Origin of the sequence: Haloarcula sp. CBA1131 (genome assembly GCF_008728975.1) — an archaeon.
Taxonomy (GTDB): domain Archaea; phylum Halobacteriota; class Halobacteria; order Halobacteriales; family Haloarculaceae; genus Haloarcula; species Haloarcula hispanica.
In genome coordinates this window covers 2,282,358-2,393,599 of the sequence record NZ_RPCY01000001.1, presented here as the reverse complement: position 1 = coordinate 2,393,599, position 111,242 = coordinate 2,282,358, and the positions used below count along the sequence as shown (strand labels likewise).

The following is a 111,242-nucleotide window of genomic DNA, read 5'->3' as shown; positions in this document are numbered from 1 at the left end:
GTCGAGGAGGCGAGCAGTTCAATCCAGTCGATCAGCCAAGCCACCGATCAACAGGCTGATTCCGGACAGAAGGTCGTCACGATGCTGGACGAGGTGACATCGATCAGCGACCGGACAGCCGAGCAGGCACAGGAAGTGTCCGCGGCTACGGAGGAACAGACCGCGACGATTCAGGAGATCGCGACCAGTGCCGACTCGCTGTCAGACAGTGCAGAGCGACTGCTCTCGCTCGTCGCTCAATTCGACGTACAGGAACAACAGGCCCAGTCAAGGGCTGTGAGTGCGGAAGCTACGACGGACTAGCTGGGACGCAACCCTATAGATCGTACTGCGCGATGTTGCCGGAGCCACAGGCCGGGCAGGTCGAGCTATCCGTTTCGATGGTGGTTCCACAGCGTCGACACTCCAGATGTGACCGCTGTCGAGTCCCCACGACCCGGCGTAATCGCTCGATCATATTGCCAGACAGGGAGCCAGGCCCTATATAATCGGGTAATTCACGGTGAAAGTGAAAACCGCAGGACGTGACGCCGATCCTGATGGCCCGTCTGCCGAGCGTCAGACGCCGCTGTCCCACCGTTCAGCCTGTCCACTCCCCCAGTTACGCGCAGGTTAGCTCACGCCGGTCCCGCTTACCGGCTGCGTACAGAAGCGTCGGGAACAGCACGACTGCGAACAGCCAGAGCAGTGATTGGGCCACACTACCCCGGCACGCACGAAAACCGCGCTACTGTCGGCCGGATGGTCCCGGACACTCGTCCGTCCGGGGCACGCCCAGATGTTTTTGTTCGCGCCGACGTAGCCACGCCTGATGACGGGAATAGCCGCAGCCGAGCCCACTGTGACGACGTTCACGTCGACTGTCGAGCGTACCGACACGACCGCTGTCGTGCTAACGGAGACGTACTTCTACGCCGAAGGCGGCGGCCAGCCGGCCGATCGGGGAACTCTCGGTGGCGTTGAAGTCGTCGACGTCCAGCACCGAAACGGCGATATCGTCCACGAACTGGCCGAGCCGCCGGCGTTCGACCCGGGCGAGACGGTCGAAGGCCAGATCGACACGGCGTTTCGGACGTACTGTATGCGTGCCCACACGGCCAGCCACGTCCTCTACGGCGCTGGTCGCCGGCTGCTGTCGGACCTCGGCTACGGCGGCTTCGACATCAGCGCGACGGTCCCGGAAGACGCCGGTGACGACGACTTTGGGCCGGCTATCACCGGGAAGGTGCGGGTAGATTTCGAGACGACGACCGAAATCGACGACGAGACACTCACCGAACTTGAGCGGCTGACTAACCGCGCCGTCTGGGAGTCCTACGACGTGACCTGGGAAGAAATCCCGCGTGACGAGGCACTGGACCGCGACGATATCGCGTTCAATACGAAGACCGAAGAGGGAATCGAGGGCGAGACAGTCCGGGTCGTCACCATCGAAGACTGGGACGTGGCGGCCTGCGGTGGGACACACGTCGGGAACACGCGAGAGATCGGACCGGTGACGGTGCTCGGTCGATCCAATCCCGGCGAGGGGCTGACTCGTGTCGAGTTCGCCGTCGGGCCGCGAGCAATCCGTCAGCGGGCGACCGAACACGAGCGGGCGATGGCTGCCGCCCAGTCGCTGGATACGAACGTTGCCGAACTCCCGGATGCTGTCGATAGCCTCCAGTCAGAGCGCGACGACCTCCGGGACACGGTGTCGGCCCTTCGAGAGCGTCTCGTCGATTCTCGTCTCGCTGACCTGCGCCAGGACGCTATCGAAGCGGACGGGCAGAAGTGGCTCGTCGGCACAGTCACGGGTCTCGACGCGAACGGACTGGCCGACCGAGCGGAGCAAGCCGTCGGTGATGAGGTCGACGTGGCCGCGCTAGTGGACGCCGACGGCCAGTATCTGGGTGTCGCGACGACAGGCGGCGTCGATGCCGGCGCGGTGGTCGACCGAGTGACGTCGGAGTTCGGTGGCGGTGGCGGCGGGCGGCCGACGGTGGCACAGGGCGGGGGACTCGATGCTGAGGGGGACGATATCGTCGCGTTCCTCCGGGACGTGTCAGCGGCGCCAGACCACGGCGACTGACTCAATCGCCTCGGTTCGGCGTCCCGCTGAACCGGGCGACCTCGTTTCGCAGCGCATCCCGTTTCAACAGCGCGAACCCGACGAGGATACAGGCGAATCCGACACCCGTGTAGACTGTCGGTGTCTCACCGAGGAACAGCAGCCCAGTGGCGGCGGCGACGACTGGTGCGGCGTAGGAGACGAGGTTGATCTCGATGGGCCCGAGTCGCTCCAGCAGGTCGAAGTAGATGAGGAAGCCAAGCGCGCTGGCGACGATGACCAGATACAGCAGGGCCAGCACGGCTTCAGCAGTCCACTGGACGTCAGCTATCGACTCGGAGGCCCCGAGGCTGACGCCGTGCATAAGCACCGCACCGAGGAGCATCGACCACGCCTCCATCGTCTCGATCTCTAAATCGTCGTCGAACCGCCGGGTCAGCACGCTCCCGAGGGCGAACGACGTGGTCGCGAGGAACACCAGGAACAGCGACACGGTTCGCGGGTCGAGGAGGTTCCCCGGGTCGGGGTTGCTGAGAACACCGACACCGACGAACCCGATGAGCAGGCCGACGATACCCAGCGCCGTGAGCCGTTCGTCCGGAAGAAACGCGCGGGCGAACCCAGTCGTGAGAATCGGCGAGAGGCTGACGACGATAGCGGCGGCGGCGCTGGTGGTACCCTGCTCGCCGACGAACAGGAAGATGTGGTACGCGGCGATCAGGAGTGAGCCGCCGATACCCACAACGATCCAGTCGGTCCGACTCTTCGGGAGCCACTGGTCGGTAGCGTACACCGCGTAGCCGAGCATCAACAGGCCGGCGAGGTCGTACCGGAACGCCGCAAACAGGACCGGCGGGAAGTACTCCAGCCCGGCTTTGATAGCAGTGAAGGCGCTGCCCCAGGCGACGGCGAGCGCGACGAAGAGGATGGCGTTGCGGAACCGCATTTCCGGTCAGTCGGCCGCCTCGCCGCCGTCGCCCGGCTCGTACGTCTCTGCGATGGCGTCGAGGGCTTCGTGGTGCTCCGTCGTGTGTGGCGCGGTCAGCGGCGAGACACTGACCTTCCCGTCGACGACGGCACGGCGGTCGGTCCCCTCGGGGTCGGGAATGTCGCCCTCAGCCATGTGCTCCCAGATGCGGTCGTGGAGCGTCACGGCGTCGCCTTCCTGGACGGCGTCCATCTCGTACTCGTGCGAGGGTCGCGTGACCGTCATCTGTGCGTCGCCCCACTCGGCAACGGGGGCGTTGATGTTCAGGTAGTCACACTGCTCGAACACGCCGGCGTCGACGGCGTGGTCGGCGAGGTAGGTCGTCGCCCTGGCAGCCTCGCCGTAGCTGTCGCCGTTGGCCTCGATGTCCGCGAAAGCAGCGTCCTCGCGGACCGGGATATACATCGAGACGGCCATCGCCGGCACGTCGAAGAAGGTGGCTTCGACGGCGGCGCTGACGGTCCCCGAGCGGCCGAGGACGTACGCGCCGAGGTTCGCCCCGCGGTTACAGCCCGCGACCACGAGGTCGGTGTCGGTGACGAGTGCTTCGAGCCCCGCCACGACGCAGTCCGAGGGCGTTCCCTCGACGGCGTAGCCGAGCTCGTGCTCGTGGACGGTCACTTCGTGTGAGATAGCTCGGCCGACCGCGCTCTGGTCCTCCGCCGGGGCGACCGCAGTCACGTCGCCGACTGTCGAGAGACCGTCGTACACCGCCCGGAGGCCGGCGCTCTCGATGCCGTCGTCGTTCGTCAGCAGAATCGTCGGCTCGTCCATACGCTCTGTCGGGCCGTCTGCGAGAAAAGCCCACCGCTAGCGGGCACGGTCGACGACCGTCTCGCCGTCGACGACGACGTTGTAGGCCTCCTCGTCGTCGTTCCAGAGCACCAGCGCGTTCTCGAAGGACAGCAGGTCGCCGTAGTCGGCTTTCCGGAGGTCCTCGTTCAGTATCGACGCCTCCGTGAGCACGGCGAAGTGGTCGACCTGCTGGCTCCCGTCGCCCAGCAGATACAGCGGATTTGCGCCCTCCCGCTCGGCGAGGTCGTGGCTGAGTTTCACACCCAGAAAGTTCACCCGGTCGGTGACGTAGTTCTCGGCGTCGGCCATCGGCGCGTGGATGCCCCGGTCCGGCGTCACGTCGTGCTTTCGCTTGCCGTCGGTCCGGAGGACGCTGTAGGCGAACTGCACGTCCGTGTTGACGAACTCGCCCGTTCCGCCCGCCGGGTCGTCGAGGCGCTGTTGCATCGTCGGCACTTCGATGTCGGGCTTGCGGTCGAACGACCACGATTCGCTGTCGGGGGACTGGTGGGGCCAGAGGCGCACCGTCGGCCCGTACACCGTCGCCGGGCCGCCGTCGGCCACCTCGCGCTCGACCTGGCGGAGCTGTATGGCCGTGTTCCGGTCAGCCGGGGCCAGCGCCAGCAACGTTCCGTCGTCGGCAAGCGCCTCGACGTACCGGTAGAGGGTCGCCGCCGCGTCGTCGAGTTCGCTGAGGACGTTGCCGAAGATGATGAGGTCGTAGCCCTCGGCGTTGTTGTCGCCGCCATCGCTATCGCCGCCGCTGTCATCGCCACCAGCCCCACCGCTGTCGTCGCCGGGAACCGGCGACGACGGATCGAACTCCTCGGCGACCGCCCGGTGAATCTCCCAGCGGACGTTCTGACCGCTGTCTTCCAGTAGGCTCTCCAGCACGTCCGCGGCGGCGCTCGGTTCGACGGCGTGGTAGTCCAGCAGGGCGTCGTCCGGAAGCAGGTCGCGCAGGGCGAGCGCCGGGCCGCCGACACCGGCCCCGACATCCAGAACTCGGAGCTGTGACGGGAGCAGACCGTCTGCGACGAGGTCCGCGAGGACGTACTTGGCCACAGCGTAGTAGTCAGGGAGGTGGTAGACGGCGTAGCCGAGCGCCGTCAGTTCGTCGTACTCGACGGCCTGGCCCTGGAGATACCGCTCCTTGATGTCACGGATGCGCTCACGGAGTTCGTCACCGCTGTCGCCGCTGTGCCACTCCAGTCCGCCCCACTCTGTCAACAGGTCGATGACCTGCTGTTCGTAGCGGTCTGGGAACCGCTCGACACCGTCGAAATCCACCGAGAACCGTCCCTCGGGTGCCGGAACGAAGGTCCCGTCGTCCTGTTCGACGATGCCCAGATCGAACGCCTCCTCTTGAAGTACCTGCTTGACGACGGCGGGATGGGGCTGGCCCTCGACGTACTCGTGTAGCTCCTCGGGGTCCAGCGGTCGGACGTTACGGAGGTACTGGGCGTTTTCGCGTATCTGCTGGCGTGTATCCTGGTTCATGAAAGTTGCTCGTAGAGCCGTTCGAAGGTGTCCGCGTCGGCATCGGCGATCTGTCGGGCGGCGTCGGCGACCGCGTCCGCGCCGTCGAAGGCGTCCTGGATGTCGGCGTACACCCGCGGGTCGCCGCCGGTGACCTGCTCGACGAGGTCGAACAGGCCAGCCGAAATCGGCGTCTGAAACCGGTCGGGCACGTCGGCGGCGGCCATCGCGAACGCGAGCACGGCCGCGTGGGCACTGGCCTGGACTGTTTCCATGGCTTCGTCGTGTTCCGTCGCTGTCGTCTCGAAGCAGTTGTTGCCGGCCTCGGCGAGTGCGTCGACGACGGCAGCAGCATCGGGACCTGACGCGTCGTTGACGACGGCGACGTTGCCGGGCGCGTTCTCGGGGGCGAACAGCGGGTGGAGACTCAGTCGCTGGCCGTCAGGCATCGCGTCCTGCATCGCTGCGACGGGGCCGGCCATGCTCCCAGTCACATCGACGATTGCACCCGTAGCCAGCGGCGCGAACTCGTGAATGGCCGTCTCGGCGACGGGCATCGGCACCGCGATACAGACGACGTCGAAAGTTTCGGCCGCGTCGCTGGCGACAGCGCGCCCGCCGACTGCGTCGGCAGCGGCTTCGGCGGCCGACTGGTCGAGGTCGGTGAAGGCGACGGACGCGTCGGCGTGGGTCCGGACCGTGCGCGCGAACCACTGGCCCATCGCGCCGGCGCCAACGACGAGGACGTTCATCGGCCCAGCGTAGCCCGTCCCGTCTCAAAAGCCGTTCGGTCACACTCCCACTCACCGCGACTCCGCAGGTGACGATGGCCGGGTAGACAGCCGTCGAACAGCCCGCTGTGGTCCGGTTTCCCCTCCTAAACGCTTATCTGTCGGCCCTGAGAGAACGGTGACATGAAGCGCGTTCGATTCCGTGATACCGCGGGGAACGTCCGGGGGGGCCGCTGGACTGTCGAGGACGGCGAGCCCGTCGTCACCGCCGCCGCCGGACCGTACGGCCGTATCGCCTTTGGCGACGAGTCCTACGACCCCGACGAGGTGGACATCCTCCCGCCCTGCGAGCCGACGAAAGTCGTCTGTATTGGGCGCAACTACGCCGACCACGCCGAGGAGATGGACTCGGACCTCCCGGACAGGCCGATGCTGTTCCTCAAAGCCCCGAACGCCGTCGCGTCCCACGGCAAGCACCTCACGATGCCCTCGGGGAAAGAGCGCATCGACTACGAGGCCGAACTCGGCGTCGTCATCGGCGAGCAGTGCCGGAACGTCAGTGAATCGGGCGCGATGGACGTCGTCGCGGGCTACACCTGCGTCAACGATATCTCGAACCGCGACGACCAGCGACAGGAACAGAACTGGGTCCGCGGGAAGGCCTTCGACAACGCCTGTCCCATCGGCCCGCTTGTGGCCACGCCGGAACACGTCCCGGAGGACGCCAGCATTGAACTCCGACTGAACGGCGAGACGAAGCAGTCCTCCTCCCGCGAGCACCTCATCTTCTCAATCCCGGAACTGATCGCGGAGATAACGTCGTACATGACCCTAGAGCCCGGCGACGTCATCGCCACGGGGACGCCCGAAGGCGTCGGACCGATGGAGGACGGCGACGAAGTCGAAGTCGAAATCGAAGGTATCGGCACGCTCAAACACAGCGTCAAGATTCCGTAGGCGGCTGCCACACTAGTTCGGTAGTTATTCCACGACGACTGCGCCTCTCATCCCCAGGCCCTTATGCGGTTTACAGGAGTACAGGTAGGTCCCGGTTTCCGCGAAGGTGTGCTCGTAGGTGTTTCCTTCCTCGGCGACGAGTTCCGAGTTGAGCGGGCCATCGCCTTTTGAGACGATGTTGTGTGGCCCTCCCTCGCCGGTCCACTCCCAGCGGACGGTCGTCTCGGTCGAGATCTTCAGCGCCGGGGGGCCGAACGCGAACTCCCCACCGTTCCCTTCCACACCGGCCGTAACAGTTGCAGTGTCTGTGTCGGTGCGGTCGGCAATGGTGCCGTCGAAGTTACTCGCGGCTGCGAGCCACTCGTCGACAGTTGCATTGCCTGAAGACGGTGGCTCTTTCACAATAATCGCACCTTTCATGCCATCGTCGCGATGGGGTTCGGAGACGTAGCGGTACTCGCCGGGCTCCTCGAAGAAGTAGTGATACATCGTCCCGGACTGGGCGTTCGTCCGGCCGCTGTCGAAGGTGCCGTCGAGCGCGACGACGTTCTGCTGGCCGCCGTGTCCCGTCCAGTCCCACCGAACGTTCGTCATTGGTGGAACTTCGATGGCTGGTGGGCTGAACGCCAGTCCACCGTCTGTCTCCTCGCCAAGCATAATTGTTGGTCGGGACTGCGGTCCGTATCTGCGGATCTCGCCGTCGTAGCTGTTGGCGTCGTCGAGCCAGTCGTCGAGGGACTCGGGTGTCGATTCAGGCGTTGCAGTTTCGGTCGCTGTAGCGGTTTCGGTTGCAGTCGCGGTCTCGGTGCCGGTTTCCGCCGCTGGCTCAGAGCTACTCCCCGAGGACACGCACCCGGCGGTAACGGCGAGGGCTGCCAATCCTGTGCCTGCGAGAAACTGTCTGCGAGTGGAGGGCCGTTGCATAGCAAGCTAGTTGTTGTTATTGGATGATAGAAAATGGGGTGTGCCCTTTCCAGATTCTGGAAACAAACGGTCGCCCTTTATCTGAGGGTGCTTTATATTCCCGACACTGGGTGGGAGCTGCTACCGGAGTATCGCAGGACTCCGGAGTCGCAGTATCCCACAGGTTTCACGTCGCTGCCCCGTCATATCGAAATCGAACCGCCCGCAGAACCACCCCCGACCGTCCACCTGAGAGGGTCCCTCCGTGGCACACAACGACGCGAGCGAGACACAGGCGCTGTTCGACGCCCTCGCCGACCCTGACTGTCGCGACATACTCAGGGTGCTCGACGAGCCGCTGCCAGCCAAGGAGGTCGCCTCGGTCTGTGATCTGCCCCAGACAAGCACCTACCGGAAGCTCGAACAGCTGAGCGAGGCCGAACTGGTCGCCGAGGAGACGGAGGTGCGCCCCGACGGCCATCACGCGACGGCGTACGTCCGGGACTGTGGCGGCGTGTTCGTTGGCGTCGATGCCGACGGCGCGTTCGAGATCGACGTTCTGCCGGCCGAGGAGCGGCCGAGCGAACGGCTCGCACTCCTGTGGTCGCGCGTCAGCGAGGAACTATGAACGGAGATATCCCACTCATCGTCATCGGATTCAAGACTGTGACAGTGTTGCTTGGCGGGCTCATCACCTACTTCGCAACCCGCGCGGCACTGAAAACGAGGGCGACCGGACTCACGTATCTCGCCGTCGGATTCGCGACTATCACCGTTGGGTCGCTCATCGCCGGCGTCGCAGACCAACTGTTCGGCCTGAGTACCAACGCTGCACTGATCTTCGAGAACGCGCTCACCGCGGTCGGCTTCGCGGTCATCGCGTACTCGCTGTACGTCACCAGTCGCTCCGCGCTAGTAAAGCGATAAAAACTGGCCGCTAACTATGGGTTATTCGACGACGACTGCGCCGACCATCCCGAGCGCCTTGTGCGGGACACAGTTGTAGAGGTAGGTGCCGGTTTCCTCGAACGTGTACTCGTAGGTGGTTCCTTCCTCTGAGACAGCCGAGCCCGAGTCGAGCGGGCCGTCGCCTTCGGACTTGACGTTGTGGCCGGCCCCTTCACCGGTCCACTCCCAGACGACCGTCGTTCCGGTCGAGACTTTGATCGCGGGCGGATCGAAGGCGAACGCGCCGCCGTTCCCCTCGGCGCCGACTGCAACGGAGACCTCGTTCTGGTCAGTCATCACGACCGTGTTGCCGTCGAAGTTGGACGACTCACCGACGTAGTCCGCCACTTCGCTCGATGCTTCGACGGTCTCCATCCCACCGCTGCTCTCGGTGTCCATCTCCTCGGCTTCAGTGGTAGCCATCTCCTCTGCTTCGGTGGCTTCCGTTTCGCCGCTGCCACCATCGCCGCCGGACCCGCCACAGCCAGCAAGGAGTCCAGCGCCTGATACGGCTGCCGTCGTGCGGATGAACGTCCGCCTGTCGAGGTCGTCTGTCATGCAACTAGAGTTATGACTCTGCACTTATAAGGAAGTCGTTTCTGTCGTTTGGACGGGAACAATAATTGAGGTTTGTACCGCCCTGCGGTGTGGCGATACCAACACAGTTCGGACGGGGATTGATGCGGACTCGGGCCCACAGTACAGCCAATGGGAGTGTCCGTTCACAAATGACCGTCTGGCTCCGGGGCGACCACCTCCTCCGCCGGTCCGGCCCCGTCGACAACCGACCCGACGAGCCGGTGCTCCTGATAGAGGCGCAGTCGTTCGCCCGCAAACTGCCGTACCACCCACACAAGCTGATTCTGCTGTTCAGCGCAATGCGGCATTTTCGCGACGACCTCCGGGACGCCGGTCGGACGGTCCAGTACCGCCAGACGGAGACCTTCGAGGACGGACTGGCGGCACATTTCGAGGCCAATCCGGACGACGCGCTCGTAACTCACCGACCACAGACCGAGTCCGCGCAGGCGCGACTCGAATCACTGGTTGCCGACGCTGGCGGAGCGGTCGAGTTCGTCCCCGACGAACGCTTCCTCTGCCCCCCTTCGCAGTTCGACGGGTGGGTTGGGGACGGACGCTACCGCCACGAGGACTTCTACCGGTTCATGCGCCGAGAAACGGACTATCTGATGGCCGACGGCGACCCGGTCGGCGGCGAGTGGAACTACGACGACCAGAACCGGGAGACGCCACCCGATGAGTGGACCCCGGCGGAGCCACCGCTGTTCGAGCCGGACGACGTGACCCGGGACGTCATCGAGTGGGTCGAGGAAACGTTCGAGGGGAGCTACGACGAGCAGCCCTACGGCGGTGACTGGGCCGATCCCGACCCGTTCCGTTGGCCCGTCACTCGGCGGCAGGCCGTCCGCGCCCTGGACCACTTCGTTACGAGCCGACTACCGGAGTTCGGGCCGTACCAGGACGCGATGCTGGAGGACGAGTGGGCGATGAGCCACAGTCTGCTCTCCACGTCGCTCAATCTGGGACTCCTCGGCCCTGACGAGGTCATTGAACGCGCTATCGCTGCCTACGAGGACGGCGACGCGCCGCTGCACAGCGTGGAGGGGTTCGTCCGGCAGGTGCTCGGGTGGCGCGAGTTCCTCCGGCACGTCTACCGCCGGGAGATGCCGGACCTCGCCGCGGCGAACCAGCTCGGCGCGAGCGAGGCCCTGCCGGACTTCTACTGGGACGGCGACACCGACATGGCATGTCTCTCCGACGTGGTCGACGGCGTCCGGAAGCGGGGCTACTCACACCACATCGAGCGGCTGATGATTCTCGCGAACTTCGGTCTCATTTACGGCGTCGAGCCGGCGCAACTGAACCGCTGGTTCCACGCCGGCTACGTCGACGCCTTCCACTGGGTGACGACGCCGAACGTCGTCGAGATGGGGCTATACGGCGCGGGCGTGTTCGCCACCAAACCCTACGCCTCGTCGGCGAACTACGTGGACAAGATGAGCGACTACTGCTCGGGCTGTCCGTACTACAAGACGAAGACGACCGGCGAGGGTGCCTGTCCGTTCAACGCGCTGTACTGGGACTTCCTGGACCGAAACGAAGATACACTCCGGTCCAACCATCGAATGGGGCTGATGTACAGCCACGTCGACAACAAGAGCGACGAGGAACTCACAGAGATACGCGAGCGAGCCGCAGAGATTCGGGAAATGGCGGCCGCTGGCGACCTCTGAGCGCGACCGTGCCCCGCGAGCGCCGCTCGGCTACTCTTCTCCCTCCACCGCATCGGCCGCCTGCCGCTGTTGCATCTCGTGACGAGTGAACTGCGGCGACGACAGCGCCGATCCGCGGCGTCGGCGGAACGACCACGCGAGAATCCCAAGCACCGCGGCGCTCCCGCCCAGCGCGAGTCCGGCGGGCTGGAGCCCGTTCACGGTGTAGAGGTAGGCACTCACCGGCACGCCGGCGCTGGCGACGATACCGAGCAGGAGCCGCTTGGCGAGCACCCGGCTCAGTCCGTCGGAGTCTTCGAGGACGGTCTTGACGAGCAGTTCTTCGCGCTCGACCCTATCGAGTGCGTTCTCCATCTTCGGCGCTGTCCGCACCGCCGACCGGGTCGAGTCCGTCACCGTCTCCTGGATTTCCGTCTTGATCCGCTCCCGGAGATCGTCCCCAGCGCCCTGCTCCATGACGTACTCGGAGATGATCTCGATGAAGTCGAACTCGGGGTCGAGCGTCCGACAGACGCCTTCGAGGACCGTCGTTACCCGGACCACCAGCGCCAGGTCCTGTGGCAGGCGCATCGGGAACTCGTACAGTTGCGTCTCGAACTGGCCGACTAACTGTTCGATTCGGTACTCGCTGATGTCCTCGCCGCGGAACTGCTCGATCACGATGTCGAACGCCTCTCGCATCACCTCGCGGTCGGCCATCGGGTCCAGCGCGCCCATCTCGACGAAGGCGTCCATCACGCGGTCCACGTCGTCGGTCGCCAGCCCGACGTAGAAATCCAGCAGTTGGTCCTGTGTCCGGGGACCGAGGTAGCCGGTCATCCCGAAATCGTAGAAGACGAGCGTCCCGTCGGGCTGGACTGCCAGATTGCCGGGATGGGGGTCAGCGTGGAAGAGGCCGTCCTCGACGATCATCTGGATGTACACCTCTTCGAGCCGCCGGACGAGTGCCGGCCTGTCGATGCCGAGTTCGTCCAGACGCTCTACGTCGTCGATTTTCACGCCGTCGAGGTACGTCATCGTCAGCACGCGGTCCGTCGAGTGGCTCCCGACGACGTCCGGGATGGCGATGTCGTCGTCGTTTGCGAAGTTGTCGCCGATTTCACGGAGCATTCGCGCCTCGTGGCCGTAGTCCATCTCCCGGCGGACCGTCGTTGCGAACTCTTCGGTGAGATTTTCCAGCGTAAATGCCTGGCCCGGGTCCGCGCCGTAGGTGAGCACGGGCAGCAGCGTCGACAGCACGCGCAGGTCGGATTCGACGCGCGTTCTGATGTTGGGTCGAAGCACTTTCACGGCGACCCGCTGGCCGCCGATCTGTGCCTCGTACACCTGGCCCAGCGAGGCTCCCGAAATGGCTGTCGTGTCGAACTCTTCGAACAGCGCGTCGATGTCGTCGCCCAGTTCCCGTTCGATGACAGGCTCGATGGTGGCCCACGCGTCCGGTGGAACGTTATCCTGTAGCTCCGAGAGCACGTCCACGTACGCCCGCGGCAGGGCGTCAGGCCGGGTCGACAGCATCTGCCCGAGCTTGATGAACGCCGGTCCGAGGTCGACGAATGTGTTTTTCAGGTAACGAGCGCGCCGCATCCGTGTCTCGGGGGTCACTGACCGGGACCGACCGAACAGGAGGAACCGCTTGCGGTCCCGCCCCCACTGCCAAAGCAGCGGGACGAACTGCCAGACGATGACGAGCGCCCGCCAGAGCGCCCGGAGCCTGACGCCGACACCGCCCGGCTGTGACACTGTCCCTCCCGTCGGTTCGTCGGCGACACGCTCCTCAGCAGTCACTGTTCGTAGATGAGGCCCGGCGACAGATGAGTCTGCTGGAGACGGGTCCCGCTCAGCGACGGAGGAAGCCGAGCAGGCGATACTCCGAATCCGGCGTGTACCGGCGGAACGCGAGACTGTTTGCGAGCACCGACACGGACGAGGCGGCCATCGCGGCAGCGGCCAGCACCGGCTGGAGCAGTCCCAGCGAGGCAAGCGGAATCATCACGGTGTTGTACCCGAGCGCCCAGAAGAGGTTCTGCTTGATCTTCCCGAGCGTGGCCTCAGAGACCCGGATGGCCTTCACCACGTCGGCGGGGTCGTCCCGGAGCAGCGTCACGTCGCCGGCCTCGATTGCCACGTCGGTCCCCGAACCAATGGCACAGCCGACGCTCGCGGCCGCCAGCGCGGGCGCGTCGTTGACGCCGTCGCCGACCATCATCGCCTGATCGCCGTCGCTCTGGAGGTCATCGACGGCGTCGGCCTTGTCCTCGGGCAACACGTCGGCCATCACGTTATCGGGGTCGATACCGACTTCTTCGGCGACGGCGCGCGCGGTCCGCCCGTTGTCGCCGGTGATGAGCCAGACGCCAAGTCCGCGCTCTCGCAAACCGCTTACGGCGGCCTTCGCGGACTCTTTGACTGTGTCGGCGTCGGCGACGATGCCCAGGAGCCGGTAGTCCGGGTCCTTGTCGCCCTCGGTGTCGTCACCGCCTGCATCTTCGGCCAGCGCGACCAGCATCGCCGTCTTACCCTCGCGTTCGAGCGCGTCCATCCGCTCCTCTGCCGGGGCGGTGTCGACGCCGGCCTCGGACAGCAGTTTCCGGTTGCCGACGAGGACGCGACCGTGGCGCGTCGTCGCTTTCACGCCCTGGCCGGGGACGTTCTCGAACGTGTCGGGGTCTTCGACCTCGACACCGCGCTCCCGTGCGCCCTCGACGATGGCCTCGGCCAGCGGGTGCTCGCTGGCGTGTTCGGCGCTTGCGGCGACTTCGAGCACGAACTCCTCGCTCCGTTCGCGCTCGGGCTTGAGCGCCCCGCCGTCCGCAGCGGGACCGACGACCTCGACATCTGTGAGTTCCATCTCACCTTTCGTCAGCGTCCCCGTCTTGTCGAAGACGACGGTGTCGACCTCGTGGACGCGTTCGAGCACGTCCCCGCCCTTGAACAGAACGCCGTTGCGTGCGCCGATTGCCGTCCCGACCATCGTCGCAGCGGGCGTCGCCAGCCCCAGCGCGCAGGGGCAGGCGATGAGCACGGCGGAGGCGAACACGACGACGGCGAACTCGCTCACGCCGACGCCGGCCGGGCCACCCGCGGCCAGTCCCCACAGCGGGAGCGCGTCGACGACGGCGGCCAGCGTCTCCGGCGCGACCGCCCACAGCACCGCCCAGAGGACGGCGTTGGCGATGACTGCCGGGACGAAGTACGCCGAGATGCGGTCGGCGACGTTCTGGATGTCGGGCTGGCGGGACTGGGCCTGCCGGACCCGCTCGGCGATCTGCTGGAGGGCGGTCTCCGAGCCGACCTTCGTCGCCTCGACTTCGAGGACGCCGTTCTGGTTCACTGTCGAGCCGATGACCTCGTCGCCCTCGCCTTTCTCGACCGGAACGGACTCGCCGGTCACCATCGACTCGTCGACCGCTGAGTCGCCGTCTACCACGACGCCGTCTGTCGGAATCTTCTCCCCGGGGCGGACTTTCAGCCGGTCGCCGACCCCCACCTCGTCGATGGGAATCTCTTCCTCGCTGCCGTCCTCGCGGACGACCGTCGCCGTGTCGGCCTCCATCTCGAGCAGTTGTTGGATGGCGGCCCCGGCCTGGCTCTTCGAGCGGGCTTCGAGGTAGTTCCCGAGCGTGATGAACACGAGAATCAGCGCGGCCGTGTCGAAGTACAGCCCCGTGCTCGCGATGAGGTCCGCCAGCGCGGCCACTGAGTAGACGTACGCCGTCGAGGAACCCAGGGCGATGAGCACGTCCATGTTCGCCCGGCCGTTGTTGACCAGCGCCTTGTAGGAGTTCTCGTAGAAGGGCTTGCCCAGCAGAATCTGGACCGGCGTCGCGAGCGCGAACGCAACCCATCCCTGTGGCACCCCCAGAACCGTCTCGTCGACGAGGCCGAGCGAGAACAGGTGGTCCGCCATGAACAGCAGGAGTGGGGCCGACAGCACCGCTCCGAACAGCGTGAGCCGGAGCTGTCTTCGCGTCTCCTCGTTACGTGCGGCGGCGCGGCGGTCAGCGCTGGACTGCTCACCGCCGGAGCCGTCACCGCCGTTTTCACTCCCGCTACCCTCTCTGACAGGCGTGTAGCCGGCGGACTCGATGGCGTCGTAGAGGTCCGAACGCGACACGTCGGCCGGGTTGTAGGTGACCTGACCTTCGTCGGTGGCGTAGTTCACGCTGGCTTCGATGACGCCCGCAGTCGCTTTCAGCGCCTCTTCGTTGGTGTCCGCGCAGTTCGCACACGACATATCGGTGATACCGACGGTCACCGTCTCCGTCGCGACGCCGTAGCCGGCGTCCTGGACGGCGGCGACAATATCAGCTAGCGATACCACATCGGGGTCGTACTCGACGCTCCCCTCGTCGGTGGCGTAGTTCGCGTCGACGGACGCAATCCCGTCCAACTCGCCCACCGACTCCTCAATCGTGCCCGCGCAGTTGGCACAGCTCATTCCCGTCAGTTCGAGCCGGGTGGTTCGGTCACTCATCTTGTCTTCCTATACGCCCCTCATGTTCATGCGGTTTGTGCCTTCGATCCGAAGGTCAGATTCGACTAATAGATTCAGAAGTAAACTCAAACAGCCGCTTAGATACTATTCTGAAGCACCACTCGCAGCTCAGACCCTGTCTTTCAGCGACTCGTACTGGTCGACGAACCGTTCCGCACAGGACCCACAGCAGAAGTAGTACCGCTCCCCGTCGAGCGTGCGCTGTTCGCCTTCCTCGTCGACGGAGTTGCCACACTCCGCGCAGTCGGGCGCGAACTCTGCCGTACCCAGTCCGACGGTCCACTCGCTGTCTGCGATCATCCGCACCTCGTAGCGGTCCACGTCCCCGAGGTCGACGTGTTCAGCGAGGAGTTCGCTCGCGTCGGACTGGGAGACGTTCGCCGCCAGCACCACCCGGCCGCCGGCGGTCCGATAGACCCGCTCGACGGTGTCAGCGTCGCTGACCGCCGCAGCGATGTCGGCGGCCCGACCCGGCTTCGCGTCTACTTCGATCAGGACCGGCACGCCGGCCTGTAACAGTGAGCGGTCGACATCGACGGTAAACCCCTGTATCAGTCCCATTTCGACGAGCCGGTCGACGCGGTCCGAAACTGCAGGGGCCGAGAGGTCAACTCGTTCGGCGATGTCGCTGTATGGTCGCCTCGCGTCTTCGAGCAGCAACCGGAGGATTTCGTGGTCAGTATCGTCGAGTCCGGGCATATCGGACCAACTTGGAGCGTCGGTTTATGCGTTGTGTCCGCTTGTTCCTGTGCCAAAGATCGCGTTTCAGACAGGAGCAGTGCACTCGATTAGACTAGTCTAATTCTATAGTTAGATAGAAACTATTATAACCTTCTCCGACAGCAACCCACACATGGCAACTAACCAACCCTGTGGCGACCAGCCGTATAGCGTCACCCGCAGGCAGGTACTCAGTGCCGGCGCGGGGAGCCTCGCGTCCGGCTTTGCCGGCTGTCTGACCGGTGGCGGGACGGAAGCGGCATCGAACAGCAGCGACAGCACCAGTGGCGCGGACGGACCGGTCGCGGTGGCGTCTTTCTTCAGTTTCTACGACTTTGCCCGTAAGATCGCACGCGGGACGCCGATAACGGTCGAGAACCTCATTCCGACCGGACTGCACGGCCACGGCTGGGAACCGGACGCCGCCATCACGCGAGATATCATCGACGCGGACGCGTTCATCCACGTCGGCCCGGACTTCCAGCCGTGGGCGGACCGCGCGATTCAGACACTCAAAGACGACAACGTCGATACCGAACTCATCAACGTCCGCGAGGGCATCGAACTCGAATCGCTCGCGGCGAGTCTCGACCGCGACGAAGAGGGCGTCGGACAGAATAGAGCCAGAGACCCCCATTTCTGGCTCGACCCGCGGCGCGCGAAACAGTCGGTCGACAACATCACCGAGGGGCTGGTCGCGCTCGCCCCGGACGCCGAAGACACGCTCCGGGACAACGCCGAGACGTACAACTCTGAGGTCCTCGACCGCATCGACGCGGATTACGCCGAGATTTTCGACCGCGCCGAGAGGAACGTGGTCCAGCTCGCGGCACACAACGCCTTCCAGTACATCGGCTCGCGCTACGGCGTCAAGATGCGCCCGCTCGTGGTCAACCTCGCGGCCAGCGGTGACGTGAAGCCCTCGGACATCACCGAGGCGAAATCGGTCATCGAGGACAACGACATCCGGTACATCGGGGCCGGCGTCTTCGAGACGCGCAAGCCCGCAAAACAGCTCATCGCCGAGACACCGGTCAAAGCCTACTACCCGGTGACACCGTATGCTGGCGTCCGCAAGGAGTGGGTCGAAAACGACTGGGGATACGAGGAAATCGCCTATCGGATAAATATGCCGACGTTCGAGGTCGTTCTGGGTAACAAGGAACCTGAAGACGCTGGTCCCGACGGCTGGAGCGAGACCTGGCGGAACTTCGAATGAAACCGACAATGCGTTCACAACACAGAGACGATGCCGACGAAGCGCCGACCGAATCGAGCGAGAGCCAGCCATCTGTCGTCGAACTCGCGGACGTGTCGTTCGGGTACACGTCCACGCCCGTCGTCGAAGACATCAGTGTCAGTATCGACGCCGGGGAGTACGTCGCCGTGGTCGGCCCGAACGGCTCCGGCAAGTCGACGCTCATGCAGTTGCTGCTCGGCCTGCTGGAGCCCGATGCCGGGACTGCAGAGCTGTTCGGCGTCGACGCAACGGCGTTCGACGACGGCGCCAGAGTCGGCTACGTCGCACAGCGTGCTGGGACGAGCCGGGAAATGCCGATAACGGTCCGCGAAGTGGTGAAGATGGGCCGGTTCCCACACGTCGGGTTCGGCCGTCTCTCCGCGGCCGATTGGCGTATCGTCGACAGAGCCATCGACACAGTCGGGATGTCGGCGTTCGCCGACCGGCGAATCACCCAGCTCTCCGGCGGGCAGCGCCAGCGGGCGTTCATCGCCCGGGCACTCGCTGGTGAGGCCGACCTGCTCGTGCTGGACGAACCGACCGTCGGCGTGGACACCGAATCGGTCGACGCCTTCTACGGACTGCTCGAATCGCTCCACGACGACGGCATCACCGTCCTGCTCATCGAACACGACCTGCAGGCCGTCACCGAACACGCGGAGCGCGTCATCTGCCTGAACGGTGAAATCTACTTCGACGGTCCGTCGGCGGAATTCACCGACAGCGCGGCGCTGGCCAGAGCCTTCGGGACGGGTGCACAGTCGCTGACTGGAGGCAACGGATGACGCTCGCGCTGGCCGCCGGCGGCGTCTACGAGGCGTTCGTCCCGATCCTCGAACTGTGGTACTGGCTCCTGACACAGCTCTACCATCTGACCGGGCTAGAACTCATCAACCCTGAGTACACATTCATGTACCGGGCGATACTCGTCGGGCTGTGCGTCGGCGTTATCGCGCCGCTCATCGGGACCTTCCTTGTCCACCGCCAACTCGCGCTCATCGGGGACGCACTCGCCCACACGGCCTTCGCCGGCGTCGCCGTCGGGCTGTTTCTCAACGGCGTCTTCGAGCTGGGCGTCTCGCCGTATCTGACCGCCGTCGTCGTGGCCGTCATCGCAGCGCTGCTCATCGAACTCATCTCCGAGGCGACCGACGCCTACAACGACGTGTCGATGGCAATTGTCCTCTCGACAGGATTCGCGCTGGGGACGGTCCTCATCAGCCTCAACGCCGGCGGACTTGCCGTCGGTATCAATCAGTACCTCTTTGGGAACCTTTCGACCGTCTCTGCCGAGAACGCGGTCATCATGCTCGGGCTGTTCAGCGTCATCGTTGGGACAGTCGCGCTCACCCGCAATCAGTTGCTGTACGTCACGTTCGACGAGACCGCCGCCGCCGTCGCCGGGCTCCCGGTCGCCTGGTACAACCGGATTATGGTGATGCTGACGGCGCTCGTCGTCGTCGGCGCGATGCAGATAATGGGCGTCATCCTCGTCGCGGCCATGCTGGTCGTCCCGGTCGCCGGCGCGACACAGGTGTCCCGGAGCTTCTCGGAATCACTGCTGGTCTCGATTGTGCTGGCCGAACTCGCCGTCCTGCTCGGCATCGGTATCTCGTACTACGCCGGTGCGACAGCCGGCGGCGTCATCGTTCTCGTTGCAGTGGGGATCTACGTCCTCTCGGTGCTTGCCGGGAAAGTCCGGCAGACGGGCGCTCCCGATGAAACGCGGGAACTCGACAGCATCAGTCACGACTGAACGACGCCTTTTACTGGGGTCGACCGTTGTAACTGAGAGCTATGGCTGGCGACTAAACGCTGACCTATGGGCGAGTCACTGGAATGCATCACAGTCGCTGCTCCCGCTCTGCCAGTGGACTACGTTGTCACCGGTGTAGTCGACAATGACGTCGTAACAGTTGTCGTCGTCGAACGTCGTCTCCTCCGAGATATCGGTCCCGACGATGGTCGTCGCTATCGTTATCGTGCCCTGTCTGTCCGGAAGCGCATCGTCCAGTTCCACGGTTGCGCCGTCTTCGTCAGCCGCGACGGTATGTGTCTCGTCGTACACCGTTTCGCGGTTGACCGTGACCGTGAACTCGAACTCACATGTCGCCGACCCGGTATTCGTCAGCCGTACGCCGGCGAGCCGAGCGCTCGCAGGACTGAGTGCTGAACATCCCGAGAGGGCAAAGAGTGTTCCTGCTGTGAGAACGCTACGTCTGGAGGGCATCACACGGTATTGTTCAGCCGTCTTGCAAAAGTCTTCTCTCGGCTCAACTCAGCCGGCCCGGTCGTCTCAGACACCCATCTGCGCCGCGATGGACGAGACCATCGTTTCCCACAGCGAGAACCCCATCGTCACGCTCAGGGCGAAGTCTGCGGCGAAAAACAGGAAGAGCCCTGCGCCGACAAAGTGAGCTTTCCGCAGGTTGAAACGGTGAGCGAAACGGTGGAAGAACAGCGCGTTGGCGAGGCTCACCGGAATGATGGCGAGCATCTCACCGGTCCAGATGGCACTGGCGTGGGCGCTGTACTGGGCGGCGAGCGTGATCGTAATGAGCTGGGTCTTGTCGCCGAACTCGCCGAAGGCCATCATCGCGAAGATGGGCAGGAAGCCGCCGAGCTTGTTCGGCACCTGCCAGTCAACGACAGGGACGCGAACGTCTAACTGGCCGCCGTCAGTGGTGAAGCCGGACGCGGGTTCCTGTTGCTCCGCGCCGGCCGCCGGGGCACTGCGGAGCAGTAGTATCGCGAATAGCAGGAACATCCCCGCGGTGAGGCTTTCGAGGACGATGCCGGGCAATAGCGACGTGATTGCGGAACCGAACCAGATCTCCAGTGCCGTCCAGCCGGCGAAGGCCGTCCCCGCCGCGCTGACGACGAGGAGGGGGTTGAACCGCGTCGACAGGCCGGCGATGATGAACTGGACTTTCTCGCCGGGGAGAACAGCCAGCTGCGCACCGGCCGCTATCGCGACCACTGTCAGCCACGTCGCGTCGCTCACGCCTGGCTCACTCCGTCTTCGCCCTGCGTCTCTGGTGCGCGGACCTGAATCGCATCAGCGATGTGGTCCGGGAGCGACACTGACGACCCGCTCTCTAGCTGGACCGTCACCATCCCGATGGGGGCGACCTCCTCGACGGTCAACACGGTTCCCGGCGTGATGCCGGCGTCGGAGAGATACGTGAGTTCGCTGGGATCACGGTCCCGGACCCGTGCGACTTCGAGTCGTCCCCCTTCACTGTGTTCCGACAGCGCCGTCGCGGACTCGTCGTCGATGGGGTCCAGCGAGTCGCTGGGAATCGGGTCTCCGTGGGGGTCGAACTCCGGCTCGTCGAGGACCGCCGCGACCCGGCGCTCAAACTCCTCACTGATGTGGTGTTCGAGCACCTCCGCTTCCTCGTGGACTTCGGCCCAGTCGTAGCCCAGCTGCTCGGTGAGAAACGTCTCGAGCAGGCGGTGGTGGCGGATAATCTCCAGCGCCACCGTTTCGCCTTCCGGCGTCGTCCGCACGCCCTTGTACTTCTCGCGTTCGACCAGCCCGCGGTCGGCCAGTTTCTCGACCATACTGGTGACCGTCGGTGCCGTAACGTCCAGCATCTCGGCGATAGTAGACGGAGCAATCGGCGGGTCGCCGTCCCGCTCGAGGCGATAGATGGCCTTCAGATAATCCTCCATCTTGGCACTCAACATACACCAAATTAGACAAATCTAACTCAAAAGATTGGCGATTCCAACAACTTTGTGCGCACCGGACACATTCGACCGACCGCCGTCAGTCGTCAGCAGCGTACGTTTCTCGTCGGTTCCGTGTCAGGAGCCACAGGAACAGATAGCCGATGGCACCCAGAACGAACAGCGTTGCGGGGATGAGAAACGGTCCGAACGTCCGAACGAGCGTCTCGATCCCCGGCAAACCGACCATATACCGACTAGGGGCGTTGCCCTGATAAAGCTCAAGGGTCTGGCGGGTACGGCTACCACTCGTTTGTCCGGGAATCTCGCAAGTTATCGCACGAGACCGGTGAAGCGGCCGGAGCCGGTGTGGCCCGCTCAGATGAGGTCCTGATCTTCGAGCGAAGTCATGACGTCGTCGACGAACGCGTCGACGTTGTCGTATGGGAACTCCCCGTTGAGCTTCGTGTTCAGTTCCATCGCTGTCATTGAGAAGTCGCCGGACTCGAACTTCGTCGACGGGCCGCCCGGGAGTGCCGGAACGAGGTCCATCGGACTGGAGATGGGGTAGTCTGCTTCCTGGAACGCGTCAACGAACTGTGAGCGGAGGTCTTCTTTGTCAACCATGGTCGGATGTTGTGGGAGTATTATGATAAAAGGTTCGACATCGGTACACTTTCCCATTGTTTGGAGTTTATTCGGGAGTTACAACGGTACTAGGCACTCACGCCGCTGAATCAGTGTGGGGAAGTACGCGAACGACTCAACCCTGCAATCGACGCGACGGTCCCGTGTTGGTCACCGGACCCGACTGTCGTCGTCCGTATCGCGCCGGGCCAGTCGTTCGGCCGTCTCGCGATCCATCTCGTTGCGCTGATCGTGCTCGCTTCGGACCAGCGCGTATAGGACCAGCGGTGCGACCACCGCGAGCGACGCGACCACGAGGAACAGTCCGGTTACGGCGGGCATCGTCAGCCGAGGAAGATATCCGCCAGATCACTGCCCGCGGATCCGGTGTCACGGTACAACTCCGAGTAGCCGCAGTTCGTACATGTGACGACTTGGAACTGGTTCGTCTGGATGTCGAACATCTTCGAGAGGCCGCCGCCAGTGGTCGAGATGCTACCCACGTCAGTGCCGGTGTGGCCGCACTTCGGACAGCCGCGGTCGTCAGTGGAACGCGTGTTGGAGGGCATTACACGCTACCGTTCTCTCCCCAGGATAACAAATCTGGTGCCACTGTGACACGTACTCGGCTATCTGCTGGTGGTCGCAATAGCTACTCCAATCTGTCACTTCGTATAAGCGTTGAAAACGAGGCGGGCGAACGTAATGGTGCACTATGCCAGTTCCCACCCGCCTCAACGGAGGGAAACGCCCGGGTTATTTGTTTGTTATGAATTCCTCAATCCTGCATGGCTCAGCCAACGAATGCGCTCAATCGTCGGCCGGGATCGGGTCACCGTGGGACACTTCGTCGCCGAGCAGGTCCATGAACTGCGCGAGCCACTCGGGATGGTCAGGCCAGGCCTGTCCGGTGACGAGGTTGCCGTCGGTGACTACCTCGTCGACCCACGAACAGCCGGCGGCCTCGCACTCGGCACGACAGGCCGGGTACGCCGTCATCTCGTAGCCGTCCAGTACGTCGGCAGCGGCGAGAATCTGCGGACCATGACACAACGCCGCGACGGGTTTGTCCTCCTCGAAGAAGTGCCGGACCGCGTCCAGCACCTCGTCGTAGGTCCGGAGATACTCGGGTGCGCGACCGCCGGGGACGACGAGTGCGTCGTAGTCGCTGGGCGTCACGTCGGCCATCGTCGCGTTCAGGACGAAGTCGTGACCGCGGGACTCCATGTAGGTCTGGTCGCCACGGAAGTCGTGTATCGCTGTCTTGACCGTCTCTTCGGCCTCTTTGTCGGGACACACCGCGTCGACCTCGTGGCCGACCATCTGCAGCGCCTGGAACGGCACCATTATTTCGTAGTCTTCGACGAAGTCACCGACGATCATGAGGATGTCTTTGCCCATTGGAAACATCAGTCAAAGCTACGGTCGCAGTCGAAATAAAGTCGCAGGTGAATTACCAGTTTCGTGTCACCTGTCGAGCGATGTAAGCACCTGCTCGATATCCGCCAGTGAATCGATGACGTAGTCGGGCGTCACGGCGCTCCGTTCCAGCGACCGCTCGTTGGATACGCCGGTCCGGACGAGCACAGTCGTCATCCCGTTCCGCTCGCCCATCGCGATGTCCGTCTCCAGCCGGTCACCGACGATGAGACAATCCGCCGGCGCACAGTCCAGCCGTTCTAGCGCCGCCTGAACAGCAATCTCTGACGGCTTCCCGAGTATCCGGTCCGGATCCCGTTCGATGACTCCGGCGACGGCGTTGATTATCGCCCCGGAGCCGGGGACCGGGTCGCCGTCCTCGCCGGGGAACGTCCGGTCCGGGTCGGTCCCGAGGAAGACGGTGTCGTCGTCGACGGCCCGGAGCGCGTCGACCATATCGTGGTAGTGGAAGCCGTCCGTCCAGGAGGCCAGTAACACGTCGGTCTCGGCGGGGTCCTCGACTAAGCGTGCGTTCGTCCCTTCGACCAGACCGCGGAGTTGGTCGCTCCCGATGACGAACACGTTGTCCTCCGCGTGGGACCCGTTGAGGTACTCGCGGGTGACGACGCCGGAGGAACAGGCCTCACCCTCGCGGGCATCGACGCCCATCCCACGCAAGCGCTCGACGTACTCGCTCCCGTCGTGGATCGGATTGTTCGAAAAAAAGCAGATTCCCAGGCCTCGCTCCCTGAGCACGTCGATTGCCGACGCCGCGCCCGGCAACAACGTTTCTCCGTGGTACACCGTTCCGTCCAGGTCGACGATGACCCCCTCGACTGTCATTACCACCACTCGGGACCCGGCGGTGAAAAATCCGTCTCAGTCGTGCAGTTCGACGTCTGTCACTTCGAAGCGCGCCCCGCCGCTGTCGCTATCAGTCAGTGACACTTCCCAGCCGTGGGCCTCGGCGACCTGTTCGACGATAGCCAGGCCGAACCCGGTTCCGTCCTCCGTCGATGAGTAGCCCATCTCGAACACGTCGTCTGCGTCGTCCTCGACACCCTCGCCGTTGTCCGCGATGTAGAACCCGTCGTTGGATTCCAGCAGTCCGACCTCGATTTCGACGTCACCATCGTTGTGTTCGATGGCGTTTCGAAACAGGTTCGCCAGCAGGTCCTGCACGCGCCCGCTGTCGGCGGCGAGTTCCGTGCTCGACTCGACCGACATGGAGGCCTGTTCCGCCTCGATCCAGGTCCACGCAGTCGACGCCAGCGTGGATAGCTCCGTCTCCTTCGGATCACTGACAGTCTGGCCTTGCCGTGCCAGTGTGAGTACGTCCTCGATGATACAGCCCATCCGGTCCAGCGACCGGTCGATCTTGGCGATCAGTTCGGCCTCTTCGCTGTCGGCAGGCTCCCCGAGCAAATCGACCGCGCCCTGCGCGACGTTCAGCGGGTTCCGGAGGTCGTGACTGACGACGCTGGCGAACTCCTCTAACCGCTCGTTCTGGCGCTCCAGTTCGCGCTGGCGTTCGACGCGTTCAGTGATGTCGCGTGAGACCAACTGGAAGGTATCGGCTTTGCGGTGACTGTCGACGGGGATATACTGGTTGTGGTAATGCCGCCCCCCGACGGCGTCCTCGGACCGTGTCGCAGTACCGTTCTCGACCGCGCTTTTCCCGGCTTCGAGACGCTGGCTGGCCGCTTCGCTGTCCATCACTTCGCTCAGTTGCTGTCCGATGAGCGCATCGGGGTCAGCACCCAGTCTGCGTGCCATCGAGGGATTCACTGAGAGGAGGGTCCCGTCAGTCGTCAGGTGGACGATACCATCCGGCGAATCAGATACGAGCGATTCGAACTTCTTGCGGGTTCGCTCCTGTGAAACGACGTTCTCGATCCGGTTTGCAAGCCGACCGTACTGTTTGTCTTCGACGACTTCGAGTTTCAGGAGGTAGTCGGCGACGCCCGCCGCAATCGCCGCACTCGCCGTCTCTTCGTCTCCCCGCCCAGTCAGCAGAATGAACGGGATAGAGGGGTTTGTCTCCCTGATCTCTTCGAGAAGCTCCAGCCCGTCCATTTCCGGCATTTCGTAGTCACTGACGACGCAGTCGAACCCACCCCCGTCGAGTCGCTCCAGCGCTTCCGTAGCGCTGTTTGCAGCAACGGACTCGATGCCGTGTTGTTGCGTGAGCGTATCAGCGGTCATCTCCGCGAAAAAATCGCTGTCGTCAACAACAAGCGTTCGTATATTACTTTCAGATGTCATATGGGCGGCAGGGTCCTTGTTCCCCCAACGGTCTGTCCGTACTTATATTTCAAGGGAGCTAGGTTGCCCGCTGGTCCCGGCTAGGGCGGTACCGGTGGGGCAATCGAAACCCGAAGCCCAGGACTGTGATGGACTAACGGCTCTGCCTCACGATCAGATATGTCAACCAGTGGGAGTACTGACCCGGTCACAGTGGCGTCAACGCGGTCGAGTCGCCACGGGTCGTGGCCGACGCTCCCAACGAGATGCGTCCCGAAGCGCCCGGTTGTGAAGTACCGTTGTCGGTCGACGAGGAACGAGGCCAGTGAGTCCGGTGGAATCGCCACCGGCTCACCGCCAGCCGTGTACCGGCACTCGAACAGTCGCCGCTCCCCGGCGTCGAGGACCCGGCGACGGTCGGCCGTTGAGAGCGTTCGCGGGGTAGCGTCACCGACTGTGATGCGAAACAGCTCCGAAACCGCCGTCGTTGTCCGCCTGTCGTCACCGAACAGCGCCAGCACGCAGACCCCGCGCTGACCGGTCGGTCCGCGGACGTAGGTCCGAACCGTGAGCAACTCCGACGGCCCGGCGACCTCGATACCGAACGTCTCGACGCGGTCGACAGTTGCCCCAACGGCCGACACCCAGGCGTCGCCGTCAGCCGTCTTGACGGTGAGCCAGTCGGGGACTGTCGCCTGCACCGCTGTCTCGGGGACCGGCCAGTGACAGAAGCAAACGTCGTCGAGCGTGACCTGCAGCGGACGGAGGGCGACCACACCCTCACTGGGGCCGACACGCTAATCAGTGTACTGGGAGACCCCGTCGAGCCGGTGGAGTCGCCCCGCAGTCACCGGAATCTCGGCGCAGTAGTGGACGAGCGGCTCGCCGTCGGGCCTGTCGAACCCCGACGCGGCGAACAGGCCGTTCGTCCGAATGTCGGCTCGCCCCGCTTGGAGCGGCCACGGCTCGTGGTCGATGTCGGCGTAGTACACCGTGCCGTCGTCGCTCGCGGCGTAGAAGCGGTACCGTTCCACGAGGAACGACTCCACCGAGCCCGGTTCGGGTGTCGACGGCGGCTCAGTCGGCTCGTAGGTGGCGTGGAAATCCGCCGGCGGTGCGCGCGAACTGGTCCGACGGCTCCGGAACTCGACGCTGTCGCCGTCGGGCCGGACCTGCATCGATGCCCGGTAGTAGGACAACTGGAACAGCCGCCGGGCCAGCGTGACGCTGAGGCGGTCGTCGGCGTCGAGGTTGTAGAAGTACACCCCCGGCGTTCCGTCGGCGACCACGTAGGTCCGGAGATTTAGCTCGCCGAAGGACCGCCCAATCGGACTGCCTCGCGGCCTGATGTCCGCCATCTGGAACGGGACCACACTGAGCCACGCCTGCCCGTCGTACGTGTCGACAGCGAGCCCGTCCGGCAGCGTCGTCTGGACGATATCGGGCTCGACTGGCCAGTGCATGAACCCCACGTCCCGCCACGTCATCGTCAGCAGGTCCATATCTGGTAGTAAAGGCCAAACAGGTTTCTGCCTGTCGTGGGACGCGGTGACAGATAGCAATGAGTGCGTCCGGCCGCATCGGCGCTAGAACTTTGACCGCTCCGCCCCCAGCATCGTGCATGGAGTTCGAGGTGATCCAGGGCGACATCGCTGCACAGTCGGCGGACGCACTGGTCAACGCGGCGAACACGAGCCTGCAGATGGGCTCCGGCGTCGCGGGGGCGCTCAAGCACGCGGCCGGGTCGGGGCTGAATGACGAGGCCGTCGCGAAGGGACCGGTCGACCTCGGCGGTGTCGCCACGACCGACGCTTACGACCTCGACGCCGAGTACGTCATTCACGCCGCCGCGATGCCACCGGGCGGCCAGTCAACCGCCGAGAGCATCCGCACGGCGACCCGGAACGCACTGGTGGAAGCGGACGCACTGAACTGTGAGTCGCTCGTTCTCCCGGCGCTCGGCTGTGGTATCGCCGGATTCGACTTCGAGGAGGGTATCCGAATCATCTGCGAGGAGACCAGCGACTTCCAGCCCGACTCGCTAACGGACGTTCGACTCATCGCCTACTCCGACGACGACTTCAAAGGGATGCAACGAGTCGCGGCTGGCGTTCGCGACTAGCGGTCTGTCACAGCAGGTGTACGCGCCCGGCGCGCCACTCCCAGGCGACTTCCAGTGCGATCCAGCAGACGAGCCAGACCGCGGCGAAACTGAACACCAGCCACGTCGACCCGAGATACGACGGGCCGGCGGTGGCCTGGAGCCAGGGGTAGGACTGCACGCCGATGACGAGCGTCGCGACGAGCCCCAGTATCCCGGTCACGTAGTGTTCGACCGCGTTACCTATCGAGCAGACGCAGGCGTCACTGCCCGCCGTCTCCTCGAGTGTCTCGCTGCTCGGCCCCCGAGCATTGGTCATTGTTACCTGTCCTCAAACTAGTGCTTCATCACACAGCGGGTTAACCGTTTCGGCGGCTCACTCGTGGCCAGACACCCGAACTGGCTCGTATGTCTCTTCCAGCCACTCCACGTCGCTCGCAGAGAGGTCGATTTCGAGCGCCGCGACCGCTTCTTCGAGGTGTTCGAGGCTACTCGTCCCGATAATCGGCGCGTCGACCCACTCCTTGTCGAGCACCCAGGCCAGCGCGATCTGTGCCATCGAGGCGTCGTACTCGTCGGCCAGTTCCTGTACGCGCTCGTTGACCTCGCGGCCGTTACCCTCGAAGTAGGGGTGCTCGCGGGCGTAATCGTCCGTCTCGCCCCGGACCGTCTCCTCGACCTGCTCGTGCGGGCGGGTGAGATAGCCCCGGGCCAGCGGGCTCCACGGCATCACGCCGACGTTCTCTTTCTCACACAGCGGGAGCATCTCGCGTTCCTCCTCGCGGTACAGCAGGTTGTAGTGGTTCTGCATCGTCTCGAACCGCTCCAGCCTCTCGCGCTCGCTCGTCCGCAGCGCATCGGCGAACTGGTGGGCCCACATCGAGGACGCGCCGACGTAGCGCGCCTGTCCCCGCCGGACGGCGTCATCCAGCGCCCGGAGCGTCTGTTCGATTGGCGTGTCGTAGTCCCAGCGGTGTATCTGGTAGAGGTCGACGGTGTCCATCCCGAGCCGGGAAAGCGAGTTCGACAGTTCCTGCTCGATGGCTTTCCGCGAGAGCCCTCCGGAGTTGGGGTCGTCCTCGTCCATCTGGAAGAACCCCTTCGTCGCCACGACCTGGCTGTCGCGGTCGTAGTCGTCGAGGACAGTCCCGAGGACGCGCTCGGACTCGCCCATCGAGTACATGTTTGCCGTATCGAAGAAGTTGATGCCGAGGTCGATGGCCCGCTCGATGACCTCGCGGCTCTCCGCTTCGTCGAGCACCCAGTCGCGCCACTCCGAGGTTCCGAAGCTCATACAGCCCAGACAGAGCCGGCTGACCTCCATACCAGTCGACCCGAGTGTCGTGTACTCCATGTTCCCCACCCCGGGCGCTCCGAGCAAAAAGGATGGGGCGAGCGGCCGGACCGCGGTGAGAAACCGTCCGTCAGAGCATGCCAGCCACGAACCCGAGACCCATCGTGACGAGCACGACGGCGGAGACCAACGGGAGGTACGGCGTGTACCGCTCGACGGCCGCCTCGTGCTGCTGGTAGCCAGCGATGAGCGCCATCGTCAGGCCGACGAGCGCGACGATGACCGTGGCCGCGTAGGCGCTAATCAGCTCCAGACAGTACGGCGAGCCGGCACAGAGGGCGATAATCTCGAACTCCTCCTCGTGAGCGAACCCCAGCAGGAAGGCGAACCAGGCGATGCCGAACAGCCCCCGGTCGGCGGCATCGTCCAGACCATTGTGCGCGTGGGAGTGGCCGCCGACGAGCGGGAGTCTGCCGAACACCCGCGACCATAGGCCGCCGCTGTCGTCTCCGTGCGAGTGGTTACTGCCGTGGGAGTGCCCGTGGTGCTGATGCTGATGGTCCTGCGAATTGGAATCAGTATGGGAGTTGGCATTTACTTCGCCATGCTCGTGGTCGTGGCCCGATGCCGCCTGGTGGTCGTGAGTCTCCGCCGCGTCGCCATGCCCGTGGTCGTGGCCGTACCGATACTCACGGATGCCAAGCACGATGAGCAGACAGCCGGCCACGATGCTCACCGGCCCGCCGATGTGGACGCCAGCGGCCAGTTCCAGCGGCTCGTTGGCCTGCGTGAGGTCGAAGTAGGCCTTGGCGTAGAAGAACGCGAACACCATCGCGATGCTGCTGACGAGGTGGCCGACGCCCAGCAGGAGGCTCGCCGCGAAGCCGGACAGCCACGCGTTGGACTGGTCGAGGGCGTAGGACGCGGCGACCGGCCAGCCGTGGCCCGGTTCGAGCCCGTGAACCGCGCCGAGAGCGATTGCCCCGAGAAACAGGCCGAGTGCCTCGCTGTATGCCATCGATGTACCACACCGACGCTACGGCCCTGCCTAAGGGTTGTTACTACGGAATCGGGGGCTGCGTAATACGGGGACCTTTGTGGCCGGCGACGGCAATCCGGGTATGCGAACGAGCGTCAACATCCCCGAAGGCCTTCTCGCGGAGTTCGACCGCGTCTGGCGCGAACAGGACCTGGAAAACCGCTCGCGGGCGGTGCGAGAGGCTATGGAGGAGTACGTCGAGCGACACTCACGGCTCGCGGCGATGGACGGCGACGTGGTAGCGCTGGTCGGGTTCGACTACCGCCACGCCGACGTGATTCGGGACCTCCACGCCGTCCAGCACACGTTTCAGGACGTGATTCTCAACACCAGTCACACCCATCAGGGCGAGTGGTGTCTCGAATCGCTGTTCTGTCGCGGCCCGGCCGAGCGGGTCCGGGACCTCACCTATCGGCTACGGGACTTCGACGCCGTCCGCCGAGTGAAGGTGATGGTCATCCGCGACGAGGCGGCGGAGCCACACGGCCACGGGTAACGCCTGCACTTCTTCCCTCCGTTCTACAGCGCTTCCGCGGCGATGCGGCCGATGTACACCCTTGCGGCAGCGTAGCCAGCGACCGCCACCAGCACTGCGCCACCGACGTGGCCGTAGGTCAGCAAGGTCGGGCTGTCGACCGCAAGCTTCGCCACCGTGGTCGCCGGGTGTTCCGGGAGGAGCACGGCCCCGCCGAACAGCACGAGAGTGAGCACGGAGAACAGCAACTGCGCCGGGCGACGGTTCTGGAGCGTGATGCCCAGCACGACACCGAGCGTCACGACGACGACGGTGACTGCGGTGATGAACAGCAGAATCGCCGCCGGGTTCGAGACGGCGATGCCGTTCGTCGACAGTAATGCGAGCCACAGTAGCACCTGTGCAGGGGCAAGTAACACCATTCCCAGGGCCTTCCCGTCGATGATGTCAAGTAATGACACTGGGGCCACGCGGAGCAGTTCCATCGTGCCGCGCTCGATCTCTTCGGTGACAGTGTCGACGGCAACCGATCCGCTGATGAACGGCGGGAGGAACAACAGCAGCGGAATCAGGATCGTGTAGGTGAACCCGAAGTACTGGCTCGCGCTGACAGTATCAGGGAGTGGCACGGGCGGCTGGTCGAGATAGGGCGTCCGCTCCAGTCGCTCCTGGCGCTCCAGCCCGCTGAGGACCCGGCGCACTTCGACGACGATGAGCGTCGACCGGATGCTCCCCTCCGGCACGACAGCAGTGACCGCTATCTGCTCCCCTGGTCCGCGCGTCGACGGGACGTAGTCGCCGCGCAGTATCGCGTCTACCCGTCGCTGATTGAACGCCCGCTGTGCGGCGTCCTCGTTCTCGAAGGCGGTGACGCTGGTCCCATCTTGTTCAGCGGCCGCGGCCTCAAGTTCCTCGCGGGCGTCACCGGTGACGGCCATCTCCACCTCACCGGCCGCGACCGAGCTGGGGTCGTACAGCGACGTGAGGCCGACGACGAGGAACGAGGAGAACCCCGCGACGAACAGCTGAATGAGCAGCGCCAGCACGATGGTCTTCTCGCGGGACAGCGACCGGATGTCCCGGCGGGCCACGACGACCCGCGGGTCGCGCCAGATGGGGCGGTCGTCAGACAAGGGTGCTCACCACCGCGAAGTTGTAGGCGAAGTGGATGACGATAGCCAGCCCGAGCCCACCGAGATAGGCCCGGCGACCGCGGCTCGCGCCCACCGAGGAAATGGCCGCCGTCAGCGTGTGCAGTGCCAGTGGGAGCAGGAACAGCAGCCCGGCAACCCACAGCGGCAGGCCGGCTGGCAACGTCGCGCCCTGCAGGGCGGCTTCCCCGATGGGCAGGCTTTCGAGGTCGGACAGCCTGGCGATAAGCAGCCCTTTCTCCCCGATGAAGAAGCCGAGTCCGGAGAGCGCACCGATGCCGAGCGCCGACCGGAGCGTCCGCTCGTAACGGGCGTGCTCGTAGCCGGCGTAGACGTGCAAGCTCTTTGCCAGTTCCTCGACGATGACGATGACGCCGAGCACGAGCACGATGCCGAGCGACTGGTTCGTCCCGAAGACGTTCAGCGACACCGAATCGAGGACGAACAAGAACGCGATGGCTGCCAGTTCGGCGACGATGACCAGCGGCAACAGGACGATACTCATCTTTAGCGCGCTCCGGCGGGAGTTGATACCACCGGCCAGCGCATCGAGCACCTTCAGCGGAATCGGACGCTGGGTGAACATATCCTCTTCCCGGTACAGCCCGGCTCCCAGACCGAACAGCACTAGTCCGGTCAGTAGCGGCGGCGTCACCGAGAACACGAACGACGAGAGCCCGACGGACTGGCCAGTCAGGTCGAGCACGACCAGCGTCAGCGGCGAGATGAGCGCAATCGGCGTCACGTCGGTGAAGATGGCCGGAACGAACGCGTAGGAGGTCAGCGTCACCGTAATGGTCACCGTCACGAAGGTGAGTTCCTTGAACGAGCGGGCGAACATCGCCCCGCAGAACGTCGCCGAGAGGAACAGAACGACGAGCGGGACCACCGCCAGCACCGCGACGTAGCTCCCCGCCGGCGCGATGTTCCCGAACCGCAGCGCCGCGGTGATGAGCGCCGCTACGCCGACAGCACCCACGAAGTACGGGAGCGTCTTCCCGCCGATAATGTCCCCCCGCGAGGCGGGCGTCACCAGCAGGAGTTCGCCGCGGCGGTTCAGCCGTTCGGAGAGCATCGACGAGCCGTAGGCCTGGATAACGAAGTTCATCGGGACGATGTAGAGGAAGGCGAGCACGAGCGACTCGAAGGGGAACGGCGGCGAGATGTCCGAGGGGGTGCCACCCTGCACGTCGCCGGTCAACCGCGCGCCGATAGCGCCGAGGTTCGCACTGCTGCCGCCGGCGGTTCCGCCGTCCCCGCCGCCGGTTGTGGCTGACCCGCCAGTACCGCCCGTGTCCGACCCGTCACCGCTGCCGCCGGTACTCGTCCCACTGCCGTCCGCAGAACCCGACCCGTCACTGCTGTCGCCGCCTCGGGGGTCGAGCTGGCTGCTCCCCGACTGTTGCTCGTAGACGAGCGTCACAGAAACGGGGAACGCGGCGGTCTGGTTGTCGTCCCGAGCGAGTGTCCGGTCGTTGTACTGCGCCGTACTGTCGCGGAGTTCGGCCAGCGCCGCTCGCTCTTTGGCCGTCCGTGGAACGCTCTGGAGCTGGGTCCCCCGATACAGGAGTTCTTGCTGGCGTCGCTCGATGGCAGCGGGGTCCGGCTCACGGATGTCGAACGTCCGGTCATCTGCCGCGACGCCGTAGTAGGGACTGTTCTCCTCGACGCCGATCCGGTAGATGCCGTCGTCCATGCCCGCACCAGTGCCGCCGCTGACGGCTATCGCGGCGACCGCGCCCATCGCAACGAGGGACAGCGCCATTACGACGATGGTCCGCTTGTCGACGCCGCCGGCGTTTTTCGTCACCTCCCACTTCGCGACGCGCAGGAGCTTGTCGGGTTGCATCTACTCCGCGTCCTCCTCGACGTACCGCGTGCCGCGGGTCCCGGCCTCGGCGACGTTGAGGAACACCTCCTCCAGACTGGACTCCTCCGTCCGTATGTCGACCACGTCGCCGCCCCGGTTCTCGGCCTGCCTGCGTGTCGTCTCGACTGCCTCCATGCTCTCGACGACGCGCTCGTAGGTGCCGTTTTCCTTGGCTGCGCCGGGTACGTCGACGGTGGTGTAGACGTGATACCGCGTGTGGCCGTACTCGGCCTGGAGTTCTTCGAGGTCGCCGCGGGCGACGATTTCGCCCTCGTTCATGATGACGACCCGGTCACAGATCGATTCGACGTGAAAGAGATTGTGTGCGGAGAAAACGATGGTCTTGCCTTCCTTCGCCAACTGCTCCGTGAACTCGATGACGTAGTTCGTCGTCAGCGGGTCCAGTCCCGACGCCGGCTCGTCGTAGATGAGCACGTCGGGGTCGTTGATGAGTGAGCGGGCGATGGCGACTTTCCGTTTCATCCCCTTGGACATATCTCCGAGCTTCCGGTCGCGGTGTTCGAGTTCGAGTTCGTCCAGCGTGTCGTGCATCCGCTCCTCGGCCACGTCGGGGTCTACGTCGTAGAGGTCGGCGAAGAATTTCAGGTAGGAGATCGGCGTCATCTCCTCGTACAGCGGCGATTCCTCGGGCAGAAAGCCCAGTTGCTGGCGCATCTCCGCGGTCTCGGTGTCGAGTCCCGCTATCTCGGCGGAGCCGCTTGTCGGCTCTAATAGACCCGCCAGCATCTTCAGCGTCGTCGTCTTGCCGGCCCCGTTCGGCCCGATGATACCGAACACCTCGCCGCGGTCGACCGAAAACGAACTGCCCTGTACAGCGACGAAACCGCCGTACTCCTTCCGAATATCCCGGGCGTCAATCATCTGGCGATTGATTGTGGGTGAACTAACCTATACCTTGGCTCCGGCCTATTGCTTCTGATAATGGTACTCGAACTCGGCACGAACAGTGTTTCGATCGAGAAAACACCGGACGGGCGACGGCTGATCGTCCGGCACGACGTCGATGCGTCGGTCGACACCGTGTGGGATGTCCTGACCGACACCGACTGCTGGTCCGACTGGGGGCCGTCGGTCACAACCGTCGAAACAGACACCCGATACATCGATGACGGGACGACCGGCCGCGTTCGCGCTGCTGGCGTGGTGTGGCTCCCGTTTGAAGTGACGGCATGTGCGCCGTATCGCTGGACGTGGAACGTCGCTCGGCTCCCCGCAACAGGTCACTTCGCCGAGGAACGGGCTTCCGGCTCCGTCGTTGGGTTCGAGATCCCGCCGCTGGCGACCGGCTACGCTCCGGTGTGTGCCCGAGCGTGCCAGCACGTCGCTGCTATCGCACGGCGACGCGAGGCGTAGGCAGCGACCGCATCGACCCGTCAGGGCTGTATCGGCGTCTTCGAGCGCGTGTAGGTGTCTTCGTCCGGGCTGTCTGCTCTCGTAGCGCCCGTAATCTCGAAGCGTGTCCCGCCCCCGTCGCTTTCGGTCACATCGATTTCCCAGCCGTGGGCTTCGACGATGCGCTGGACGATTGCCAGCCCCAGCCCGCCTTCGCCGTCTGTAGTCGTGTACCCGTCGTCGAGCACCGCTTCACGCTTGGCGGGCGGGATTCCGGAGCCGTTATCGGCGACGTAAAACCCTTCAGACATCTCGCCGACACGAATCGTCAGGTTAGCACTGCCACGTTCGAGGGCGTCCTCTGACGGTGACTGCCTGCCCGTGGACCCATGCCCAACACTGTCGTCGGGCCCCGTTCGACTGCCTGTGGAGCCATGCTCCACACTGTTCCGAAACAGGTTCTCGAACAGGTGACGGAGCCGATCCGGGTCGGCGTCGATGACGGCTGTCACTTCGTTTTCCAGCGTCGCATCCGCCGTCGGCACGGCCTCCCAGCAGCTATCGACCAGTTCTGCGAGATCAACGGCCTCCGTCTCGCTGATGACGTGCCCGCTTCGAGCCAGCGTCAGCGTCCGGTCGATGAGCGTTTCCATTCGGTCCATCGCTCTCGCAGCCGTTTCCAGATGTTCCGAGTCCCGGTCCATTCGTTCGAGTTCCAACTGACCGGACGCGACGTTGAGCGGGTTCCGGAGGTCGTGTGCCACGACGGCCGCGAACTCGTCGAGGCGTTCGTTGCGCTGCTCGATGGCCTCCCGGCGGAGTCGCTGTCGCTCGGCCTCGACGGCTCGGGATATCGCGCGCGCTTCGAAGATTCCCATCATGAGGCCACCGAAGCCGCCGACGATAGCCGCAAACAGCGCCCAGCCGATGTCTTCACTTAGCGACCCCGTCGGCCAGGTTAGAATCATCGCCACATTCAACAGCAGAAAAGAAACCAGCCCCCCAGCGAACCAGACCCCGATACGCCGGTAGTGGTCCGGCTCGATCTCCGAGTTGCTGAGCCAGAACCCGCCGACGATGATCGCCGCTGCAAACGGAACGATTGCCAGCATACTGACCACGAAATCAGCAGTAACAAGCGCTGATAGGCCGGAATCAGAGAAATAAAAATAGTTAGCGACGCCTCCGAGGAGGAGCAGCCACCCGACTCCCTGAATAAGGGCTGGCAGGCGATCTGAGCGGCGATCTGGGTCTGTCACTTCCGCATCGATTTGTTAGACGTGCATTTACATCTGCTGGCCAACGGAACAGGTGTGCGGCGTATTTCCCAGCATTATCGTCGGTGTTACTGTCGGCTCGGCCTGTTTTCCTGCCAGCTACTGTTTGGTTACGCGTGCGTCCGATACTTTGTGGATGTCGTCGTCGATCCCGGTGCCGTCACAGTCGTCATTCGGACATCGATAGTGCCAGCCGTCTTCCGTCGCCGCTCGCTCGGTAAACCGGTCGCCACATTCGTCGCAGTAGAGCTGCCCGTCCGAACATGTGTCGCGGTGGAGTTCGAGTTCGAGTTCTGTGCCGAAGGTCCGCTTGCAGTTCCGACAAATATGAGGCATATTCGAAACTACAGATTCATCCCTTATAGCGATACCGGAACGTTCACGGCCGCTTCTTTCCGTTGACGGAAGGTTCAGGTCGGCCGCCGTCCGTCGGTTTTCGGCACCACATACATCTCACATCTTGGACAGTAATGGTCGACAGGGCCGAATAGCTATCGACACATCTCGGCCACAGCCAGTTCGGGACCAGCCCAGCCGCCGTCTTCCAGATACCGACAGCGATTGTGGGTGAGATAACCGCTAGGCTGTCGTCACGTCGATCCGCGTGCCGCCGGATTCGCTGCTCCCGACCGATACTGTCCAGCCGTGGGCGCGCGCCGCAGTTTCGACGAGGAACAGTCCGTATCCCTCCCCCTCCCGCGTCGTCCCGAAGCCCTGGTCGAACACTTCGTCGCGGTCCGCTTCGGGAATCCCCGGGCCGTCGTCGGCCACGTAGAACCCGGACTCGGTTGCACCGATGGTGACGGTTACGGGTCCCTCGCTGTGTGTGACCGCGTTGTCGAACAGTTCGCGGAGGAGCAACTGCAGTCGGTCGTTTTCGGCGTCGACAGACGTGTCAGTCACCACTTCCAGCGTCGCATTTTCGTAGCTCTCTGCGGCCCAGACCTCAGTGGCTACGTCAGAAAGCGAGAGCGAGTCCGTTTCCGAGACGGGACACGCGGTGCTCCCGATGCGCGAGAGATCGGTGAGCAGTGTCTCGACTCGGCGAACGGACCGATTCAATGCGTCTTCGTGGGGCTCACCGATGTCGAGTAGCTCTAATCGGCCCATAACGACGTTCAGCGGGTTCTTCGCGTCGTGAGAGACGCCGCTCGATATGTCGTCCCACTGTACGGCACCGACCCGCCAGTCGGTCGGCCACCGGGTCGCGTACGCTTCGAGTTTCGCGGCCAACAGGGATGCCGGCGTCTCCGCGGTCACGTAATCGGTGACGCCGGCCCGGAGCGCCTCGGTGACCCGGTCCGGTTCGGGGTCGCTCGCGACGAGGACAATCGGAATCTCGGCCCCGGCCGCTCGCAGTTCCTCGAACACCGCTATCCCGTCGTGGTCGCCGTCGTCACTGACGACGACACCTCTGACATCCCCGTCACTCAGCCGGTCCCGTACGACGCTCGTGTCTCGGACTGCCTCGGCTGTTGCCCCGTCCGTTGTCAGCGCCTCGGAGAGTGCCGCAGCTAGGTCTGTCGCTTCGGTACCGACCACGAGATAGACGGTCCCACGAGCAGGCGTCATCACCTGACACTACGAAAACGGACGACAAGAAACCGACGGTGCCCTACAGCAGGTCTTCGACGTGGTCGGCGACTTCCTCCGGCGTGTCACCGACAGGGACGCCGTTGTCCTCGAGCGCGGTAATCTTCGACTGCGCGGTCCCGGTACCGGAGCCGGAGACGATAGCGCCGGCGTGGCCCATGCGCTTTCCGGGCGGTGCGGTCCGACCGGCGATGAAGCCGGCGACCGGCGTGTCCATGTGCTCGCCAATGAAGCGCGCGGCCTCCTCCTCGTCTTCACCGCCGATTTCGCCGCACATCACGACGGCGTGGGTGTCGGGGTCGGCCTCGAACTGTTCGAGCGCGCCGATGAAGTCCGTCCCGATAATGGGGTCGCCGCCGATACCGATGGCCGTCGACTGGCCGATGCCGCGGTTGGTGAGGTTGTCGACGACCTGGTAGGTCAGCGTCCCCGAGCGGGAGACGAGACCGACGTTCCCCTCTGAGAAGATGTTCCCCGGGAGGATGCCGAGCTTGGCGACGCCGGGCGTGATGACACCGGGGCAGTTCGGACCGACGAGATGCGTGTCGGTCTCTTGCAGTTTGCGGTAGACCCGGGCCATGTCCTGGGTCGGGATACCCTCGGTGATGGCGACGACGAGGTCGATACCGTCTGCATCGAGCGCCTCGAAGCAGGCGTCGCCGGCGAAGGCCGGCGGCACGAACACGACGGCGGCGTTCGCGTCGGCTTCGCGAGCCGCGCCCTGTACGGTGTCGAACACCGGCACGCCGGCGACTTCTTGGCCGCCGCGGCCGGGCACTGCGCCGGCGACGACGTTCGTCCCGTACTCAAGCATCTGTTCGGTGTGGAACTTCCCTTCTCCGCCGGTGATTCCCTGTACAACGACGCGCGTGTCTTCGTCGACTAGCACACTCATGCTTCCACCTCCTTTGCGTACTCAACCGCACGCTGGACGGCGTCCTCCAGCGTGTGCTCGACCGTCACCAGATCCTCGTTCAGAATCTCCATGCCCTCTTCGGCGTTGGTCCCTGCGAGTCGGACGGTGACTGGCTTCGGAATCTCGTCGAACTGCTCCAGCGCCTGGTTGATGCCGTTAGCGACCTCGTCGCCGCGGGTGATGCCGCCGAAGATGTTGAACACGACCGAGTCGACGTTCTCGTCGGAGAACACCATGTCGAGCGCGTTGGCGATGCGGTCGGCCTTCGCGCCGCCGCCCACGTCGAGGAAGTTGGCGGGTTCGCCGCCGTAGTAGTCCACGAGGTCCAGCGTCGTCATCACGAGGCCCGCGCCGTTGCCGATGATGCCGACGTTGCCGTCCAGTCGGACGTAGTCGAAGCCGTACTCGTCGGCCTTCTGTTCGAGTTCGTCGCCCTCCGCCGCTTCCTCGCCCATCTCCGCGATTTCGGGCTGGCGGAACAGCGCGTCGCCGTCGATGTTCATGACGGCGTCGGCCGCGATGACCTCGTCGTCGCTCGTAATCATCAGCGGGTTGATTTCCGTGTCAGCGCCGTCGCGGTCGTCCCAGAGCTGGTACAGCGTCGTGAGGACGCTCGCCACGTCGTTTGCGACCTCGCGGTCGACACCGGCCTCGTAGACGACCTTCCGGGCCTGGAACGGGTGCATGCCGAAGGCGGGGTCGATGTGCTCCCGGGCGATGGCGTCGGGGTCCTCTTCGGCGACCTCCTCGATGTTGACGCCACCTTTGGTGGACACCATTGCGACGGGGCGGCCCTCGCCGCGGTCCATCGTCACGCCGACGTACAGCTCGTTGACGAAGTCGACGGCTTCCTCCACGAGCACCTTCGAGACGTGGTAGCCCTTGAGGTCCATCCCGATGATGTCCTCGGCAGCTTCGCGAGCCTCCTCCTTGGACTCGACGAGCTTGATGCCGCCGGCCTTGCCGCGGCCGCCGACGTGTACCTGTGCTTTGATGGCGACCGGATATCCGATTTCCTCGGCCGCGTCGACGGCCTCGTCCACTGTCTCGGCCAGCTGCGAGGCGGGCGTCGGGATGCCCGCGTCAGCGAAGACTTGCTTCGCCTGGTATTCGTGCAAGCGCATGTCATGCAGAAAGCCGAGCGGTGGCGATTTAAATCCGTCCGTTTCTCTTCCGGCGACCACGCGGAATCCGTCCCAGTTTACTGTGGGTGGGGATAGTGGTTCGGGAGCGCGCTGTAGCGCGATACGGCTGGTTCTGAAGCGACTTGGGATGCCAAGGAGCGTTCCGGCCGTCCCAACATCGAATCCAATCCGATAGACCCACAGCGCCACACTGCGAAGCGAGCGTATGGCCGACGACAGGCACGGGACCGACGACGTCGACGACGAGACGCTGGATGCTGTGGCCGAGGCGCTTCGCACCGCCGAAACTGGCGTCGCCCTCACCGGCGCGGGCGTCTCGACAGCGTCGGGCATCCCCTCCTTTCGCGGCGACGACGGTATCTGGGAGCGCCACGACCCGGCGGACTTCCACCGCCGTCGCCTCGACGCCGACCCGGCGGGCTTCTGGGCGGACCGAATATCGCTGCGGGAGGTCATCTACGGCGACATAGACCCCGAGCCCAACGCCGCCCACGAGGCGCTGGCGGCGCTTGAAGCGGACGGCCACCTCGACGCCGTGCTCACGCAGAACATCGACGGGCTGCACGACGCCGCCGGGACGGACCGGGTCGTCGAACTGCACGGAACCCATCGGCGCGTGGTCTGTGACGACTGCGGCCACCGTCGGGAGGCCGAGGCGGTATTCGAACAGGCCGCCGAAAGCAGCGACTTACCGCCGCGCTGTGACTGCGGCGGCGTCTACCGCCCGGACGTCGTGCTGTTCGGCGAACCCATGCCCGACGTGGCGATGCACGAAGGCCAGCGCCTCGCCCGGGACAGCGACGTGTTCCTGGCTGTAGGGTCGTCCCTGTCGGTACAGCCCGCGTCACTGCTTCCGAAAATCGCGGCGGAAGCGGGGAGCACGCTGATCGTGATAAACTACGAGGAAACGCCGCGTGACGCGAGTGCGGCGCACGTACTTCGTGCGGATGTCACGCAGGTCCTTCCGACGCTTGTCGAGCGGGTGTAACAGCGCGGAGGCGGTCTACAGCTCGACGCCGCCGGGAATCAGGCTCTGCCCGCGCAGGAGGCTCCCGTCGGGGTCGTAGACGAGCAGCGTCCGCAGTTCGTAGGTCCGTGACTCGTCTTCGCCGTCGGTGAGATGGACTGTAAACTGTGGGTCTTCTTGAGCGTCCGCCGCGGAAACGAGCGCGTCGATGTCCGCCGTCGGTGCTGTCGCCTCGAAAATGTACTCACCGGTGAGGCGGTTCGTCAGCGAAAGCACCCCGTCGCTTTCGGGCTGGCGGCGGAAGGTCACGTCGATCTCCTCGCCATCGAGTGTGCCGCCGTCTACTTTACTGAGGCGCTCGCGGAGCTCTCCTGTCGGCCCATCGTATACAATCGCGATCGTCGGGTCGTCGTTGTCGGTGGCCGAAGCCTGGATGTCGACGGTGAAGTAATCACGCCTCATTCCGGTGTTTACAGGTACGTGGCCCGGCCAAATGAACGTAACGGCGCACCGACTGTCGGTATCGGTAGCTTTTACCGGACCGGCCCACCCTCTGACAGTAGCATGGCCTGGGTGAAATCAGAGTACGCCGGCGAGTTCGCGGTGCTTGCGACGTGGCTCGTGGGACTGGCCCCGTGGTCGGTGTCGCTGTTCGAGATTGAGGGGGTAACTGTCGTCGGGCTTCGCTTTCTTCCGTTCCGGTTCCAGTTCATCTTCGGAGCGACGCTCCCCGGAGAGCGGCCGTTTCTCTGGGCGTGGCAGGTCGCCGCGTTCCAGGAGTCGGAGCCGCTTGCGCTCGCCGGGACACTCGGGGTCGCGGCCCTGGTCGGCTTCCTGTTCCCGCTCGGCCTCAGCCTCTATTACTACGCCGCTGAGGACCGCGTTGAAGCGGTTCTCCCTATGGACCCAGTGCGACTGTTCGGCGGGCTGCTTGGGCTTGTTGGCGTCCTCACGCTCGCGGCCAGCGGGCTGTTCATCACGTCGTTCCCCGGTATCACCGTCCCCATCGGGGCGCTCGTCGCCCTCGTGTTCGCCTATTTGCTGCTGACTGTCGACCGCGCGTGACAGCCAGTCCGGTCCCGTTCGTCCGACCGCTGGCGATTATACTCCTGATAATTTGGCGAGCGAATTTAAGTAGGTGGATACGATAGCAGAGGTATATTCCGCGGAGCACCGTGTGCTCCCCACTGAACCACCGATGTCGAACCCAGAATCTCCCGAACCCGGTGCCTTCGTTTCGGACCCGCTCGGCCACATCCAGTCGTGGCTCTCGCGGACCGCGACGGTGTTGAGCGGGTCAGCGGTTCCGACGGCAAACTACGACCCCAGCCGCCACGGGACGCTGGTCGAATTCGACGGTCTGAACGGCTATAACGAGGTCGAACGCTACTGGCTGAACGCCCCCTTCGCCTTCGCCTCTATCAACCACGACCCGGACCGCGACGAGCACCTGTATCAGGTCGTCGAGCCGTCGCTGACCGACATCGAGCGAGAACTGCTCGACCGTCTGTTCGAGGACATCCGCATCCCGCTTATCTACCGCGACGATGTCGACGCCGACCCGGAGCGCGTCCTCGCCGAAGAACTCGAAGCCAGGCTTGAGGAGTACGGCGTCGTCATCGAACCCGAGACGTTCTACCGCCTGTTTTACTACCTGCATCGCTCCTTCCAGGGCTACGGTCACATCGACCCTCTGATGCACGACCCGGACATCGAGGACATCTCCTGTGACGGGGCGAACCTCCCCATCTTCGTCTACCACGACGGCTACACGGACATCGAGACGAACATCACCTACGACGCCGACGAACTGAACGACTTCGTCATCCAGCTGGCCCAGCGCTCCGGTCGGCACGTCTCCGTCTCTGACCCCGTCGTCTCGACGACGCTCCCGGACGGCTCCCGTATCGAACTGGCGCTCGGCGAGGAGGTGACTCCCCGCGGTTCGGCATTCACCATCCGGAAATACGCCGACGAACCGTTCACGCCGATTGAACTGCTGGACTATGGCACGTTCTCCGTCGAGATGCTCGCGTACCTCTGGCTGGCCATCGAGTCCAACAAGTCGCTCATCTTCGCGGGCGGGACGGCGGCCGGCAAGACCACGTCGATGAACGCGCTGGCGATGTTCCTCCCGCCCCGGTCGAAGGTACTCTCAATTGAGGACACCCGCGAGCTATCCCTGTATCACGACAACTGGCTCTCCTCAGTCACCCGCGAGCGACTGGACGATTCGGACATCACGATGTACGACCTGCTGCGGTCCGCGCTCCGGCACCGCCCCGAGTACATCATCGTCGGCGAGGTTCGTGGTGAGGAAGCTATCACGCTGTTCCAGGCGATGAACACCGGGCACACGACGTTCTCGACGATGCACGCGGACTCGGTCCAGACCGTCATTAACCGGCTGGAGAACGAGCCAATCAACGTCCCGCGGCCGATGGTTCAGAGCCTCGATATCCTCTGTGTGCAGGTGCTGGCCCGCTCGGGTGACGAGCGCGTCCGCCGTGCCAAAACGCTCGCCGAAATCGAGGGCATCGACCAGCGAACCGGCGAACTGGACTACTCGACGACATACAACTGGCGGGCCACCGAGGACCGTTTCTCCGAGAACAACAGCGAGCTACTGGACGAAATCCGCGAGGAGCGCGGCTGGAGTCAGTCAGAACTGCTGACCGAACTCCGTAACCGCCAGCGGTTCCTCCGCTACCTCCAGTCCGAGGGCATCACCGACTACCGGAAGTTCACGGCGATGGTCAACAAGTACTACGCGGACAAGGAACAGGTCATGGCGAACATCGACGATGCGATAGCCTGACATGGCGCTGAACCCGCTCGGTCTGGCTCCGCTCGCCGTCGTCGTCGGGATTCTCGGGCTTATCGGCTACAGCACTGTCAACGAGCGCTTCGACCGCAACGTCACGCGGCTGTCCCGACGGCTCTTCGGCCGGTACGTGGGCGAATCGCCCAAACGCGAACGACAGCTCGAAGCCGCCTACATCGACGAGACCTATCGCGGGTACGCCGCCAGAACGCTGGTGTACGCCTGTGTGGGGGCTGTCGCCGGCGCTATCACCGGCGCGTACGCCATCGGCGGCTTTCTGCTTGTGCTACCGGCGCTAGTGAACCTTGCACAGGGGCTCCCCTCGACGATGGTGAACGCCTTCGGCCTGCGAACGTTCGAACTCGTGCTGACGCCGACAGGGACTCTCTACATCCTCATCGGCGGCGGCGTGCTCTCGGGCGCGGCGACGGCAGGACTCACGTACCTCTACCGCTGGGAGCGGCTCAAGAATCAGGCGGACGTGCGGAGCCGGAACATCGACGAGGGGATGGCCCGCACCATCGCCTTCATGTACGCGCTCTCCCGCGGTGGGATGTCCTTCTCGGACGTGATGCGTGTACTGGCCCGGAATCAAGAAATCTACGGTGACACAGCCAGAGAGGTCGGCGTCGCTGTCAGGGAGATGGACCTGTTCGGCCGGGACATGATTACGGCGCTCGAACACGTCTCCCGGCGGACCCCCAGCGAACAATTCAAGACGTTTATTGAGAACCTCTCCAGCGTCCTCCAGAGCGGCCAGTCGCTGGCCCCGTTCCTCCGCGAGCAGTACGAGCGCCATCAGGAGGAAGCCGCCGAGCGTCAGGAGGACCTGCTGGAACGGCTGGCCACGGTCGCCGAGGCGTACGTCACCGTGTTCGTCGCCGCCGTGCTCTTCTTGATGACGATTCTCCTCGTGTTCGGCCTGACGACGACGGACACGCTCTGGCTGTTACAGATGATGGCATATCTCGTCATCCCGCTGGCTAACGTCGGGTTCATGGTATATCTCGATAGCAAGCTCCAGTCGCTTGGTATCGGGAACGGCGGGACGACAGACATTCTGGACCGGTACGAAACGGCGACGCTGGGGAAACCCAGTCTGGGGTCTGGCCCTCTCGGCCTGCCTGATGGCGGCGTCGTCCCGGCCGACGAGGCGAACTGGGACCGGCTCAGGTTCCACGACCGCGTGGAATCGCTTCGGGAACTGCTCAGCTCCCCGATTCAGTCGCTGGTCTGGAACCCGGTGTACGTCCTCTATCTCACCGTGCCCGTCGCGGTAGTGCTGTTGCTCGTCCGTGCCCCACCTGCGTTCCAGGCATCGACGGTCAACATCCGTCTCCTCGACGACCTCGTCATCCAGTCAGTCCTGCTGATTCTGGGGCCGTTCGCGCTGGTGCGGTTCATCTACACGCAGCGGCTATCCCGAATCGAGGACGCGACGCCGGACCTGCTCGAACGGCTGGCGAGCCTGAACGAGGCCGGGATGACCGTCGTGGAGAGTCTCCGCCGGGTCCGCGGCAGTGACATCGGCGTGCTCACCCAGGAGATGCACCGCATCTGGGCCGACATCAGGATGGGCGCGAACGTCGACGACGCGCTCGTCCGGTTCGGCCGCCGGGTCCAGACCACGGCCGTCACGCGGATCGTGACGCTGTTGACCCACGCGATGCACGCCTCGGGCCAGCTCGGCCCGGTGTTCCGCATCGCGGCCACCCAGTCACGGGCGGACCTCCGACTGAAACGGCGGCGACGCCAGCAGATGCTCACCTACCTCGTCGTCATCTACGTCGCCTTCCTGGTGTTTCTGGTCATCATCGTCGCCGTGCAGGAGGTGCTCGTCCCGAGCTTGCCGTCCAGCGTGCCGACGCCGGCCGGGGAGTCGAACCGACTGGGCGTCAACGTCGACCAGTTCGCCCGCTTCGGCCGCGTCGACAAGGCCGCGTACACGCTCGTGTTCTTCCACACCGCGCTGATTCAGGCCGTCCTCACCGGCTTCATCGGCGGCCAACTCGGCGAGGGCACGCTCAAGGACGGCGCGAAACACGCCGCAATTCTGCTGGGTGTCGCGTACGTCGCGTTCATCCTGCTGTCCTCGCCTGTCGCCTCGATGACGGTCACCAGCCCCGCCGTTTCCGGCGACCAGATAACGGTCGAATCGGCGTCGCTGTCGGAGGGTGGATTCATCGTCGTCCGCCAGTTCGAGGAGGACGGCAGAGTGCTCGGGACCTCCGAGTACCTCCCTGCCGGAAGCCACAGTGACGTGCAGATCACCCTCGACAGACCGCCGTCGACCGGCCAGTCGCTCGTGCTCGTCGCCCATCAGGACACCAACGGGAACCAGCAACTCGACTACCCATTCGGCGACAATTCGGGGGCACCGGACCGGCCATACGCGTCCTCGACGGCTGGGGAGAACGTCACGGTCGAGTATACGGTCGAGTGACGCTGGATTTACGGTGCCGAATCGGGTAGGGTGCGCTGATGGAGTTCGCCGCCTTCGCCGACCGGGCCGAAGCAATCGAAGCCGAGAGCGCCGATACCGCGATAACCGAGGCGGTAACCGACCTGTTCACTGACGCAGGGTCGGACCTCCCGACGCTCGCTCGCTTCGTTCAGGGCCGGGTGTTTCCGGCCTACGAGTCCCGCACGCTCGACATCGGCCCGCGGCTCTGCTACGAGGCGATTGCCCGGGCGGCCGGCCAGAACGTCGGCGCTGACGACGTAGAGCAGCGCCTCGCTGACATGGGCGAAATAGGGGCTGTTGCGGCCAGCTACGACCTCGGCGGCCAGCAGGGACTCGCCGCATTCGGAGCAGGCGGGAGCGGGAGCGACGCACTGACCGTCACAGAACTCGACGACGAGCTACGGAACCTGGCGGCTGTCGACGGCAGTGGGAGCCAAGGGACGAAAGTCGATATCCTCTTTGGCCTGTTCTCGCGGTGTTCGTCGACGGAAGCCGGCTACCTCGCCCGCCTCGTCCTCTCAGAGATGCGTATCGGCGTCGGCGAGGGGACGGTCCGGGACGCCGCCGCGGCCGCTTTCGACGTGCCGGTCGAGGCCGTCGAACGGGCCGTGCAGGTGTCGAACGACTACGGTATGGTTGCCGAAGTGGCCCGCGACGAAGGGGAGTCCGGACTGGCGACCGTCACCCTCGAAATCGGTCGCCCCGTTCAGGCGATGCTGGCACAGGCGGGCACGGTCGCTGGCGCGCTCGAAGACTGGGACCGCGCCGCGGTCGAGTGGAAGTACGACGGCGCTCGCGTGCAGGTCCACTTCGACGGCGAGGACGCCCGGCTGTTCTCCCGGAACATGGAGGAAGTCACGGACCCGCTTCCCGAGGTCGTCGACACTGTCGAGTCGACACTCGACGCACCGGCAATTCTCGACGGCGAGGTGGTCGCAGTCGACGCCGACGGCGACCCGCTCCCGTTTCAGGAGGTGCTGCGGCGCTTCCGCCGGAAACACGACGTTGCCGCGGCCCGCGAGGACGTGGCCGTCCGCCTGCACGCCTTCGACTGCCTGCACGCCGACGGCGAGGACCTGCTCGATGCCTCGCTGAAGACGCGCCATGACCGCCTCGAATCACTCTTGCCTGCCGGGAGTGACGTTGTCTCGCGGATGTGGCTGTCCGACGACGCCGAGGAAATTGAAAATCTGGAGGCTGAGGCCCTCGCCGCTGGGCAGGAGGGAATCATGCTGAAAGACCCGACCGCAGCCTACTCGCCCGGCAAGCGGGGCAAGCACTGGCGCAAGCGCAAACCTGACGTGGAGACGCTCGACTGTGTCGTCACCGGCGCGGAATGGGGCGAAGGCCGCCGGGCGAACGTGCTTGGCTCGTTCGAGCTTTCTGTCCGAACCGACGACGGCTACGCTACCGTCGGCAACGTGGCGACGGGCATTACCGACGAGGAACTGGACGACCTGACGGAGCGCTTCGAACCGCACATCCGGCGAGAGGACGGCCGCGACGTAACCCTTGACCCGGCGATTGTCTTCGAGGTCGGCTACGAGGAGATCCAGGCCTCCCAGTCCTACGCCTCGGGCTACGCGCTCCGGTTCCCCCGGTTTCTCTCGGTTCGTGAGGACAAGACCCCGGACGACGCCGACCCGCTGGAGCGCGTTGAGCGGCTGGCGGCGTCACAGTAGCGCCGTCGGACTGGGACGGACCGACACGCGTAATGGCCGTCTCCGAGAACGACCGTACATGACAGTCAGACACGACGGCATCACCGCGGAGTGGCTCGGCTACGCGACGCTGCGGCTGGAAGGCGATGACACGGTCGTCTACTTCGACCCCGGCCGGTACGGCGTGCTCACCGGCGAGTGGGAGCCTGACACGCCCGGTATCGGCCATCCGCCGACGCAAGACTACGCTCCGAAAGACGGGGACATCGTCTGCGTGACACATATCCACCACTACGACCCCGACGGCATCCGCCGCGTCGCCGCTGAGGACGCCACCGTTGTCGCGTTCGAGGGTATCAACGTCCACGCGACCGACCGCGACCTCGACCGCCTCGCCGACCTCGACTACGAGGTCCGCAAAGTGTCGATGGAAGCCGACGTGCTGGTCGACGACGTACCTATCTGGACGATGCCGGCGTACAACCACGAGGACGGCCGGAACGTGAAAGACGACGGCAGCCCGATTCACCCGAAAGGTATCGGCTGTGGCTTCCTCGTTGCGCTGGACGACACCCGCGTGTTCTGGCCCGGCGACACCGACGTGCTGGACGGCCACGCCGAACTCGACGTCTCGCTGTTCGTCCCCTCTATCGCCAAGAACTACACCATGAACCGCCACGAGGCCGCCGATCTGGCCGAGGCGATGGACCCGGATCTCGTGCTCCCGATGCACTACAACACGTTCGAGTCGCTCGAAGCCGACTCGGGTGCGTTCGCCGAGGATGTCGCAAAACGCGGCGTTCCGGTCGTGCTGGACGAGAACTGACTGGCGAACCCGTCTTCGGCGACCCGAGACAGCAGACGGCCTATCTGTCAGTCAAAACAATATTGAAGGATTCAGCAGAACACCACCGACATGGAACGCGCCAGTGACCGAACAGGGGAAACACGTTCCCCAGCCGAACGAACGCCCTCGTTCGGTCACCTACTGCTCGTCTGGCTCCTTGTCGGGCCATCGCTGTGGTCCCTCGGTACCGCGGTGGCCGCTGCGATTCAGGCCGAACTGCCCCTGTCGACGATGGGGGTCGGCCTGCTGTTCGGAACGATAGTCGTCGTGTCGTTCTGGACCGCCGGCTTTCAGCCCTCACTCAGGGCCAGTTTCGGCTATTTTGTCGCGGAACTGAGTATCTATCTGGTCTTGGCTGTCGGGGTCGTTACGGTCTTCGTTCCGACCTTTACACCGTGGGTTACGATTGCTGTCCAACTCGTGTCTATCTGTCTCGCCGCGACGCTGGTGTTCACCCCGGTCGGTGCGAACATACGGAACTGGTTCCGGCGACATGTCCGCTCTCTGCTGAAACTACCGCCACAAGACCGGTCAGTCGATCACGACTGATGGATTCTCGACCGAGCAAACGCGGATTCGTTTTGCCGGTCAGTCGTTCCGGGTAGTACACTAATTGCGCACCGGCCTCACCACGACTGTTCCCGTTTTCCACTCGACAGAAAACATTTACCGAGTGACAGGAGATGGAATCCCAATGCCCTCCTCCCGTCGGCGATACCTTCGTGGCTGTGTGGCGACCCTCGGACTGGCGTCCGGTGGCTGTCTCGGTTCGAACGGGTACATAGAGACTTCACCGATTGGAACTGAGACGACACCGGAATCAGGGGCTGGGACGGCCGCCCACAAGCGGAGCGGGGAAACGGAACCGTTCGTCGCCTGGCAGCAATCACTCGGTTCACCGATCACTGCCCCGCCAATTAGTACGGGAAACGGTCTGTCCGTCGGGACTGAGTCGGGAACGGTCAAATCACTCGCAACTGCTGACGGGAGCCAACAGTGGATGTACGATGCGAGCGACCCCATCCGCGCGCAGCCGAGACGCGTCGGGAACACCGTATTCGTCGTAAGCGGGAAAGAGGGGCTGTACGAGGACCACATCGTCGTGGCACTCGACGCCGAAAGCGGTGCAAAGCAGTGGACGTTCTCGCCCGGGGAGTGGTGGCTGGAGTTGCTCGGCGCGACCGAGGAGATAGTGTACGTCGGGACCAACACCGATGCCCCGTCGAAGCAGGGACGGACGCTCTACGCGCTCGCTGTTGCCGACGGGTCGGTGCAATGGTCCGGGGAAATCGGGGACCAGTACGAGGGAGCGGTGCGCAACGGGGCGATATACGTGGCGTCGTACGGCCGGTTCTACGCGTACGACGCTGAGACCGGTGAGAAACGGTGGGCTACTGACGTTGCCGACTACTACTCTCGGACGATGGTCGCCACCGACGACATGCTCTGTTATGCCGCCGACGTGGACGAGACCCACGGAACGGTAATCGGCGTCGCCGCTGACACCGGCGAGACCGTCTGGAGACATGACGAAGGGTCCGTCGCATCGACGACGCTCCATGATGGGACGCTCTACGTCGGTGGTACACACGTCGCCGCGCTCGACCCGACGACCGGCGAGCAACAGTGGCGAGCGAAGCAGTCGGGCTCTGTCCAACAGGCCCCGGTTCAGAACGACGTCCTCTATGCAGGTGGTGACAAGATACGTGGCTACGACAGTAGCGACGGCGAACAGAGATGGACGTGGGAGCCCAACGTAGACGTTGAAGGGGTGGTGCCGGCAGCGGTCGTTTCCGACACCCTGTACGTGGACTCGTGGACGGACGGCGACCCGCGGAATCGATTCAAGTTCGCGGTCGATACGACGGCCGGAACGAAACGGTGGGCGTTCGATGTCGGGAGCAATCTGACCGATCTGTCCGTCGACGAAAATGGGGCCTATGTCGCCGCTGCCGATACCGTGTACGCGCTGGAATAGCCGAGAAAACGCCCCGCTGATGCCGTCTAAAGCAGCCCCATCTCGTCCAGCCGCTCGGGCAGGTACGTCTCAGTCACGAAGTCAAGCCCCCGAGAAGCGAGCGCCTGCTGTTCGGCCTTCTTGTTGATGTCGAGCTGGAGTTCTATCTGTTCCTCCCAGAAGTCAGTCTGGAAGCGCGGGTCCTCCAGTTCGCTCTCTAAGGCGTTGACGTCGGAGTCCGACAGCGGGTCCGTTGGCAGTTCGTACTCGACGATGTCCTCCGGGCGGATGCCGATGAACTGCGCTTCGGGCGTCGCCAGATACTCCGAGAGGTGTGCGCTCTTGATGGAGCCGTAGGAGACCGACCCGAAAATACGGTACGACCACGGGTCACCGTCAGTGAACACCGTGACCGGAAGGTCGAGTTCGTCGTGGAGGCGCTTGATGAGCCGCCGGGTCGCCCGCGCGGGCTGACCACCGAGGTGGACGACCAGCGCGTCGTACTCGTCGTCGAAGCCGTTCTCGACGAGGCGGTCGCGCATGCCGCCGGTCTCCACGCAGAGGACGAACTCCGCGTCGTTGTCGAGGAACTCGATGGTGTCGGGGTTGTTCGGGATCTGGTACCCGCCCTGCCCCACGTCGTCCTGGCAGTGGATTTCGCGGTCGCCGCGGTTGGTCTGCTCGCGGAGGAGCAGCGGCCCCATCACCTTCGCGCCGGACTCCTCCGGGCGCATGTGGAAGTCCTCGCGTTTGACGTCGGAGACGATTTCCAGGTCCTCGATGAGGTTGTTCGACTCGTCCTGCGTGTTGAACTGGGCCTCGTCGAGGTCCCAGGACTCCGAGAGGTAGTACAGTTCACGCAGGGTCGAGGAGCGGTCTTCCTCCAGTTGCTGGGAGAGGAAGTCGATGGTGTAGACGGCCTTCAGGATCTTCTCGGCCCCGGATATCGTTTTTGCTGACCGCGTGGAGTTGCGGTCGCCGTACACCCAGACCTGCTCGTCTTCGTCGAAGACGATGTTCGACTTGGTCCGGGTCGGGATGGTCATCGTCGGCACCTCGCCGTCGGCGAACTGGTCGTAGAAGTCCGCCGCGAGGTCGATGAGTTGCTCGCGCGCTTCCTCGGTGTCGGGTGTGGTGTCTGAGTCGGTGCTCATATCAGGCGTTCACCGTGAGTTTCTCCTCTTCGATGCCGTCGACCGAGACGGTGAACTCGGCCTCGTCGGTCACGCTGTATTCGAGGACGGCGGTCTCGCCGGCCCCGACAGTCGGGGACCACTTGACGAACCACTCGCCGTCCATCTCGACGACGTTCGCGCCGTTGGCGACCTGCGGTTCGGCGGTGACTATGTCGGTCAGTTCCACGTCCGCGTTCGTGTCGTCGTTGTTCTCGATGCGGACCCGGACCGTGTCGTCCTCGACCTCGCGCTCGACGAGGACGTTATTCATGATGCGGGCCAGCGAGTCGTCGATGTGAAGCTCGTCGTTGTCGGTGACCTCGGTGAGCTTCTCGGCCATCTCAGGCAGGATGGTCGCGAGTTTGTCCTGCTTCTCGCGGCGCTGTTGCATCGAGCGGCGCTTGTTCAGGTAACTTTTGAGTTCGCGGGCGGCCTCCCGGATGGCGAGTTCGATCTCGTCTTCCATCTCGGGGACGTTGGCGATGGCGTCCTTCGATTCGCTGGTGAAGGGGACGTTCGTCGAGGCGACGTGGACCATGATGACTGCCGGTCCCTTCGGGATGCCGGAGCCGCCGGGCTGGTCGAGGTTGTAGTTGCGCCAGCGGATAGACTTCACCACGTCCGTCGTCGCACAGGCCCCGCGCTGGTACACCAGCGGCACGCGGTTGGCGAATCGCATCACGTCGACGGTCCCTTCGGCTTCCAGTTCACCGCCGTAGGCGATGCCGGCCTCGACGATGAACGGGTCGCCGCCGTGGACCGACGCGTCCCGCGTCGATGCGGCGTAGAAGTCCGCGTCGAACTCTTTCCGGAGTCCTTCCTCGACGAGTTCCGCGCTGATGGGGGAGAGACAGTCCGTCGGCGGCGCGATGATGTCCGTCTCGCGCATCGCCGACAGCAACTGACTCGCCGTATCGCGGTCGTCGGCGATGTCGGAGACCTTCGGCGGCTCCTCCGGGACGCCCTCGGCGGCCGTCCAGAGCGCTTCGAGGACGTTTTCGCGGGCCGTCTCACCGAAGGTTGCGTCGTCCTGTTCCTCGGTCATGTCGGCCGCGCGGTCGATGTAGCCCCGGAGTTCATCGCGGGTCAGCCGGTGGCGGCCGTCGTCGTCGAACTTGTCGGCCAGTCGGCTCGCCAGCCCCTCGATGGCGGCGTCGTCCTTGCGTTTCGTCGTCACGTCGTCGACGAGGGCGTAGAGGTCGCTCGATAGATTATCGCTGACGGCATCCCAGGCGGCTTCGACGGCATTCTCCCGAACTGTCGCGCCGAAGGTGGTGTCGCCGTCCGCTTCAGCGTCTTCGGCCGCGTCGTCGACGATGGCTTCGACCTCGTGGTACGCGACCCGGTCGCGGTCGTGGATCGCATCGGAGACGGCGGCCGCGAACGTCGCCGTCGTCTCGGCTCCTTTGTTCGCCACGGCGTCCTCGACGGCGGCCTCGATGTCCGCGTCCTCGCCGACTTTCGGCGGCTGCCAGGCCATGCCGCGGCCGTAGTGGCGGTCGTTGAAGTTCGCGATGACGCTGTCGGCCGTCTTCCCGCCGACGCGGGTGAACTCCTCCTGCATGAACCCCGACACGGAGTAGGAGTCCGTGGCTTCGAGCATCTTCAGGAGCGTCCCCAGTTCGACGCCGTGTGGGTGCGGGCGTATCTCCTCGGTCTCGTCGGGGAGTTCGGCGCGCTCGGCGCGTTCGAACTTCAGCGATTCGTCCAGCCCCGGCTCGTCGAACTCGATACGGGCGTGGGGGTTGACGACGGCCGTGTCCTGAATGTAGTCCCGCAGTGTCGAGCGGGCCCGCATATTGGCCTCCATCTCCAGTTCGATGCGCGTGCCGTGAGGTCGCTCCCAGGTCGTCGTCTCGTCGACGCTGATTTCGGGTTCGTTGGTGTCCGTGTCGACGATGAGTTCGAAGTACTGGGCCTCGTCTTGGCCCTTCGGCCGGGACGTGATTTTCGCCGGCTTGCCGGAGGTAAGCTGTGAGTAGAGCACGGCCGCAGAGATCCCGATCCCCTGCTGTCCGCGATTCTGCTCCCTGGCGTGGAAACGGGAGCCATAGAGGAGCTTCCCGAAGATTTTCGGTGCCTGTTCCTTCGTGATACCGGGGCCGTTGTCCTCGACGACCAGCTTGTAGTAGTCGCCGGACTCCTGAATCTCGACGTAGATATCGGGGAGAATACCGGCCTCCTCGCAGGCGTCGAGCGCGTTGTCGACGGCCTCTTTGACGGCCGTGACGAGCGCTCGGGCCTCCGAGTCGAAGCCCAGCATGTGCTTGTTCTTCTCGAAGAACTCGGCGATGGAGATGGCCCGCTGGGATTCGGCCAACTCCTCGGCGATCCCCTCGCCCTCGCCGAGTTGCGACTGATACGAGGTCATTGTCGTGCGGTACGTACCCGCGTCGGGGTTAAAAGGTAATCGCCACCGGAGTGAAAGTAAACCCTCCCTTCAAAATCGCAGTCCCGCGCGCGTGCGGGAGCTTTATACGTCCCCCTCTATTAGGACGGGTAAGTTCCTATGTCAGGAGAGTCTGATGAGTACGGCGCAAAGTCGATCCAGACCCTCGAAGGGCTGGAAGCCGTCCAGAAGCGACCCGCGATGTATATCGGGTCGACGGACGCTCGCGGCCTCCATCATCTCGTCTACGAGGTGGTCGACAACGCGATCGACGAGGCGCTCGCCGGCTACTGTGACAACATCGACGTAACGATTCACGACGACGGCTCCGTCTCTGTCAGCGACGATGGACGGGGCATCCCCGTCGATACCCACGAAGAGCACGGCCGCCCGGCCGTGGAGGTCGTGATGACGATTCTCCACGCCGGTGGGAAGTTCGACAACAAGTCCTACCAGGTCTCCGGTGGCCTCCACGGGGTCGGGGTGAGCGTGGTCAACGCACTCTCGAAGTGGCTCGAAGTCGAGGTCAGGCGCGACGGCGCGCTCTGGAAGCAGCGCTTCGACCACGGCAAACCGGAGTACGACCTCAAGAAGGTCCGCGACCTCGAACCCGACGAGGAGACGGGCACGACGGTCCGGTTCTGGCCGGATGACGAGATCTTCGAGACCGGCGAGTTCAAGTTCTCGACGCTGTCGTCCCGACTGCGGGAACTCGCCTTCCTCAACTCCGGTGTCGCCATCTCTATCATCGACGAGCGCGACGGCGAAACGGAGACGTTTGCCTACGACGGTGGCATCCGCGAGTTCGTCGAGTATCTGAACGAGACAAAGGACCCGCTCCACCGCGACATCATCTACTTCGAGGACGAGGAGGAAATCGCTGAGGGGCCGGTTCAGGTCGAGATTGCCATGCAGGGGACCGACGACCTGCAGGGCTCTATTCACGCCTTCGCCAACAATATCAACACGCGCGAGGGCGGGACACACCTCACAGGGTTCAAAACATCGCTCACACGGGTCGTCAACGACTACGCGACCGACAATAATCTGCTGAAAGACCTAGACGATACGCTCAAAGGCGACGACATCCGCGAAGGGCTGACGGCCGTCATTTCTGTCAAACATCCCGACCCCCAGTTCGAGGGCCAGACCAAGACGAAACTCGGCAACAGCGAGGTCCGGGGTATCGTCGAATCGGCGATGCACGACGGGCTTGCTACCTTCTTCGAGGAGAACCCCGACACGGCCGAGGCCATCGTCGGAAAGGCCGTCGAAGCCGCGAAAGCACGGAAGGCCGCACAGAAGGCAGAGGAACTCACCCGCCGGAAGTCGGCGCTCGACTCGACCGCACTGCCCGGAAAGCTGGCCGACTGCCAGACCCGGGACCCCGAGGAAGCCGAACTGTTCATCGCCGAGGGTGACTCCGCGGGCGGCAGCGCCAAACAGGGCCGCAACCCGGATTTCCAGGCCATCCTCCCCATCAAGGGGAAGATTCTGAACGTCGAGAAACACCGGCTAGACCGGATCTTGGAGAACAACGAGATACGGAACCTCATCACCGCGCTCGGGACCGGTATCGGCGACGAGTTCGATATCGACGACCTGCGTTACGAGAAGATCATTCTGATGACGGACGCGGACGTCGACGGGGCACACATCCGGACGCTCCTGTTGACGCTGTTCTACCGGCACATGAAGCCGCTGCTGGAAGCCGGCTACGTCTACGCCTCCCAGCCGCCGCTGTACCGCATTCGCTACCGCGGAAACACGTACGATGCAATGACGGATGCAGAACGCGACAAGATAATCGAAGAGAAGTGTGACGGCAACCCCACCCACGTCCAGCGGTTCAAGGGACTCGGTGAGATGAACCCCGAACAGCTCTGGGAGACGACGATGAACCCCGACAACCGGATTCTCAAACAGATAACTATCGAGGACGCCGCGGCCGCCGACAAGATGTTCAACATCCTGATGGGCGACGCCGTCGAACCGCGCAAGGAATTCATCAAGGAGAACTCGCCTGAAGCGGAGTGGGTCGACATATGAGCTCCGACGCTGACGACGCGAACGCCCCGGCAGAGCAGATCAAGCACGTCCGCATCGAGGACGAGATGGAGCAGTCCTACATCGACTACGCGATGTCGGTCATCGCGGGTCGGGCGCTCCCGGACGTTCGAGACGGTCTCAAACCCGTCCATCGGCGCATCCTCTACGCGATGCACGAGATGGGTGTCTCCTCGAACACTGCCCACCGGAAGTCCTCCTCAATTGTCGGCGACACGATGGGTGACTACCACCCGCACGGCGGCTCAGCCATTTACGACACGCTCGTCCGGATGGCACAGGACTTCTCCATGCGGTATCCGCTGATAGACGGCCAGGGGAACTTCGGCTCGATGGACGGCGACCCCGCGGCCGCCATGCGGTACACGGAGGCCCGGATGGACCCCATCGCCGAGGAACTGCTCGAAGATATCGAGAAGGACACCGTCGATTTCTCCAGTAACTACGACGACCGCCTGCAGGAACCCGACGTGCTGCCGTCGAAAGTCCCGAACCTCCTGTTGAACGGGTCCTCGGGGATTGCCGTCGGGATGTCGACAAACATCCCGCCGCACAACCTCGGCGAACTGGTCGACGCGACGGTCCAACTGCTGGAAAACCCCGACTGTACGGTCGAGGACCTGATGGAGCACATCAAGGGGCCGGACTTCCCGACCGGCGGCAACATCGTCGGCCGCGACGCCATCTACTCGGCGTACGCGACCGGCCGCGGCCGCTTGCGGGTTCGCGCCGAGTATGAGGTCGACCCCGAGGAGGGTCGCATCGTCATCAGCGAACTCCCCTACCAGGAGAACAAGGCCCGCGTCGTCGAGCGCATCGCCGACGACGTGAACGAGGGGAAAATCGAGGGCATCGCCGACCTCCGTGACGAGTCCGACCGCAACGGCGTCCGCATCGTCGTCGAACTCAAGCGCGGGGCGAACATCGACGTGGTCGAGAACCGCCTGCTCGACCACCATCTCGAATCCACCTTCGGCGTCATCAACCTCGCGCTGGTCGACGGCCAACCGAAAGTCCTCTCGCTGAAAGAGACCCTGCAGCACTACATCGACCACCGCCGAGAGGTCGTCCGCCGGCGCTCCGAGTACGACCTCGCCGAAGCCGAGGACCGCGCACACATCCTCGAAGGCCGGCTAAAAGCGCTGGAAAACGTCGAGGACGTGGTCGAACTCATCCAAAACAGCGAGGACCGCGACGCCGCCCGAGCCGGTTTGCAGGAGTCCTTCGAGTTCTCCGAGGAACAGGCCGCTCACATCGTGCGGATGCAACTCGGCTCGCTCACCTCGATGGAAGCGACGGAAATCGAGGAGGAGTACGAGGACGTACAGAACACTATCGACTACCTCGAATCTGTCCTCAACAGCCGCGAGAAGCTCGACAGCGTCATCGCAGACGAACTGCAGGAAGTCAAAGACGAGTACGGCGACGACCGCCGGACGAGCATCATCGAGGACGAGGGCCAGGTCACCCACGAGGACCTCATCCCCGAGGAAGACTGCGTCGTCGTCATCACCGAGGACGACTACATCAAGCGGATGCCGGTCGAGAACTTCGATCCCCAGAACCGCGGCGGCAAGGGGATCATCGGGGCCGACCCCAAGGAGAACGACCGCGTCTCGAAGGTGTTCCGGGCCAACAGCCACGACTACCTGCTCTGTTTCACCAACCAGGGGCAGGTCTACCGGCTCAAGACCTACGAGATCCCGGAGATGTCCCGCACCGCTCGGGGCAAGTCCGCTATCAACCTCATCGACTTAGACGACGGCGAGGAACTGACCGCTGTCGTCTCGACGGACGAGTTCGGCGACGACGAGTGCATCACGATGGTGACCCGGAACGGCTACGTCAAGCGGACCTGCTGTTCGGAGTTCGAGAACATCCTTTCGACCGGAATCATCGCCGCCAAGCTCGAAGACGGCGACGAACTCATCGACGTGGACGTCACCGACGGCACCGGCGACCTCGTCATCGCCACGGAGGCGGGGATGACCATCCGCTTCAGCGAGAGCGAAGTCAGCGAGATGGGTCGTTCCGCCCGCGGTGTCAACGGCATCAAACTGCAGGGCGACGACAAGGTCGCCGCCATGGTCGCCACCGACGGCGACGACCGCCGCTCGCTGTTGACTGTCACGGAACACGGCTTCGGCAAGCGCACCAAACTCGACGAGTATCGCACGCAGTCCCGCTACGGCAAGGGCCTCATCGACATCAAAACCGACGACCGGAACGGCCGGGTGTCGACCGCCAAGGCCGTCACTGACGAGGACCATCTGGTCATCATGTCCGAACAGGGCCAGATTATGCGTATCCGCGCCGGCGACGTATCACAGGTCGGCCGGAACACAAAGGGCGTGACGATTATGGGTCTCGAAGACGACGACCGTGTGGCAAGTGTGACGGTTGTGCCGGCAGAAAGCGAGAAGTAATCGCGAGCGAAGCGAGCGGCCTTTTTCGCCACCGAAAGACTCGCGTCGCTCGTCTTTCGAGCCTTGCTTCACTTCGTTCAGCAAGACCACGTTTTTGCCGCGAGTGTGGCCGAAAGCCATCCGAGCGGGAAAAAGGTGGTGGGCTAGACATACCCGTGTCGGTGTCGTACCCCGTTTATGGACTTGCCCCGGCATCTCTCACAGCACGACCGGGCGGCGCAGTTGCCGCTGGTCACCGAGGACGCACGGGTGACGCTCGTCGAACCGATGGACCGTAACCGCAACAACGAGGTGTTGTCCGCGGTCCGGGAGCAAATCGCACCTGTTGGAGACCGGTCGTGGTTGGCGGCCGCCCGAAACGGCTCGACAATCCGGTGGTCGGCGTTGTTCGACCGCTTGCGCGATGCCGGGGCGTCGAAACGGCGGCTCGCGCGAATCGAGACGCTTGCCGAGCGCTTTGACCGCCCCTACCCCTCCCTGCTGCGACTGCGTGTTAAACCCGACGTGGACCTCGATTTCGCGCCCGGCCAGTACGTGACGCTCAGGCTTCACGGCACGCCGCGGGCGTACTCGCTTGCGAACTCGCCCAGCGAGGACGAACTGGAGTTCTGCATCCGACTGGTCCCCGGCGGGAAACTGACCAGTGGGCTGTTCGAACACGTCGACGTCGGCGAGGATGTCGTCGTTCGCGGGCCGAACGGCGACATGGTACTGGACCCGCCATCGAGCCGGGATATGGTCTTTCTGGCCACCGGGACCGGCGTCGCGCCGTTCAAGAGCATGATCGACTACACGTTCGAGCAGGGGCGGGACGTGGTCGACGGCGAGCCCCGCGACATCTGGCTGTTTCTGGGCTGTGGCTGGGAGGACGACCTGCCCCACCGTGAACACTTTCGGCGACTCGACGCCGAGTACGACCACTTCCATTTCGTTCCGACGCTTACGCGCGAACCGCTGCTGACCGACTGGGACGGCGCGACCGACTACGTCCAGTCGGTGTTCGTCAACTACGTCGCAAACGACGCGCTGGAGGGTGCGGACCTGCCGGCGCGGTTCGACGCCGTTCGGGAGCAGCGCCCCCAGTCCGGCGTCGACGCCCGCATCGATCCGTTGAACGTCGAACTGTACGCGTGCGGTATCAGTGCGATGGTATCGACGCTGGTCCGGGCCGCGCGAAGCGTCGGGATTCCCGAGTCCGAAATGCAGTACGAGGGGTTCGGATAGCTACAGCACGCGCTTGCCGAAGGCGCTGGCGACGAGTTCACAGCCCAGTTCGGCGGTGCGGTTGTGTTCGTCGAGAATCGGGTTCACCTCGACCATTTCCATCGAGCGCAGTTGGTCGTGGTACTCGGCGACGTACTCCATCGCGATGTGGGCCTCACGGTAGGAGACACCGCCGCGAACCGGCGTGCCGACGCCGGGGGCTTCTGTCGGGTCGAGCCAGTCGAGGTCGAGCGAGACGTGTATCCCGTCCGTCCCGTCAGTCGCGATTTCTAGTGCCTCCGCGACGACCTCCGGTGCGCCGCGGGTGTCGATATCCGACATCGTGAACGCGGTCACGTCACTCTCGTACAAACGGCGGCGCTCTCCGTCATCGACATCCCGTAAGCCGACGAGAACAACATTCTCCTCGCGCACCGCAGGGGTGTGGGCCCAGTCGTGGTCGGCAAATGCCCCGTCGCCGAGGACAGCCGCCAGCGACATCCCGTGGATGTTCCCGCTTGGCGTGGTCTCCGGCGTGTTGAAATCGCCATGTGCGTCAAACCAGATGACACCCAGTTCCTCACCATCACGGGCCGCGCCGGCAATGGTCCCGATACCGATAGAGTGGTCGCCGCCCAGCACGAGCGGGAACTGGCCGTCCATGAGCGTGGCGTCGACGGCCGTTGCCACGTCTTCGCACACTTCTTTCGTCTCTCTGAAGAACTTGGCTCGACCGGACGGGAGACCGCCCGCGTCCGGGTCGGATTCCTCCGGTCGCGGCACAGCGATGTCACCGCCGTCGATGCAGTCGATGCCGGCACTCGCCAACTGGTCGGCGAGGCCGCCGTACCGTATCGCTGACGGCCCCATGTCGACGCCGCGCCGGTCGGCGCCGAGGTCCATCGGAACGCCGAGGACGCGAACCTGTGTTTCCATACTCGTGCTTCGACGGGCCAGGACTAAATATCAGTGTTTGCCTGTTCTCCGATAACTTACGTGTAGGGCGCACAGACCAGTTCGATGCCTTCTTCGAAGCTGATCTCCGGTTCCCAGCCTGTCGCGTCGTGCATCCGCGAGAAGTCAGCGCAGGTGTCGTGGACGTACACGTCCTCGGGAATCGGGTTCTCGACGTACTCCGGTTCGATATCCGTTCCGAGTTCGTCGTTCAGCATCTCGACGACGGTGTTGAAGTCGTAGGCCTCGCCGGTCCCGAGGTTGTACACCCCGTTCAGTTCGTGTTCGGCGGCCAGGACGAGCCCGCGGACGATGTCGTCGACGTGGGTGAAATCGCGGGTCTGCTCGCCGTCGCCGTACAGCTTCGGTGCGTCGCCGCCGGCCAGGTCGTCGGCGAACTGTGCGATAACGTTGGCGTACTCGCCTTTGTGTTCCTCCGCGCCGCCGTAGCCCTGATACACCGAAAAGAAGCGCATCCCGGCCAGCGTGAGGTCGTAGTGGTTCTGGAAGTACTCCGCGTACGTCTCCCGGGCCATCTTCGAGGCCTCGTAGCCGGTGTTGACCGTCACGTCCATGTCCTCCGGCGAGGGTTCGGTCCGGCTGCCGTAGATGGAGGACGTCGAGGCGTAGACGATGGTATCACAGCCGTCGTCCCGGGCCTGCTCGACTGTGTTGACGAACCCCTCGACGTTCACGCGAGCGCCGTGGGTCGGATTGTCCTCGTGCATCGCGTAGGACGATAGGGCCGCGAGGTGGAATACCACGTCCACGTCGGTCGGCAGGTCGTCCGCAAGCACGCTCTGCTCGACGTACTCTACGTCTTCTGATACGTTCTCAGGCGTGCCAAGATAGCCGTCATCCAGGGCGACGACATCGTTGTTCTCGGCCAGTTTGTTTGCGAGGTTTGCCCCGATAAACCCCCCACCGCCAGTCACCAGAACGCGCTGATTTTCCATATCTGTGTCAGGTCAGCGCTGGAATAAAGTACTAACGTTTTCCGCGATTCTGGGACGGTTCCAGACGGTTTACCGTCGCATTTAAGGACGGCTGTACCGAACAACAGATTATGTCATCTATCGAACTGACACCCAGTCAAAAGAACATTCTGCAGGAACTGGTAAATCTCTATCGGGAAAGTGAAAGCGCTGTCAAAGGTGAAGACATCGCCGAGAAAGTCGACCGGAACCCGGGCACGATTCGCAACCAGATGCAGAGTCTCAAAGCCCTGCAGTTGGTCGAGGGCGTCCCCGGTCCCAAAGGTGGGTACAAGCCTACCGCCAACGCCTACGACGCACTCCAGATTCAGGACATGGACCAGGCCGCGGAGGTCCCGCTACGCCACAACGGCGAGCTCGTCGAACACTCGAACGTCGAGGAAATCGACCTGACTAGCGTCCACCACCCCGAGGAGTGCCGCGCGGAGATTCAGCTTCAGGGTACGATGTCCGAATTCCACGAGGGCGACTCGGTGACGGTCGGACCGACACCGCTGTCGAAGCTTCAGATTATCGGGACCCTCGAAGGGAAAGACGACACCAACAACAAACTCATCCTCGCTATCGACGATATGCGGGCACCGGCGGGCGAGCCGGAACACTAGTACGTGTCACTGGTCTTTTGAATTGTTTTCCTGCGGTCACCGGGGCCGCGACATACCGTACTTGCCACGAGTCTCGCTGGAAAATCATGCCCCCGCTGAAAGGGATTTCAAAGGGTTTGTATCAGTCGGTTGCGGAGTCTCCGGTATGACAGAGAACGTGGTCGTACTCGGTGCGGGGTACGCTGGTGCGGGGGCAATAAAGAGTTTAGAGGACGAGCTAGACGGTGTGACGGACGTCGATGTGACCTGGATTTCTGAGACGGATTACCACCTGGTCTTGCACGAGTCCCACCGCTGCATCCGGGACCCGAGCGTGCAGGAGAACATCGCCATCCCTGTCCACGAAATCAAGCAGCCGTCGACGTCATTTATTCAGGACGAGGTCGTCGGCATCGACACCGACGCCCAAGAAGTGGCCCTCGCCGACTCCGACACCGTCGAGTACGACTACTTGCTCGTTGGGCTGGGCTCCCAGACGGCCTTCTTCGGCATCGAGGGCCTCGAAGAGCACGCGCTGACGCTCAAGAGCCTCGACGATGCGCTCGACATCCACGACAACATCCAGCAGGCCGCTCGTGACGCCTCCACCAACGACCCCGCACAGGTCGTCATCGGCGGCGCTGGCCTTTCGGGCATCCAGACCGCCGGCGAAGTCGCCGAGTTCCGCGACGAACACAACGCGCCCATCGACATCAACCTCGTCGAAGGGCTCGACCAGGTCCTGCCAAACAGCGACCCCGAGCTTCAGGGTGCCCTGCGCAAGCGCCTGGAGGCCGCCGACGTGAACATCAACTGCGGGGAGTTCATCGGCGAGGTCGACGAGGAGACGGTGTACATCGGCGACGAAGACGAACTGGACTACGACGTTTTGGTCTGGACTGGCGGCATCACCGGCCGCGATTGTATGCAAGATGTCGACCTGGACAAAGACGAGCGCAACCACCGCGTCCACGCGGAAGGGAACTTCCAGACCGACGACGAGCACGTCTTCGCTATCGGCGACTCGGCGCTGATTGACCAGCCGGGCGACCAGCCCGCCCCGCCGACCGCGCAGGCCGCCTGGCAAGCCGCGGAAGTCGCCGGCGAGAACCTCGCTCGCGCCGCTCGCGGCCAGCCGCTGAAGACCTGGACCCACAAGGACAAGGGGACGGTTGTGTCGGTCGGCGAGAAAGCCGTCGCCCACGACGTGGTGAACATGCCCATCGAAACCTTCGGCGGGATGCCCGCGAAACTGCTGAAAAAGGCGATTGCCGCCCGCTGGATCAAGGACGTTACTGGCGTCGGTCGGGCCGTCAAGGCCTGGCCCGACATGTAGTACCTTTTTACTTCGTCGGGTGTCCTCACGCGCTCTTCGAGCGCGCTGCGGGCACCACTCCTCGCAAAAACCTACGCTAAAAACGACCGTCTCGCTCCCGCTGGTCGCGAGACGTGAAACCATTCGCCGGTGGCGCGCGGTATGCTATGTCACCTCACCGCACTGCTCCTGCACCACCGCTCGCTCCCGGCTAGCGGGTGTAGAGAACCCTAGCGTTCGATAGAGAGGCCGGCGTGCCACCCGTCGGCGTCGGCCTCCTCGACGGCCGCGTCCATCTCGGCGAGATAGGAGACGGCGAGGCTGGCGCATTTCGCTGCCTTGCGCTCGCCTTCGGTTCGGAACTCGCCGGTGACGCGGTTGGCGTACACCGTACAGACAGCGCCGGCCCGCAGGCCGTACAGGTTCGCGAGCGTGAGAATCGTTGCGGCCTCCATTTCGAAGTTGAGGACGCCGGCTTCCTGAAGCGCCGCGATGCGTTCGTCGCTGCCGCTGGCCTCGAAGTCCTCGAACCCCGGGCGTGACTGCCCGGCGTAGAAACTATCCGTCGAGCAGGTGACGCCGAGGTGGTAGTCGTAGCCGAGTTCCTCGGCGGCGGCGACGAGCGCCGAAACGATCCGATGGTCGGCGCTGGCGGGATAGTCCTCGCGGACGTACTCCTTGCTGGTCCCCTCCTGTCGTACTGCGCCGGTTGTGATGACGAGGTCGCCGATGCTGGCTTCCTCCTGGATTGCGCCACAGGAGCCGACCCGAATAAAGGAGTCAGCGCCGACGCGGGCCAGTTCTTCGAGTGCGATAGCGGCCGACGGACCGCCGATACCGGTCGAGGTCACGGAGATTGGCGTGCCGTCGTGAGTGCCCGTTGCTGTGCGGTACTCGCGGTGTTCGGCCACGATGTCGTGGTCGTCCCAGTAGTCGACGACCTTTTCGACACGCTCCGGGTTCCCCGGCAGCAGAACGCTGTCGGCCACGTCGTCCTCGCCTACTTCCAGATGGTACTGTACGTCGTCGTTCGGGTCTTCACTATCGCTTGTCATTTGTCGAGATGGTCGCTGGTGATTGTCGTCGGCAGAAGCTCCCCGAGCTCGTACACCGTCGGCTCGTCGCCGTCAGTGATGATTTCGAACGACTCGTCACAGAACTCGCTAAACGTCTGGCGGCACATCCCACAGGGAGTGACGCCGTCTCGCTTGCCAGAGGTGACAGCGACGCGTTCGAACGACCGGTGCCCGTCGCTGACAGCCGCACCGATGGCCACTTCCTCGGCGTGCAAGCTGTTGCTGTAGTTGGCGTTTTCGATGTTACAACCGGTGTAGACGCTTCCATCACTCGTTTCGAGCGCCGCGCCGACCGTGTACTCCGAGTACGGCGCGTACGCCTCGTCAATGGCGTCTCTCGCTGCGTCGAGGAGGTCCTCCATGCACTGGGCGTCGAAGGGCCGTGTAGAAATTCTATCGGTCTCGGTAGCAGTCGGTGCTCGGGCGTCAGGCGTCAGCGGCACTGACGACCGCGACGGCGTCGCGGACCGCCTGTGTGGTGTCCGCGACCAGCGCGTCGATGTCGTCGCTCTCTGCGTACACCCGGACGTACGGCTCGGTGCCACTCGGCCGGACGAGCGTCCACGACCCGTCGTCAAAGGAGAGTCGGACGCCGTACTCGGTCGAGACGTCGGCCTCGGGGAACGCGTCCGGCAGGTCGGATTCCAGTCGCTCCATCGTTTCGGCTTTGGCGTCGTCGGGGCACTCCACACTTACTTTCTCATAGGGTCGCTCAGAGATGACAGCCCGCCTGTCGCCCACACTCTCTCCGGCGAACAGGCGCGTCAGCACGGCTGCGCTAGCAACGCCGTCGATCCAGCCCCCGAAGGCGGTGTGGATATGCTTCCAGGGTTCTGCGGCAAAGACGACCTCAGTTTCGTCGGTCGCGTCCGCGCGAACGTCGGCGATTCCGACGTGGAGCGAGCCGAGGTGGATGCGTTCGACACGGCCGCCGGCGGCTTCGACCCGTTCATCGATGCGGCCAGAGGCGTTGGGCGTCGTTACGACCACAGGGTCCGAAACGTCCGCAGTACGCGTGTAGTGTTCGGCGAGCATCGCGAGTATCGTATCCTCGTGGATGACATCGCCGTCGGCATCAACGACGACGATACGGTCAGCGTCGCCGTCGTGGCCGAACCCGAAGTCGGCGTCGGATTCGGCGACGAACTCGCGGAAATCGGCCAGTGTCTCCGGCGTCGGCTTGCTCTCACGGCCGGGGAAGGTTCCGTCGACGTTCGCCTCCGTCGCCAGCACGTCGGCACCCAGTTCTCGGAGGACCTGCGGCGTCGCCACGCTGGCCATGCCGTTCCCGCAGTCAACGGCGACTGTCAGCCCCGACGGGTCGCCACCGAGCGACTCGGCGTAGTCGGCGACAGCGCCTCGATACTCGTCGAGGTAGTCGACCGACTCCGTGTCGCCCCAGTCGCGCCAGGCTGTCGGTGTCGAGCCGTCCTCGATTCGCCCTTCGATGCGCGTCTCGTCGTCGTCGCCGTACTCGGTGCCGTCTGCAAACAGCTTGATGCCGTTGTCGGTCGGTGGGTTGTGGCTTGCGGTAATCATCACGCCGTGGCGGCCCTGTGAGGCATACGCCAGTGCCGGCGTCGGCACGCGGCCGACTCTGACGACTCGCGCGCCGGCGCTTTGCAGTCCCGCGGCCATCGCATCAGCGAGCGCTGGCGAGGTCACACGACCGTCGTACCCCAGCACGAACGTCTCGCCGTCCTGCCCAGTCGCCTGTCCAACTCGCAGTGCAAGGTCCGGCGTCACCTTCGATACGACATCACCGCGGATGCCCGCGGTCCCGAACAGTTCCATACCGGCGATGCGGAAGCCGACCGTATAATTCTCTCGTTCGGACCTCACTTCTTCCCGATGAGGAATGTGTCGCCCTTGCCGTCGCGGACGACCCGTTCAGTCACAGCAAAGCCATGTCCCTCCAGCTGGCTCCGGATACCAGCCACGGAGTGGCCGCTGGCCTGAAGCCGGTCTTCGTGGACCTCACAGTAGACGAGGCGACACGACGGCTGGTTGAGTGTCGCCGAGAGACCATTGAGCACAGCGCCCTCCGTCCCTTCGACGTCGACTTTGATGGCAGTTGGTGCCGGCAGTTGGTTGTCGGCGATGAACTCGTCGCCGTGTCGCTTGCTAATTGTGATTGTCCCGTGCTCTTTGGCTGTCGTCACCAGCGAGTGCCCGGCTGAACCGACTTTTTCGAGCGTAATGGAGAGTTCGGCCTTACCGTCTTCATCAACCAGCGCGTGTTCGAACAGGGAGATATCGGCGCGGTTGTGCTGCATGTTCTGTCGCAAACGCTCGGCGTTGTCGGGATGTGGTTCGAACGCGATGACCGGGTTGTCGGTCACCTGCGATGCCAGACAGGCGTACAGGCCGATATTGGCCCCGATATCGTAGAACACGTCGTCGGGCCGGAGTTCCCCCAGTAGATCGGCGAGTACCGGCCGTTCGTCTATTTTCCAGAGGTCAGTAAACTCGTTGTAGGTTGGTATCAGAAACTCTGTGCTGACATCACCGACCGTGACCGCGTACGTGTCCCCGGCGAGGCGGTAAGAGAGAGACCGATAGCTGCCGTAAGCGTAATCGAGAGGTTTCCGGAATCCGAAACGAGACGCCATCTGAACGACGATATCGGAAGATATCATTGGAGAACACAATTCAGGCATGTTACGTATGCCTGTCGAATCAAGGTCGCTTGATTCGAGATATGCACACGCTCTTTTCAGACGGCGGTACCTCGGGCCACAGTTGCCCGTACCAGGGGTTCGAGCGCGCTCTTACGGAAGCCAGTCTCGGCATAAAAAACGGGTCCGATATCCGGGAAACAGCCCGTGTAACGCTTGTCGCTACAGCAGTTCGTCGAAGTCGTAGCCGTTGATGTCGACACCCTCGCTCGTGACATCAGCCAGGAAGATGCCGTTGCCGGACCCGGTGTCACGCTCGGCGGCGGCGTTAATCGAGGCGGCAGCGACTTCCTTGGCCGCTTCGTTGGTCATGTCTTCCTCGTAGCGGTCTTCGAGGGTCCCGTACGCGACGGTGAGCCCGGAGCCGGTGACGGTGTAGTCGTCCTTCATGACGCCGCCGGCCGGGTCGATGGAGTAGACGTGGTGGCCGTCGTCGTCGACGCCACCGAGGATAGGGTTGATGGCGAAGAAGGGGCCGCCCCGGGCGAAGTTGCCGGCCAGCGTCGAGAGGGCCTTCATGCTGATGTCTTCGCCGCGTCGCGCTTCATAGAGGTTGACCTCGGCGCGGAGCGTCCGGATGAACGACTGTGCGCCGCCGACGCTGCCGACGAGTGTCAGCGCCGCCGTGGGGTGAATCTGCTCGACCTTCTGGACGTTCTTGTTCGAGACGAAGCGACCACCGAGCGAGGCGCGCATGTCAGTCGCGATGACGACGCCCTCGGACGTGCTGATGCCGATGGTGGTCGTCCCGGTCTTGTTCACCTTCTCCGAATCCTGTGCGGACTGTTCGGGGAGCTCGCCGACTTCGGGCGCGTACGGGTCGCTCTGGAACTCGTCAGCAGCCTGGGGTCCAGAAAGCTCCGGCCCCGGAGTCATATCTCGCATTACTGTGCGATACTAGTCGGGCGCTGATAAAACCTCTTTTCCTAGTGGGGCCTGACCGCCACCGTCCGGCCAGGCGGCTATCGGCTGCCCGCGTTACGCGCTCGCCTGGTCGTAGGCCTCGTTGAGTCCCGACACGGCCCGGTCCATCGGCAGTCGGAGACCGAACTGCTCCGTGAGCATCGCCACCGGCAGCAGCATGATGCCCAGCAGCAGGGTGAGTTGATACAGTGCGAACAGCGTTGCGGTGTACAGTCGAGCTACCATCTTCCTCGGTCGTTCCAGAGTGAGTCTGGTATATAAGTCTTGTCGCCGGATTTCAGTTACGGACTATCGATTGTGAAGAACTACTGGCCCGCTGTCTTGCGGTTTGCTGAAATGCCTGAGAAAACGGACGACTACCCGAACGACTCCCCGATCAGACATAATGGGAACGTGAGTCAGAGGGCTGGTTCACATAAGTTATAGAGATAGTAATGGTGACGTGCGCAACAGAAGCGAATCAAAACTATCGAATAGTCGGGCCACGAGAGCTAGTGTATGAACTACCTCGTGGCGATGGAAGCAGCCTGGCTGGTTCGTGACGTAGACGATATCGACGACGCTATCGGTGTCGCAGTGAGTGAAGCGGGGAAGCGGCTCAACGAGGCCGAGATGGACTACGTCGAGGTCGAGGTCGGCGCGACCGGCTGCCCGGCCTGTGGCGAACCGTTCGACTCGGCGTTTATCGCGGCCGACACGGCGCTTGTCGGACTGGTGCTCGAAATGGACGTGTTCAACGCCGAATCCCCCGAACACGCCCAGCGGATCGCCAAGAGCGAGATCGGTGGCGCACTCCGGGACGTCCCGCTGAAAGTCGTCGAGGTCTTCGAGACCGAAGCCGACGAGGACGAAGCCGAAGCCGAAGCATAATCGGCGCTCCACTTGATTCGCCCGCCGCAGTAGCCGTGGGCTTTTTATATTACCTCTGGTAATTAGCGGATATGGACTTACCGACGCCACAGGACCTGCGGGAGCGCCGCAACGAACTCGGGCTAACTCAGAGCGAACTGGCGGAACGGGCTGACGTCTCTCAGCCCCTTATCGCTCGTATCGAAGGTGGCGACGTGGACCCGCGGCTGTCGACACTCCGGCGGATTGTGACCGCCCTCGAAGAGGCCGAAGGCGGTATCATCAAGGCCCGCGACCTGATGAACTCTCCCGTTGTTGGCGTCGCACCCGACGATTCCGTCCACCAGACGAAGGACCTGATGGACGAGAAAGGGTACTCGCAAGTCCCCGTCATCCGTGACGGGGCACCGCAGGGACTCATCGGGAACTCCGACATCCGCCAGCGGCCCGAAGAGAACGTCGGCGACCTTCCGGTGGCTGAAGTGATGAACGAATCTATCGCGACCGTCGAGCCCGACGCACCCATCGACGAAGTCGATGCTTACCTGAACCACAATGCCGCCGTGATGGTCGTCGAAGGCGGGGAAACTATCGGTGTCATAACCGAAGCGGACATCGCGCGTACGGTCAGCTAACTCCGATTCTCAGATGCGCGAACCGCGATAGTGACTCCGTAATGCCCGTAGGAGGGGCTTAAAACCGAAAACGGTGTCAGGGGTATATGTCTATTCTCACCAATGAGAGACGTATCGACATGCCCAATCCCAGCGACCCACTGTATGCCGAACTCGAAAAGGCCCTCGAGAACGCTGAAAGCGAAGCGGCCAGATACCACATCCGGCAGGCACTCCAGATACGGATCGCGGAGGAGACCGCCGGCAAAGACATCTTGTCCGCCTGATCGGTTTCTGTCAGCTCTTCGAACCGCTCAGTCGGTGAGTTCGAGCCCGTGAATCGCGACCGCCTCGTCTCCGTCAGCTACCGTCCCAATCACGCGAGCGTCCTCGCTTTTCTCGACGATCTCGTCGGCGTCAGCTTCGGGGACTGCGGCGACGAACCCAGTACCCATATTGAACGTCCGGTGCATCTCTTCGTCGGTTACCTCGCCTTCCGCCTGAACGAACTCGAAGACGGGCTGGGCCTCGAAGGGGTCCGTGATCTCGTACCGGTGACTCCCCATCCGCGTGAGGTTCGTCCAGCCGCCGCCAGTGACGTGGGCGGCCGCGTGCGTCTCGTTGGCTCGGAGCGGCTCCAGTACCTCACTGTAAATCCGTGTCGGCGTCAACAGTTCCTCGGCGATGGTTCTGTCGGGGCTCGGTGGGAACGGGTCGGTGTACTCGTGGTCCTGCGTGACCGCCTCGCGTGCGAGCGTGAGGCCGTTGGAGTGGATGCCGGAGGAGGGCCAGCCGACGATGGCGTCGCCGGGCTCGGCCTCGCCAGGGAAGACGGCGTCTTTCGGTGCCAGTCCGGCGCAGGTGCCGGCGATGTCCAGCCCCTTGATGACGTCCGGCATCACGGCAGTTTCGCCGCCCACGAGCGCCACGCCGGCCCGCTCGGCCCCCGTCCGGAGCCCCGCGCCGATGTCCTCGCTCGTCTCCTCGTCCGGCGTCTCGACTGCGAGGTAGTCGACGAACGCCACCGGCTCGACGCCGGTCGCGATGAGGTCGTTGGCGTTCATCGCGATGCAGTCGATACCGATAGTCGAGTAGTCGTCGACGGCCTCGGCGACGAGGAGCTTGGTGCCGACCCCGTCCGTCGCGAGCGCGAGGTACTGGTCGCCGATGTCGACGAGCCCCGCGTAGTCGCCCTCGAACTCGCCGGCCGCGCCGATGAGCGCCTTCGTGGCCGCCTCGCTGGCGTCGATGTCCACGCCGGTTTCCGCGTAGGTCAGCCCCTCCGCATCTTCGTCGCCTGTGTCCTCGGTCTCGGGTTCACCGTCGGTCATACCCGAGAGCGTGCGTGGCGCGGGCAAAAGAGCGTCGTTCCGGCGGAGCGTTGCGCCCGCTCAGAGAACGAACAGCGCGCCGACTCCGAGCAGAATCGACGGAACCGCCACGGCGAGAAACACCGGTGTGCTCCATTCCCGGACCGTTCGGCCGTCGAGCGGACCGAACGGCAGCATGTTGAAGCCGGCGAGCAGGAGATTGATCTGCAGGCCCATCCGCGCGACCTCCCAGAGGAAGCCGCCCGTACTCGACAGGAGCGCCGCGACGAACGGCACGAGGAACACGACGGCGAGCGCGAGGTTCGTTACCGGTCCGGCGACGGCGATGAGGCCGTGTTGCTTCGCCGTGAGACGGCCACGATGAACGACCGCGCCCGGCGCGGCGAACAGGAAGCCGACGAGGCCGCCCAGGACTGCGAACCCGAGCATCCGGTAGTCGGCCTTGAACGCGGCGATCTGACCGAAGCGGACGGCGACGACCTTGTGGGCCAGTTCGTGCAACAGGAAGCCGACGCCGACGGTCAGCAGGCTGACGGCGAACGTGCTGGCGATTTCGGCCGTCGACAGCCCGCCGAACTGGCCGAAGACGATGCGGCGGAACTCCCGTTCGAGGAAGAACGTAAACGCCAGTCCGAGCGCGAGCCAGGCGACGAGGAGGTCCCGGAGTTCGCGCTGGCTGAAACTGAGGCCGCCGACGGTCCGGCCTCCAGCGGTTCGCTGTCGGCGACCCGCCATCAGAGGACCCCCACGAGAATCTGCGTCCCTTCGCGGACGCCCTGCCAGAGCAGGCGCGAGACGCCCTGCATCCCGCCGATGTCCGACGAGATATACGGGATCAACACCGGGAAGACGACGTATGAGGCGATTGCGCTGCCGACGTTCGTCAGCGCGACGACGAGGATCAGCCGGAACAGCGGCACGTCGCGCATCTGGCTGACGAGGTCCATTACCGGCGACTCCTGGTCGTTGAGTATCTCGTTGAGCGTCGCGATATCGCTGATGTTGACGGAGATGTATCGCAGTTCGACGTAGCCCGCGAACCAGCCGGCGGCAAGCAGCGGAAACAGGCTCGTCAGCCAGCCGAACGCGCCGGCGGCGGCCGCACTCGACCAGTGTGCGCCGGCCACCTTCGCCAGTCCGCCGGCCAGTACGGCGTTGACGGCGACCAGCGCGACGAACAGCTCTAGCAGCACCGCCTGGCTCGCGCCACCGAGGATGAGCAGGCCGAAGAAGACGAGGAAGACGACGCCGAAGCCGTAGCCGACGAGCTTGTACAGTGAAAAGCGACGACCGCCTTCGGTTCCGGTGAGCGATTCCATCGGTGGGAGCGTCTCCGGGTTGTCGAGATAGCCCTGAATCCCCTCGCGGTGGCCGGCCCCGACAACGGCGAGGACGTGATAGCCGGCCTCACGGAGAGCGATGAGTCGGTGAGCGATGAACGCGTCGCGTTCGTCGATGAGCGCCTCCGCGCCGCCGGGGGAGAACTGACGGAACTCCTCCATCATCGCGCTGACCACGTCTGTATCAGTCAGTGTCTCCATGTCGAACTCCTCGACGTCGGCCTCACCGCGGAACTGGACCAACAGCGCAGCGATGGGAATCCCGATACCGGCCGCGACGACACAGATGAGCAACAGCGTATCGAGCAGCCCCTCAGCAGTGCTGCCGAGGCTGCCCGGCAAAACCGAAAGAGCCCCGCTCGGGACGATGAACGGGCCACCGAAGGCCCCGGCGACGACTGCAAACAGCCCGCCGAAGACGGCACCGATGGTCAGCCCGACGGTCAACGGCGGCCCCATCTCGGCTGCGAGGCTGCCGACGAGTTTGAGTTTCTCGACGGCTGTCAGCCGCGCCCAGAACCGCTGGACGGTCGTCTGAATGTCCCGGTCGACGAGTGCGACGCCCAGACCGAGCCGTTCGGCGGTGTCGATACCCGCCTTCATGTCCGCACCCGGCTCGATGTCGAACCGGTCGCCCAGTCTGGTCTGGATGTACGACAGCATCCAGTACGCGAGGAACTGAAAGACGGTGTTCCCGCGCAGGAGGTCGCTCGCATCGAGGTCGTCAGGCGTTTCGCCCTTGATCTGGCGATACCGGCCCTCGTCGAGTTCCACGGCGACGATATCGGGCTCGGATTCTTCGATCGCTGATTCCACTTCCGTGACGCTGTGCTCGGAAACGTGAGCGGTTCCGACGACATCGACGCGTCCCGAACCTGACGGTTCCGGGAACTCGTCTGCCGCCGACTCCGCGTGTTCGGTCATCACCCGCGTTACACATTCGTTTCCTTTACCCTTGTCGGGTCCGGGTGACTGCCGAGAAACGGCGGCCGAAATCATGTCTGCGGCATTGTATGTTCCCGTTACGCGGCGAAGCTATTACCGACTCTCGTGTTAATACAGCCACAGATGCCGTGGTAACTACTGGACGGTGGCGGCGTTTGTAAATACGCAATAGATTTGCCGATTCAAAAGACTGATATGTACAGGGTCAAACTGTATCGGATATACGATGTATGACCTGACTGGATTCCAGCGGGACCTGCTGTACGTCATTGCAGGCCTTGACGAGCCCCACGGGTTAGCGATCAAGGAAGAACTCGAAAACTACTACGAGAGCGAAGTCAACCACGGTCGACTGTATCCGAACCTTGACACGCTCGTTGAGAAGGCACTCATCGAGAAGGGCGAACGCGACCGCCGAACGAACTTTTACACGCTGACCAAGCGTGGCCAGCGCGAACTCGACGCCCGAAAGGAGTGGGAAGCGCAGTACGTTTCGGCATAGTCACCTTTTCGAACTCCGTTCGACAGACTCAACCCCGGTGCTGGCCAACCTCGCGCCATGCCAACGGTACTGGAAACCTATATCGAGAACCGCTGGATGGTCCAGCCCAACCATTCGAACCACCTGGGCTCGACCCACGGTGGAAACGTACTGAAGTGGATGGACGAACTCGGGGCGATGTCGGCGATGCGCTTTGCCGGCGAAACCTGCGTTACCGCGCGGATGGACCAGGTGAATTTCAAGCGGCCGATACCTGTCGGTGATACGGCCCTCATTGAGGCGTTTGTCTACGACACTGGCGAAACGAGTGTCAAAGTCCGGCTCCAAGTTGCCCGAGAGAACCTCAGAACTGGTGAGACTGAGTCGACGGCAGAGTCGTACTCGGTGTACGTCGCAGTCGACGAGGACAGGAACCCGGTTCCCGTTCCCGACGTGACGGCCGAGACTGACCGCGGGGAACGACTGCGACAGCGCGCCCTCGACGGGGAAGCGAACCGCTGATACTGTCTGCTGTACTCACGCAATGGATATTGCCACCTCGGAGTGACGACGACCGTCAGAGAGACAGCCAACAGTACGACCTTTATTCCGCTCCGCTGCCAACCACGACTATGACACTGGATGTCGAGACGCCGGAACGGCCGGAACTGTCCACCGGCGTCGCTGCCGACGAGTACGACGACGCCGAAGTACAGGGCGACGAATACCGGCGCGAGGAGCTCGCCGCGGCCCTCGACGACGGCGCGTGGGCGGAGGCCTTCGAGGAGTGGGCCGCGGACGCGTCGCTCGATGCCGACCAGTGGGCCATCGTCACGGATCTAGGCCTCATCGAGGAGTTCGATTTCTTCTGGGACTCCTTCGCGGGCCGTGTCGGCTACCATGCCCCGGGCTTGCCCGAAGACTGGCGTGAACGGGAGATTCACCCGGACATCGACTCCTGGGGCACTGTCTCAGGTATCAACGCCGGACTGACCGAGTTCGGACAGGTCGTCTGTGAGGTGCTGGCCGACGAGTACATCGACTGGGAAGCGGAGGAAGTCGGTGCGGACGACCTCCCGGACTTTTGAGCGTCGTATCGTTTGCACTACCCGGGAGTCAGTGTCGGTACAGCACACCCACGGCGTCGGTTGCGAATCGCTTCGGACAGCCCGGTCAGGGACCGGCAGCCTGATAACGACCCACGCGCTTGCACCAGATATGGCTGAAATCGTCACCCCACGCAAACGCGAGTGTGAGCGGTGTGGGCGGGTCGACGAGTGGGACCCAGAACAACACAGTTGGCGCATCGTCACCGACGACGACACCAAGCAGTCCGGTGACCCGCACTGCCTCCACGAGTGGGACATCAACGGCACGTTCAATCCGCTAGCCGAGTGAGCGCGGTACCGCTGCTGTCGGTTTTTTCGCGAGCATGGACCACTGCTAGAACGCGGCCCGTCGACGAAATCCTGTAAAAATTCTCAGTTGGACCGAACAGTCGGCCTGACGGTGACTGACCGCTGGGACTCCGTTATGCGCCCGCTTCAGCCGCGTCCTCGGTCATCGGGGTGCGCGATTCACCGCTGGTCTCGTCGCCCTGCTGAATCGTTATCGGCTCCAGTTCGACGGTTGCGGCGGAGTCGTCCTCGCCGATGACCTGTCCTTCGGTCACCTCGGTCGTGCCGGTAAAGCCGGTCCGGTTCCCGTCGTTGGTCCCGATTGCTGTGAACTGGTACTGAGTCTCGGCACGGACGCTCACGTTCGTGTAGCCCTCGTCGGTCCCCCAGTCGTCGTATCCGGTAGTCGAGTAGGGAACGGTCATCTCGAAGTTCCCGTTCTGGTCGGTCTGGGTCCGCTGGCGGTAGACGAACGTCTTGTTCGTGGCCGGGTTACGCATCTCCACGGCGGTCCGCACTGTCGTGTTCGCCGGTCCAGTCCCTTCGACCGTCGCACCGGGGACGCGCTCGAATATCTTCGTCCAGGCCGAGTGCCGGTACTGCGAAGTGTCTGGGAACGCCTCGGTCTCACTGGAGCCGACTAAGCGGTAGTGCTCCATCGCCGGAACCCGCTCGGGTGGAGCGCCACCGTACCCACCGAGTTGTGAGGTCGTGTCCCGTTCGACGTACTGACGGGCTTCCTCCATGCTCTGGAACTGGCGAACGATCTGTCCCTGCCGCTGGCCCTCCGGTTCCTCTTCGTTGGTCGGTGCACCACGGTACTGGCCTCCTTGGCGAGTCTCCTTGTTCTCCCAGTCGATGACAATCGGTTGCGGCTCCGCGGCACTGCCGTGGAACCGGTACAGCCGAGTGACCATCGTCTCGTAGTAGGCCTGCTGCTGGAACGTCACCTGCTGGACACCGCCGCCCCGAGACTGGACGTACATTCGACTGTAGAAGTCACTGGCCTGCACCCCGTCGACGAATGCCGATGGAGCGAAAAACTTGCCACGGTAGGGGTCGTTCCCGTTCGTCTCGACCATCCGCCAGTCGACGGCCACGTACCGCGTCTTCGCGTCATCCTCGTCTGTGCTGTCGAGGACATCGTTCGCCCGCGTTTCGTTCTGTGCAACTAGGAACGGGGCAGCCGTGTCCGTTCCCTGCTGGAAGGGGTTCGCATTCGGGACGCGCTCGGCCCTGGTAGTAATCCAGTGCCCGTAGTCCCACCACGACAGGACGCCGTACTGCCCTTCCTGATAGTCGAAGTCCTCTTGTTGCTCGTACGTACCGTAGTAATCGAGCGTCGCGTCGCCACCGGAGCCGTACGCGCCCTCCGCAGGCGTGTTCCCTTCCATCCACTGCAGGCTCTCGTCCCAGCCCTGGATACTTGGGCCGGGGCCGGTCTCGCCAGCCTCGACCGGCGACGTCGTACCGAAGGCGAACAGCGGGACGACGATGACGAGGAGTACCGCGAGAATTGTTATGACCTGATAGTATTCGATCCCGTCGTCGGCACTGAAATCGAACCAGAGTATAAACCGACCGACGACCATCCCTGACAGCACTGCGATTGGCGCAGCGATATAGTACGCGAACCGCTGCTGGGTGAACGTAGCAAGCAGAATGAACAGCGCCCAGACGACGACGAGTAGCTCTTCGGCGGGGGCGTCGTCGGAGAGGAGCTGCTTTCCGAGCAAAAACAGGCCACCGATCGCCGCAACGATGACAGCGAAGCCGTGTGCGTTAAACAGAACGCCGGCGTCCCGCAGTGGGGCCGCTTCGCCGACGGTGCTGGCCGTTTCGCTGATGGAGAATCCGATGACCCGCATTACGTTTCGCGTAAAGAATTCCCACAGAGTAGGGGTCAAGACGGCCATCAGGACAGCCCCGATAGCGAGAATCCCGAACACGGTCGCAGGGTACACGTACCGGCCGTACTCGCGCTGCTCCATGAATCGGGCCAGCCATGCCATGAACACGCAGCCGAGGCCAACGGCCAGTGCCAGTCCCGGCTGTAGCAGCGACTGAGAGGTCGCTGTGATTTCAAGGACGGTGATTCGAGACGCGCTCACTACAGCGGTAGTTATCATCGTGATTGCGCCCGCGATGGCCGTGTGTTCCGGGCTGCTGTCGTGAACATACTCCAGACACAACCGGAGCAGGAAGAAGACACCGAGAATCCCGAGAAGGAGTACACCCGGCGGCCAAACCCAGAGATACAGGGCAATCGCCACACCGGCCAGCATGGACCAACTGATGGTGTCCCGCAATGCATCGATATCTCGCTCAAGGAACTGCTCGTAGATCGGCTTGTCCCGCGCGGCGACGCTGACAGCCACCATGACTCCGAGGACACCGAGTACCTGAAAGAGCGCTTCAGCGACGTGGTGGTCGGAGAAACCGACGAGGCTCCGTTGCAGGAGCCACCCCGTCGAGAATGCCATCACAGTAACTGCAGTTACACCGCCGAGGCGGCCGCCGAGTCGCCGTCCGATGAGGTACGTCGGAATCGCAACGAGTGTTCCGAACACGGCTGGCGCGAACAGGACCGTCATCGCGACCGTCTGGTCGCTGGGTGAACCCAGACCGATAATCAGGGCCACTGTCGCGATGATCTGGTCGAACAGCGTCCCGAACTGCCCGTTACTGGTTCCGTATGGGAAATTCGTCCAGGGGTCGAACGGCATCGTCGAGGGCCAGTTCTGGACCACGTACTGCGTCGAACGGTAGTGGTACCAGGCGTCGTTCCCGCTGAAGAGCACCTCGCCGTCAACGATAAAGTTCTGCCAACTCCGGACACGATTCCACAGCATGAACCCGAGCAGTACCAGGAGGACCGGAACGTGGTACCAGCGCTCGGCCCACTCCAGGGCGGACTCGAGTTCGGGGTTGTCGTCAAGATAGCCCCGTGATTGACTCATTGCACGGAAAAACTGCCAAGGCGCGCATAAGCCTTTTGACCTCTGTGCGAGCGCAGGATGGAAACGCCTAACAGCACCGGTGGCACACCACCGACCATGCGAGTCTCGGTCGTGCTCTGTACGCACACGATGGAGCGGTACGACGACTGCCGGACGGCGGCCGAGAGTGTCTTAGCCCAGACCTACGACGACGTGGAACTCGTACTGGTCTCGGATGGTAACCAAGAAGTGTACGAACAGTACGACTCTGACTACGGCGACCGGGACGCTGTCCTGACTCACTGCAACGATGCAAACGTCGGACTGCTAGAGAGCCGGAACAACGGGGCCGAAGTCGCCACCGGTGACGTAGTCGCGTTCATCGACGACGACGCAATCGCCGATGAAGAGTGGGTCGCGGCGCTAGTCGATGCCTACGAACGACACGACGCCCTCGCGGTCGGCGGCCGAATGACGCCGGCGTGGGTCGCCGGCAAACCGAGCTTTCTCCCCGAGGAGTTCTACTGGCTCATCGGCGTCACCCACCGTGGCTTTGGCCCGAATGGCGACCCCGACGAACCCGGCGTCGTCCGCAACACCTTCGGCTCGAACATCTCCTTCGACCGGGACGTGTTCCTTGAACTGGGCGGCTTCGACGACGATATCGGCGGCCGCCAGGGCGAGAAGAACCTCCAGGGCGGGGAGACGGAACTCTGTGCGCGCTTGCGAACGGAATACGACGAGGGAGTGTACTACACCCCGGACGCGCTCGTCGCGCACAAGATATTCGACTACCGAACCGACCCCGGGTGGCTCGTCGACCGCGCGTTCTGGCAGGGGTACTCGAAGCGCGGCATGGAGGTGTTTGTACCGGAATCGACCGGCGAGGAGTCCGATTTCCTCAGCGACCTCCTGTTTCGGTTCCTCCCGTTACGTCTCCGTGGACTCGTCGAATCTCCGTCGCTCGGCGCAGTCCTGCAGCTGGTCTTCCTGTTTCTTCTCACCAGCAGTGTCGGCGTGGGATACCTTTACGGAATGTACGTCTGGAGATAGCACTGACCGGTCTACAGTACGACGTTACTCAACGTATCCAAGGTCCTGAAGTCGCTCTTGGACCTCTTCTGCCTGTTCGTTCCTTTCGACATGGGTATCAGTACCTGCTTCCGTCATCGATACACGTCCATCGGTGCTGGTAACGGTGTAGTCGTTGGTTGCGAGTCGGAGTGAAGCCGTATTGTGCCAGGGCGCAATTGTCAGCGTATACGACCTGGATTCTGATCGAATATCGATACCGTTCCACTCCTCGGGCGGATCTATGCCGGCTTGAGTAGCGATCATCGGCCCAATGTCGAGGAGACTACACCGATCTCCAGTAAGCGAAATATCGTTGCTGACAATGGGAACGGTGACCAGCTTATCGGCTGTTCGCCTGCGCTGTGGTTGATGATAGTAGTACCCCTCTTCCCCGAATTCATCGCCGTGATCTGAGGTGAATATGAACGTCGGATCACCATCGAGATCCATCAAAAGATCTTCAATGACGGTATCGACTCTTGAGAGGGCATTTTTATAGGCCGATGTAATCTCTTGGTGTTCGGAATCCTTGAGCGAGGACGGTGAAAACAAGGCTTTCCTATCGAGTGACCTCGAAATGGCGTCATCACCACGGCCATATGGCCGATGGCTACCCATTAAATGCACCCACATGAACCGAGGCCCAGTAGCTTCGTTGAACTGCTCTATTGCTTGCTCGACAACCGCTTTATCAGTCGGAAGATCGGACATTTTCGCATGTGGCGGAAAGAAGCGATGGTAGACTTTTCGAAGAAGATCAAACTGCCCGAGAATCTCCCGTCGGTTGCTGCCGCGATTGCCTGCATCAACGAAATTCTCGTACTTATCGAACCCCTGATTGAAATTGAACACTTCGTCAAGTTGTGGGCTCGGAGCTAGACCGATTGTCGTGTACCCGGCGTTCGACATGACTTCGGGTATTGTTGGTCCAGCTACAGCCGACTTCATCGTTGCCTGGTACTGACTAGACAGGAGGCCTGCTAGACTCGGCCTGGTGTAATGGCCGACTGTCGTTCCCGATTGTGTTGGGAATCCCGAAAGAAACTCCATCTCTTCGATGTAGTCATACCGGACCGAATCAGCTGTAATCAGCACGATATCGTTCATTTACTTGGGATTGACAGTCGGGCATTATATCCCTTCTTGAATCAGGTTTCGAAGTTTCAGGAACGGAGAGTATGAACGGCATATACGGCGCCACCGATAATATTGTTTATTACTCGGAGAATAAGCTGCATTACGACTCCGAACGTCAACGCGACACCGTCTCCGACTCCCACCGAAGTGAACAGATATAGATACGCGCTCTCACGCACCCCAAAGCCTTGGATTGATATCGGCAAAAAGAGGAAGAGTTCCACTAGTGGAATAAATACAAAAAAGTACACGAGTGGTATCTCAATCCCAAGCCCCAAGGCGACGACGTAGTTGCTGGCGATCAGTAAGACTCGGAACACGACCGAAAGTAAAAGTGCAATGACCACTGCTCGTTTGGCTTGACGATACTCGTACACTGCAGTGTACAATCTTTCAGCCCGGTTCCCGATGTCGAGCACTTGTATGTCAAAAATCGTTGTTTCTAGGACTGGACGTAACAGGTCAGTAAATAGCAATAGTGGTATCGTAATTATCCCGACCGCACAGCCGAGGAGTACCATATCTGCGATCCGAGTCGGAACTAGTTCGTAGCCAAATGCGACCGCAACCAAAACGATACACAAGATCGAGTAGAGGCCAGCAATCCGCTCAATCACGACAGAAGAAACTGATGCGGATCCGTCGTTTGTATCCGCATAGAGGTAGTACATCCGTGCAGTGTCTCCACCGATAATTGATGGGAGGAACGCATTGAAGAACTGGCCGATGTAGTAATAAACCCAAGCGGTGAGGAGCGTTAATTTTATACCTTTCACAGAAAGCAGAACTCGCCACTTCCAAGCGCTGAGGCCGACACCAAGAACACTTAGTCCAACAGCGATAATTAGTGTGACTGGCTCAAGCGTTTGGAGATGTTCAATGAGTGTGTCGAATCCGACTCTACTGATCACATACCAGAGTAGTATTACACTGATAGAAACGCGAAGCAAAGCCGAGAGGATGCTACGGATGTCTGTGTTTCTTCTTGACATACTAATACAGGGTGTCAGCTATAGGTCACTTGTTTTCCGCGCCACCGCCGATAACTACTTCCACACGGTAGGGGTCTCTCTCAATGTAGTGTAACTTTGTAATCATCTCCGCCAGAAATCCGAACATAATCAAAATAAGGCCAAATAGAACGAGTGCAACCGTTAGTACAAGTCGGGGAAGATTTGGCAGTAGCGGGACACCCAATACGTACTTCGAGAACACTGCATGAATCCCGATTAGCATCCCTATCCCAAACGAAACCAATCCGAACCCACCGAGGAAGTGAACCGGTCGGGTTGAGTACCGGTTCCAGAATACCTGAAACAAGAGGTCAACAAAGCCCCTTATGAGTCGTTTCGTGCCGTATTTTGAACTGCCCTCCGTCCGGGGGCGATGGTTAACTGGGATTTCTGTAATTCTGTAGCCCCGGTTGTACAATTTTGCCGGAATATACCGGTGACCCTCTCCATACAACTCTATTTCGTTAAGAGCATCTGACCGATATGCCTTCAGAGTACAACCGAAATCGTGGATATCTGGCCCAGTCCAGCGTGCCATCCGTGTCTGTATCGCGGATGGTATCGTCTTTGTCAACGGGTCGTTCCGGTCTCGCCGCCAGCCACTGACGCAATCATAGCTATCGGATTCGCTGTCCCCACTTATCAACATATTGAGGAGGTCCGGAATGTCTTGTGGGTCGTTCTGTCGATCAGCATCAAGAGTTACGATAAATTCGCCAGTTGCTTGTTTGATACCCGCGTTCAAGGCTGCACTTTGTCCAAAGTTGCGGGACAGTAATAATCCGAGAACGTTCTCATTGTGTTCTGCCAAGTCACGGATAACGCTCCTAGTACCATCGGTACTACCATCATCAACGATAACGATGTTATATGGCGAAAATGCCGGTTCGTCCTGGAATACTGACTGGATTTCCTCGATTAGTGGCTCGACATTATCCACTTCATTGTACGCTGGCAGTACAACGGAGGTTCGAACCTTGTCATGGTCTTCACCTGTGAATTCACTTGCGTTACCCCGTACGTCCTCTGTCGTCGCCATTATGTGATGCCGTGACTGTGATTCTTCAAGCAGGTTTATTAACAGTTGTCATTCACAGTACTGCCCACGATAGAAATCATATAGAGTCGTTGTATCGGTAGTTGTTAGTAATTGTCTTCTGGGGCTGGAGAAGACTCAGTAATCTCAGCACGAAGAACAAGTTATGATAACCATGTGCAGAGGGTACTCTCGTAAAATCGCACAGACTATTACAGTCAGTGGGTAATCAAGAAGAAATGCCCTCTAATCTGTGGAACAGAATCAGTAAGTCGGTCCGACGTGAGCCGGTTGTCCCGATCATTGCGCTCGCTGCGTTCCTGTTGATGTTCTTCGGTACCTGGCGACTGCGGCCGCATCTGACGTTTCCGGACGAAACCGGCGCTATCGAACTCGCTCTCAGGATGGGATACGAGCAGAACCCCTTCATCGATAACTTCCGGAAGGGTGGGAACCTTCACCTCTACCTTCTGGCGCTCTCTTTTGTCCCGGTGACGCTGTACTGGCTCGTGACCGGACAGTTCGGCGACATCATGTCGGGCGCAGCTAGCGTCGGCAGCTCGCCGAGCTGGGGTGTGTCGCCTGATCTTCTCACAGCCTTCTACGACGTGCTGTTCGCCGGTCGGCTAGTATCTGTCCTGTTCGGTGTTGGGACTGTTGTCGTCCTCTATTACCTCGGTAGAGAACTACTGGACCGCCGTGCCGGAATCCTTGCGTCCGTTTTTCTCACGACTTCTGTCGGGTATGTCCTCACCGCCCACTACGCAACTGAGGACGTCCCGATGACGTTCTTCCTCATGCTCGGGTTCCTGCTAACGGTTCGTGCGTTTCATTCGAGAGAGACCAGAACGCTGTTGGCTGCCGCACTGGTCGCTGGCCTGGCAGCGTCAACGAAAGCAACGGCCGGGCTCCTCGTTCTTCCGATCGCTATCGTCATCATCGAACGCCACTGGGACGGGTCGAGGACCGTTGGTGAGTTCGTCAAAGCGGTTTGGAGGTACCCGACGCTAACTATACTCAGCTACGTCACTACAACGCCATCGATATTCGTCCATCCGGGTTCATGGGCCGACGAGATATCTCGATATATCTACCGAAGTACGAGCGATTCTGTTGCGTACAATTGGTCGGACCCGGGGTGGCTCATCCAGCTCGCACACCTCGCCGAAGGGCAGGGAATCATGCTATTCCTGTTTTCTATACTGTCCGTACTGCTTGTCATCGCCTTCCTCTTGCGGGGTACCCTCGACAGTGCGGTTTGGCTGTTGCTCGTCTATGCCATCCCGTACTTCATCGTCATCACGCAAGGGAATATGACACAGTTCCCTCGGGTAATGCCGCTCTTCCCGATTCTCGCGGTCCTCGCTGGTATCGCTGGCTCGGAGTTGAGTCAGTTCTCCCATCCGGTCCGTCTAGCCGGGATCGGACTTCTAACGCTTGTCATTGTCTTTTCTGGCGTACACACGACCGTTGGTGTCGCAGATATTAACGAATCACGTCAGGAGGCCACGGCGTGGACACACGCCAACCTAGATAGCTCCGACACTGTTGACGTGTACTCGCAGCAAGTGTATCTCCCAGAATTTCCAGACGAGACAACTGTGAACCGATATGAAATCCACTCCACCTTCCCCCGAGAAAACTGGCAGCCAGGGCTTGAACGTCTGGACTGTAACGCGCCCGAGTACGTCGTGCTCTCCAGTTACCACTACTTCCGCTTTTTCAAGGATCCGTCCGTGTTCCCGGATGTGACTGAACGCATGTCGGCGCTGTTTGCCGAGGAAGACTACGAAATCGTCCGGACGTTCGGTCCGCCGGTGAACACCGAACTCAGCGCGGAGCGAAAGTTCAGAGACAGCGCCGGACTTTCGTCGTTCCCCGAGGACGGAAATCCGACTATCCTCGTGATGAAGCGGATAGACGATGAACCGACCTGTTAATGACAACTATATGTCTAGATCACTCCCCGGGACCCGTTCTCTCCACCCACGGACACTACAGGGTAGCCAGCGAATCACCCGTGACACTGGGCGAAAGTGGCATCTATGACTGACGAATCGCTCCAGAGCGTCTGCGTCGTGACCCATCCCCTCGCCGCTGCTGGCGAGAACGCCACACGAAGCCTACTCGACATCCTGTCGGCTGTGACATCAGTCGCGCTCGTGACGGCTGACCTGCCGGCTGATTCCGAGATTCGCGACCGGCACGAACTCGTTGAGCTCACGCGAAAAGGCGCGGGCGACTCCGTCGTCACCGCCGCCGTCCGGTTCCTGCTGAACCAACTCCGGATGTGTCGCGTTATTGCTGACCGTGACGAAGACGTAGTCCTTTTTTTCGGCGCAACGTCGTACCTGCTTCCCATTATCGCGGCTCGGTTGCTCGGTAAAACGGTTCTCGTCGAACCCCGCGGCGACGTGCCGCTGACGCTCCGGCTGAACTGGGAACAGCAGTTGCCGGACCCGGTGGCTGCCGGGCTCGCCGGTGCCGTCCGTGCACTCGAACGAGCCGGCTTCGCCGCGGCTCACGGGGTCATCACGTACACGCCCGAGATGGCCCGCCAACTGGACCTGCATCCGGAATCCCCGACCGTGTATCCGATGGGGGCGCGCTACGTCCGGACGGACGAATTTCGCGTCCAGCAGCCCTACGCCGACCGCGACCGCGTCGTTGGGTTCCTCGGACGGCTCGACGAAGAGAAGGGCATCCGGGAACTCGCTTCTGTCGCCGCGGAACTACCTGGTGACGTGACGTTCCGGTTCATCGGCGACGGTGACCTCCGTGAGTGGCTGGAAACCGAACTCGCGTCTGAAATCGAACGTGGCGCAGTCGAACTCACCGGCTGGGTTGATCACGACGACGTACCCGATCAACTCAACGATCTCTCGCTGCTCGTGTTGCCGTCACAGCCGACGGAGGGACTACCGACGACAATTCTGGAGGCGCTGGCCTGCGGAACGCCGGTACTGGCCTCGCCGGTTTCGGGCGTTCCAGACGTTGTCCGCGAGGGCGAAACCGGCTTCCTGCTCGATTCACGGGAGCCGGCGGCGCTTCGACAGACAATACTCGATATTCTGGACCGAGACGACCTCGACAGCATCAGCGAGAACGGACGCGATCGAATCGATACCGAGTACAGCTTTGAGGCGGCCTGCGAGCGGTACAGGTCGATACTTGTGGCGTGCAATCGGTAGGCGCTACACCATCTGTAACACGCGCTCTCTGATTTCGCGGTCCGTTGCCATGCCGAGACCGTACGCGACGACGCCGAGTGCGACTAAGCCACCAAGCTTCAAAAGCGTCGATGGCGGGAAGATGGTTGACGCCGCGTACACCACTGCGCCCATCATTAACGCTGTGACCGTCTGCCTTCCGAGCGCCCGCCAGTTTGCTGTCACAGTGATGAACCGCCGGAGATACGCGATCTGAATGACGAGCGCGATGCTGACTGTCGTTATTGTTGCCGCCGCTGCACCGAACGATCCGAGTTCCGGGACCAGTAACAGATTGAGTACAACGTTTGCAACGAGGGTCAGCGCTGCCGTCCGGAATACGAGATTCGGGTGGCCGATCCCCGTGAGCGTCCGCTGGATCAGGATTCTCGGGGCCTGCAACAACTTCTCCGCCATCAGGAGGATGAGGATTAACCCACCCGTGTCGAAGTCATAGACGAGTTGCATGAATGGATCGGCGAGTATCGCTACACCGACTACGGCGGGGATGACAAGCAGGAGACCATATGTGAAGCCTTCGCTTAGGGCCGTTTCAATGCGACTGTACTCATTGCGTGACGCCCACTCGCTGATAGATGGAAACACTGCCTGGCTTAGGGCTTGGCTAGCCATTACTGCGACTACACTGACCTTCCAAGAAGCCTCGTATACGGCAACAGCGGTCTTTGACGCGAAGTATGCCAACACGAGCGTGTCTGCCCAGTTGTATGCTAGGGAACTCACACTATTGAATGATGTATACTTCGAGAAACTCCAGAGGTCTCTGACAGTTTCCCAAGTTGGGATAGATAGCGTACTTGATAAGGCGAAGTAAAATATGACAAACTTCACGACAACTCCAATCAAGACACCATATAACAGAGCAAATATCTTCAACCCGGCTATGATTAGCGCGATACTTGTTACTATACGAATTACTTCACCAAAGAGTTCGATAAGAGAGCTAAGCGCCACTCGCCCTTCACCACGAAGGGCTGCTCCGGTAAGCCATCTCCCGGTACTGGAAATAATAAATACAATCAGTAAGGGTACGGCCGCCACACCAATGTATTCGTCTACATAGCCTTCAAGTACGAACAATCCGAGAGACATAATTACAATTGGAGCGAGTGTTATGAGGTATCCTGCAGTCAAGTACGACCCACGCTGTTGAGTTGTCGTTTCGCTGATTCGCTTCTCTATCCCTGTATCGACTCCAAGCCGCGCTCCGGTCATCAGCACGCTCGTGACCGCATCAAAGGTGAAAAAGATTCCAAGAACCGTTCCTCCGAGAGTTTGAGCAAAATATGCGGTTCCAACAAAACCAATTAGACTCAGTACGATATTACTGGCGTATATAACAACACTTGACCGGTCGATATCCATCGATATCTGTGGATTTCTTCCATATGTTTATTATTCTGTCCTTATTAAAACAACGAGGGTTCTTAGCGATGCTAGATGTTGTCACTCAACTCGACTCTCCAATTGTACCGTATTTAATTATCCAGGCCTGGACAGGGTGCCATTTCAAAACATTCATTCGACCACCAAATCAACACAGTACAGATGAGCTTCTCTGATTGGTTTTTTGATACAGTGGACCGCCTACAATCAGATCCTTCTCCAAAGAATCTCGAGATAGCACTCAGAAAGTTATGGGCCGGCTTGCTCGGGAGATTCGCTCCAAAGCAACAGGAAGGGCAGGTGGTTTGGGACGAAGACTGGGATATATTGGTCATCTTGGACGGATGCAGGGCTGATGCCATGGAAGAAATCATACAGGGAACTTCTTATCAATCTCTTTTTGCTGATAGCAAACTCGAGACGCGCTGGTCAGTCGGCGGTACCAGCTCTGAATGGATCAAAAAAACGTTTAATGAAAGACATTCAGCAGAGATCCAAGAAACCGCATATATCACAGGCAATCCATATACGGACCAGATACAATACGATGAGTTTTCAGAGTTCACTCATTTTGGGATCGCCAGTACGGAGTATGATATTCGGACGGTTTCGCCTCGGAAACTGACTGATCACGCGATTAACACTTGGAGAAAACGCGACGAGAAGGGCGTTGATAGAATGATTGTTCATTATATGCAACCGCATGCACCCTTCCGGTCGCGACCAGAGTGGTTTCGTGAATTCAAGGGCACAAAGAAGTTCGGTAGCAAAGTCTGGTGGCGCCTCTGTGATGGCACCGTTTCGCACGATGACTTCTGGACTGCATATATTGACAACCTAGAGTGGATACTGGAAGAAGTTAGTATCCTCTCAACGTCTATTGATGGCTCCATCGCTCTAACCGCTGACCACGGCAATGCAAAAGGTGAATGCGGGGTATATGGCCACCCGAAAGGAGTTCCGGTCAGTGCTGTAAGAGAGGTCCCGTGGATTACACTAGACGGGATAGATACTGAGGAATATACCCCTGAGTATAATGTCTCTGATAGCGGCGGAGATGATCAAAAGCCTGCCCGTGAATCGCAACTTGAAGCCTTAGGTTATAAGTGATAATCATATCTGAATACACTCCATGGCTATCTGGCTAGTAGAGAGACGACAAGAATAACTGTTAATTCCCCCATCTCCCACCATCAGTATGCCGCGAGTTCTCATCGGACCGACCAAAACAGACATTCATAACAACGAATACGGGAAGAGTTACAATCTCCTGAATAACCTGTACGACGATAATTTTACTGTCGATATATACACGAGATCAGTTTCTGATACTCTTAGACCGGAAAACGTTACTGTGTATCCGCTTGGGGGCTCTAACAGGATCTCGTTCTATAGTTATTTGTATTATAGACTTTTAAGAGAACTTCGGGAGGGATCTGTTGATATATATCACCACATGAATCTCAGCTACAGGTGGTTCAATCCAATCCTCGTTTCAGAGCTTCATGACAATGTTCCTGTCGTCGTTGGACCGTGCCAAACAGGGCATGCCATCATGGCTGAGGAATTCAATCGGATGCTTTCTTCTTGGGTAGGGAGAAACCTTCCGAGGCCATTTACCGATCCACTTCACACAATTGTTGACGCGACTCGCGATGTAATCCTTGATCCACCTCGGATGGATTTGTTCAAGCGAACGCTTGACGCCGCAGACCGAATTGTGGTTGTCGATCAAGAAGCCTACGAGATGTATGCTGACCTCGTTGACGAATCGAAGCTCCGGACGATCCCGCTGGGCGTTGATCCGGACGTCTTCGAGTACAGTGAACCGGACGACTCACATGAACTCGTGGCCATCGGTAGCCTTCGGGAACGGAAAGGCTATGATATCTTGATCGAAGCACTTGATCAAATCCAGCAGGAATATCCCGAAGTCCAGCTCCACGTCTTTGGTGACGGGCCGCAAGAAGACGAATTGGTCGCTCAGGTCAAGCATCTCGATCTAGACGAAAACGTCACGTTCCACGGGTATGTTGACCAGTCTATTGTCCGAGAACACTTATCCCGAGCACGTGCCTTCGTCCACCCTTCTCGGTCAGAGGGCTTTTCCATGGTCCGTCTGGAAGCCATGTCGACCGGCTGTCCAGTGGTCGTTACCAATGTTTCTGGAGCAAACGAAATGGTCCGCGACGGGGAGGAGGGCTTTGTCGTTCCGACAGAGGAACCGGAACCAATCGCAGACGCCGTCACCACCTTGCTCTCCGATTACGAACTCACGAAACAGATATCCAGACAGGCACGAGACCGCGTCGAGGAGAAGTACGACTGGCGGAAAATCGCGGAGGAGTACCTCGACCTGTACCGTTCGCTGTCTGGCTAAGGTCGTACCGCCGTCTATCGCGTGCATCGAAAGGTCTTAAGCCGTCGACTGAGACGTTCAGGGTAGATATGGTCCTCGTAGTGCTGGGTATCGATGCACTCGACCCGGAACTAGTAGACTCGACGGCACATCCGAATTTGACGCTCGCTGACCACCACGCTATCGAGACGATCAGGAGCGTCGAGGGCGGCCCCAGCACGCACGAACTCTGGCCGACGATCATTACCGGGCTCAGGCCCCCGGAACACGGCATCACGCTTGACGACGGCGTTGCCTGGGAGAACCCCGTCCTCCGGTTCGGGAGTGCTGCCGCGGACTACCTTCTCCCGTCGGGGCTGCAGACGCGTCTCGGCGCGTGGCTACTGAACAACACCGAACAGGACGCGTTCCGGATCCCGGCGACCTACTACGAGGAGAACGGCCTGTCGACAGTGTTCGACGGCCGGGAGGCGGCTCCAATCGGCATCCCCAACTACGTCATCGACCCGGACACGGAGGACCGCGAACACAGCCTCCGGCGGAACCTCGGCGACCTCTTCGAGCGCGACCTCGAAGCGAAAGGCGGCCACTCGTCGACAGACCCGGCGCTGTTCTACGAGCAGTGCCTCGAAATGTCGATGGTTCGCCTCGCTCGCGCACGTCGGGCGCTCAGAGGTGGGCGACACGAACTGGTGTTTGCATACACGAGCGGGCTCGACCTCATCGGCCACGTTGCGTACGAACAACCGTCTCTACAGGACCGCGCCTATGAAGAACTCGACGAGTTCGTCGGCGAGGTTCGAGACGACCTCGGTGACAACGACGAGCTACTGCTCGTCAGCGACCACGGTCTGCAGGACGGCGTCCACACCGATGAGGCGATGGTTGCGGGGACCGACGCAGCCATGGTCGACGCAATCGAGAGTGTCGTCGACGTCCGGGCGGCTATCGAAGCCGAACTCGACGAAACAGACCACACGTCGACACCGCAGGTGACGGCGTCGGACGACGGCGACCGGTCGGGGGAGGAAGTCAAAGAGCACCTCGAAGATCTCGGGTATATGTAGCCATGTCGGGCGATCCAAACATCTTGCTGGTCATCCTCGACAGCGTCCGTGCACAGAACCTCAGCGCCTACGGCCACGTCAACGAGACGACGCCGTTTCTGGACTCGTTCGCCACAGAGCGGGCGACGCTGTACGAGCAGGCCCGAGCGCCTGGTGCGCGGAGCGTCACGAGCCACGCGAGCATTTTCTCCGGGTTGCACGTCGAAGAACACGGTATCGTCTCGGCGGGGCATCGGCTCGACCCGTCGGCGTCAGTCTTCGCACAGCTGCGAGAAGACGGGTACAGCACCGGCGTGTTCACCGAAAATGACTGGCTGACGGCCGTCGATGTCGGACTCCGGGACGGGTTTGACGAGATCGTCGGGGCGCGGAACGTCCCGTTCCCGGGCGCAGTCAACCCCCACGAGTTTGTCTCGAACGAGGGACGGGGACAGTACGCGGAGTTCGTCAGACTCGCGCTGACAGACGACGCGCCGCTCCGGTCGCTGGCAAACGGTGTGGCGACGAAACTCCAGTCCGATTACAAGCGGTTCCTCCCGGATAGCGTCAGAGCATCGACGCCGGCGGACGTCTACGTGGATTCGCTGCTGGACTGGAGCGACCGACAGGACGGGCCGTGGGCGGCGTGTCTCAACCTGATGGACGCCCACATTCCGTACGAACCGATGCCGGACTACGACCAGTGGGGGGGCTCGGAGGCGTCGTCGTTGCAGGCTTCCTTCGAGGACCAGAAGTGGGACTTCAACGGCGGACACCGCCCGTGGTGGCAGAAGAAGGCGGTCGAGTCGCTGTACGACGGGGGGATTCGCCAGATGGACGCGGAACTCGAACGGCTCGTTTCGTCGCTCGAACGGCGTGGTGAGCTTGATGACACGCTTCTCGTCATCACGAGCGATCACGGCGAGGGCTTCGGCGAACAGAGCGACGTTCGGCCGGGTGTCCGGGTCGCCGAACACGGCGTCGCGATTCACGACAGCGTACTCCACGTCCCGCTCATCGTGCGCTATCCGGGCCAGACCGAGTCTCATCGGGTCGACCGTCCCGCGTCGCTGGTCGAATTTCCGCGGGTCGTGAACCGGCTTCGGGCCGACGATCAACAGACTGCCGGCTTCTGTCCCGACGGACCGGTCCTCGCTACTGCGGTCGGCCTCGACGAGCCGCTGCAGGAACGCGCCGGTGCGTACGTCGGGGACCTGTCGCCGTGGACCGCCACGTCGCGAGCGGTGTTCAAAGACGACAGTGAGGGAGTTGTCAAGTACTGTACTAACCGCGACCGCGCCGCCACCGTCGTCAGCCGCGACGCCCAGACGTCGTACAAAGTGTCCGACGGCGGTGCGGAACACGTCGACAGCGCATTCGAATCGATAGAGGAACTCGACGTCAAGACGACGGGCGAGGACTTCGACGACCTCGACGACGGGACGTACCAGCGGCTGGAAGACCTCGGCTACGTCTGATGGGCCGTTTCGACGCTCTCGTACTCCCAGATCAGATCGAAGTACCGCTTCATCCCGGCGACGAACGACCCGTTGTCCGTAATCGCGGCCTGGCGCATGTGGTTGGGAACGTCCGGCTCCTCGACCAGTAGAATCGCCTCGCCGCTGTCGTAGTCCATGCTCGGGTCGACGAGCGTGCCGCGCCAGGGGAGTTTCTCCGTGCTGAACCGCAGGTCGACAGCGGGGAACTCCGCCGTCAGCCGCTCGACGATGTCAGCCTGGATGGCTGCCTTCTCCGGTGGGAGTTCGTCGGGATGCAGGAAGAGAACGCTGACTTCGACCCCACGGTCGAGTGTCTTGGCCAGTGCACGCTCGACGTTGTCGAGGTAGGCGAAGCTATTGGTGATAACCCGAAGCGTCTCGGCGGCGTCGTCGTATAGCCGTCTGGTCTCGCGTTCGCTCGGTTCACCCACGTCGACGACGTGGAACAGTTCGGCCGTCGGCGAGATGTCCTCGCTGGCGCGGTCGAACCGCGGTTCGTACTCGGCGAGGAACGCATCGCGGTAGGAGTCGATGTCGGCGGCGAACGATTCGTATGACTGTCTGTGGTTCTCGACCGCCCGGTCGAGGATTTCGCCGGGCGATTTCGGCTGGTATTCCTTGGGACGACCGGGAATCACCTTGATGAAGCCGCGGTCGGACAGCGCCTCCAGCACGCCGTAGACGCGGGCCTTCGGGATGCCGCTCGCTTCAGCGAGATTCGGGGCCGTCGTCCGGCCGAGCGAGAGCAACTGTTCCAGCGCCGTCGCCTCGTATTCGGTCAGCCCGACCAGGTCGAACACGTCCGCAGGGTCGCTCATACACGCTCATGTGTGGCAGGGGATGTAAAACGCGTCGCCCATCGCCGGAACCTATTAGTGGGTGGCTGTGAGTAGTTACTCGCAGAGTGAGTAACATGACTGCGACATCCCAGACCGAAGAAGACGATCACCTGGCAGACATCGAAGACGGCTGTGGCTGCGCGGAGGTCTGGGAGCACATGAGCGAGCAACGCGACGACTGACACGGCTGTTATCAGTTGCTTCCGACTGTCGCCGCTTGCTTGCCGATGACTGCGGGAACTTAAAACAGAATCCGCACGCGGCCAGACCCGCATTTATTTGCCTTCGCGTGGATGACGTTGAATCAATGGCCGACCGAGACGACGTCTGTATACTGTTGCCGACATTCAACGAGGCTGAGACTATCGAGTCGGTCGTGTCCGGGTTCCGCGAGCAGGGCTTCGACGACGTCCTCGTCATCGACGGTGGGTCAACCGACGGGACACAGGACATCGCCGAATCGGCCGGCGCGCGGGTCGTCGAACAGTCCGGCTCGGGGAAGGGGCAGGCCGTCAGGGAGGCGGTGACGCGCCACATCGAGCAGCCGTACGTCCTGATGGCCGATGGGGACGCGACCTATCGGCCCGACGAGGCGGACAGGCTCCTCAAGCCGCTGTTGTCGGGTCAGGCTGCCCACGTCATCGGGAACCGGTTCGCGGATATGCAACCCGGCGCGATGACGAAGCTGAACCAGATCGGCAACCGCATCATCAACAGGGCCTTCGAAACGATTCACGGACGGGACCTCACCGACATCCTCTCGGGGTATCGAGCGTTCACGCGTCAGTCGTTCCAGCGGAGTTCGCTGACGGCGTCTGGCTTCGGTATCGAGACGGAGATGGCCGTCGAGTGTGTCAAACATAACGTCTCGACGGCGGTGGTGCCGATCACCTATCAGCCCCGACCAGACGAGTCCGACACGAACCTCCGTCCGTTCCGGGACGGCGCGACGATCATCCTGACGCTGTACCAAATGGCGAAGACGAACAATCCGCTGTTTTACTTCGGAAGCGTGGGCCTCGGGAGCACCGTGGTCGGGTTCCTACTTGGAGCGTACGTGGCCTACGACTGGGTCGTCAACAGTATCTCACACGAGGTGATTGCCGTTGTCGGCTCGTTCGCCATTCTACTGGGGATTCAGCTCCTCATGTTCGGCGTCCTATCGGATATGCTCGTGGCGGTGAATCGCGAGCAGACGCGCCGGTTAGAGGACATCGCAGTCCAGCTCACACACGAGAGCCGTAGTCGGCCGGTGGATGTGTTCGACGACCAGCGGGTCGGCGACGCAGAGCACGGCAAGAAGGGCGACGCGGAAGACACCGGAGACAGCGACATAGAGACAGAGCCGGCGGTGTCCTCCCACAGTTCCGACGAGTAGCTCAGAACGGGACCAGCGCGCGTAGCTGGGAGAGAATACTGTTTCTGGTGGCTTCCCGTTTCCGTTCGAATATCGGATGAAGGTCGTTGAGTAGCTCCTGCTCGTTGTCGAACTCCGTGGCGGTCGTCTCCTCGAGTGCCTCGGCGACGGTCATCGAGTGGCCCGACGCGTCGAACGGGACCGCGATGTGGCCGGCGGCGTCCCGGACCTCCCTCGCCGTCGCGGGATACTCGATGTCCACGTCCGACAGGCGGGCGTCGAGTGCCGCGATACCGAACTCGATGACGTCTGGCTCGTCGCTGTTATCGGCTGGTGGCCGTACTCCCATTGGTAAAGCGATGGGGCCGGGGGATAGAAAAGTCTGCGTTGTCGGATCAGCTCTGGCAACCGGCCAGCCACTCCTCGGCCCAGTCCTCGATTTCGTCGAACACTGGACAGAGGGATTCGCCCTTGGGCGTGAGCTGGTAGTACGTCGCGACGGGGGCGTCCTCTTCGAGCCGCCGGTCGACGAAGTCCATCTCCTGGAGGTCGTCGAGGACCCGCGAGAGGGTTCGGGAGCTGGCGTCGGTGGCGCGCTTGAGTTCGTTGAACCGCTGTTCACCGTTCTGGAGTTCGTGGAGCACGACCAGCCGCCAGCGCGACCCGATCTGTTCCAGCGACTCGATGACGGCACACGGCCCGCTCTCTTCCTCCTCGTCCGCGGTGGTGAATACTTCAGATGACATCGGTGCTACCTGGTATCTCCCTTGTCCGGGAACGTACAAATAGGTTCGCATACGAACCAAGTAACGTAATGAAACTACCAATCGCGGTTCGACAGTCTCGTAGCGAAACCACTCCTGTACCGGTGGTGAGCGCCTGATGGCGTTCGAGTCCGCCGGTGCGGGCGAACTGTTCCTGCTGGGCCGACTCCTGTTCGGCGGGGTGCTTGCGTTCATGGGTCTGAACCACTTCCAGAACGCCGGACAGATGGCCCCCTACGCGGAGGCAAAGGGGCTCCCGGCACCGGTGGCGTCGGTCTACGGGAGCGGCGGACTGCTCCTCGTCAGCGGTATCCTCGTTATCCTCGGTGCGTACCCCGTCATCGCAGCCGGGGCGCTGGCGACGTTCCTCGTCGCCTCCGCCGTCATGATGCACAACTTCTGGGCGGTTCCGGACGACCAAGTACAGGACGAGATGACGCAGTTCCTCAAGAACGTCGCCCTCGCCGGCGGCGCGCTGTCCCTGCTTGCAGTGGCCGGCACGTCGTGGCCGTACAGCGTCGGTATGTCCCTGTTTTGAGGTGACGCGTTCACTGGCTCAGGTTGCCTGACACCGACCCGTTCCCTGTTTGTCACTGTTGGAGAGTGACACCTGCCGCCATCCATAAGCCGTCCCGTACCTGAACTGTGCGTGAATGATACAGTCGCTGCCGACGCCGGCCATGCCCGCGTGGCTCCCGTGGCAGGAAGCGGTCGTCCTCACCGTGGTGCTCGCGGTCCTCGTCGCCGTCCGCCGCCTGTCGGCCGCGCGACCTGGCGACGGCATACGGGCGCGACTCCTCCTCGGCGTTCCGTGGGGGACGCTGCTGACGATGGCCGGCGTCCTGGCGGTGTATCTGTTCCTGCAGGGTGCGTGGTGGCACCCGCGGAACCCGCTTGTCACGCCGTTCCGGACGTGGTCGTACTTCTACCCGTTCGGGATGCTCACCGGGGCGTTCACCCACGGCAGTCAGGGGCACATCACGGGGAACCTCATGGGCACGCTGGTGTACGGGACAGTCGCGGAGTACGTCTGGGGCCACTACCCCCGCAAGCGTGGCGTCCAGACCTTCACGTCGCTGCGGACGAACCCGCTCGCCCGGATTCTGGCCGTTCCCGTCGCCATGTTCGTCGTGGGCGTGTTCTCCGCGGTGTTCGCTATCGGGCCGATTGTGGGCTTTTCCGGCGTGGTGTTTGCCATAGCCGGGTTCGCACTCGTGACGCGGCCGACGCTGTTTCTCGGCGCGTTTCTCGGGAACCGCGTACTCGACCTCCTGTATTCGGCGCTTCGCTACCCGGTGTCGACGGCCTCGGGCCAGACCCGGTTCGTGACGCCGTGGTGGTCCAACATCGCCATCCAGGGCCACGCCATCGGCATTCTGGCTGGCGTCATCGTGGCCCTCGCGCTACTGTGGAACCGGGACGAACGCCCCGACACGCTGCGGGTGTTCTTTGCGACGCTCGTGTTCGCCGTCGCGCAGGGACTTTGGGCGGTGTACATACCGCTTGGCGGCGGCCGGTTTCGGCTGTTCCGCTGGGCCGGGACGGCACTGGTGTTCGTTCTGGCGCTCGTCGTCGCCGCGTCGACCGTCGGCTCCGACCGCGAATTCCGTCCTGGATTCGATCGTCGCCCGGCCTCACTCGCAGTGGTGGTCCTGCTCGTCGTCCTCGGCGCACTGAGTCTTGCCGCCGTCCCGACGAACATCGTCGACCTGGAGGACGACCAGCTCCCCGAAGACGGCATCGAGGTCGGAGACTACGTGGTGACCTACGACGAGAACGTCCCGAACGCGTACTTCGAGAGCATCTGGGTCCCAACGCAGCGGGAGGGGGCGAGCGTCAACGCCAGCGGTGTCATCGTTGCCAGCGCGGAGCGTGAGGTCTGGATCGCCGCCGTCCAGCCGGGCCGGCTCGCGGTCAACGGCAAGGAGCGAGTCACGGTCGGCGGGGCGACCTGGCGCGAGTCGGTCTACGCGAACCGGACGGACTGGTCGGTGCTCGGCAACGACAGCGTCTATCGGGTCCAACTCAGGCGTGAGGGCGGCCAGCCCCGGACGGCCTACACCTCGGAGCCGTCGACGGCGGACGTGATACTGGACGGGCGGAACGTGACAGTGGCTGCCCAGCAGAACGGGTTCGACGTGAGCGTAACACGGGGGAACGAAACGGTCGGGCAGGCACCGCTCCCGGCGAACATGACGCGGGCGCGGATCGGCGGGCTGACCTTCGAGCGGAACCGCTCGCGGCTGTACGCACGGACCGACGGCACTCGCGTCAAGATCGCGGAGCGTCGCCAGCAAGCGGCGCGGAGCTAGGTCCAGTCGATGCGGTACACTTCCGCGGTGATCGCCTGCCGGTCCGATTCGTGGAACTCGAACTGTCGCGGTAGGTCGAACTCCGTCTCGAAGGCGTGGGTCACCTCGCCGCCGTTGTCGGCGGCGAAGGACTCGACGAACGACTGGCTCCCCTCGTTGTGAATCGAGTAGGAGACGCCCGCGACGACTGCGGCGGTTTCGAGGAACCGACGGTCGGCATGTTCGTTGTCCGACTGCGCGCCGAAGGGTGGGTTCATCACGACGGTGGTTTCCTCGGTAGGCGGACACAGCGGGGCTGTAGTGGCATCCGCTCGAACCCACGACACTGGCGTCGTCGACCCGACCTTCCGCTCGTTTTCGCGCGCCGTCGACAGCGGTGCAGGGTCGATATCTAGCCCGACCACCCGCGCCGGCGACCGCAGCGCTGCACCCAGCGCCAGCATCCCGGTGCCACAGCCGAGGTCGACGACCGTCTGTCCCTGGATATCGTCCTGGAGGTCCGCAGTATGGACCAGATGCGCTGCCAGGTCCGGCGGTGTCCGGTACTGTTCGAGACTGGCCCGTGGGTTGTCGAACCCGGCGACAACGGCGAGTTGCTGGGCGAGCGCACTCTTTGTCGGCATTACTGGAGATACGCCCGATTCATTCAAAAACGTTTGGAAATGCCCAGTAGTTATTCCGATGGAAGTGCGACGACGAATTCGCTGCCGCCGAGGTCGCTTTCTTCCACCCAGATGTCGCCGCCGTAGCTGTCGACCATCACCGACACGAAGTAGAGTCCGAACCCGGTCCCCGTCGACTCGGTTCCACGCTCCCCTTTCTCGAAGATCGCCTCGCGCTGTTCGGGCGGTATCCCGGGGCCGTCGTCCGCGATGCGAAGGTGGACCATCGAGTCGACGCGTTCCGTCGTCACCTCGATTGTGGTGCCTGAACCGCCGTGTTCGACGGCGTTCGTCAAGATGTTCCCGACAACATCGTCGAGGAGGTCGTCAGCCACGACCTCGATGCCGTCAGGGATGTCTGTTTTGAGTGTGCAGTCCTCGTCCATCGAGGCCGCTTTTCTCGTGGCCCCTTCGACGACCGGCCCCAGTGCGATCGTCTCTGCCTCGGTCAGGCCGTCGTCAGACATCGTGCTCAGCACGCTCCGGACCTTCTGTGTGAGGTCGACGATATCCCGACTCCAGTCCAGAATCGTTTCGGCGTACGTCGCCTGTGTCCCGCCGAGTGCGTCTGCAAGCGTTTCCGCACGCGCTTCGATGACGGTCATCCCGTTGAGGATATCGTGTCTGAGGATGCTGTTGAAAAACTCCATCTGCTCTTCGCGGCGCTTGAGATCCGTGATGTCTGTCCCCTCGACGATTATTTTCTGCACGGTACCGTCGACCGCTACTGGTCGGGCCACGACAGCGGTCGAGATCCGCTGGCCGTCTGCGCCGATATGCTCGGCCTCGAACCTGACCATCTCACCGTCCATCGCCCGCTCGACAGCATCCTGGCAACGGTACGCCACTGCCTCATTGTGGTTCCACCAAGGCGTGTCCCAGAACGGTTCCCCGAATATGGCTTCGTCATCAGCATCGACGAACCCGAGCGCTGTTTCGTTCGCCCTGAGGAGGTTTCCGTCAGCGTCGAGGATACCGATGAACGTCTCCGGTGAGTTGAACGTCGCTTCCAACAGCTGCTGGCTCTGCTCGCGTGTGTCGACAGCTAGCTCGCGTTCGATCTCCGCTTCGACCCACTGCGTGAGATGCTCGAACAGCGTCTGTTGCCAGTCCGAGAACTCCGAAATCGCCTCGTTGTCGTTGACGAAACACAGCGTTCCGTACTCCGCCCCGTCCGCCCGAAGCGTCGTGCCGACGTACGCCTCCAGTCCGAACCGCTCGTAGGCGGGGTCAGTCGACATTGACTCGCTCGCGTTGGTGACGATGTGTATCCCGGATTCGTCGAGGGTGTGTCTGCAGTACGTCTCGGAAAGTGGTGTCTCGTCCCCCGGCGTAATCGTCGAAGACAGGCCGCTACTGGCGACAATTGTGTGTTCGTCGCCGGAGACGACCGCGATATGCCCGTTCGGAAACCCCAGGTGTTCTCGACCGACGTCCAAGACTGGCTCGACACGCTCCCGAAACGAGGTCCCGCTGGCCGCCATCGCTGCAGTGAGGTCCTGCATAGCTGCCAGATAGCGATCTCGCTCCTCCGAGTCGCTACCCTCGGGACAGTCCAGCGGATCATCCATAGCAGGTGACTCGGTCTCCCGGGAGTTGAAGATTCGGACCCGTTTCTCAGGAGCTGAAATGCACCCGAGCGATGACGGTGTGACAAGCAGCCACCCCTACAGAGTCGCGTGCGGGAGTTCGACGTAAAACGCTGCGCCACCGAGGTCGCTGTCCTCGACCCAGACATCGCCGCCGTAGCTCCGGACCATCGTGGCCACGAAGTAGAGGCCGAAGCCAGTACCGCCGGACTCAGACCCTTTCTCGCCACGTTCGAAGATGCGGCGGGCCTCGCTGTTCGAAATCCCGTCCCCGTCGTCCGCTAAACAGACGGTCACGACGCCTTCCTTGACCGTTGTCGTCACGTCGATGGTCACGTCTGGTCCGGCGTGTTCGACCGCGTTCAGAAAGAGGTTCCCGAACACGTCATCGAGCAACTCGTCAGCGACGACAGTGACCACCTGTGGCTCGATAGTAACGGTACAGTCGTCGCTGACTGACCGGGCGCGGTCCGCCGCATCGTCGAGGACAGTCTGTAGCTCCCGGTGTTCGTGGTCCCGCCCGCCCTCCTCAGTGACCGTCTCCAGCACCGCCCGGACCTTCTCGGTGAGTTCGATGAGGTCGTCGCTCCACTGGACGATGGTCGACGCGTACTCGCGTTCCTCGCTGTCGAGCGTGTCTTCAAGGAGCTCGCCACGCGCCCGGATGACGTTCATCCCGTTGAGGATGTCGTGTTGCAGGATGCTGTTGAAGAAGTCCATCTGGTCGGTCTGTCGCTGAATGGCACGCTGCTGGCGGCTCCTGACGACTGCGTACCGGAGCGCTCTCACGAGTCGGTCGCCGTCCAAGTCCTCTTTCGGCAGGTAGTCCTGTGCGCCCCGGTTGATCGCTTCGATAGCCACCTCCCGGTCCTGCATCCCGGTGAGGACGATGATCGGCACTCCCTCCACGATCTCGGTTGCCCGGTCAAGGGTCGCAAGCCCTGTTGACTCGGGGAGTCCGAGGTCCAGCAGTACCACGTCGTAGGCCGCCTCCGAATGCTCGGCGACCGGCGCAAGCGATTCGACGTGGGAAATCGTCACGTCGTCGACGAAGTGCGCCACCGCCGGCGAGTTCAGGTGATGCTCGACGAGGCGGGCATCGCCCGGGTTATCCTCGACGAGGAGCACGTCGAGATGCACCGTCTCAGCCATCGTTATTTCGGCGGCCGCTTGACGACCGTAAGGAAGAAATCTTCAATGCTGCTCACGATGTCGACGAAGCCGTCGAAGTCGACCGGTTTCGTCAGGTAGGCGTTCGCGTGGAGATCGTACGATTCGATGATGTCCTCTTCCGCCTCGGAACTGGTCAGCACGACGACCGGAATCCGCCGGAGCGACTCGTCGCCTTTCATCTCTTCGAGGACTTCCTGCCCTCCTTTGCGGGGCATATTGAGATCGAGCAACAGCAGGTCCGGCCGCGGTGCGTCGTCGTACTCACCTTCCTGCCGGAGGAACGCAAGCGCCTCGACGCCGTCGTTGACGACGTGAAGGTTGTTCAGCACCTTCCCCTTCTCCAGGGCTTTCTCGGTCAGTTTGACATCGCCGGGATTGTCCTCCGCCAGCAGAATCTCCACCGGCCGCCCCTCGCTGGAGTCAGTCATCGCCATTCACCTCCGTCACCGCGGGCAGCGTAAATTTGAATATCGCGCCGTCGTCGGACGGTTCGACCCAGATGCGGCCGTCGTGGCGCAGGACGATTCGCTGGCAGACGGCCAGCCCGATGCCGGTGCCCTCCGTGTCGTGGGCACCGGCGCGGTGGAAGATGTCGAACACCTCCTCACGGTCCGCCGCCGGAATCCCCGGCCCGTTGTCCGAGACGGTGAACGTCACCATGCCGTCGTCTTCTTCGGCGCTGACCTCGATACGGGGTTCGATGCCGGCCTCCGTCGCGTACTCGATGGCGTTTTCCAGCAGATTCTGGAACACTTGGCCGACCTGGTTCGAGTCGGCGTCGACGCGTGGCAGTGACTCTGCCGTGATGGTAGCGTCCACCTCCTCTATTCGCATCTGTAAGGCGTCCAGCGTCCGGTCGAGGACCGCTTCCGGGTCCGTCTCCTCGAAGTCACCCGCCTTCGTCTCGACGCGGGAGTACCGGAGCAGGGCGTCGACCATCTCCTGCATCCGGTGGGCACCGTCGACGGCGAAGGCCATGTACTCGGCGGCCTCCTCGTCGAGGTCGTCGCCGTATTCGCTGTCCAACAGGTCGACGTAGCTCGACACCATCCGGAGCGGTTCCTGCAGGTCGTGGGACGCGATGTAGGCGAACTGCTGGAGCGCCTCGTTCGAGCGCTCTAGTTCGGCCTGTTTCGATTTGAGCCGCGTCTCGCGTTCGATTCGCTCCAGCGCGGCAGCCGCCGTACTCGCGAGAATCTCAAGCAGGAACCGCTCGTCGCCGTCGAACGACGCCACGGTCTCGGACCCGATACACAGCATCCCCTGGTCATCGAGCGGGAGACACAGGAGCGTCCGCATCGGCATCGCCGGCGCTGACGGGTTCGACAGTTTTTGATAATCCTCGATAACGGTCGGCTCGCTGGTGTGGAAAATACGGTTCTCGTCGCTGTCTGGCCCCATCGGAGGGAGATCCGCCGCCGTTTCCACGCCGGCGAAGTCGGTCGCCTTTGCCGTCGCGCCGATTGGATAGAGCGTGTCGTCGCCGCTGTCGTGGGACCATATCGCGGCGAGCGGCTGGTCGACGATACGCTGTGCAATCTGTGTGACTGTGTCCGCGGCCGCAGTCTCTGTGCGGCTGTACAGCAATTCGTTCGTCGCGTCGCTGAGCGCCTCGACGCGCTCCTCGCGGCGTTTGAGGGCGGTGATATCTCTAGCTACACTGACGACCTGTTTGAGTTGTCCGCTGTCGTCGAACACCGGTCGATACCACGTCTCGAAGACGAGGTTGTCGACTTCCTGTGTCACGCGGACTTCCTCCCCGTCGAGGGCCTTCTCGACGGCGGTGATGATGTCCGGATACTCACTGTACGTCTCGAACACCGATGTCCCTTCGAGGTCGCCGGGTTCCATTCCGAGCCCTTCCAGCCCCTTCCCGGCTGAATACGTGAACACGCCGTCCGGGTCTAGCGTAAACACCACGACAGGGAGATTCCCCATCAGGGTGTGGAGCTGTTCGCTCTGTTCTGCGTGTTTTCGTTCCCGCTCGCGGATGCTGGTCACATCGTGAATGAACGCCACAACACGGGTCTCGTCGCCGAGAGCAGCTCGCTTGAGCGTTACCTCGACCAGTTGGTCCGTGCTGTCGGGTCCCTCCGTTGCCCACTCGACCTGCGCCGAACCTGACGTGGCTGCCTCGGCTATCAGGTCGTTTGCGTCCGCCGTGGAGAACCCCGGCGGACTGAACTCGCCGACGTGCATCCCGACGATGTCGTCCGGAGTACACCCCAGGAGCGCGCCCGCGGCCTGGTTGGCCCGGACGACGGTTCCGGTGTCGGCGTCGTGGATCATAATCGGGTCCGGACTCGCCTCAAAAACGTCCTGATAGATAACAGCGTCCTCTGTAGAAGCCATGGACCGTATCAGCGCCCGCGCTACAAGACAGTACGCCCCTTGTTATCAGCGGTGAAAACTGGCGCTACCAGGTACCGTGAAAGGTGTCGAACTCCAGGGATTCGAGCGGTTTCTCGCCGATAGCGATCTCGTACTCGCCGGGCGTGAGCATCGGCTTCTTGAACTGCGGGCCGTCGTCGGTGGTGATGCGCGGACAGCCGGTGTTGACGTAGGCGTCCATCCCGAAGTTCGTCAGCCGGTCCGGCGTCACCTCGTCCATGGTTATGAGGTAGGCGTTCTCGTTGTTGTCGACGATCTCCTGGGCCTTGTCCCAGCGGCCCTGACCGATCTTGGTACAGAAGATGACGCCCCAGGACTCGGCGTCCATCGCGCGGTGGACCGCGCCGTAGCGTTGCTTCATGAACTTCTCCGTGTCGGCGACGGTGACGACGTTGTTCACCGGGTCGGCGATGACGACGTGTTTCTCGGGGTGTTCCATCGCCAGTCCGAGGGGGTGGAACTTCCCGCCACCCACGTACAGCATCTGGTCGGCGTCTACGTCGGCGCTGGCGTAGTTACAGCCCAGCACCTGGCCCTCGTGGGTGAGCCGCTCGTCGCCCCGGCGCGTGTGGACTGTGTAACCGCGCTCCTCAAGCCACTCGCGCATCTCGTCGAACTTGTTCATATGCTGGGCCGTCGTTACCAGCCCCACGTCGGGGTCCTCTTCGGGGTCCGCGAGCTGTTCCTCGCGGGCCTGCTCCATGATGGGGAAGACGTCGACGTTCGAGAACAGCGGTACGTAGATGATCTTGTCCGATTCCTTCATCGGCGAGTGGCCGAAGTGGACGAACACGTCCGTCCGGCGCATCATGTACGTGTCGAGGTCGCAGGCCCCGTAACAGGGCTGGCCCGAGAGCAGCACCGTCACGTCGTCGGGGAGGTTCTCGCGGAGGTCATCGGCGACGGCCGGGCCGCGGCGCTTCAGCCCCTCGGGGAACTGCAGTCCCACCTTCTCGGCGTCTCGCTCCTCGACGGCTTCGACGATTCGGTCGAGCTCGTAATCCCACTCGCGGTCGTGTTTGAGCGACAGTCCGGTGTTCCGGAGGTCGCCGTCAGTCCGCTCTTGACTCATTGCAACCCTGTATCGGTTCGAGCGGCATAACCCCCGTGTTTCGGCGAGCGACAGTTACTCCATAATCTCGGCAAGCTGTCGCTCGACCCGCTCGACGTTCTCCTCTAAGTCACGAGCCATCTGGTGTTGCGTCCCGTTGGCGTCAGCCAGTTCGTCGATAGACTCGGAAACCTCGGCGGCACGCTGGGCGATCTCGTCGATCATGCTGGCGATTTCTTCGGCGCTTGCGGCCTGGTCGTCCGTCGCCTCCGCGACCTCGCTGATACCCTGTTCCGTCTCCGAGGTCGCGTCGAGGATGGCCTGCTGGTTGTCTAGCACCGTCTCCAGATCGGTGAGGGCTTGCTGAACCGCATCGGTCGTTTCTTCGACGTTTTCGGCGGTGTTGTCGGCCATCTCGCGGACCTCGCCGACGATGCGCTCGACCTCGTCGGCGTGCTGTTTGGACTCGTCGGCCAGTTCCTTGATCTCGTCGGCGACGACCGCGAACCCGTCGCTGTCGCTGTTGCTCCGCGCGGCCTCGATGTTGGCGTTCAGCGCCAGCATGTTCGTCTGGTCCGCGATGTCGTTGATGACCTCGACGAACTCGTCGATCTCCTCGATGTGGCCGCGGAGTTCCGTCGAGTCCGACGCGACCTGTTCGGCGGACTCAGTCGCGTCCTCGACGCGTTCGATGGTTTCTTCGGCTGTCTCGACGGACTCCTCGGCGAGCTCCCTGGCCTCGCCGCTCTGACTGCTCACTTCCTCGGCGCTGGAGGCGATTTCCTCGACTGTGGCGCTGAACCCGGAGACCTCGGACTGGACCTCGTCGAGGTTGTCGGACTGCTCGCCGGCCATGTCTTTGATCTCGTCGGACTGCTCGGTAACGGCCGCGGCGGAGTCGCTGATTTCGCCGACCGCCGACTCGACGTCCGTCGCCATCTGGGACTGGAGGTTCTGGAGCGCTTCGCGCTGTTCGACGATATCGCTGAAATCGATCAGTAGCTCTAGCGCACCGATAGCGTCCCCGCCGGGGCCCATGAGCGGGATCGCCACTGCCCGCGCGTGTGCCATCGTCCCGTCGGGTCGTTCTGCCGAGCGGAACTCGTCTTCCCGGACTGGCTCCCCGGTTCTGATGACCTCCTGGGCGAGCGTCTCGTCTTGGCCTTCCGTGCCAAACACGTCGTAGGCGTTCATCCCGACCGCCTTGCTCGCCGGGAGCCCGAGCAGGTTTTCAACCGTCTCGTTCCAGTGTGTGATATCGCCATCCGCGTCGACGACGAACGCCCCTTCCGGTAGCTCCTCGACAAGCGACTCGAACGCGTGGAGCCAGAACTCCTCGCTGTTATCCATAGACTCCGGCAGCAGTTCCCCCGCTGTAGCTTGTTTAGCCATTATTGTAAACAGCAATGAACCGGGTAAATGATTTCTGGCCGATTACAACTGCTGATAACTGAGTGGCGTCATATTGACACCGAGGAGAGGCGGGAATTCACGACTGGAACAGAGTCCCACGGGGTAACAGACGCAGCCTGTCGTACCAGCACTGGGCAGCTATCCCGCCTGAAACAACCCGGTTTCGGCAGGCCTATACCGCCCGAGTCCATACCAATCGGTGATGAGCATCGAGACCGATACCGCCGCTGATATCGACGGTGACCACGTCGAGGCGCTCGCTACAGAGTTCGGCGAGGCAATCGCCGAGCTACCGGTGTACCAGCGATTCAAGGAGACGAAAGACGCCGTCGAGAACCACGACGAGGCGCAGGCGGCCATCAAGGAGTTCGAGCAGATCCGCGAGGAGTTCATGCTCGCCCGCCAGACCGGCAACGCCTCTCAGGAGGACCTCCGGAAGGTCCAGCAGAAGCAGGAGGAACTCCACGACATCCCGGTGATGAGCGACTATCTGGAGGCCCAGAACGAACTCGAACTGCGCCTGCAGGAACTCAACGAGATCGTCTCCGAGGAACTGGCCGTCGACTTCGGCCAGAAAGCCGGCGGTTGCTGCGAAGACTGAACAGCGGTACTTCTCGCGGTCGCGTTTTTCGCTGACTCCGCAGCTACCGGTCAAGAACGCAGATGACGCCGACAGCTACCATCCGTCAGCCGCACTGTTCCACCGACAGTTATGGCCAGTCAGTGACACGGCCCCGCTGGCCGTGCTGTGCTGTCACTCCTCGACTTCGGTTTTCACCACGACCGCCGGTCGCTCGGTCAGCCGAAGCACCTTGTCGGTGATGCTGCCGAGGAGACTTCGGTACTCCGCCGGCCGCCGCTTCGTCCCGAGGACGAGCAGGTCGACGTCCGCCTCGTCGGCGGTTGCGATGATGGATTCGGCAGGCCGTCCGTGTTTCAGGGTTGTTGTTACGTCGACGCCGGACGCCTCCGCGTCATCCTGTATCCGGGCCAGCGTCTCCTGGCCCGTCTCTTCGAGGCCGTGTTCCGGCCCCTCCGATTCGTCGACGTACTCGTCGCCGCTGTAGGCAGTGTACACGTCTTCGTCGACGACATACAGCGCGTGGAGGGCCGCGCCGTGTTCCGCTGCGAGGGCAATCGCGTGGGACTCGGCGTTGGTCGAGGCTTCTGTCCCATCCGAGGCGAGGAGGATGTGATCGTACATACAGGTCGTATTTCTCCCAACTGGGAAATAAACCGAGGGTTCCGTTCTCAGACAGCGGGAGACACCCGGCGTCTTCGAAACATCTTAGCGACCGGGCGTGGCATCTCTGCACATGACAGTCGAATCTGATTGGGACGACTGGCTCCCGCGTGCGGTGGAGTCGGCGACGCCTGACGGGCTGGCGATCTGGTATCTGGGCTGTAACGGCTTCATCGTGAAATCGAGCGGCGGAACGACCGTCTTCATCGACCCGTATCTCGGCACGGGCGACCCCCCGCGGACCGTGCGGATGGTCCCGGTGCCGTTCAACCCCGAGGACATCACCGAGTGCGACGCGGTTCTGGGCACCCACGAGCATACCGACCACGTTCACGGGCCGTCACAAGCGCCGATTCTCGCCGGGACGGGCGCGGACTATTACACGACCGACAGCGGTCACGATGTCATCCGGGAGGAAGCGTGGCTGGAGAACTACAGCGTCACCGACGATCAACTGCACGAAGTCACGGAGGGTGACACGCTCGAAATCGGCGATTTGACCGTCCACGTCGAACCGGCCAACGATCCCGACGCCGAGCATCCGGTGTCGTACGTGTTCGAACACGAATCCGGCACGTTCTTCCACGGCGGCGACGCCCGCCCCGGCGAGTTCGAAACTGTCGGCGAGCGCTACGACATCGACGTCGGCGTCCTCGCGTTCGGGACCGTCGGGATGATCGACGACAAGGAGACCGGCGAACCCACACGAACGCAGTGGTACAACGACGAGAACATGATTATCGAAGCCGCGAACGAACTCCAACTGGACACCCTCGTCCCGACCCACTGGGACATGTGGAAGGGGATGACGACGGAGCCGACCGTCCTGCACAACCACGCCAACAGCTTCGCGCATCCCTCGACGCTTTCAATCGTTGAAATCGGCGACCGGTACGATCTCGACTGACAACGGTCTGCCAGTGTCGCACGGACGGTCTGTCCGTCTTTGCTAGCTCACGTCCTGTTCGTGTTACTGAGGTTACGTCTCTATATTATATTAATCAGTATCGTATAGAAAAAAGGTGTAAATGTTGGTCAGGTACGTACCTTTAATACTATTGCTGAGACCATACAGACCATGAGCAATTCGCAAGCCTACGACGAAGTCACTGTCACCGCAGATGGCGTGACAGTGACCAAGCGGTTCGAGGCGGACGAGTTCCCCGTACCCGCGATAGCGTTCAATCTCACTTCACGACGGTCTGTTCCGGTGACGGTCAGGCTAGTCGACACCGTTCCAGAAGACGTAGCAGTCGAGGATCTGGGCTTTCACCCCGAGTACGGCAGCGAGTACTGGGACATCAACGAAAACCGGATCGCCTTCGAGAAGGAACTCGAACCCGAAGCTGACTACACGACCGTCTACGGTATCCGTGCGACGGGCACCGACGACGTCGAGAAGTTCCTGACGGAACCCGAAATCGAGAGTGTGAACCCGCCTCTGGACGAAGATGAGGAAGATCTCGTCGGTGGCGGCGACGAGGCTGTTCGGGACGTCATCGCCGGTGACGCCGACAGCGTTCCCGGTCTGGAAGACGATGACGACGAGGACATCGAGACGCTGGACCTCTCGGACCCGAACAACCCGGACTCAAGCGTCGAAGCCCCGGAAGAGAGCAACGCCGCACCGGCAGATTCCGAGGTCCAATCCGGCGCTGTCGTCGCGACGATGGCACAGGAAATCCGCGATCAGAACGTCTCCCCCGAAGACGTGAAGCTCCTCAAGCGTGCGCTCGACGCCGTCTCCGAGGACGACAGCGACGCCGGCGGCGTCAACGACGCCCGGATCCAGCGCATCCAGAGCGATGTCGCGGACCTCCGTGCGTACACCGACGCTCTCGAGGAGTTCCTCGAAGAGAACGGTACCGGCGAGGACATGATTCAGGAGTTCGGCGAGCGCCTCGATTCCTTCGAAGCGACTCTAGAGGATTTCGAGGACGAGGTCCAGTCGGCGACGGATGCAGCCACGTCCGCCTCCGATCAGGTCGACGACCTCTCCGGGGATGTCGAGAGCGTCGAAGGGCAGCTTGACGCCCTCGAAGACGATATCGAAGCTGTCCGCGAGGAGATCGACGACGGCGAACTCGCCGACCGGATCAACGAAACCGAATCGGAGATCGAAGAGCTCAAACAGTGGCGCGAACAGCTGTCGTCGGTTATCGGCGGCGGCGAATAACCGAACTCGTTTTACCGGTCCCCCGTCTGTGCCTGCATAATGACGACGACGAGAGTGGCCGTGCCGCGCAAGGGCCGGCCCCTCGAAGCAGTGCTGGAGCGACTCGCCGGGCGCACGGGGACCGCCGACCTGGCCGACGATATCATCTCGACGCTTCGCTACGAGAAAGCCGTCACCAAGGGTAACCAGGACGCGGTCGCCGACGTGTACCATCGCATCAGCGACTACTCCTCGCTCGATGAGCCATACGAGCCAGAATACACGCTGCTCCGCGACGACCGCGACGGGATGCCACGGCGGATCGTCTTCGACAGCGTCACTGTCCCGACCGAACACGGTGACGTCCAGCTGGTCGGTCGCGAGGAGCCGTTCCGGGCGCTCCGGACCCACGAGTTCGCGCTCGGGTTCGACAGTGCCGACCTCGTTCTCGAAGAGGTCGTCCAGCTTCGGGACGAACCGCTGACCGCCATCGACGAAATCAACGACCGCATCGACCCGCTGGATACGGACGTACGGGTCGTGACCGGGCTGGGCGATACGGTGTACCACACCCTGCTGGCGACGCCGGATGTCATAGACACACAGGACGGCCCCCTCGACCGGGCCTTCGTCACCAACTACGAGGGCGAACTCTGCATCTCACCGCGCTACGAGCGGCTCGTCGAAGCCGTTCTCGGAACCAGCGCGCTCGATGGCATTTCCTTTACCTATCCGACGGAGGGCGGCGAAGAAGAGGAAGACATCGCGGCGACCGGCCTCGGCGTCTACCTCACCGTCACGGGGTCGACCGCGCGCGACCACGGCCTCGAACTCGGCGAGCAGTTGTTCCCCAGCGAGACCGTGCTTCTGGAAAACGCCCACGAGCGCACCGAGACCACGAAGCAGGTCGCCGGTCTGTTCGAGGAGCCCGAAGAAACAGCGCTGCAGTCGGTCTAAAACCGTTTTCAGAGACGCCGTCGCTGGATGAGTTTCGCAGCGACGCCGATGGGCACGATGACCCACGCCACGAGCGCCGCGGCGACCATCGGCACGGTCAGCCCGGCCTGGGCCAGCACGCTGCCGAAGCCACCGGCGACCACGTCCACCTGTGAGAGCGCGAGCACGCGGAAGCAGTCCACGGGGTTGAGCAGTATCGCCGCGGCGATAGCGCCGGAGCCGAGGTCGAACCCCGCAACCGCCCCCAGTGCGACCAGATCGTGCAACAGCGCGACCCACAGCCAGATGGCCAGCGTCGCACCGAGCGCGTGGGTTTTCGTCCGCGAGACCGTCGAGACCAGCACCGCAACGCCCAGCATCGCACAGGCGGTCAGGACCGCAGCGAGGGCGACGGCGGCGTACTGCCCGACGCTGGCGAGACCGATATAGCGGACGGTCAGCAGCGCGCCGGGGACGAAGCCCAGCAACATCGCGCCGGACAGCACCGCCGCCCGGCCGATGGCAGTCCCGACGACGACACGGCCTTTCGTCACCGGGAGCGCGAGCATGAGTTCGAGCGACCCGCGCTCGTCCGCCCCGACGATGGCGTCGTAGCCGACCGCCAGCGCGGTCAGCGGAACGAGGTAGACGCCGAGTTCGGCGATAGTCGCGATCACCGCGTCGAAGCGACCCGGGCCGACCGAACTCGCGCCGAACTGGACAACCGCGGTGGTGAAGAGACCGAACAGCAGCGCCACGCCGAGCGCCCACCGGCTCCGCACGGCCAGCCGGTACTCCCGGCGAGCGATGGTGAGCAGGCTGCTGTCGGCAAACCGAGCAAGCGCCGATTCGTCGGCAGCGTCCGTGGCCGTACTTCCCTCGGTTCCGCCGTCGTGCAACCGGGTAGCCGGAGCGTCGACCGAAACGACGCCGCCGTCCGGGGTCGGATCTGTCGAGGAGTCGCCCTCGCTCATGCCGGCTCACCTCCGGAGTCCTCGGTCGCCGCCTCCGCAGCCGCCGCCGTGCTGTCGGAGCCGGTGTCATCGCTGTCGTCCGCCCCGACGGCCTCGTGGAACGCGGCCTCAAGGCCGGGTTCGCGGACCTCGAAGCGGTCGATGTCGTACCCCTCACCGACGGCGGTCAGCAGGTCGTAGGCGTCGGTCGGCGTAGTCCGTGCCGTCACCGCCGCGCCGGAGCGGCTGACGCTGGACACTGCCTCGTGGTCCCCGAGGTCGGTCGCCGCGTCGCTCGCAGCCGCCTCGGACGCGAGCGACAGCGACACCGTCACCTCGTCGGCGGCGGCGCGGCGAAGCTCCTCGACCGGTCCCGCCGTCGCCACCTGTCCGTCGGCGATGATGACTGCCTCCGAGCAGAGCCGCTGAATCTCCCCGAGTGCGTGCGAAGAGAAGACGATAGTCACGTCCGTCTCGGCTGC

Annotated in this window: 110 protein-coding genes (2 of these 110 cut by a window edge); 46 read left to right on the top strand and 64 right to left on the bottom strand. The window is 62.8% G+C overall.

Going from position 1 to position 111,242, the window contains the following annotated elements:
• Positions 1 to 303 carry the final stretch of a methyl-accepting chemotaxis protein gene (locus tag Har1131_RS12105; protein ID WP_050007371.1) on the top strand. Its footprint begins 1,272 nt before the window's first position, so only the last 303 of its 1,575 coding nucleotides appear in the window; the start codon falls outside the window, past its left edge; the stop codon is at positions 301 to 303.
• A gap of 508 nt (positions 304 to 811) precedes the next feature.
• Entirely contained in the window at positions 812 to 2,071 is a 1,260-nt protein-coding gene (locus tag Har1131_RS12100; RefSeq protein ID WP_151146620.1) for a DHHA1 domain-containing protein, read from the top strand.
• A gap of 1 nt (position 2,072) precedes the next feature.
• On the opposite strand, the gene Har1131_RS12095 is transcribed toward Har1131_RS12100, so the two are convergent.
• Genes Har1131_RS12095 through Har1131_RS12080 form a run of 4 tightly spaced genes read right to left on the bottom strand, consistent with a single transcriptional unit; the run spans position 2,073 to position 6,064 of the window.
• Positions 2,073 to 2,996, bottom strand: coding sequence for a DMT family transporter (locus tag Har1131_RS12095; RefSeq protein ID WP_014040018.1), 924 nt, complete (start codon positions 2,994 to 2,996; stop codon positions 2,073 to 2,075).
• 6 nt (positions 2,997 to 3,002) lie between these two features.
• Entirely contained in the window at positions 3,003 to 3,812 is an 810-nt protein-coding gene (gene surE, locus Har1131_RS12090) for a 5'/3'-nucleotidase SurE (RefSeq protein WP_014040019.1), read from the bottom strand.
• Between the two features lie 36 nt (positions 3,813 to 3,848).
• Positions 3,849 to 5,333 carry a small ribosomal subunit Rsm22 family protein gene (locus Har1131_RS12085; RefSeq protein WP_151146613.1) on the bottom strand — a complete coding sequence of 495 codons (1,485 nt, stop codon included), beginning with the start codon at positions 5,331 to 5,333 and terminating at the stop codon, positions 3,849 to 3,851.
• Positions 5,330 to 6,064: a prephenate dehydrogenase/arogenate dehydrogenase family protein gene (locus Har1131_RS12080; protein WP_050037818.1), complete on the bottom strand. Its 735-nt coding sequence runs from the start codon at positions 6,062 to 6,064 to the stop codon at positions 5,330 to 5,332. Before Har1131_RS12080 ends, Har1131_RS12085 begins: the two co-directional genes overlap by 4 nt.
• 162 nt (positions 6,065 to 6,226) lie before the next feature.
• Between Har1131_RS12080 and Har1131_RS12075 the strand changes: the two genes are divergently transcribed.
• Positions 6,227 to 7,000, top strand: a complete 774-nt coding sequence (locus Har1131_RS12075; RefSeq protein ID WP_129755046.1) for a fumarylacetoacetate hydrolase family protein — start codon at positions 6,227 to 6,229, stop codon at positions 6,998 to 7,000.
• 24 nt (positions 7,001 to 7,024) lie between these two features.
• Here Har1131_RS12075 and Har1131_RS12070 read toward each other — a convergent pair whose 3' ends face one another.
• Positions 7,025 to 7,849 carry a halocyanin domain-containing protein gene (locus Har1131_RS12070; protein ID WP_050037819.1) on the bottom strand — a complete coding sequence of 275 codons (825 nt, stop codon included), beginning with the start codon at positions 7,847 to 7,849 and terminating at the stop codon, positions 7,025 to 7,027.
• A 319-nt stretch (positions 7,850 to 8,168) separates the two neighbouring features.
• Between Har1131_RS12070 and Har1131_RS12065 the strand changes: the two genes are divergently transcribed.
• Together Har1131_RS12065 and Har1131_RS12060 are read left to right on the top strand one after the other, a co-directional pair.
• Complete coding sequence (locus Har1131_RS12065; protein ID WP_014040024.1) at positions 8,169 to 8,531, top strand: helix-turn-helix domain-containing protein; 363 nt, start codon at positions 8,169 to 8,171, stop codon at positions 8,529 to 8,531.
• The gene (locus Har1131_RS12060) at positions 8,528 to 8,830 is read left to right on the top strand and encodes a hypothetical protein (protein WP_014040025.1); all 303 of its coding nucleotides are present in this window, start codon (positions 8,528 to 8,530) and stop codon (positions 8,828 to 8,830) included. Before Har1131_RS12065 ends, Har1131_RS12060 begins: the two co-directional genes overlap by 4 nt.
• Positions 8,831 to 8,851: 21 nt before the next feature.
• On the opposite strand, the gene Har1131_RS12055 is transcribed toward Har1131_RS12060, so the two are convergent.
• Positions 8,852 to 9,409 carry a halocyanin domain-containing protein gene (locus Har1131_RS12055; protein ID WP_014040026.1) on the bottom strand — a complete coding sequence of 186 codons (558 nt, stop codon included), beginning with the start codon at positions 9,407 to 9,409 and terminating at the stop codon, positions 8,852 to 8,854.
• Positions 9,410 to 9,579: 170 nt separating this feature from the next.
• Here Har1131_RS12055 and Har1131_RS12050 point away from each other — a divergent pair, with 170 nt between their 5' ends.
• A complete protein-coding gene (locus Har1131_RS12050; RefSeq protein ID WP_050037820.1) occupies positions 9,580 to 11,106 on the top strand; it encodes a cryptochrome/photolyase family protein in 1,527 nt (508 codons plus the stop codon).
• A 30-nt stretch (positions 11,107 to 11,136) separates the two neighbouring features.
• Here the strand turns inward: Har1131_RS12050 and Har1131_RS12045 are convergent, their stop codons facing one another.
• From Har1131_RS12045 to Har1131_RS12035, 3 genes are all read right to left on the bottom strand, one after another.
• A complete protein-coding gene (locus Har1131_RS12045; RefSeq protein ID WP_050037821.1) occupies positions 11,137 to 12,891 on the bottom strand; it encodes an AarF/ABC1/UbiB kinase family protein in 1,755 nt (584 codons plus the stop codon).
• Between the two features lie 52 nt (positions 12,892 to 12,943).
• Positions 12,944 to 15,580 carry a heavy metal translocating P-type ATPase gene (locus Har1131_RS12040; protein WP_151146605.1) on the bottom strand — a complete coding sequence of 879 codons (2,637 nt, stop codon included), beginning with the start codon at positions 15,578 to 15,580 and terminating at the stop codon, positions 12,944 to 12,946.
• Between the two features lie 129 nt (positions 15,581 to 15,709).
• Positions 15,710 to 16,300: a winged helix-turn-helix transcriptional regulator gene (locus tag Har1131_RS12035; protein ID WP_146417376.1), complete on the bottom strand. Its 591-nt coding sequence runs from the start codon at positions 16,298 to 16,300 to the stop codon at positions 15,710 to 15,712.
• Positions 16,301 to 16,454: 154 nt separating this feature from the next.
• On the opposite strand from Har1131_RS12035, the gene Har1131_RS12030 reads away from it, so the two are divergent.
• The 3 genes from Har1131_RS12030 to Har1131_RS12020 are packed head-to-tail and all read left to right on the top strand — an operon-like array spanning position 16,455 to position 19,317.
• The gene (locus Har1131_RS12030) at positions 16,455 to 17,540 is read left to right on the top strand and encodes a metal ABC transporter substrate-binding protein (RefSeq protein WP_151146597.1); all 1,086 of its coding nucleotides are present in this window, start codon (positions 16,455 to 16,457) and stop codon (positions 17,538 to 17,540) included.
• An 8-nt stretch (positions 17,541 to 17,548) separates the two neighbouring features.
• The gene (locus Har1131_RS12025; RefSeq protein ID WP_014040032.1) at positions 17,549 to 18,346 is read left to right on the top strand and encodes a metal ABC transporter ATP-binding protein; all 798 of its coding nucleotides are present in this window, start codon (positions 17,549 to 17,551) and stop codon (positions 18,344 to 18,346) included.
• Positions 18,343 to 19,317, top strand: coding sequence for a metal ABC transporter permease (locus Har1131_RS12020; RefSeq protein ID WP_014040033.1), 975 nt, complete (start codon positions 18,343 to 18,345; stop codon positions 19,315 to 19,317). Before Har1131_RS12025 ends, Har1131_RS12020 begins: the two co-directional genes overlap by 4 nt.
• Before the next feature lie 75 nt (positions 19,318 to 19,392).
• On the opposite strand, the gene Har1131_RS12015 is transcribed toward Har1131_RS12020, so the two are convergent.
• The 12 genes from Har1131_RS12015 to Har1131_RS11970 form a co-directional block, all read right to left on the bottom strand.
• On the bottom strand, positions 19,393 to 19,791 hold the full coding sequence (locus Har1131_RS12015) for a hypothetical protein (RefSeq protein WP_151146594.1): 399 nt from the start codon (positions 19,789 to 19,791) through the stop codon (positions 19,393 to 19,395).
• A gap of 66 nt (positions 19,792 to 19,857) precedes the next feature.
• On the bottom strand, positions 19,858 to 20,565 hold the full coding sequence (locus Har1131_RS12010) for a TMEM165/GDT1 family protein (protein WP_151146591.1): 708 nt from the start codon (positions 20,563 to 20,565) through the stop codon (positions 19,858 to 19,860).
• On the bottom strand, positions 20,562 to 21,254 hold the full coding sequence (locus Har1131_RS12005) for a metal-dependent transcriptional regulator (RefSeq protein ID WP_191907479.1): 693 nt from the start codon (positions 21,252 to 21,254) through the stop codon (positions 20,562 to 20,564). The genes Har1131_RS12010 and Har1131_RS12005 overlap by 4 nt, the downstream gene beginning before the upstream one ends.
• An 82-nt stretch (positions 21,255 to 21,336) precedes the next feature.
• Positions 21,337 to 21,486 carry a hypothetical protein gene (locus Har1131_RS21785; protein ID WP_008309829.1) on the bottom strand — a complete coding sequence of 50 codons (150 nt, stop codon included), beginning with the start codon at positions 21,484 to 21,486 and terminating at the stop codon, positions 21,337 to 21,339.
• Positions 21,487 to 21,614: 128 nt separating this feature from the next.
• Positions 21,615 to 21,863, bottom strand: coding sequence for an MTH865 family protein (locus tag Har1131_RS12000; protein ID WP_050007366.1), 249 nt, complete (start codon positions 21,861 to 21,863; stop codon positions 21,615 to 21,617).
• 171 nt (positions 21,864 to 22,034) lie between these two features.
• Positions 22,035 to 22,205: a hypothetical protein gene (locus Har1131_RS21780; RefSeq protein WP_165353748.1), complete on the bottom strand. Its 171-nt coding sequence runs from the start codon at positions 22,203 to 22,205 to the stop codon at positions 22,035 to 22,037.
• 2 nt (positions 22,206 to 22,207) lie between these two features.
• Complete coding sequence (locus Har1131_RS11995; protein WP_050007364.1) at positions 22,208 to 22,432, bottom strand: zinc ribbon domain-containing protein; 225 nt, start codon at positions 22,430 to 22,432, stop codon at positions 22,208 to 22,210.
• A gap of 241 nt (positions 22,433 to 22,673) precedes the next feature.
• On the bottom strand, positions 22,674 to 23,264 hold the full coding sequence (locus Har1131_RS11990) for a DJ-1/PfpI family protein (RefSeq protein ID WP_050037826.1): 591 nt from the start codon (positions 23,262 to 23,264) through the stop codon (positions 22,674 to 22,676).
• A 66-nt stretch (positions 23,265 to 23,330) separates the two neighbouring features.
• The gene (locus tag Har1131_RS11985; RefSeq protein WP_050037827.1) at positions 23,331 to 24,125 is read right to left on the bottom strand and encodes an HAD-IIA family hydrolase; all 795 of its coding nucleotides are present in this window, start codon (positions 24,123 to 24,125) and stop codon (positions 23,331 to 23,333) included.
• 36 nt (positions 24,126 to 24,161) lie between these two features.
• Positions 24,162 to 25,547, bottom strand: a complete 1,386-nt coding sequence (locus tag Har1131_RS11980) for a response regulator (protein WP_014040040.1) — start codon at positions 25,545 to 25,547, stop codon at positions 24,162 to 24,164.
• Between the two features lie 80 nt (positions 25,548 to 25,627).
• The gene (locus Har1131_RS11975; RefSeq protein ID WP_050037828.1) at positions 25,628 to 26,302 is read right to left on the bottom strand and encodes a DUF2071 domain-containing protein; all 675 of its coding nucleotides are present in this window, start codon (positions 26,300 to 26,302) and stop codon (positions 25,628 to 25,630) included.
• Between the two features lie 21 nt (positions 26,303 to 26,323).
• Positions 26,324 to 27,028, bottom strand: coding sequence for a YqjF family protein (locus Har1131_RS11970; RefSeq protein WP_050037829.1), 705 nt, complete (start codon positions 27,026 to 27,028; stop codon positions 26,324 to 26,326).
• Between the two features lie 119 nt (positions 27,029 to 27,147).
• On the opposite strand from Har1131_RS11970, the gene Har1131_RS11965 reads away from it, so the two are divergent.
• On the top strand, positions 27,148 to 27,648 hold the full coding sequence (locus tag Har1131_RS11965) for a macro domain-containing protein (protein WP_151146588.1): 501 nt from the start codon (positions 27,148 to 27,150) through the stop codon (positions 27,646 to 27,648).
• Positions 27,649 to 27,655: 7 nt separating this feature from the next.
• On the opposite strand, the gene Har1131_RS11960 is transcribed toward Har1131_RS11965, so the two are convergent.
• The 3 genes from Har1131_RS11960 to Har1131_RS11950 all read right to left on the bottom strand — a co-directional run bounded on the left by Har1131_RS11960 (position 27,656) and on the right by Har1131_RS11950 (position 29,939).
• Positions 27,656 to 27,946, bottom strand: a complete 291-nt coding sequence (locus Har1131_RS11960; RefSeq protein WP_151146585.1) for a hypothetical protein — start codon at positions 27,944 to 27,946, stop codon at positions 27,656 to 27,658.
• Positions 27,947 to 28,003: 57 nt separating this feature from the next.
• Positions 28,004 to 28,981, bottom strand: coding sequence for an aldo/keto reductase (locus tag Har1131_RS11955; RefSeq protein WP_151146582.1), 978 nt, complete (start codon positions 28,979 to 28,981; stop codon positions 28,004 to 28,006).
• Positions 28,982 to 29,051: 70 nt separating this feature from the next.
• Positions 29,052 to 29,939: a hypothetical protein gene (locus Har1131_RS11950; protein WP_151146579.1), complete on the bottom strand. Its 888-nt coding sequence runs from the start codon at positions 29,937 to 29,939 to the stop codon at positions 29,052 to 29,054.
• A gap of 103 nt (positions 29,940 to 30,042) precedes the next feature.
• Here Har1131_RS11950 and Har1131_RS11945 point away from each other — a divergent pair, with 103 nt between their 5' ends.
• Positions 30,043 to 30,456 (top strand): CopG family ribbon-helix-helix protein, encoded by a 414-nt coding sequence (locus Har1131_RS11945; protein ID WP_014040047.1) that lies wholly within the window; start codon positions 30,043 to 30,045, stop codon positions 30,454 to 30,456.
• Between the two features lie 23 nt (positions 30,457 to 30,479).
• Here the strand turns inward: Har1131_RS11945 and Har1131_RS11940 are convergent, their stop codons facing one another.
• From Har1131_RS11940 to Har1131_RS11930, 3 genes are read right to left on the bottom strand one after another with little or no spacing between them, the layout of a single operon-like run.
• A complete protein-coding gene (locus Har1131_RS11940; protein WP_064288488.1) occupies positions 30,480 to 31,568 on the bottom strand; it encodes an ABC transporter permease in 1,089 nt (362 codons plus the stop codon).
• Complete coding sequence (locus Har1131_RS11935) at positions 31,561 to 33,435, bottom strand: ABC transporter permease (RefSeq protein WP_151146575.1); 1,875 nt, start codon at positions 33,433 to 33,435, stop codon at positions 31,561 to 31,563. Before Har1131_RS11935 ends, Har1131_RS11940 begins: the two co-directional genes overlap by 8 nt.
• Complete coding sequence (locus tag Har1131_RS11930) at positions 33,436 to 34,338, bottom strand: ABC transporter ATP-binding protein (RefSeq protein WP_151146564.1); 903 nt, start codon at positions 34,336 to 34,338, stop codon at positions 33,436 to 33,438.
• A gap of 60 nt (positions 34,339 to 34,398) precedes the next feature.
• Between Har1131_RS11930 and Har1131_RS11925 the strand changes: the two genes are divergently transcribed.
• Positions 34,399 to 34,830 (top strand): SRPBCC family protein, encoded by a 432-nt coding sequence (locus tag Har1131_RS11925; protein WP_151146558.1) that lies wholly within the window; start codon positions 34,399 to 34,401, stop codon positions 34,828 to 34,830.
• 20 nt (positions 34,831 to 34,850) lie between these two features.
• Here Har1131_RS11925 and Har1131_RS11920 read toward each other — a convergent pair whose 3' ends face one another.
• From Har1131_RS11920 to sucC, 5 genes are all read right to left on the bottom strand, one after another.
• Positions 34,851 to 35,921, bottom strand: coding sequence for a HAMP domain-containing sensor histidine kinase (locus Har1131_RS11920; RefSeq protein ID WP_151146555.1), 1,071 nt, complete (start codon positions 35,919 to 35,921; stop codon positions 34,851 to 34,853).
• Between the two features lie 264 nt (positions 35,922 to 36,185).
• The gene (locus Har1131_RS11915) at positions 36,186 to 36,422 is read right to left on the bottom strand and encodes a hypothetical protein (RefSeq protein ID WP_004593153.1); all 237 of its coding nucleotides are present in this window, start codon (positions 36,420 to 36,422) and stop codon (positions 36,186 to 36,188) included.
• Between the two features lie 243 nt (positions 36,423 to 36,665).
• The gene (locus Har1131_RS11910; RefSeq protein ID WP_050037838.1) at positions 36,666 to 37,658 is read right to left on the bottom strand and encodes a hybrid sensor histidine kinase/response regulator; all 993 of its coding nucleotides are present in this window, start codon (positions 37,656 to 37,658) and stop codon (positions 36,666 to 36,668) included.
• A gap of 43 nt (positions 37,659 to 37,701) precedes the next feature.
• Positions 37,702 to 38,574, bottom strand: coding sequence for a succinate--CoA ligase subunit alpha (sucD, locus tag Har1131_RS11905; RefSeq protein WP_151103225.1), 873 nt, complete (start codon positions 38,572 to 38,574; stop codon positions 37,702 to 37,704).
• Positions 38,571 to 39,719, bottom strand: a complete 1,149-nt coding sequence (sucC, locus tag Har1131_RS11900; protein WP_151146552.1) for an ADP-forming succinate--CoA ligase subunit beta — start codon at positions 39,717 to 39,719, stop codon at positions 38,571 to 38,573. Before sucC ends, sucD begins: the two co-directional genes overlap by 4 nt.
• Positions 39,720 to 39,945: 226 nt before the next feature.
• On the opposite strand from sucC, the gene Har1131_RS11895 reads away from it, so the two are divergent.
• The gene (locus tag Har1131_RS11895) at positions 39,946 to 40,728 is read left to right on the top strand and encodes an NAD-dependent protein deacylase (RefSeq protein WP_014040055.1); all 783 of its coding nucleotides are present in this window, start codon (positions 39,946 to 39,948) and stop codon (positions 40,726 to 40,728) included.
• Positions 40,729 to 40,743: 15 nt separating this feature from the next.
• Here the strand turns inward: Har1131_RS11895 and Har1131_RS11890 are convergent, their stop codons facing one another.
• A complete protein-coding gene (locus Har1131_RS11890) occupies positions 40,744 to 41,169 on the bottom strand; it encodes a DUF5793 family protein (protein WP_014040056.1) in 426 nt (141 codons plus the stop codon).
• A gap of 102 nt (positions 41,170 to 41,271) precedes the next feature.
• Here Har1131_RS11890 and Har1131_RS11885 point away from each other — a divergent pair, with 102 nt between their 5' ends.
• The 7 genes from Har1131_RS11885 to Har1131_RS11855 all read left to right on the top strand — a co-directional run bounded on the left by Har1131_RS11885 (position 41,272) and on the right by Har1131_RS11855 (position 50,481).
• Positions 41,272 to 41,772, top strand: a complete 501-nt coding sequence (locus Har1131_RS11885) for a TIGR04206 family protein (protein WP_050037839.1) — start codon at positions 41,272 to 41,274, stop codon at positions 41,770 to 41,772.
• 133 nt (positions 41,773 to 41,905) lie between these two features.
• A complete protein-coding gene (locus Har1131_RS11880; protein WP_151146549.1) occupies positions 41,906 to 43,525 on the top strand; it encodes a type II/IV secretion system ATPase subunit in 1,620 nt (539 codons plus the stop codon).
• A 1-nt stretch (position 43,526) separates the two neighbouring features.
• Positions 43,527 to 45,974 (top strand): type II secretion system F family protein, encoded by a 2,448-nt coding sequence (locus tag Har1131_RS11875; protein ID WP_151146546.1) that lies wholly within the window; start codon positions 43,527 to 43,529, stop codon positions 45,972 to 45,974.
• Positions 45,975 to 46,012: 38 nt separating this feature from the next.
• The gene (ligA, locus tag Har1131_RS11870; RefSeq protein WP_050037842.1) at positions 46,013 to 47,677 is read left to right on the top strand and encodes an ATP-dependent DNA ligase LigA; all 1,665 of its coding nucleotides are present in this window, start codon (positions 46,013 to 46,015) and stop codon (positions 47,675 to 47,677) included.
• A gap of 58 nt (positions 47,678 to 47,735) precedes the next feature.
• Positions 47,736 to 48,482: an MBL fold metallo-hydrolase gene (locus Har1131_RS11865; RefSeq protein WP_050037843.1), complete on the top strand. Its 747-nt coding sequence runs from the start codon at positions 47,736 to 47,738 to the stop codon at positions 48,480 to 48,482.
• A gap of 90 nt (positions 48,483 to 48,572) precedes the next feature.
• Entirely contained in the window at positions 48,573 to 49,052 is a 480-nt protein-coding gene (locus Har1131_RS11860) for a hypothetical protein (protein WP_050037844.1), read from the top strand.
• 145 nt (positions 49,053 to 49,197) lie between these two features.
• Positions 49,198 to 50,481 carry a PQQ-binding-like beta-propeller repeat protein gene (locus tag Har1131_RS11855; RefSeq protein WP_225308111.1) on the top strand — a complete coding sequence of 428 codons (1,284 nt, stop codon included), beginning with the start codon at positions 49,198 to 49,200 and terminating at the stop codon, positions 50,479 to 50,481.
• Between the two features lie 26 nt (positions 50,482 to 50,507).
• Here Har1131_RS11855 and Har1131_RS11850 read toward each other — a convergent pair whose 3' ends face one another.
• Together Har1131_RS11850 and Har1131_RS11845 are read right to left on the bottom strand one after the other, a co-directional pair.
• On the bottom strand, positions 50,508 to 51,614 hold the full coding sequence (locus Har1131_RS11850) for a DNA topoisomerase IV subunit A (protein WP_151103235.1): 1,107 nt from the start codon (positions 51,612 to 51,614) through the stop codon (positions 50,508 to 50,510).
• 1 nt (position 51,615) lies between these two features.
• Positions 51,616 to 54,006 carry a DNA topoisomerase VI subunit B gene (locus Har1131_RS11845; protein ID WP_151146543.1) on the bottom strand — a complete coding sequence of 797 codons (2,391 nt, stop codon included), beginning with the start codon at positions 54,004 to 54,006 and terminating at the stop codon, positions 51,616 to 51,618.
• A gap of 138 nt (positions 54,007 to 54,144) precedes the next feature.
• Between Har1131_RS11845 and gyrB the strand changes: the two genes are divergently transcribed.
• From gyrB to Har1131_RS11830, 3 genes are all read left to right on the top strand, one after another.
• The gene (gene gyrB / locus Har1131_RS11840) at positions 54,145 to 56,073 is read left to right on the top strand and encodes a DNA topoisomerase (ATP-hydrolyzing) subunit B (protein WP_014040064.1); all 1,929 of its coding nucleotides are present in this window, start codon (positions 54,145 to 54,147) and stop codon (positions 56,071 to 56,073) included.
• Entirely contained in the window at positions 56,070 to 58,517 is a 2,448-nt protein-coding gene (gene gyrA, locus Har1131_RS11835; protein ID WP_151146540.1) for a DNA gyrase subunit A, read from the top strand. Before gyrB ends, gyrA begins: the two co-directional genes overlap by 4 nt.
• 177 nt (positions 58,518 to 58,694) lie before the next feature.
• The gene (locus Har1131_RS11830) at positions 58,695 to 59,741 is read left to right on the top strand and encodes an FAD-binding oxidoreductase (protein WP_151146537.1); all 1,047 of its coding nucleotides are present in this window, start codon (positions 58,695 to 58,697) and stop codon (positions 59,739 to 59,741) included.
• Here the strand turns inward: Har1131_RS11830 and rocF are convergent, their stop codons facing one another.
• Together rocF and Har1131_RS11820 are read right to left on the bottom strand one after the other, a co-directional pair.
• A complete protein-coding gene (gene rocF, locus Har1131_RS11825) occupies positions 59,742 to 60,656 on the bottom strand; it encodes an arginase (RefSeq protein WP_050037847.1) in 915 nt (304 codons plus the stop codon). It lies immediately after the preceding gene.
• A gap of 56 nt (positions 60,657 to 60,712) precedes the next feature.
• Complete coding sequence (locus Har1131_RS11820; protein ID WP_050037848.1) at positions 60,713 to 61,630, bottom strand: NAD-dependent epimerase/dehydratase family protein; 918 nt, start codon at positions 61,628 to 61,630, stop codon at positions 60,713 to 60,715.
• 110 nt (positions 61,631 to 61,740) lie between these two features.
• On the opposite strand from Har1131_RS11820, the gene Har1131_RS11815 reads away from it, so the two are divergent.
• Both Har1131_RS11815 and Har1131_RS11810 read left to right on the top strand, forming a co-directional pair.
• Positions 61,741 to 62,274 (top strand): Rrf2 family transcriptional regulator, encoded by a 534-nt coding sequence (locus Har1131_RS11815; protein ID WP_004515710.1) that lies wholly within the window; start codon positions 61,741 to 61,743, stop codon positions 62,272 to 62,274.
• A 145-nt stretch (positions 62,275 to 62,419) separates the two neighbouring features.
• On the top strand, positions 62,420 to 63,589 hold the full coding sequence (locus Har1131_RS11810) for an NAD(P)/FAD-dependent oxidoreductase (protein ID WP_050037849.1): 1,170 nt from the start codon (positions 62,420 to 62,422) through the stop codon (positions 63,587 to 63,589).
• 209 nt (positions 63,590 to 63,798) lie between these two features.
• On the opposite strand, the gene Har1131_RS11805 is transcribed toward Har1131_RS11810, so the two are convergent.
• The 6 genes from Har1131_RS11805 to Har1131_RS21775 all read right to left on the bottom strand — a co-directional run bounded on the left by Har1131_RS11805 (position 63,799) and on the right by Har1131_RS21775 (position 68,471).
• Positions 63,799 to 64,623: a nucleoside phosphorylase gene (locus Har1131_RS11805; RefSeq protein WP_050037850.1), complete on the bottom strand. Its 825-nt coding sequence runs from the start codon at positions 64,621 to 64,623 to the stop codon at positions 63,799 to 63,801.
• Positions 64,620 to 65,006 (bottom strand): cytidine deaminase, encoded by a 387-nt coding sequence (cdd, locus tag Har1131_RS11800; protein WP_004962275.1) that lies wholly within the window; start codon positions 65,004 to 65,006, stop codon positions 64,620 to 64,622. The genes Har1131_RS11805 and cdd overlap by 4 nt, the downstream gene beginning before the upstream one ends.
• Positions 65,007 to 65,070: 64 nt before the next feature.
• On the bottom strand, positions 65,071 to 66,438 hold the full coding sequence (locus Har1131_RS11795; RefSeq protein ID WP_151146533.1) for a phosphopentomutase/phosphoglucosamine mutase: 1,368 nt from the start codon (positions 66,436 to 66,438) through the stop codon (positions 65,071 to 65,073).
• A 44-nt stretch (positions 66,439 to 66,482) separates the two neighbouring features.
• Positions 66,483 to 67,283, bottom strand: coding sequence for an FkbM family methyltransferase (locus Har1131_RS11790; RefSeq protein WP_146417356.1), 801 nt, complete (start codon positions 67,281 to 67,283; stop codon positions 66,483 to 66,485).
• Between the two features lie 201 nt (positions 67,284 to 67,484).
• Positions 67,485 to 68,198 (bottom strand): archaeal proteasome endopeptidase complex subunit beta, encoded by a 714-nt coding sequence (gene psmB, locus Har1131_RS11785; RefSeq protein ID WP_014040073.1) that lies wholly within the window; start codon positions 68,196 to 68,198, stop codon positions 67,485 to 67,487.
• A gap of 102 nt (positions 68,199 to 68,300) precedes the next feature.
• Positions 68,301 to 68,471, bottom strand: coding sequence for a hypothetical protein (locus Har1131_RS21775; protein WP_004593118.1), 171 nt, complete (start codon positions 68,469 to 68,471; stop codon positions 68,301 to 68,303).
• Between the two features lie 273 nt (positions 68,472 to 68,744).
• On the opposite strand from Har1131_RS21775, the gene Har1131_RS11780 reads away from it, so the two are divergent.
• The 3 genes from Har1131_RS11780 to Har1131_RS11770 all read left to right on the top strand — a co-directional run bounded on the left by Har1131_RS11780 (position 68,745) and on the right by Har1131_RS11770 (position 69,996).
• The gene (locus tag Har1131_RS11780) at positions 68,745 to 69,116 is read left to right on the top strand and encodes a DUF555 domain-containing protein (RefSeq protein WP_004515717.1); all 372 of its coding nucleotides are present in this window, start codon (positions 68,745 to 68,747) and stop codon (positions 69,114 to 69,116) included.
• A gap of 71 nt (positions 69,117 to 69,187) precedes the next feature.
• Entirely contained in the window at positions 69,188 to 69,730 is a 543-nt protein-coding gene (locus Har1131_RS11775; RefSeq protein WP_004515718.1) for a CBS domain-containing protein, read from the top strand.
• An 86-nt stretch (positions 69,731 to 69,816) separates the two neighbouring features.
• Positions 69,817 to 69,996, top strand: a complete 180-nt coding sequence (locus Har1131_RS11770) for a hypothetical protein (protein WP_014040074.1) — start codon at positions 69,817 to 69,819, stop codon at positions 69,994 to 69,996.
• 27 nt (positions 69,997 to 70,023) lie between these two features.
• Here Har1131_RS11770 and purM read toward each other — a convergent pair whose 3' ends face one another.
• Genes purM through Har1131_RS11755 form a run of 3 tightly spaced genes read right to left on the bottom strand, consistent with a single transcriptional unit; the run spans position 70,024 to position 73,304 of the window.
• The gene (gene purM / locus Har1131_RS11765; RefSeq protein WP_151146531.1) at positions 70,024 to 71,040 is read right to left on the bottom strand and encodes a phosphoribosylformylglycinamidine cyclo-ligase; all 1,017 of its coding nucleotides are present in this window, start codon (positions 71,038 to 71,040) and stop codon (positions 70,024 to 70,026) included.
• A gap of 60 nt (positions 71,041 to 71,100) precedes the next feature.
• Positions 71,101 to 71,775: a site-2 protease family protein gene (locus Har1131_RS11760; protein WP_014040076.1), complete on the bottom strand. Its 675-nt coding sequence runs from the start codon at positions 71,773 to 71,775 to the stop codon at positions 71,101 to 71,103.
• A complete protein-coding gene (locus Har1131_RS11755; protein WP_151146528.1) occupies positions 71,775 to 73,304 on the bottom strand; it encodes a TraB/GumN family protein in 1,530 nt (509 codons plus the stop codon). Before Har1131_RS11755 ends, Har1131_RS11760 begins: the two co-directional genes overlap by 1 nt.
• A gap of 247 nt (positions 73,305 to 73,551) precedes the next feature.
• Between Har1131_RS11755 and Har1131_RS11750 the strand changes: the two genes are divergently transcribed.
• The 4 genes from Har1131_RS11750 (at position 73,552) to Har1131_RS11735 (ending at position 75,204) form a co-directional block, all read left to right on the top strand.
• A complete protein-coding gene (locus Har1131_RS11750; RefSeq protein ID WP_004515723.1) occupies positions 73,552 to 73,827 on the top strand; it encodes a PadR family transcriptional regulator in 276 nt (91 codons plus the stop codon).
• Between the two features lie 57 nt (positions 73,828 to 73,884).
• Positions 73,885 to 74,328 (top strand): acyl-CoA thioesterase, encoded by a 444-nt coding sequence (locus Har1131_RS11745; RefSeq protein ID WP_129755030.1) that lies wholly within the window; start codon positions 73,885 to 73,887, stop codon positions 74,326 to 74,328.
• A gap of 110 nt (positions 74,329 to 74,438) precedes the next feature.
• Entirely contained in the window at positions 74,439 to 74,894 is a 456-nt protein-coding gene (locus Har1131_RS11740; protein WP_014040079.1) for a hypothetical protein, read from the top strand.
• A gap of 130 nt (positions 74,895 to 75,024) precedes the next feature.
• A complete protein-coding gene (locus Har1131_RS11735) occupies positions 75,025 to 75,204 on the top strand; it encodes an HEWD family protein (RefSeq protein WP_014040080.1) in 180 nt (59 codons plus the stop codon).
• A gap of 133 nt (positions 75,205 to 75,337) precedes the next feature.
• Here the strand turns inward: Har1131_RS11735 and Har1131_RS11730 are convergent, their stop codons facing one another.
• Positions 75,338 to 78,163, bottom strand: a complete 2,826-nt coding sequence (locus tag Har1131_RS11730) for an oligosaccharyl transferase, archaeosortase A system-associated (RefSeq protein WP_151146523.1) — start codon at positions 78,161 to 78,163, stop codon at positions 75,338 to 75,340.
• A gap of 96 nt (positions 78,164 to 78,259) precedes the next feature.
• On the opposite strand from Har1131_RS11730, the gene aglG reads away from it, so the two are divergent.
• Positions 78,260 to 79,195, top strand: coding sequence for a glucosyl-dolichyl phosphate glucuronosyltransferase (gene aglG, locus Har1131_RS11725; RefSeq protein WP_151146518.1), 936 nt, complete (start codon positions 78,260 to 78,262; stop codon positions 79,193 to 79,195).
• A gap of 24 nt (positions 79,196 to 79,219) precedes the next feature.
• On the opposite strand, the gene Har1131_RS11720 is transcribed toward aglG, so the two are convergent.
• From Har1131_RS11720 to Har1131_RS11710, 3 genes are read right to left on the bottom strand one after another with little or no spacing between them, the layout of a single operon-like run.
• Complete coding sequence (locus Har1131_RS11720) at positions 79,220 to 80,323, bottom strand: sulfatase-like hydrolase/transferase (RefSeq protein WP_064287911.1); 1,104 nt, start codon at positions 80,321 to 80,323, stop codon at positions 79,220 to 79,222.
• 56 nt (positions 80,324 to 80,379) lie between these two features.
• The gene (locus Har1131_RS11715) at positions 80,380 to 81,345 is read right to left on the bottom strand and encodes a lysylphosphatidylglycerol synthase transmembrane domain-containing protein (protein ID WP_064287912.1); all 966 of its coding nucleotides are present in this window, start codon (positions 81,343 to 81,345) and stop codon (positions 80,380 to 80,382) included.
• 25 nt (positions 81,346 to 81,370) lie between these two features.
• Complete coding sequence (locus Har1131_RS11710) at positions 81,371 to 82,405, bottom strand: glycosyltransferase family 2 protein (protein ID WP_014040085.1); 1,035 nt, start codon at positions 82,403 to 82,405, stop codon at positions 81,371 to 81,373.
• Positions 82,406 to 82,641: 236 nt separating this feature from the next.
• Here Har1131_RS11710 and Har1131_RS11705 point away from each other — a divergent pair, with 236 nt between their 5' ends.
• Both Har1131_RS11705 and Har1131_RS11700 read left to right on the top strand, forming a co-directional pair.
• Complete coding sequence (locus tag Har1131_RS11705; protein ID WP_023843212.1) at positions 82,642 to 84,342, top strand: glycosyltransferase family 39 protein; 1,701 nt, start codon at positions 82,642 to 82,644, stop codon at positions 84,340 to 84,342.
• A 105-nt stretch (positions 84,343 to 84,447) separates the two neighbouring features.
• The gene (locus tag Har1131_RS11700) at positions 84,448 to 85,593 is read left to right on the top strand and encodes a glycosyltransferase family 4 protein (protein ID WP_044951781.1); all 1,146 of its coding nucleotides are present in this window, start codon (positions 84,448 to 84,450) and stop codon (positions 85,591 to 85,593) included.
• Between the two features lie 3 nt (positions 85,594 to 85,596).
• Here the strand turns inward: Har1131_RS11700 and Har1131_RS11695 are convergent, their stop codons facing one another.
• Positions 85,597 to 86,997, bottom strand: a complete 1,401-nt coding sequence (locus Har1131_RS11695) for a flippase (RefSeq protein ID WP_023843213.1) — start codon at positions 86,995 to 86,997, stop codon at positions 85,597 to 85,599.
• A gap of 183 nt (positions 86,998 to 87,180) precedes the next feature.
• Between Har1131_RS11695 and Har1131_RS11690 the strand changes: the two genes are divergently transcribed.
• The 4 genes from Har1131_RS11690 (at position 87,181) to Har1131_RS11675 (ending at position 91,901) form a co-directional block, all read left to right on the top strand.
• Positions 87,181 to 88,128, top strand: a complete 948-nt coding sequence (locus Har1131_RS11690; protein WP_050037858.1) for a hypothetical protein — start codon at positions 87,181 to 87,183, stop codon at positions 88,126 to 88,128.
• A gap of 88 nt (positions 88,129 to 88,216) precedes the next feature.
• On the top strand, positions 88,217 to 89,398 hold the full coding sequence (locus tag Har1131_RS11685; protein ID WP_044951784.1) for a glycosyltransferase family 4 protein: 1,182 nt from the start codon (positions 88,217 to 88,219) through the stop codon (positions 89,396 to 89,398).
• 68 nt (positions 89,399 to 89,466) lie between these two features.
• Positions 89,467 to 90,444, top strand: coding sequence for an alkaline phosphatase family protein (locus Har1131_RS11680; RefSeq protein WP_014040090.1), 978 nt, complete (start codon positions 89,467 to 89,469; stop codon positions 90,442 to 90,444).
• A gap of 2 nt (positions 90,445 to 90,446) precedes the next feature.
• Positions 90,447 to 91,901: a sulfatase gene (locus Har1131_RS11675; RefSeq protein ID WP_023843215.1), complete on the top strand. Its 1,455-nt coding sequence runs from the start codon at positions 90,447 to 90,449 to the stop codon at positions 91,899 to 91,901.
• On the opposite strand, the gene Har1131_RS11670 is transcribed toward Har1131_RS11675, so the two are convergent.
• Positions 91,892 to 92,740: a TrmB family transcriptional regulator gene (locus Har1131_RS11670; RefSeq protein ID WP_014040092.1), complete on the bottom strand. Its 849-nt coding sequence runs from the start codon at positions 92,738 to 92,740 to the stop codon at positions 91,892 to 91,894. The genes Har1131_RS11675 and Har1131_RS11670 overlap by 10 nt on opposite strands.
• Before the next feature lie 328 nt (positions 92,741 to 93,068).
• Between Har1131_RS11670 and aglJ the strand changes: the two genes are divergently transcribed.
• Positions 93,069 to 94,139 carry an S-layer glycoprotein N-glycosyltransferase AglJ gene (gene aglJ / locus Har1131_RS11665; RefSeq protein WP_014040093.1) on the top strand — a complete coding sequence of 357 codons (1,071 nt, stop codon included), beginning with the start codon at positions 93,069 to 93,071 and terminating at the stop codon, positions 94,137 to 94,139.
• 1 nt (position 94,140) lies between these two features.
• On the opposite strand, the gene Har1131_RS11660 is transcribed toward aglJ, so the two are convergent.
• Both Har1131_RS11660 and Har1131_RS11655 read right to left on the bottom strand, forming a co-directional pair.
• Positions 94,141 to 94,467: a hypothetical protein gene (locus Har1131_RS11660; protein ID WP_008309691.1), complete on the bottom strand. Its 327-nt coding sequence runs from the start codon at positions 94,465 to 94,467 to the stop codon at positions 94,141 to 94,143.
• 46 nt (positions 94,468 to 94,513) lie between these two features.
• Entirely contained in the window at positions 94,514 to 94,864 is a 351-nt protein-coding gene (locus Har1131_RS11655; RefSeq protein ID WP_014040094.1) for a helix-turn-helix domain-containing protein, read from the bottom strand.
• A gap of 136 nt (positions 94,865 to 95,000) precedes the next feature.
• Here Har1131_RS11655 and Har1131_RS11650 point away from each other — a divergent pair, with 136 nt between their 5' ends.
• Together Har1131_RS11650 and Har1131_RS11645 are read left to right on the top strand one after the other, a co-directional pair.
• Positions 95,001 to 95,420, top strand: a complete 420-nt coding sequence (locus Har1131_RS11650; RefSeq protein WP_050037859.1) for a DoxX family protein — start codon at positions 95,001 to 95,003, stop codon at positions 95,418 to 95,420.
• Between the two features lie 115 nt (positions 95,421 to 95,535).
• Entirely contained in the window at positions 95,536 to 97,194 is a 1,659-nt protein-coding gene (locus Har1131_RS11645) for a rhomboid family intramembrane serine protease (protein ID WP_050037860.1), read from the top strand.
• On the opposite strand, the gene Har1131_RS11640 is transcribed toward Har1131_RS11645, so the two are convergent.
• From Har1131_RS11640 to Har1131_RS11610, 7 genes are all read right to left on the bottom strand, one after another.
• Entirely contained in the window at positions 97,191 to 97,817 is a 627-nt protein-coding gene (locus tag Har1131_RS11640) for an METTL5 family protein (protein WP_050037861.1), read from the bottom strand. The two genes, Har1131_RS11645 and Har1131_RS11640, sit on opposite strands and share 4 nt — an antisense overlap.
• A 50-nt stretch (positions 97,818 to 97,867) precedes the next feature.
• Positions 97,868 to 99,427 carry an ATP-binding protein gene (locus Har1131_RS11635; RefSeq protein ID WP_050037862.1) on the bottom strand — a complete coding sequence of 520 codons (1,560 nt, stop codon included), beginning with the start codon at positions 99,425 to 99,427 and terminating at the stop codon, positions 97,868 to 97,870.
• Between the two features lie 96 nt (positions 99,428 to 99,523).
• Positions 99,524 to 100,597: an ATP-binding protein gene (locus tag Har1131_RS11630; RefSeq protein ID WP_014040098.1), complete on the bottom strand. Its 1,074-nt coding sequence runs from the start codon at positions 100,595 to 100,597 to the stop codon at positions 99,524 to 99,526.
• A gap of 2 nt (positions 100,598 to 100,599) precedes the next feature.
• The gene (locus Har1131_RS11625; RefSeq protein WP_044952200.1) at positions 100,600 to 101,046 is read right to left on the bottom strand and encodes a response regulator; all 447 of its coding nucleotides are present in this window, start codon (positions 101,044 to 101,046) and stop codon (positions 100,600 to 100,602) included.
• On the bottom strand, positions 101,039 to 102,970 hold the full coding sequence (locus tag Har1131_RS11620; protein ID WP_014040100.1) for an ATP-binding protein: 1,932 nt from the start codon (positions 102,968 to 102,970) through the stop codon (positions 101,039 to 101,041). The genes Har1131_RS11625 and Har1131_RS11620 overlap by 8 nt, the downstream gene beginning before the upstream one ends.
• 64 nt (positions 102,971 to 103,034) lie before the next feature.
• Positions 103,035 to 104,081 (bottom strand): diphthamide biosynthesis enzyme Dph2, encoded by a 1,047-nt coding sequence (dph2, locus tag Har1131_RS11615; RefSeq protein ID WP_050037863.1) that lies wholly within the window; start codon positions 104,079 to 104,081, stop codon positions 103,035 to 103,037.
• A 54-nt stretch (positions 104,082 to 104,135) separates the two neighbouring features.
• Positions 104,136 to 105,410 (bottom strand): methyl-accepting chemotaxis protein, encoded by a 1,275-nt coding sequence (locus Har1131_RS11610; RefSeq protein ID WP_050038286.1) that lies wholly within the window; start codon positions 105,408 to 105,410, stop codon positions 104,136 to 104,138.
• A gap of 265 nt (positions 105,411 to 105,675) precedes the next feature.
• On the opposite strand from Har1131_RS11610, the gene Har1131_RS11605 reads away from it, so the two are divergent.
• On the top strand, positions 105,676 to 106,074 hold the full coding sequence (locus tag Har1131_RS11605; RefSeq protein ID WP_008309674.1) for a YlbF family regulator: 399 nt from the start codon (positions 105,676 to 105,678) through the stop codon (positions 106,072 to 106,074).
• Between the two features lie 153 nt (positions 106,075 to 106,227).
• Here the strand turns inward: Har1131_RS11605 and Har1131_RS11600 are convergent, their stop codons facing one another.
• The gene (locus tag Har1131_RS11600) at positions 106,228 to 106,677 is read right to left on the bottom strand and encodes a universal stress protein (protein WP_050037864.1); all 450 of its coding nucleotides are present in this window, start codon (positions 106,675 to 106,677) and stop codon (positions 106,228 to 106,230) included.
• A 112-nt stretch (positions 106,678 to 106,789) separates the two neighbouring features.
• Between Har1131_RS11600 and Har1131_RS11595 the strand changes: the two genes are divergently transcribed.
• The 3 genes from Har1131_RS11595 (at position 106,790) to Har1131_RS11585 (ending at position 109,828) form a co-directional block, all read left to right on the top strand.
• Positions 106,790 to 107,623 (top strand): MBL fold metallo-hydrolase, encoded by an 834-nt coding sequence (locus Har1131_RS11595; protein WP_050037865.1) that lies wholly within the window; start codon positions 106,790 to 106,792, stop codon positions 107,621 to 107,623.
• A 171-nt stretch (positions 107,624 to 107,794) separates the two neighbouring features.
• A complete protein-coding gene (locus Har1131_RS11590) occupies positions 107,795 to 108,892 on the top strand; it encodes a hypothetical protein (protein WP_050037866.1) in 1,098 nt (365 codons plus the stop codon).
• Positions 108,893 to 108,931: 39 nt separating this feature from the next.
• Positions 108,932 to 109,828, top strand: coding sequence for a hypothetical protein (locus Har1131_RS11585; protein WP_050037867.1), 897 nt, complete (start codon positions 108,932 to 108,934; stop codon positions 109,826 to 109,828).
• Positions 109,829 to 109,836: 8 nt separating this feature from the next.
• On the opposite strand, the gene Har1131_RS11580 is transcribed toward Har1131_RS11585, so the two are convergent.
• Together Har1131_RS11580 and Har1131_RS11575 are read right to left on the bottom strand one after the other, a co-directional pair.
• Positions 109,837 to 110,781, bottom strand: coding sequence for an ABC transporter permease (locus tag Har1131_RS11580; protein WP_050007405.1), 945 nt, complete (start codon positions 110,779 to 110,781; stop codon positions 109,837 to 109,839).
• Positions 110,778 to 111,242, bottom strand: the 3' portion of a protein-coding gene (locus tag Har1131_RS11575) for an ABC transporter ATP-binding protein (protein ID WP_023843219.1). Its footprint extends 537 nt past the window's final position; the window shows 465 of its 1,002 coding nt (coding positions 538-1,002); its start codon lies beyond the right edge, outside the window; the stop codon is at positions 110,778 to 110,780. The genes Har1131_RS11580 and Har1131_RS11575 overlap by 4 nt, the downstream gene beginning before the upstream one ends.

Excerpts from the sequence above, each read along its gene's own strand:
- Har1131_RS11775 (WP_004515718.1), top strand. The coding sequence starts at position 69,188 with ATGGACTTACCGACGCCACAGGACCTGCGGGAGCGCCGCAACGAACTC.
- Har1131_RS12075 (WP_129755046.1), top strand. The coding sequence starts at position 6,227 with ATGAAGCGCGTTCGATTCCGTGATACCGCGGGGAACGTCCGGGGGGGC.
- Har1131_RS11670 (WP_014040092.1), bottom strand. The coding sequence starts at position 92,740 with ATGAGCGACCCTGCGGACGTGTTCGACCTGGTCGGGCTGACCGAATAC.
- Har1131_RS11950 (WP_151146579.1), bottom strand. The coding sequence starts at position 29,939 with ATGGCATACAGCGAGGCACTCGGCCTGTTTCTCGGGGCAATCGCTCTC.
- Har1131_RS12040 (WP_151146605.1), bottom strand. The coding sequence starts at position 15,580 with ATGAGTGACCGAACCACCCGGCTCGAACTGACGGGAATGAGCTGTGCC.
- Har1131_RS11720 (WP_064287911.1), bottom strand. The coding sequence starts at position 80,323 with ATGAACGATATCGTGCTGATTACAGCTGATTCGGTCCGGTATGACTAC.
- Har1131_RS11880 (WP_151146549.1), top strand. The coding sequence starts at position 41,906 with ATGTCGAACCCAGAATCTCCCGAACCCGGTGCCTTCGTTTCGGACCCG.
- Har1131_RS11875 (WP_151146546.1), top strand. The coding sequence starts at position 43,527 with ATGGCGCTGAACCCGCTCGGTCTGGCTCCGCTCGCCGTCGTCGTCGGG.
- Har1131_RS11710 (WP_014040085.1), bottom strand. The coding sequence starts at position 82,405 with ATGGCGACGACAGAGGACGTACGGGGTAACGCAAGTGAATTCACAGGT.
- Har1131_RS11635 (WP_050037862.1), bottom strand. The coding sequence starts at position 99,427 with ATGGATGATCCGCTGGACTGTCCCGAGGGTAGCGACTCGGAGGAGCGA.
- Har1131_RS11705 (WP_023843212.1), top strand. The coding sequence starts at position 82,642 with ATGCCCTCTAATCTGTGGAACAGAATCAGTAAGTCGGTCCGACGTGAG.
- Har1131_RS12035 (WP_146417376.1), bottom strand. The coding sequence starts at position 16,300 with ATGCCCGGACTCGACGATACTGACCACGAAATCCTCCGGTTGCTGCTC.
- Har1131_RS11865 (WP_050037843.1), top strand. The coding sequence starts at position 47,736 with ATGACAGTCAGACACGACGGCATCACCGCGGAGTGGCTCGGCTACGCG.
- Har1131_RS11750 (WP_004515723.1), top strand. The coding sequence starts at position 73,552 with ATGTATGACCTGACTGGATTCCAGCGGGACCTGCTGTACGTCATTGCA.
- Har1131_RS12030 (WP_151146597.1), top strand. The coding sequence starts at position 16,455 with ATGGCAACTAACCAACCCTGTGGCGACCAGCCGTATAGCGTCACCCGC.
- Har1131_RS11740 (WP_014040079.1), top strand. The coding sequence starts at position 74,439 with ATGACACTGGATGTCGAGACGCCGGAACGGCCGGAACTGTCCACCGGC.
- Har1131_RS11985 (WP_050037827.1), bottom strand. The coding sequence starts at position 24,125 with ATGACAGTCGAGGGGGTCATCGTCGACCTGGACGGAACGGTGTACCAC.
- Har1131_RS11640 (WP_050037861.1), bottom strand. The coding sequence starts at position 97,817 with ATGCCGACAAAGAGTGCGCTCGCCCAGCAACTCGCCGTTGTCGCCGGG.
- Har1131_RS11990 (WP_050037826.1), bottom strand. The coding sequence starts at position 23,264 with ATGGGCAAAGACATCCTCATGATCGTCGGTGACTTCGTCGAAGACTAC.
- Har1131_RS11685 (WP_044951784.1), top strand. The coding sequence starts at position 88,217 with ATGCCGCGAGTTCTCATCGGACCGACCAAAACAGACATTCATAACAAC.
- Har1131_RS11895 (WP_014040055.1), top strand. The coding sequence starts at position 39,946 with ATGGCCGACGACAGGCACGGGACCGACGACGTCGACGACGAGACGCTG.
- aglG (WP_151146518.1), top strand. The coding sequence starts at position 78,260 with ATGCGAGTCTCGGTCGTGCTCTGTACGCACACGATGGAGCGGTACGAC.
- sucC (WP_151146552.1), bottom strand. The coding sequence starts at position 39,719 with ATGCGCTTGCACGAATACCAGGCGAAGCAAGTCTTCGCTGACGCGGGC.
- Har1131_RS11745 (WP_129755030.1), top strand. The coding sequence starts at position 73,885 with ATGCCAACGGTACTGGAAACCTATATCGAGAACCGCTGGATGGTCCAG.
- Har1131_RS11595 (WP_050037865.1), top strand. The coding sequence starts at position 106,790 with ATGACAGTCGAATCTGATTGGGACGACTGGCTCCCGCGTGCGGTGGAG.
- Har1131_RS11680 (WP_014040090.1), top strand. The coding sequence starts at position 89,467 with ATGGTCCTCGTAGTGCTGGGTATCGATGCACTCGACCCGGAACTAGTA.
- Har1131_RS11860 (WP_050037844.1), top strand. The coding sequence starts at position 48,573 with ATGGAACGCGCCAGTGACCGAACAGGGGAAACACGTTCCCCAGCCGAA.
- Har1131_RS11960 (WP_151146585.1), bottom strand. The coding sequence starts at position 27,946 with ATGACCAATGCTCGGGGGCCGAGCAGCGAGACACTCGAGGAGACGGCG.
- Har1131_RS12085 (WP_151146613.1), bottom strand. The coding sequence starts at position 5,333 with ATGAACCAGGATACACGCCAGCAGATACGCGAAAACGCCCAGTACCTC.
- Har1131_RS12025 (WP_014040032.1), top strand. The coding sequence starts at position 17,549 with ATGCGTTCACAACACAGAGACGATGCCGACGAAGCGCCGACCGAATCG.
- Har1131_RS11915 (WP_004593153.1), bottom strand. The coding sequence starts at position 36,422 with ATGCCTCATATTTGTCGGAACTGCAAGCGGACCTTCGGCACAGAACTC.
- Har1131_RS11930 (WP_151146564.1), bottom strand. The coding sequence starts at position 34,338 with ATGATTGACGCCCGGGATATTCGGAAGGAGTACGGCGGTTTCGTCGCT.
- Har1131_RS11920 (WP_151146555.1), bottom strand. The coding sequence starts at position 35,921 with ATGCTGGCAATCGTTCCGTTTGCAGCGGCGATCATCGTCGGCGGGTTC.
- psmB (WP_014040073.1), bottom strand. The coding sequence starts at position 68,198 with ATGACTCCGGGGCCGGAGCTTTCTGGACCCCAGGCTGCTGACGAGTTC.
- Har1131_RS11805 (WP_050037850.1), bottom strand. The coding sequence starts at position 64,623 with ATGACAAGCGATAGTGAAGACCCGAACGACGACGTACAGTACCATCTG.
- Har1131_RS12020 (WP_014040033.1), top strand. The coding sequence starts at position 18,343 with ATGACGCTCGCGCTGGCCGCCGGCGGCGTCTACGAGGCGTTCGTCCCG.
- Har1131_RS11955 (WP_151146582.1), bottom strand. The coding sequence starts at position 28,981 with ATGGAGTACACGACACTCGGGTCGACTGGTATGGAGGTCAGCCGGCTC.
- Har1131_RS11890 (WP_014040056.1), bottom strand. The coding sequence starts at position 41,169 with ATGAGGCGTGATTACTTCACCGTCGACATCCAGGCTTCGGCCACCGAC.
- Har1131_RS11645 (WP_050037860.1), top strand. The coding sequence starts at position 95,536 with ATGATACAGTCGCTGCCGACGCCGGCCATGCCCGCGTGGCTCCCGTGG.
- Har1131_RS11760 (WP_014040076.1), bottom strand. The coding sequence starts at position 71,775 with ATGGCGGGTCGCCGACAGCGAACCGCTGGAGGCCGGACCGTCGGCGGC.
- Har1131_RS11605 (WP_008309674.1), top strand. The coding sequence starts at position 105,676 with ATGAGCATCGAGACCGATACCGCCGCTGATATCGACGGTGACCACGTC.
- Har1131_RS11730 (WP_151146523.1), bottom strand. The coding sequence starts at position 78,163 with ATGAGTCAATCACGGGGCTATCTTGACGACAACCCCGAACTCGAGTCC.
- Har1131_RS11820 (WP_050037848.1), bottom strand. The coding sequence starts at position 61,630 with ATGGAAAATCAGCGCGTTCTGGTGACTGGCGGTGGGGGGTTTATCGGG.
- Har1131_RS21780 (WP_165353748.1), bottom strand. The coding sequence starts at position 22,205 with ATGCCCGCCGTAACCGGACTGTTCCTCGTGGTCGCGTCGCTCGCGGTG.
- Har1131_RS11580 (WP_050007405.1), bottom strand. The coding sequence starts at position 110,781 with ATGAGCGAGGGCGACTCCTCGACAGATCCGACCCCGGACGGCGGCGTC.
- Har1131_RS11965 (WP_151146588.1), top strand. The coding sequence starts at position 27,148 with ATGGAGTTCGAGGTGATCCAGGGCGACATCGCTGCACAGTCGGCGGAC.
- Har1131_RS11980 (WP_014040040.1), bottom strand. The coding sequence starts at position 25,547 with ATGACATCTGAAAGTAATATACGAACGCTTGTTGTTGACGACAGCGAT.
- aglJ (WP_014040093.1), top strand. The coding sequence starts at position 93,069 with ATGGCCGACCGAGACGACGTCTGTATACTGTTGCCGACATTCAACGAG.
- Har1131_RS12015 (WP_151146594.1), bottom strand. The coding sequence starts at position 19,791 with ATGCCCTCCAGACGTAGCGTTCTCACAGCAGGAACACTCTTTGCCCTC.
- Har1131_RS11675 (WP_023843215.1), top strand. The coding sequence starts at position 90,447 with ATGTCGGGCGATCCAAACATCTTGCTGGTCATCCTCGACAGCGTCCGT.
- surE (WP_014040019.1), bottom strand. The coding sequence starts at position 3,812 with ATGGACGAGCCGACGATTCTGCTGACGAACGACGACGGCATCGAGAGC.
- Har1131_RS21785 (WP_008309829.1), bottom strand. The coding sequence starts at position 21,486 with ATGGTCGGTTTGCCGGGGATCGAGACGCTCGTTCGGACGTTCGGACCG.
- Har1131_RS11715 (WP_064287912.1), bottom strand. The coding sequence starts at position 81,345 with ATGTCAAGAAGAAACACAGACATCCGTAGCATCCTCTCGGCTTTGCTT.
- Har1131_RS11755 (WP_151146528.1), bottom strand. The coding sequence starts at position 73,304 with ATGACCGAACACGCGGAGTCGGCGGCAGACGAGTTCCCGGAACCGTCA.
- Har1131_RS11815 (WP_004515710.1), top strand. The coding sequence starts at position 61,741 with ATGTCATCTATCGAACTGACACCCAGTCAAAAGAACATTCTGCAGGAA.
- Har1131_RS11810 (WP_050037849.1), top strand. The coding sequence starts at position 62,420 with ATGACAGAGAACGTGGTCGTACTCGGTGCGGGGTACGCTGGTGCGGGG.
- Har1131_RS11655 (WP_014040094.1), bottom strand. The coding sequence starts at position 94,864 with ATGTCATCTGAAGTATTCACCACCGCGGACGAGGAGGAAGAGAGCGGG.
- Har1131_RS11590 (WP_050037866.1), top strand. The coding sequence starts at position 107,795 with ATGAGCAATTCGCAAGCCTACGACGAAGTCACTGTCACCGCAGATGGC.
- sucD (WP_151103225.1), bottom strand. The coding sequence starts at position 38,574 with ATGAGTGTGCTAGTCGACGAAGACACGCGCGTCGTTGTACAGGGAATC.
- Har1131_RS12005 (WP_191907479.1), bottom strand. The coding sequence starts at position 21,254 with ATGTTGAGTGCCAAGATGGAGGATTATCTGAAGGCCATCTATCGCCTC.
- Har1131_RS11650 (WP_050037859.1), top strand. The coding sequence starts at position 95,001 with ATGGCGTTCGAGTCCGCCGGTGCGGGCGAACTGTTCCTGCTGGGCCGA.
- gyrB (WP_014040064.1), top strand. The coding sequence starts at position 54,145 with ATGTCAGGAGAGTCTGATGAGTACGGCGCAAAGTCGATCCAGACCCTC.
- Har1131_RS12055 (WP_014040026.1), bottom strand. The coding sequence starts at position 9,409 with ATGACAGACGACCTCGACAGGCGGACGTTCATCCGCACGACGGCAGCC.
- rocF (WP_050037847.1), bottom strand. The coding sequence starts at position 60,656 with ATGGAAACACAGGTTCGCGTCCTCGGCGTTCCGATGGACCTCGGCGCC.
- Har1131_RS11830 (WP_151146537.1), top strand. The coding sequence starts at position 58,695 with ATGGACTTGCCCCGGCATCTCTCACAGCACGACCGGGCGGCGCAGTTG.
- Har1131_RS11910 (WP_050037838.1), bottom strand. The coding sequence starts at position 37,658 with ATGACGCCTGCTCGTGGGACCGTCTATCTCGTGGTCGGTACCGAAGCG.
- Har1131_RS11795 (WP_151146533.1), bottom strand. The coding sequence starts at position 66,438 with ATGGAACTGTTCGGGACCGCGGGCATCCGCGGTGATGTCGTATCGAAG.
- Har1131_RS11855 (WP_225308111.1), top strand. The coding sequence starts at position 49,198 with ATGCCCTCCTCCCGTCGGCGATACCTTCGTGGCTGTGTGGCGACCCTC.
- Har1131_RS11885 (WP_050037839.1), top strand. The coding sequence starts at position 41,272 with ATGGCCTGGGTGAAATCAGAGTACGCCGGCGAGTTCGCGGTGCTTGCG.
- dph2 (WP_050037863.1), bottom strand. The coding sequence starts at position 104,081 with ATGAGTCAAGAGCGGACTGACGGCGACCTCCGGAACACCGGACTGTCG.
- Har1131_RS11735 (WP_014040080.1), top strand. The coding sequence starts at position 75,025 with ATGGCTGAAATCGTCACCCCACGCAAACGCGAGTGTGAGCGGTGTGGG.
- gyrA (WP_151146540.1), top strand. The coding sequence starts at position 56,070 with ATGAGCTCCGACGCTGACGACGCGAACGCCCCGGCAGAGCAGATCAAG.
- Har1131_RS12000 (WP_050007366.1), bottom strand. The coding sequence starts at position 21,863 with ATGGTTGACAAAGAAGACCTCCGCTCACAGTTCGTTGACGCGTTCCAG.
- cdd (WP_004962275.1), bottom strand. The coding sequence starts at position 65,006 with ATGGAGGACCTCCTCGACGCAGCGAGAGACGCCATTGACGAGGCGTAC.
- Har1131_RS11770 (WP_014040074.1), top strand. The coding sequence starts at position 69,817 with ATGTCTATTCTCACCAATGAGAGACGTATCGACATGCCCAATCCCAGC.
- Har1131_RS11945 (WP_014040047.1), top strand. The coding sequence starts at position 30,043 with ATGCGAACGAGCGTCAACATCCCCGAAGGCCTTCTCGCGGAGTTCGAC.
- Har1131_RS12080 (WP_050037818.1), bottom strand. The coding sequence starts at position 6,064 with ATGAACGTCCTCGTCGTTGGCGCCGGCGCGATGGGCCAGTGGTTCGCG.
- ligA (WP_050037842.1), top strand. The coding sequence starts at position 46,013 with ATGGAGTTCGCCGCCTTCGCCGACCGGGCCGAAGCAATCGAAGCCGAG.
- Har1131_RS11660 (WP_008309691.1), bottom strand. The coding sequence starts at position 94,467 with ATGGGAGTACGGCCACCAGCCGATAACAGCGACGAGCCAGACGTCATC.
- Har1131_RS11695 (WP_023843213.1), bottom strand. The coding sequence starts at position 86,997 with ATGGATATCGACCGGTCAAGTGTTGTTATATACGCCAGTAATATCGTA.
- Har1131_RS12095 (WP_014040018.1), bottom strand. The coding sequence starts at position 2,996 with ATGCGGTTCCGCAACGCCATCCTCTTCGTCGCGCTCGCCGTCGCCTGG.
- Har1131_RS12060 (WP_014040025.1), top strand. The coding sequence starts at position 8,528 with ATGAACGGAGATATCCCACTCATCGTCATCGGATTCAAGACTGTGACA.
- Har1131_RS12050 (WP_050037820.1), top strand. The coding sequence starts at position 9,580 with ATGACCGTCTGGCTCCGGGGCGACCACCTCCTCCGCCGGTCCGGCCCC.
- Har1131_RS21775 (WP_004593118.1), bottom strand. The coding sequence starts at position 68,471 with ATGGTAGCTCGACTGTACACCGCAACGCTGTTCGCACTGTATCAACTC.
- Har1131_RS11925 (WP_151146558.1), top strand. The coding sequence starts at position 34,399 with ATGGTACTCGAACTCGGCACGAACAGTGTTTCGATCGAGAAAACACCG.
- Har1131_RS12100 (WP_151146620.1), top strand. The coding sequence starts at position 812 with ATGACGGGAATAGCCGCAGCCGAGCCCACTGTGACGACGTTCACGTCG.
- Har1131_RS11780 (WP_004515717.1), top strand. The coding sequence starts at position 68,745 with ATGAACTACCTCGTGGCGATGGAAGCAGCCTGGCTGGTTCGTGACGTA.
- Har1131_RS11845 (WP_151146543.1), bottom strand. The coding sequence starts at position 54,006 with ATGACCTCGTATCAGTCGCAACTCGGCGAGGGCGAGGGGATCGCCGAG.
- Har1131_RS11850 (WP_151103235.1), bottom strand. The coding sequence starts at position 51,614 with ATGAGCACCGACTCAGACACCACACCCGACACCGAGGAAGCGCGCGAG.
- Har1131_RS11610 (WP_050038286.1), bottom strand. The coding sequence starts at position 105,410 with ATGGATAACAGCGAGGAGTTCTGGCTCCACGCGTTCGAGTCGCTTGTC.
- Har1131_RS11620 (WP_014040100.1), bottom strand. The coding sequence starts at position 102,970 with ATGGCTTCTACAGAGGACGCTGTTATCTATCAGGACGTTTTTGAGGCG.
- Har1131_RS11700 (WP_044951781.1), top strand. The coding sequence starts at position 84,448 with ATGACTGACGAATCGCTCCAGAGCGTCTGCGTCGTGACCCATCCCCTC.
- Har1131_RS11935 (WP_151146575.1), bottom strand. The coding sequence starts at position 33,435 with ATGCAACCCGACAAGCTCCTGCGCGTCGCGAAGTGGGAGGTGACGAAA.
- Har1131_RS11630 (WP_014040098.1), bottom strand. The coding sequence starts at position 100,597 with ATGGCTGAGACGGTGCATCTCGACGTGCTCCTCGTCGAGGATAACCCG.
- Har1131_RS11690 (WP_050037858.1), top strand. The coding sequence starts at position 87,181 with ATGAGCTTCTCTGATTGGTTTTTTGATACAGTGGACCGCCTACAATCA.
- Har1131_RS11995 (WP_050007364.1), bottom strand. The coding sequence starts at position 22,432 with ATGCCCTCCAACACGCGTTCCACTGACGACCGCGGCTGTCCGAAGTGC.
- purM (WP_151146531.1), bottom strand. The coding sequence starts at position 71,040 with ATGACCGACGGTGAACCCGAGACCGAGGACACAGGCGACGAAGATGCG.
- Har1131_RS11970 (WP_050037829.1), bottom strand. The coding sequence starts at position 27,028 with ATGGACCTGCTGACGATGACGTGGCGGGACGTGGGGTTCATGCACTGG.
- Har1131_RS11585 (WP_050037867.1), top strand. The coding sequence starts at position 108,932 with ATGACGACGACGAGAGTGGCCGTGCCGCGCAAGGGCCGGCCCCTCGAA.
- Har1131_RS11600 (WP_050037864.1), bottom strand. The coding sequence starts at position 106,677 with ATGTACGATCACATCCTCCTCGCCTCGGATGGGACAGAAGCCTCGACC.
- Har1131_RS11625 (WP_044952200.1), bottom strand. The coding sequence starts at position 101,046 with ATGACTGACTCCAGCGAGGGGCGGCCGGTGGAGATTCTGCTGGCGGAG.
- Har1131_RS11790 (WP_146417356.1), bottom strand. The coding sequence starts at position 67,283 with ATGATATCTTCCGATATCGTCGTTCAGATGGCGTCTCGTTTCGGATTC.